This is a genomic window from Streptomyces sp. NPDC051940 (assembly GCF_040680895.1).
In the GTDB taxonomy this organism is placed as follows: Bacteria; Actinomycetota; Actinomycetes; order Streptomycetales; family Streptomycetaceae; genus Streptomyces.
This window is the reverse complement of the sequence record NZ_JBFAXR010000002.1, coordinates 1-114,180: the sequence shown is the minus strand read 5'-3', so window position 1 is coordinate 114,180 and position 114,180 is coordinate 1. Positions and strand designations below refer to the sequence as shown.

Here is a 114,180-nt window from a genome sequence, read left to right as displayed (position 1 = left end):
CGGCCGCTGGAGGCGTTCACCTGGACCGTCGACGACCCGGCGGCCGCGGTGCGGCTGGCGGACCAGGGCGCGGACGGGATCATCACGAACAAGCCGGACCAGGTGGCCAAGGCGCTCGCCGACGCGGGCCACGCGTCCCACGGCGAGGACTGACGACGCGCACGCACGAGGCGGGTGCTTCCCGGTGGGTCACCGGGAAGCACCCGCCTCGTCTCTGTCTCCACGGGCCGCGGAACACCGCCGCCGTACGAACCCTCAGGAGCGCCGCTCGAACATCGACGGCTCCGCCACCGAGGGGTCCTCGCCCCGCGGCTCCGGGATCCGGCCGTCGCTGTCGCGGTGCCGCCACTCCCGCTCCAGCGGGTCCATGCCGACGAACAGGCCCACGAAGACCAGCAGCAGTACGGGACCGATCAGGATCGGGGCCAGGATCTCCGCGGGCGTCCGGCCGGTGAGCGCGCCCTTGGCCGCGGTGAGGTGGACGCTCAGCGCCTCCATCGCGGTGTAGTGCATGCCGGAGACGGCCACGCCCATGATCAGCGCGGCGCCCACGGCGACACCGAACTTCTTCACCGTCATCGACAGCCACAGGGCCGCGGTCGCGGCCACCACGGCGATGACGACGGAGAGGATGACGACCGACGCCGAGTACACCTGTTTGGCGCCGTCCATGCGCATGCCAGCCATGCCCAGATAGTGCATACAGGCCACGCCCAGGCCGGTGATCATGCCGCCGCCCGTCAGCGCGAGCGGCGTGCGGCCCTTGTAGCCGACCAGGAACACGCCCACGCCGACGACCACGACGGCCACCACGAGGCTGGCCAGCGTGACGGGCAGGTCGTAGTTGATCTGCACGTCCTTGGCCGTGAAGCCCATCATCGCGATGAAGTGCATGGTGAAGATGCCGGTGCCGATGGCCACGGCGCCCAGCGCCAGCCAGGCCACGCGTCTTGCCGGCTCCACCGCCAGCGCGCGCATGGTGCAGCGCAGTCCCAGGGCACTGCCGAGGGCTGCCGCGCAGAAGGCGGTGACAGGAGTGAGCAGGTCGTACGTGAATCCGTCGACCGGAACCGCACCTTGCACGCGATATCTCCCTGAATGCTGGGCATTGGACCGTGATCAGTCTCAAGCGGAAGTTGGTTGTGCGGGGCAGCCATTGATGCTAGTAGGACTGGCGTGCGGGAATCGTCAGTTAGGACGGACTTGGGTTCGTCGATATCCAATCGGTACACCGTCTGACAAGTGGTAGCGGAGGGGCCACGGGGAGTGTCAGTGGCATCGCCTACGCTGCCCGGCATGAATGGTTCCGTTGTCGGCTGGCGTGTGATGGACACCCCGATCGGCCCGCTGCTGCTCGCGGCGACTCCGGCCGGACTGGTCAAGGTCGCGTTCCATACGGACGAGGCGTCGGCCGGTCCCGTGCTGGAGCGCCTCGCGGAGCGGCTGGGCGCGACGCCCGAGCCCGCCGCCCTGGAGGAGCCCGTGCGGCAGCTGACCGAGTACTTCGCCGGCCGGCGGAAGGACTTCGACCTTCCGCTGGACTGGTCCCTGTCCACCGGGTTCAACCGCCAGGTGCTGAAGGAGCTCGCGGCGCACGTCCCGTACGGAGCGGTCGTCGGGTACCAGGACCTGGCGGTGCGGGTGGGCGAGCCGGGCGCGGCCCAGGCGGTGGGGCGGGCGATGGGCTCGAATCCGCTGCCCGTGGTGGTGGCCTGCCACCGGGTGGTGGAGAGCGACGGCGGGATAGGCGGGTTCGGCGGCGGACTGGAGACGAAGCGGAAGCTGCTGGCGCTGGAGGGCGTACTGCCGGAGCCGCTGTTCTAGTACCTCACCGACCCTCGAAGGTGACAGCACCGTCCTCCCAGGACACCCCTGCCACCCGAACGCCCGTTCTGGGACACTGCCAGCCGTGACAACACTCGAACAGCCCTCCTCGCAGGACACCGCCACCCTGGTCGCGGACCTGCCCCGTATCCGCCGCCGTACGACCCTGGTGCTGCTGGCCGGCCAGGTACTCGGCGGGCTCGGGGTGGCGATCGGGATCGCCCTGTCCGCCCTGCTCGCCGAGGAGGTCTCGGGATCCGAGGCGCTGTCCGGCCTCGGGCAGACGTCGACCGTGGCCGGCACGGCGGTGCTGGCCCTGCCGCTGGCGTCGCTGATGAGCCGGCGGGGACGGCGGGCCGGCCTGGTGCTGGCGTACCTCATCGGAGCGGCCGGGGCGGCGCTGGTGGTGCTCGCGGCCGTCGTCGGGAACTTCCCGCTGCTGCTGCTCGGCATGGCCGCGTTCGGCGCCGGCTCCTCCGCCAATCTGGCGGCCCGGTTCGCCGCGGCGGACCTCGCCGAGCCGGAGCGGCGCGGGCGGGCGATCGCCACCGTCGTCTGGGCGACGACCATCGGCGCCGTCCTCGGCCCCAACATCGCCGCCCCCGCCGGCCGCAGCGTCTCCGGGGCCGGGATACCCGAGGCGGCGGGCCCGTTCGTCTGGGCCACCGGGGTGTTCCTCGTCGCGGCGGTCGTGATGGCGCTGACCCTGCGCCCCGATCCGCTCCTGACCGCCCGGGCGCTGAACCCGGCGGACGCCGACCGCCCCGAGAGCCGCTCGCTGCGCGCCGCCGTACGGGCCGTCCAGGGCTCCCCCATGGCCCGGCTCGCACTGCTGACGATCGCCGTCTCGCACACCACGATGGTCGCGATCATGGTGATGACCCCGCTCGACCTGGTCCATCACGGGGCGGACATCGAGCTGATCGGCCTGGTCTTCAGCAGCCACATCCTCGGCATGTACGCCTTCTCGCCGGTGATGGGCTGGCTGGCGGACCGCATCGGCCGGATCTCGGTGATCGGCCTGGCGGTCGCCCTGCTCGCCCTCGCCGCCCTGCTGGCCGGTACGGCGCAGGGCAACCACCTGCAGAGCGCCGCCGGCCTCTTCGTCCTGGGCCTCGGCTGGTCGGCGGGCCTGGTGTCGGGCTCGGCGCTGCTCACCGACTCCGTGCCGCAGGCGTCGCGCGCCGGGGTGCAGGGGCTCGCGGACCTGTCGATGAGCTCCCTCGCGGGTGCCGGGGGCGCGCTGGCGGGCGTGGTGGTGGCACAGGCGAGTTACGGCTGGCTGAACGCCGCGGGGGCGGTACTCCTCCTTCCGGTGGCTGTCCTGGGCGTACTCACTCGTGGCAGGATGCCGCGCACGGACTGACGGAATGATCAACTCCAAGGAGGGGTCCGGGCGTGAGCAAGCAGATTGCCCTGCTCCGCGGCATCAATGTCAGCGGCCACAACAAGATCCCCATGGCCCGGCTGCGCGAGGTGCTCACGGAGCGCGGTTACGGCAACGTCGTCACCTATGTGGCCAGCGGCAACGTCGTCTTCGACGATCCGGGCACGGTGCCGGAGAAGACGGCCGTGGCCATCGAGGCCGCGATCCTGGAGGAGTTCGGTCTGCAGATCCCGGTGATCGTCCGCACGCGTGCGGAGATCGCCGAGATCGTCGCGGGCAATCCGCTGCCCGAGGGGCCGGCCGAGCCGGCCAGGTTCCTCGCCGTCTTCCTCTCCGCCGTACCGAAGGACACCTGGTTCCAGACGGACGATCCGGCCCAGTACGAGCCGGACAAGTACGTCGTCGGGGACCGTGTCGTGTACGTCTGGTGCCCGAACGGTCTGGGACGCTCCAAGCTGGCGGCGAACTTCGCGAACAAGAAGCTGGGCATCACGGCCACGGCCCGGAACTGGAACACGGTCCTGAAGATCCTGGAGCTGGCCGAGGGCTGAGCGCGATCGGCCACGCGGCCTGGGCCGCACTCCGCCACACGGCCCGCACGCCTCTGGGACACCGCCCGGGCGCCTCCTTGACATGAGCGTGATCCTGCTCGAAGATCCCCCAAATCGCGCAGGATTACGCAGGAGTTGCCTCATGAGTCCTCTCGACCGACGGCGTTTCCTCACCTCGACCGGCGTCCTCGGCGTTACGGCCGCCCTCTCCGCGAACGCGAACGCGGGCGCGGCCGCGAGCGCCGCCACCCCCGCGGGCGACGGACAGGCCGCGGACCCGCCCTTCGACCCCGCCCCCGCCGCGGAGGCGCTGGAGCGGCTGCTGCCCGGCCACCACACGCAGTTCGAGCTGCGCGCCCTGGCCGCCCCGGCACCCGGGGACGACCACTACCGCGTCGAGGGCGCCTCCGGCCGCATCGTGGTCTCCGGCACCACCCCCGCCGTACAGCTGGCGGGCGTCGGCGCGTATCTGCGCCGGACCGCGCACGCGCACATCTCCTGGACCGGCGAGCAGCTCGACCTGCCCGAGCGGCTGCCCGCCCCGGCCGAGCCGCTGACCGGCCGGGCGAACGTCCCGCACCGCTTCGCGTACAACGACACCAGCGAGGGCTACACAGGCGCGTACCGCGACTGGCCGCAGTGGGAGCGGGCGCTGGACGTCCTCGCACTGCACGGCATCAACGAAGTCCTGCTGTACGTCGGCGCGGACGCCGTCTACCACGCGGTGCTGCGCGAGTTCGGCTACACCGACGCCGAGGCGCGCGCCTGGATCCCCGGTCCCGCGCACCAGCCGTGGTGGCTGCTGCAGAACATGTCCGGTTTCGCCGGGCCCGTCTCCGCCCAGCTGCTGAGCCGCCGGGCCGCGCTGGGCGGCCGGATCGCCGCCCGGATCCGGGAGCTGGGCATGACGCCCGTACTGCCCGGCTACTTCGGCACCGTCCCGGAGGACTTCGCCGCGCGCAACCCGGGCGCGAACGTCGTCCCGCAGGGCGGCTGGGTGGGCTTCACCCGGCCCGGCTGGCTCGACCCGCGCGACCCGCACTTCGCCCGCGTCGCCGCCTCCTTCTACCGGCACCAGAGCGCGCTGTTCGGCGAGGCCGGCCTGTACAAGATGGACCTGCTGCACGAGGGCGGCCTGGCCGGCAACGTGCCCGTGGGCGAGGCCGCGAAGGCCGTCGAGACGGCCCTGCGCACCGCCCACCCCGACGCGCTGTGGGCGATCCTGGGCTGGCAGACCAACCCGCGCAAGGAGATCGTGCAGGCCGTCGACCGGGAGCGGATGCTCATCGTGGACGGCCTCTCCGACCGCTTCCCCAGCGTCAACGACCGCGAGACGGACTGGCTGGGCACCCCGTACGCCTTCGGCTCCATCTGGAACTTCGGCGGCCACACCGTCCTCGGCGCCAACACCCCCGACTGGGCCGAGCTCTACCCGCGCTGGCGGGACAAGCCCGGCAGCAAGCTCGCCGGCATCGCGGCGATGCCCGAGGCCGCCGACAACAACGCCGCCGCCCTCGCCCTGCTCACCGACCTGGCCTGGACCGACGGCCCGATCGACACGCGGGAGTGGTTCCACGGCTACGCCACCGCCCGGTACGGCGCCGACGACCCGCACGCCGCCGCGGCCTGGGAGGTGCTGCGCACCACGGCGTACGGCACGCGCCGCACGGACAGCTGGAGCGAGCAGCCGGACAGCCTCTACTGCGCCCGCCCCTCCCTGACCACGACCACCGCCGCGAGCTGGGGACCGCGGGCCGAGCGGTACGACACGACGGCGTTCGACCGGGCCCTCACCGAACTCCTCGCCGTGGCCCCGGAGCTGCGGGACAGCCCGGCGTACCGCTACGACCTGATGGACGTCGCCCGTCAGGCCCTCGCCAACCGCGCCCGGCTGCTGCTCCCCCAGATCAAGGCCGCGTACGACGCGAAGGACCAGGAGCGGTTCGGCGAGCTGACCGCCCTGTGGCTGGCGTGGATCAAGCGCCTGGACCGGATCGTGGGCACCGACCGGCAGCATCTGCTGGGCCGCCATCTCGCCCAGGCCGCCGCGTGGGCGGCGGACGAGGAGGAGGCGGCGCGGCTGGACTACGACTGCCGCTCCCTGGTCACCACCTGGGGCCATCGCGCGGGCAGCGACAACGGCGGTCTGCACGACTACGCCAACCGCGAGTGGCAGGGGCTGCTCGGCGACTTCTACCACGGCCGCTGGCAGCGATACTTCGCCGAACTCGGCGCCGCCCTGCGGGAGAACCGCGCCCCCGCCGCCATCGACTGGTTCGCCCACGAGGACGCCTGGGCCCGTGACCGCGGCACGACGTACTCCGCCCAGCCCCGCGGCGACATCCACGCGCTGGCCGGCGACCTCGCCGCCTCCCTGGCCCGCGACCCGCACCAGGCCCTGCTGACGGCCTCCGCCGACCGCGCCACGCTCACCGCCGGCAGCCCCGTCACCGTCACCGCCACGCTCACCAACCGCAACGGCTTCGCCCCGGCCCAGGACGTCGCCCTCGGCCTGACCCTCCCCGACGGCGTCACCGCCGAGCCGCTCACCCCGCTGACCGCGCCGGCGCTGGCCCCGGGGCAGACCCTCACCGTCCGCTGGCGGGTGTCCCTCGCCGCCGACGGGGGCGATCTGGTGCTGCGGCTGCCGGTGCGGGCGGCGTACACGACGGCCGGGCAGCCGGCGGGTACCTCCGCCTCGGTGCGGCTGCTGAAGTCGAACGGGGTGGCCGAGCCGTACCGCACGGTCTCCTTCAACAACGCCTCCTTCGGGCAGTCCGGCGACCAGCTGGCCATCGAGGGCGGCGGCGCCGATCTGTGGGGCAACACCAAGCAGTTCGGCGCGGTCTACCTGCCCGGCGCGCTGACCGACGGCGCCACCGCCACGGTCCGCGTCACCGGCCAGGACCCCACCGGCCCGTGGGCGCGCACCGGGCTGATCGTGCGCTCCGACCTCACCGCCCAGTCGGCCAGGGGGTTCCTCAACCTCGCCCTCACCCCCGACCACGGCTGCGTCCTGTCGTGGGACAGCGACGACAACGGCACCCTCGACCGCAACGCCCCGCAGGGCTCGTACCCGGCGCCGGTGCTGCTGCGGCTGACCCGGCGCGGCGACACGTACACGGGCGAGTGCAGCACCGACGGCACGACCTGGAACCTCGTCGGCTCGGCCACCGTGCCCGGCGGCGGGACGGCCGCGGACGTCGGCGTCTTCATGACGGCGGCGGACGGCGGGGGCAACAGGCGCGGGCTGTCGACGTTCGAGGGCTTCCGCGTCGGCTGACCGAGGGCTAACCCACCGACGGACGGCGGCGGGGTGCGTCCAGCCCCGCCGCCCAGTCCTCCAGCGCCGCGAAGTCCGCCTCCGTCAGTCCGGTGCGCGGATCGACCCAGTGCAGCAGCGCCTCCCCGTCGTAACTCTCCGCGATCCACTCCTCGTCCAGCTCGCTGATCTCGTCGTCCACCCAGGCGAACGGCCGCCCGGCCGCCCACTCGGCGATCTGCCGCGTCTTCCAGTACAGCCCGTCGGGGTCCTCCTGGTGCATCGCCTTCCACTCGATCACCGGCAGCACCGGCAGCCCCAGCACGCGTTCGCCGACGACCGAGTTGGCCTCGTGCATCCACGTCGTCGCCCAGACGAGGTCGTACGGCAGCCGCAGCAGCCGCTCGCCGTGCGCGGGGTTGAGCCAGACGCGCAGCAGGCCGATGTCCAGGCCGGTGACCAGGTACGTGCTGTATCCGGGCGGCCGTTCGGGCGCGGCGTACGGGTTCAGCGGCCCGTCCACGTCCAGCAGGAGCAAGGGTGTTCCCGTCATACCCCGACGGTAGGGCCGGTCCCGGAAATCCGCTGTCGTACGCCGCTGAACGGCCCCTACTCTCGTACCAGCATGGATGAGAAGAGACTGATCAGAAGCTCCAAGAGACTGTCGCACTGCCTGCGGCACGACCCCGCGCGGTACGGCGTGAAGCTGGACGCGGCGGGCTGGGTCGAGATCGACGTGCTGCTGGCGGCACTCGACGCCCGGGGCACCCGGCTGACCAGGGACGAGCTGCAGGAGATCGTCGACGGCAACGACAAGCGTCGCTTCGCCCTCTCCGCGGACGGGCGCCGGATCCGCGCCAGCCAGGGCCACAGCGTCCCCGTCGATCTGGGGTACGAGCCGCAGGAGCCGCCGCCCGTGCTCTACCACGGCACGGTCGGCAGCTCGCTGGACGCCATCTTCCGGGACGGGCTGAGGGCGATGAACCGGCACGACGTCCATCTGTCGGGGGACGTGGCGACGGCGCTGCGCGTCGGCAACCGCCGCGGCCGACCGGTCGTCCTGGCCGTGGACGCGGCCCGGCTGCACGCGGACGGCGCCGAGTTCCGGCGCAGCGCGAACGGGGTGTGGCTGGTGGCCGAGGTGCCGCCCGGGTATCTCACGGTGCACGGAGGGGAGTAGGCTCCACCCGCCGCGGAGGGGAGTGGGCTCCACCCCGGTTCGATCAAGCCGCTAAGGTCATGCGCATGCCGATCCCTGCGGTCATCCCGATCCGGTACGAACCGGGTTATCGCACCGAGAACATCGGGCGCTACGACGAAGGCCAGTTCTTCGCCTCGATCACCGCCGCCTATCCGGACGACTTCCGTCCCGGCGTCGACGACTGGCTCAAACACCGCCGTTGGTACGCGGTCCTGCACCGCTTCGACGCCGACGGCCACCACACCGGCTCCGACGTGTGGACCCCCGGCCCCGGCGTGCCCGCGGACGGCAGGCTCGACGCCCGGCTGGAGCAGTGGCTCGCCGCCCTGCCCGGGCTGGAGTTCGACGATATCGGGGTACGGCCCTTCGAACTCCGCTACGACGGCATCCGGTTCGGCCTGGTGGCCGAGTGCCACGACGAGAAGGCCGCCGAGGTGGGCGAGCCGGACTGGGCGGAGCTCTATCCGGACGGGCTGGGTTTCTCCGCGCCGTGGAACGGGGAGTACTCCACATGATCATTTCACCCGAGGTACGCGCGGCCCTGGACACCGGCCGCCCCGTCGTCGCCCTCGAGTCGACGATCATCGCGCACGGGCTGCCCCGGCCCCGCAACGCCGCGGTGGCGGCGGAGCTGGAGGGCCTGGTCCGCGCCGGGGGCGCGGTGCCGGCCACCGTCGCCGTGATCGACGGGACGCCCCGGGTGGGCCTCGGCAAGGAGGAGCTGGACCGGGTCGCGAACGACGACGGCATGCGCAAGCTCAGCGTCCGCGACCTCGCCCCGGCGGGCGCGCTGGGCGCGTCCGGGGCGACGACCGTGTCGGCGACCGCGTATCTGGCCGCGCGGGCCGGTATCCGGGTCTTCGCCACCGGCGGGCTCGGCGGCGTGCACCGGGACTGGACCGCGACGCAGGACGAGTCGGCGGACCTGGGGCTGCTGGGGCGTACGCGCATCGCCGTGGTGTGCGCGGGGGTGAAGTCGATCCTGGACGTGCCGGCGACGCTGCAGCGGCTGGAGACGCTGGGCGTGACCGTACTCGGGTACGGGACGGACGAGTTCCCCGGCTTCTATCTGCGTTCGTCGGGGCAGCCGGTGGACTGGACGGTGGGCGGCCCGCGGGAGGCCGCGGCGGTCCTGCGCACCCAGGACGGTCTGGGGGTCTCCGCGGCGGTCGTCGTCGCCAACCCCGTGCCGGAGGCGGAGCAGCTGGACCCGGCGCTGCACGACCGGGTGCTGGCGGAGGGTCTGGCGGCGGCGGAGCGCGAGGAGGTGACGGGGCAGGCGGTCACGCCGTATCTGCTCGCGTACCTCACCGAGCACACCGCGGGGGCGTCGCTGGAGGCGAACCTGGCGGCGGTACGGGGGAACGTGCGGGTGGGGGCGGAGATCGCGCGGTGCCTGGCGGGGTAGGGCACGAGGTGTACGGGGAGCCGGGGCGGCCCTGATGCTCCTCGTCATCGGCGACGTCGTCACCGACGTCATCGCCCGCCACCACGGCCCCCTCGCGCCCGGGACGGACACCGCGGCGCGCATCCGCACGCTGCCCGGCGGGGCGGGGGCCAACGTCGCGGCGTGGGCGGCGCGTTGCGGCTCCGTGCCGGTGCGGATGCTGGGGAAGGCGGGATCCGACTCCGCCGCCTGGCACGAGGACGCCCTGCGGCACGCGGGCGTCGAACCGCGGCTGCGGACCGACCCCGCGCTGCCCACCGGCATGGTGATCGCCCTGGTGGACGGGGCGGACGGCGCGGAGCGCACGTTCCTCACGGACAGCGGCGCGGCGTTCGCCCTGGGGCCGGCGGACTGGGACGAGCGGCTGCTGGACGGCGTGACGCACGTCCATCTCTCCGGGTACGTCTACTTCACCGCCGAAGGCCGCGCCCTCGCGGACCTCGCGACGGCGGCCGCACACCGGCGCGGCGCCACCATCAGCCTCGATCCGGCGTCCACGGGTTTCATCCGCCGGCTGGGGCTGTCCGCCTTCGTCGCGGCGGTGGGCGCCGCGGACCTGATCCTGCCCAACGCCTCGGAGGCCGCCCTGCTCACGGGGCTCGCGGACCCGTCGGCCGCCGCCGGGGAGCTCAGCCGGGTGCACGGGACGGCGGTCGTCACGCTCGGCCCCGAGGGGGCGCTGGTGGCGGCCGGCGGCAAGGTCACCGCCCGCGTCCCGGCGGCACCGGCGCGGCCGGTGGACACGACGGGCGCGGGCGACGCGTTCACCGGCGCCTATCTGGCGGCGTGGCTGGCCGGCTCCGGACCCGGGGAGGCCGCCGCGGCCGGCTGCCGGGCGGCCGCCCTGGCGGTGGAGACGGTGGGCGGCAGGCCCCCGGACCGTCCGGTCTGATCCGGGGGCCCGGACCGTCCGGTCCGATCGGGGGGTGCTCAGCGCCAGCCGTGGCGCAGCCGCAGCCGGTGCTCCACCAGGTGGAACCGCTGGCGGTCCAGGGAGCACGCCTCGCGGCGCATGCCGTCCGGGTGGATGCGCAGGACGCGGTCCAGGTCCACCCAGGAGTCGCGCCCCGAGCGGTCCCAGGGGCCGGAGCCCAGGGCCACCCACTCGCGGTCGTTGTCGTGGCGCTTGGAGGACAGCTGTACGGCGAGCAGGGTGCCGGTCCGCTCCCGGGCCACGACCAGGACCGGGCGGTCCTTGCCGCGGCCGTCGTTCTCCTCGTACGGCACCCAGGTCCAGACGATCTCGCCGGGGTCGGGGTCGCCGTCGGGATCGGGGGCGTACGACGTGCGGACCAGGCCCACGCGGGTGGGCTCTATCTCCACGGTGGCGCCGGGTCCGTACCGGCCGGGAAAGGTGTCGTCACTGATCGCATCGGTCACGGTCCCGCACGTTAGCGTGCGGGCCGCGGGGGCCGCCATCATCGGCCGTACAACGGGTTTTGACTACCTCCGGGTAAGCGGGACCCTGGAGGGGAGGAGATGATCCGCATGCGCCGCACCGGCGACGAACCGATCCACGCCCGCAGCCCGCTGCGGATGCGCTTCTGGCTGGCGCTGTGGGGGACGGCGCTGATGACCCTCCTCACGGTCGGCTTCGCCGCCACCGAGCGCCCCGGCTGGGCGGCGGTGACGGCGGCGCTGGCCGCGGTGACGGTCGTCGACCTCTTCGTCATCCGCCGCCACATCCGCCAGGGCCCCCACTTCCAGCCGGGGCCGGACGTACCGCCGTACCGGCCGATGGACGACGGCGACTGACCGCCCGCCGCTATCCGGCCACCGCGACCCGCTCCCCCGCGGCGGACCGCCCGGCCCCTCGCGTACGCCCTGTCACCACCGCGAGCACCGTGGCCAGCGCCGCCAGGCCCGCGGAGGCGAGCGGGAACCACCGCTCCCCCAGCACGGAAATCGCCGCGCTGCCCGTACCGCCGGCCGCCGCCGTACCGAGGTACAGGGCGCTGGCGTTGAGGGAGAGCAGCAGCGGGGTGGCCGCCGCGTCGACGGAGCTCAGCCGGTGCTGCAGCGCGATCACGATGCCCCAGGCGAGCAGGGGCGCCAGGGCGCTGTAGACGAAGGCGGCGGTCAGATCACGGGACGCCCACGGCAGCGCGACCGGCCCGAGCGTGGTCCACACGCCGGCGGCGATCAGCGTCGGCCGGTTGCCGATCCGGTCGACGAGCCTGCCGGTGACGGCCATTCCCACGACGGACGCGACACCGGAGACGAACATCAGCGCGCTCAGCCGGTGGCCGTCCCCGTGGGTGACGGGTGCGACGAGCGGGGCGAGGTAGATGTACACAATCTGCACGGCCAGGAAGAACATGAACGTGGTGGCCACCGCCCCCAGCACCCGCCGGTCACGCAGCCAGCGCAGGCGCCCGGGCAGCGACACGGCGGGCGGGACGGGCAGTTCGGCGCGCAGCAGGGCCCAGATCCCGGCGAGCGCGAGCGCACCCAGGGCGGACACCAGCCACATCGTAATCCGCCACTCGCTGCTGCCGATCCAGGTGCCCAGCGGTACGCCGATCACCGTGGCGACCGTCATCCCGCCCATCACCAGGGCCAGCGCCCGGCCGCGCCGCTCCGGCGGGGCGAGCATCGCGGCGACGGTGACGGCGGCCGGGGTGAAGAAGGAGGCGCCGAGGGCGGCGAGGACGCGGGTGCCCAGAAGCAGCGGGTAGTTCGGGGCGAGGGCGGTCAGGGCGTTGGCGACGGTGAAGAGCGCGAGCCCGGACAGCAGCAGCCGGCGCCGGGGCCAGCGGCCGGTGGCGGTGGCGACGACCGGGGCGAGCACGGCGTACGACAGCGAGAAGACGGTGACGACCTGCCCGGCGGCGCCGATCGGTACGTCGAGGTCGCGGGCCATCAGCGGCAGGATGCCGGCGATGACCATGGCGTCCGTGCCGATGGCGAACGTGCCGAGTGCGAGCAGGAGTAGGCGCAGCTGCATGGTCCCTCCCGATTGTTTGACAGCTGTCCAACAGTTAAGGGTGATAGGTTGATACTTGTCAAACAATCGAGGAGGCGGCATGGCGGAGGAGGGCGAGCTGCTGCCCCAGCCGGCGGCGGAGGAGATCGAGCTGGTGCGGGTGCTGCACGCGCTGGCCGACCCGGCCAGGCTGTGGCTGTTCCGGCTCTACGCCCAGGACGGCGAACTCGGCTGCTCGCCCGAGGCGGTGCGGCTGGGCCATCTCCACAAGTCGACCGTGTCGCACCACTTCAAGGTGCTGCGGGAGGCGGGGCTGACCTCGACGCGGGCGGTGGGCCGCGAGCGCCGGGTACGGCTGCGCCGGGAGGAACTCGACCGGCGCTTCCCGGGGCTGGTGGACGCGCTGCTGACAGCGACGGACGGCGGGCGGCCGCCGCTCCCGTGAGGAATCCCTAGCCGGTCCACGCCGGATGGCGCGGGTCGTCGACGCGGACGAGCACGTCGGCGGCCTCGGCGGGTTTCGCCTCCTCCTCGTAGCGGGCGAAGGCGGGGAGCGTCCAGTGCTCGGCGGGCGGCGTGCGGCGGGCCAGGGCGGCCGGGGTCAGCGCGAGGTGGACCGTCAGGTCGAACGGGAACCAGTGGTGCAGGAGCAGAGGGCCGTGCAGGATCACCACCGTGCCGGGGCCCAGTCCGGCGTACGGGCTGCGCGTGGCGCGGTCCGTGACCGGGTCCCACAGGTCGGGCAGCACCCGGCCGGTGCCGCCGGGTTCGAGCGGGGTGAACACCTCGCGCCACAGGGCGGTGACGTCGAGGCGCTCGTCGTAGTACGCGTCGGGGTCCTCGCGGCCGAACTCGTAGCGCAGGGAAGCGGGGCGGAGGAAGCCCTCCGCCCCGATCACCTGGACGCGCCGCCCGAGCGGCGGCAGCTCCTCCGCCAGCGCCCCGGCCAGCTCCGCGGGGCGGGCGGCGGGCGCGCCGTCCACCGCCACACGCGGGAACGCGCCGCCGTCGGCGGGCTCGAGCGCGGCGATACGCCGGGCCAGGGCCGCGGTCAACCGCGGCCAGGAGATCGCGGTGAGTCGCAACCGGCGCCCTGTCCCTCGCGTGTCGTGGTGCTCCGTCACGAGCGGGCCGTGGAGCTCTGTCCCTAGCGGGCCGTGGTGCTGTGTCCCGAGCGGGCCGACTCTGTCCCGAGCGGGCCGTGGGTCCCGCCGCCCTGAGGGGCGTCAGCCGCTCTTACGACGGAACTCGCGCTTGCCGCCGACGGGCCCGTGCGCGCCGTGGATCTTCGAGGAGTCCTGGTCGCCTCCCGGCCCGCCCTTGCCCCCACGGCTCTTCTGCTTACGGGCGAGCGCCTCCCGGAACTTGCGCTTGACGTCGTCCTCGGCGGGCGGCACGGGGTCGGTCTGCTCGCTCTGCGGTGCGCCTTCTGCGGTCATCATGGCCCCCAACGTCGGTCTGGGTCGTCGGCCCCAGCCTCGCACGACAGCGCCCGGATGGCGAGGGGAATTGCCGTGCGGGCCGCTCCAGTACGACAAGAAGCCCCTGGTGGGGGCGCGTTGTCAGTACGAGCATGTAGCGTTCGCGGGCATGGACTACCACCACGTGCTCGACGAGCTGGAATCGGCCGAGCAGGACCTGGGCCTGGCGGCCCTGGACCCCGACGAACCGGACCCCGACCCGGCCCCGCCCCGTCTCCACGCCATACCGGGGGGCGCGTCCGGCGACGGTGCCTGACCCCGCCTCCGTAGGGCATCATCGGCCCATGACCGCCCGCCCCCTGCTGCTCCTGGACGTAGACGGCCCCCTCAACCCCTACGCGGCCCAACCCGAGCGCCGTCCCGCCGGTTATACGACGCACCGCTTCACCGCACCCCTGGGCCACGGCGGCGCCCGGCCGCTGCGGGTCTGGCTGAGTCCCGCCCACGGCCCCCGGCTCCTCGGCCTGCCGTACGAGCTGGTCTGGGCGACGACCTGGATGCACGGGGCGAACACCCACATAGCCCCGGTACTCGGCCTTCCCGAGCTGCCGGTCATCGAGTGGCCGGAGCTCTTCGCCGTAGAGCCCGACGGCGTGCACTGGAAGGCGCCGCACATCCTGCGCTGGGCCGCGGGCCGCGCCTTCGCCTGGGTGGACGACGAGATCACGGACGCCGACGAGCGGTTCTTCGCCGCCCACCACCCCGGCCCCGCCCTGCTCCACCACGTCGACCCCCGGCGCGGGCTGCGGGACGAGGACTTCGCGGCGCTGGCCGCGTGGGCGGACGAGAACGGAGCGGGCCCGGAGGCATGTCCAGCCCCCGGGCCCTGAGAGTGCCGCCCAATTGCGCACACCGGCACGCTTGAGGGTCGGGTCAGTCATTACGTCGTCGCGCTCTTCCTTTGAGCTACGCCCGCATGTGCAGAGCGGGCGGCGGGAGTCGAACCCGCATCAGACGACCCCAGCCCGGTACCCGGTCGATCCGGCGTTCGGCGGCGAATGCTGAATCTGGAGCGAGAGTCTGAGATTGATCGCGGTCTGCCTCTGCCGGTTGGGCTACCGCGGCCCGGTACCGCCCGCAGGGGGCGGATGGTGCCGCGGGGAGGACTCGAACCTCCACTGGAACCGCGTCGTCACGACAAGCCTCAGCTTCAGCTTGCGCTCCTCGCGCACCCCCGCCCGGTCTCCTGCCGGACGAGGGGGTCTGTTGGAAACCCTACAAGAGTCCTCCCGGCCTCATCCGAAGAGGTAGCCGAACACCACGTCCCCGACCCGCTGGTCGACGACCTCCGCGCCGTTGGCCTCCTCGCGGGCGAACTTCACCGCCTGCTGCAGCTTCTCCACCCGGTCGAGCAGCTCGTTCACCCGCCGCGCGGGCAGCGCGCCGGAGAACTTCACGGTCGTCCAGTAGCCGACGGGGATGTCCTCGTAGTACACCTCGACCTGCGCCGGGTGCTTCTCCGTCGCCTCGGCCTTGACGTGGTTGCGGGGCACCTTCTTGGTACGGACGGTCCGCACCGGCTCCGTCTTCCAGGAGTCGGACGACGCGTCCTCGGCCCACGTCTCCGCGGCGTCCAGCACGGGCAGCTTGCGCACGAAGGTGTTGAGGTCGGTGAGCTGCTTCTCGAGGAAGAGCAGGTACGACACCGGCACATCGGCGAGCAGCGTCCGCCCGTCCACCGTGACGTCCGCCCGCGCCTCGCAGTTGGCCCAGTCCTTCGTGGCGGTCACGTCGAACAGCCGCGTGAGCACCTTCGCGGTCTCCCGCAGCACCTCGTCCGTACGCACCTGCACGCGCGTCGACTCGGGCGGCAGCTGCTCGCCCTCCTCGTCCTTCGGCTGGTACGTACGCGCGATACCGGACAGCAGCGCCGGCTTCTGCAGCTTGTGATGTGCCGCCGTGAGGTCCTGGTGGGACTTGGACTTGACGCCCTTCTCCACGGCGATGATCTGATTGAGTTTCGCCACGGGTGCACGCTAGCGCGTGCACGTACGGGATTCGAATGGTTATGGGGGCGGGAGATATGCGGCCGGAGGATCTGACGGCGCCCGAAAGGGAGTTGTGGGAGGCGTTTCCGGCCGGCCGGCTGCTGGACTTCCGCTCCGGTGACCCGGCTGCCGACGATCCGGCGCGCGGTGAAGGCTGGGGGCCGGAGCGCACGGTGCGCGCGCAGGTCGTCGCCGCGCTCCTGCTCGGGGCGCGGGAGGCGGAACCCGGGGCGCAGCCCGCGGTGGAGCTCAGAGGCGCCCGGATCGCCGGGCGTCTCACGCTGGACCACGCGGAGATCGGGCACCATCTGCGGATCACGGACAGCTGGTTCGAGCAGCAGCCCTCGCTCTATGGCACCCGGATGCGCCAGCTCTCCCTCAACGGCTCCCGCCTGCCTGGCCTGCTCGCCTCGCAGGCCGTGATCGACGGAATCGTCCGCATGCGACATTGCACCGTCGACGGCGACATCCGCCTCGTCGGCGCCACGGTCACCGGCGCGCTGCTGATGGACGGCTGCCGGATCGCGGGCCCGGACGGGCAGGCCCTGACCGCCGACCGGCTGCGGGTGGAGAACGACGCCTTCCTGCGCGACGGTTTCACCGCCGAGGGCCGGGTGACCTTCCGCAACGCCGTCTTCGGCAGCAACCTCCATCTGGGAGACGCCCGCCTCAGCAACCCGGGCGGCGTCGCCCTCGACGCGGTACGGGCCCAGATCGAGGGCGATCTGAGCGCGTCGCGGCTCGAGGCCGAGGGCATGGTCCGGATGCCCGGCGCCCGGATCGCGGGCACGTTCTTCCTGGGTGGCGCCCGGCTCCACCATCCCGGCGGCCGGGCCCTGTACGCCTCCGCGCTCGAGGTCGGCGCGGGCCTGCTGCTGCGCGACGGCTGCACGGTCACCGGCGAGGTGCGCCTGGCCAGCGCCCGGATCGAGGGCGGCCTGGATCTGCGCGGGGCGCGGCTCTCGGCCGGCGAAGGGGGCGGCACGGCCCTGACCCTGCTGCACGCCCAGGTGCGCGACCTCGACCTGCTGACCGACGGCCCGCCGCAGGGCCGCGTCTCGCTGCGGCACGCCACCATCGGCGTCCTGCGCGACGACCCCGCCTCCTGGCCCGCCCGGCTCAACCTGGACGGCACGGTGTACGGCCGCTTCGGCACGCTGCTCCCGGCGGCACGCCGGCTGCGCTGGCTGGCCCTGGACGACGAGGGGTACCTCCCCCAGCCGTACGAGCAACTGGCCGCCGTCTACCGCGCGGTGGGCCACGACGACGAGGCCCGCCGGGTGCTGCTGGCCAAGCAGCGGGCGCGGCGCGCGGGGCTGCCGTGGTACGCCCGGCTGTGGGGTCATCTGCAGGACCTGACCGTCGGCTACGGCTACCAGCCGGCCCGGGCGCTGCTGTGGCTGCTGGGCCTGCTGGCAGCCGGCACGGCGATGTTCACGTGGCGCGGGCCGGTGGGCCCGGAGCCCGTCGAGTGCGACCCGGCGGAGCTGACGTTCGACCTCCTGGTCCCGGTCGGCAGCATCCCCGACTGCCAGTCGTACGGCCCGCCGGACGAGCTGCAGTGGTTCGGCTACCTGCTCATGGCCGCCGGCTGGCTGCTCGCCACGACGGTCGCCGCGGCGATCACCCGCGGGGCCAACCGCCCGTAGCGCGCGGCCGAACTGCCCGGGGCCCGAGGAAAATCGCTCGCCCCCGGCCACCCCAACAGCCCACCCTTATCGACATGTCCACACTCCGCGTCACCGCCGAGCGGCTGACCATCCACGTCCACCCGAACGCCGACGCGCTCGAGCTGGCCCAGGTCGGGCTCTACCGCGCCGTGGTCGCCAAGGGCGCCTTCCGCAGCGGCGACTTCGCCGTCTACATCCCCGAGCAGTCCGTGCTGCCCGACCCGCTGATCGACGAACTCGGCCTCACCGGCCGCCTCGCCGGACCCGCCCACAACCGGGTGAAGGCCGTCCGGCTGCGCGGCGAGCTCAGCCAGGGCCTCGTATGCCGGCCGGCCGCCCTCGACGGCGTCGATCTGGAGCAGGCCACCGCCGACGGGACGGACTTCGCGGAGCGGCTGGGCATCGTCAAGTGGGCGCCGCCGGTACCGGTGTCGATGAGCGGTGACGTGGAGTCCGCGCCGGACCTGCTGCCGTGGATCGACATCGAGAACCTGCAGCGCTACCCGGACGTCTTCGCGCCCGGCGAGCCCGTCGTCGTCACCGAGAAGCTGCACGGCACCGCGTGCTGCCTGACATACCACGCGGCCGACGGCAGCCAGGTGCAGGTGACGTCCAAGGGGCTGGGCACGCAGCGGCTTGCGCTGAAGGAGGACGGCAGGAACCTGTACTGGCGCGCGGTGCGCTCCCACGGCGTACCGGAGACCGCCGCGCGCCTCGCCGCGAAGTACGGCGCCGAGCGCGTCGGGGTGTACGGCGAGGTGTACGGGTCCGGCGTACAGGACCTGGGCTACGGCACCGACGCGCGCTGCGGCGGCCCGGCGTACGCGGTCTTCGACGTGGCCGTGCAGACCGCCGGCCGTGTCCGCTGGCTGGACCCGGCCGAGCTGGCGGAGACCCTGGCGGGCGAACTCCCGCAGGTTCCGCAGCTGTACGAGGGACCGTTCGAGGCCGCCCGGATCCTGGAGCTGGCGACCGGCCGGGAGACGGTCTCGGGCCGTGAACTGCACCTGCGCGAGGGCGTCGTGATCCGCCCCCGCACCGACCGCTACAGCCCGGAGCTGGGCGGCCGGGCGATCGCCAAGGCGGTCAGCGGGGCGTACCTGACGCGCAAGGGCGGCACGGAGTACGAGTAGGCGGAGTGCGGGGCGGGCAGCCCCCGCACCGGGGTGCACCCGGCGCCCTGTCACCCCTCGAAACGCGCCGCCTGGACGAAGTCCGGACGCGGGTCCAGCGCCGCCGCGAGGCGGAAGTGGCGCTGCGCCTCGGCGGCGCGGAGGGAGCCGCCCCGCTCCAGGGTGCGGGCGAGGGCGAAGTGGGCGTAGGCGTTGTCCGGCTCGCGGTCCAGCACGACGAGGAACTCCGCCTCGGCCGCCCCCAGCTGCGCGGAGTGGAAGTAGGCGCGCGCCCGCAGCAGCCGGGCGGCGGTGTTCTCGGGATGGGCCTCGACGACCGGGTCCAGGAGCTGCACCGCCCCGCGCGGATCACGGGCCGCGAGCAGTTGCTCGGCGGCCCGGAAGTCGACGAGATGGGTCTCGGGTGAGCGCTCCGACACGGGCGGGCTCCTTCCGGGAGTACGCGGCGCACGCCTCAGGGACCGGCCGCGCCGGTCCTAATCGTCAACGCGATCTTTCCCAGCCCTATTCCGTGTCATGCACCCCGCAGGTCCCCGGCCCGCTCACGGAGGGCCTCCCAGACCTTGCGCACCTGGGGTGCCAAGTCCCCCAGCGGACCGTCGTTGTCGATGACGTGGTCCGCGATCGCCAGCCGGTCCGCACGCGTCGCCTGGGCCGCCATCCGGGACCGGGCCTCGGCCTCCGACATCCCGCGCAGCTCCACCAGGCGGTGCAGCCGGGTCTCCTCTGACGCGTCGACGACGACCACCGCGTCGTACAGCGGGGCGAGGCCGTTCTCCGCGAGCAGGGGGACGTCGTGGACGGTGATCGCGTCCGGGCCCGCCGCCGCCTCCAGCTCCGCCGAGCGGTCGCGGACCAGGGGGTGGACGATCGCGTTCAGCGCCTTCAGGCGCGCTTCGTCGGCGAAGACGACCGCGCCCAGCCCCGGCCGGTCCAGGCTGCCGTCCGGCGCCAGCACCCCGGGGCCGAACTCGGCGACGACCGCCGCCAGCCCGGGCGTACCGACCTCGACCACCTCACGGGCGATCTTGTCGGCGTCGATGACCACCGCGCCGTAGGAGGCGAGGAGCCTGGACACCTCGCTCTTGCCGGCGCCGATACCGCCGGTGAGTCCGACCTTGAGCATGCCCGCAGCGTACGCGACGCCACCCGGCGCCTCCGCCCGCCGTGGCGTACGCCACTGCTCTTCCCCGCCACTTGGTGCGATCATCCGCTGGTGACCGCCGAACTCCTGCCCCTGGCCACCGCGGTGGCGACCGACGACGCCCTGTTCACCCTGCACGGGCTGCCGCAGGCCGACCCCTCGGCCCCGGTCGTGCTGCTCTCCCCCGCGATGGGCACGCCCGCCCGCTTCTACCGCCCGCTGGCCGCCGAACTGCACCGCGCCGGGCTCACCCCGGTTGTCCTGGAGCAGCGCGGCCAGGGCGAGCGGTCGCACCACACGGAGGACTTCGGTTACGCCGAGCTCATCGACGATCTGGAGGCGGCGATCGCCGGCCTGCGGGCGGCGTACCCCGTCGCGCCGCTGGCGGTGCTGGGGCACAGCCTCGGCGGCCAGCTGGCGCTGCTGCAGGCGGCCCGGGGCGCGGGCACCCGGCGGCCCGCGCCGGACGCGGTGGCGGTGGTGGCCGCCGGTTCGGTCTGGTACCGGGCGTTCGGCGCGCTGGGCGGCGCCGGGGTGCTGGCGTTCAGCCAGTTCGCGGGCCTGACGGCGAGGCTGCTCGGCCGCTGGCCGGGGCACCGCCTCGGCTTCGGCGGGCGGCAGCCGGCCCGGATCATGCGGGACTGGGCGCGTACGTCGCGGACCGGGCGCTACGAGGTGGGCGGCACGGACTACGAGGCGCTGCTGCGCCGGCTGCACCTGCCGGTGCTGGCCGTCGGCGTGGCGGGCGACAGCTACGCCCCGCCGGGCGCGGTGAGCCATCTGGTGGGGAAGGTGCCGGGCGCACGGCTGGAGGAGTGGCGCTACACGGCGTCCCGCGCGGGCGGGCGGCGGCTGGACCACTTCCGCTGGGTACGGCACGGGGCGGGGGTCGCGGACCATGTCGCGGAGTGGATGGGCCGGGCGGCCCGGGCGCTGCCGCAGGCGTGAGCGACGTCGGCGTACACGAAAGGGAGCCGGACGTCCGCGTACACGAAAGGGCCGGGCTCCCGTCGTAACGACGGGCTTCCCGGCCCCACGGCTGCGAAAGTCTCAGTCCCCGTCGCCCTCGCGCTCCGCGAGGAAGCGCTCCAGCTCCTGGCCCAGCTCGTCCGCCGTCGGCAGGTCCTGCGACTCGGCGATCAGGTTCCCGCGACTCTCGCCGCCGGCGACCGCGTCGTACTGGTGCTCGAGTCCGCGGACCATGGCGACGAGGTCGTCGTCGCCCTCCTCGACCTGCCGCTCGATCTCGTTCTGCACGCGCATCGCCTCCGTGCGCAGCGCGGTCGCCTGCCGCGGCAGCACCAGCCCGGTGGCGGCGGTGATCGCCTCCAGCACGGTCAGGGCGGCGTCCGGGTAGGTGGAGCGGGCGAGGTAGTGCGGGACGTGGGCGGCGACGCCGAGGACGTCGTGGCCGGCCTGGGAGAGGCGGTACTCGACGAACGCCTCCGCGCTGCCCGGCACGCTCGCCTCGTCGAAGTAGGCGCGGTGGCCGGGCATCAGGTCGGTGCGGTTGCCGTGCGGGGTGACGCCCACGGGGCGGGTGTGCGGCACGCCCATCGGGATGCCGTGGAAGTTCACGGCGATCCGCACGGCCAGCCGTTCGACGATCTCCCGGACGGCGGCGGCGAACGCCTCCCACTCGACGTCCGGCTCGGGGCCGGCCAGCAGCAGGAACGGCGCGTCCGTGGCGTCGCGCACCAGGTGCAGCTCGATGGAGGGGGTGTCGTACTCGGCCCAGTGGTCGCCCTTGAACGTCATCAGCGGCCGGCGGGCCCGGTAGTCCACCAGCCGGTCGTGGTCGAAGCGGGCGACGACCTGGTGCGGCAGTCCGTCGAGGAGCCCCTCGACGAGCTGCTCGCCGGTCTCACCGGCGTCGATGAATCCGTCGAAGTGATACAGCATGACCAGGCCGGCCGAGTCGTGGTCCGTGATGGCCTCGACGGCGGCGAGCCCGCTGGGATCCCATTCGTACATACCCATGTACGTATCCAACCCCAGCGGGCCCGTCATGATTCCCGGGGCCCGGTTCAGCCCCCGTTGGTGAAGACCGCGTACAGGTCCCAGCGGGCCTCGAAGAGCAGACAGCGATAGCGCGCGTACGTTCCGTCGCCGACCCCCTGGTCGCCGGCCGCGAGGCACTGCGCCTCGGTGTCGTACGCGCCGGCGAACTCGTACTCGGTCGGGGTGGACGCCTGGGCGGTGCCCGTGGCCCCGAGGGCCAGGGCGAGGCCGGCGGTGGCGACGACCGCGGCGTGCTTGAGCTTGCGCATGGGTCTCCTTCTTCTCGGGTGCGGTGTTCTTCTCCCTGCGGGTGGCGCGTGGATCTCCGGTGGGACGGGTGGATCCCGGTGGACCGTGCGGATCTCCGGTGGACGAGGCGGACGAACCCGTCAGCGCAGCCGCACCACGTCGACGTCGTCGGCCTTCACGAAGCCGATCCGGGCGCCGATCTGCACGGTGTAGTACTTCGCTGCGCCGGGGACGAGCGTGCGGTCCAGCGGGAGGGAGCCGTCGTAGGACATCGCGTAGTAGTAGCCGTCGGGGGTCTCCCCGCCGCTGGCGTACTCCTGGCCGGCCTTCAGCGTGTAGGGCAGCGGGTTGATCGTGTAGTACGGGATCTCCGCCGGGTACTCGGCCTTCTCCGGGTACGCCGCTCCGTACACCGGCACCTCGTCCTTGCCGGCCTTCGGCCGCAGGGCCCAGCCGGACTGCGGGGTGGTGGTGCGTACGCCGTCGGGGCTCGGGAACCACGCCTTGCCGCCCTGGTACCAGATCGCCGTCCAGCCGGGCTGGCGCTCGGCGACGACGTACTTCTGGCCGCTGAACACCCAGGCGCCGGTGTCCTGGGCGCAGTTGGTGCCGGCGGAGCCGTCGATGTGCTCGCCGGCGTCGCGCCAGCGCGGGGCGTCCTTGGACGGGGCGGTGTAGAGCGGGAGGGAAGTGGAGGGCTGCGGCGGGATGTCGGCGTTCGTCTCGCAGTCGCGGACGGCCTGGATGTTCTTCTTGTAGACCGGGTTCACGGTGACGAGCCGGCTGCCCGCGCTGCCGGTCGGCAGGGTGGGCTTCCCCAGCAGCGAGAAGAGCAGGTTCCAGTCGTAGTGCGGTCCCGGGTCCCAGTGCATGCCGGCGATGCGGGGCGTGTTGATGCCGGGGACGTTGTCGTGCCCGATGATGTGCTGGCGGTCCAGCGGAATGTCGTACTTGGCGGCGAGGTAGCGCACCAGCTGGGCGGTGGCGGCGTACTGCTGCGGGGTGAACTCGTTGCGCGCGGCGTACCCCTCCAGCTCGATGCCGACGGAGTGCGTGTTGACGTACCAGTTCCCGGCCTGCCAGGCGACGTCCTTGTTCCGCACCATCTGCGCCACATGGCCGTCGGCGGCCCGGATCACGTAGTGGGCGGAGGCGGCCCGCTGCGGGTCCTGGAAGATCTTGATGGTGTCGTCGTACGTCTCCTCGGTGTCGTGGATGACGATGTAGCGGACCCGGTTGGTGGCCGGACGCTCCGAGACGTCGTAGTTCCCGTACGACGTGACGTCCGCCGGATCGGTCTGCGTGTAGGCGGCCGGCACCCACTCGCAGTCCAGGGTCCTCGGGCACTCCACGCCGGGTTCGTCCGCGCCGGCGTGCGCGGCGGGACCGAGCAGGGCGAGGCTGAACGCGCCGGTGGCGACGAGCGACAGTGCGGCCTTGGATCTCTGACTGGGTGTCATGACGGGTTCTCCCGGGGGGTGTTGCGTCCGGCTGGTCCGCCGCACACACTGTGACCTGCGGGGACGCCGCGTCAAGAGCGCCAAAAGGGACGCCTGTCGCGTGTACGCCCGGGACAGTGGCCCAGACCACTGGCGGGGCATCCCACCTGCACACGTAAACTCCCCGCGGCCCGCCGGCCGCCCACCGCCATACCAGACCTTTACCGAACGACCGGCCGCGTGCGGTGTGTCGGGTGCGTTCGGCGGGAACCCGGCGCGCGCCTGGACCGTCCATCCCGGTACAGGGATAAGGGGGTTCGCCGTGGCCGGCACCGGGGACCTGGTCGACGGACGGTACGAGCTGCTCGAGAAGCTCGGCACCGGTGGGATGGGCGAGGTGTGGCGGGCGCGCGACACCCGGCTGGGCCGGGAGGTCGCCGTCAAGATCCTCGCCCCGCCGGGCGAGGCCGATGAGGCGGACCGCGCCGAGCTCCTGATCCGCTTCGACCGCGAGGCCCGCGCGGTCGCGGCCCTGGACAGCCCGTACGTCGTGACGCTGCACGAGCACGGGGTGGCCGACGGTACGCCGTACCTGGTGATGTCGCTGGTGCGCGGGCGGAGCCTGGAGCGGGCGCTGAAGGACGAGGGCCGCATCCCCTGGCGCCGGGCGCTGGCCTGGACGGAGCAGGCGTGTCAGGCGCTGGCCACCGCCCACGGGGCGGGGATCGTGCACCGCGACATCAAGCCGGCGAACATCATGGTCACGGAGGACGACGCGGTGCGCGTCCTGGACTTCGGCATCGCCCGGTTCGTCGAGGCGGCCGACGGCCAGCGGCTCACCCGTACCGGGGCGTTGCCGTTCGGCAGCGTGCTGTACATGGCGCCGGAGCGCTTCCGGGACGACGCCGGGGACGGACGGACCGATCTGTACGCCCTGGGCTGCGTGCTGTTCGAGCTGCTGGTGGGCCGGCCGCCGTACACGGGCTCGTCGGCGCAGGTGATGTACAACCATCTGAACGACACTCCGCTGCGCCCCAGCCGCGCGGTGCGGGACCTGCCGGCGGCCGTGGACCGGCTGGTGCTCTCGCTGATGGCACGCGATCCCGCGGACCGGCCGGCGGACGCGCACGCGGCGGCGGAGGCGGTCCGGGCGGCGCTGGACGCGGAGAGCGAGCCGGCCGCCCCGGACCCGCCGGCTCCCGCGGCATCCCCGAACCGGCCGGCCGCACCGCCCCGGTCCCGGCCCGCGCCCCCGCTGCCTCCCCCGGTACCGACCGGCCACGGCTACCCGCCGCCCGTCCCCCGCTCGCCGTTCCACCCCGCGCCGCTGCCGGTGCGCCCGCACCCCGGCTGGGGAGCGACCGTGCCGCCGCGTCCGTACGCCCGCCACCCGAGGGGCGGGCGGCGCGTGGGCTTCGTCGTGATCGGCATCGTGATGGCGGTCCTGTTCGGCTCGGGGACGATCTCCGCGTTCGTGGGCATGAGTGACCACGGAATGCCCCACGAGGACGCACAGGGCCCGCTCATGGTCGGCGCCATGACGCTGACCACGGTCTCCGGCCGCGACGAGGCCCTCCGATCGGCAGTCGACGCGGCCTACCGGGACGCCGGCGGGGGGACCACCGTCCTCACGGACCCGGTGGAGGTGGCCGCCGACGGCTCGCAGACCATGCCCGTGGACGGCTGGACCCGGCAGCACCCCGGCCTGGTGGGCGTGGTCGCCGGCGACCCGCGGCCGACGACGGCCCTCAGCTCCGGCTTCGACGAACTGCCGCTGATCCGCGCCTGCCAGCTCGAGCACGAGCCGCGGCCGGCGTACGACCGCGGCGGGGCCGAGCTGAACCCGGTCATCAACCGCGAGGACATGGGCGCGGTCCTGGCCGACCGCCTCGCCGGCAGCCGCGGGGTGCACCGGGTGCTGGTGCTCGGGGACAACAGCGCCCCGACGGCCCGTACGCTGATCGACACCCTGCGGTCGAAGGACCTGGAGGTCACCGTCGAACCGCTCGGCCCCGACACCCCGGACGCCGAGGAGCTGATCGTCGACGCCCTGGCGGACGTCCGCCCGCAGGCGGTGTACGTCGAGGCCCAGGACGCGCGGGGCGACGACTGGCTGCGCGCGGTGGAGTTCTCGTCGTACCAGGGCATCAAGGCGTTCCGCGACTGGTCGGCCCCCAGCTGCACCTCGGCGACGGAACCGGGCGCCCCGGCGCAGCCGCCGGCGGGCTGGCTACGGGTCCGCGCCCACTACCTGGCCGCCCTGGACCCGGACCGCGCCCACGCCGCCGAGGTCACGGAGCGCCTCGGGGCGGACCTGGCCGCGACCCCGTATGCGGTCGAGGAGTACGACGCGGCCCGCGCCCTCTTCGCGACCCTGAACGAGGTGGCCCCCACGGTCCAGGGCCGCCGTGACGCGGAGTACGTCCGCAGGAACGTGGCCATGGATCTCCCGGAGCGGGAGACCGCCGACCTCCTCAACGGCGTCTGGACCAGCCTCGCGGACGCGGCGGAGAACCCGCCTGCCTGGTTCGACGAGTCGGACGGCCGCGGCGGCTGGCACCAGGTCGCGGCGGTGCGGCGGTAGCCGCGGTGGTACGGCGGTAGCCGCGACGGCGCGTCGATCCGTGGCGGCGCGGCCGCGGCGGCCGCGGTGCAGCCGTGGCGGCCCGGGTACGCGGAAGGGCCCGCCCCCCGAAGGGGACGGGCCCTGCGCTGCCCGGTCCGGAGTTCAGCCCGGTCCGAGGCTCAGCTTCAGCTCTGGCCGCCGGCCAGCTTCTCGCGAAGCGCGGCGAGCGCCTCGTCGGAAGCCAGGGCGCCGGAGTCCTCAGCGGTCTCCGAGGAGTACGAGCCGCCGGCCGGGGCCGGGGCCTCGCCGCCCTCGGCCGCCGCCTGGGCGTCGGCCTCGCGGGACTTGACGACCTGCGCCTGGTGCTGCTCGAAGCGGGTCTGGGCGTCGGCGTACTGACGCTCCCACTCCTCGCGCTGCTTGTCGAAGCCGTCCATCCACTCGTTGGTCTCCGGGTCGAAGCCCTCGGGGTAGATGTAGTTGCCCTGGTCGTCGTAGGTCGCGGCCATGCCGTACAGGGTCGGGTCGAACTCGACCTCCATCGGGTCCGCACCGAAGGACTCGTTGGCCTGCTTCAGCGAGAGGCTGATGCGGCGGCGCTCGAGGTCGATGTCGATGACCTTGACGAAGATCTCGTCGTTGACCTGGACGACCTGCTCCGGGATCTCCACGTGGCGCTCGGCCAGCTCGGAGATGTGGACCAGGCCCTCGATGCCCTCGTCCACGCGGACGAACGCACCGAACGGCACCAGCTTGGTGACCTTACCCGGGACGACCTGACCGATCTGGTGGGTCCGGGCGAACTGCTGCCACGGGTCCTCCTGGGTCGCCTTCAGCGACAGGGAGACGCGCTCGCGGTCCATGTCGACGTCCAGGACCTCGACCGTGACCTCCTGGCCGACCTCGACGACCTCGGACGGGTGGTCGATGTGCTTCCAGGACAGCTCGGAGACGTGGACCAGACCGTCGACGCCACCCAGGTCCACGAAGGCACCGAAGTTGACGATCGAGGAGACCACGCCGGAGCGGACCTGACCCTTCTGCAGGGTGGTGAGGAACGTCTGGCGCACCTCGGACTGGGTCTGCTCGAGCCAGGCGCGGCGGGAGAGGACCACGTTGTTGCGGTTCTTGTCGAGCTCGATGATCTTGGCCTCGAGCTCCTTGCCCACGTAGGGCTGCAGGTCGCGGACGCGACGCATCTCGACGAGGGAGGCCGGCAGGAAGCCACGGAGGCCGATGTCGAGGATGAGACCACCCTTGACGACCTCGATGACGGTACCGGTGACGATGCCGTCCTCTTCCTTGATCTTCTCGATCGTGCCCCAGGCCCGCTCGTACTGAGCGCGCTTCTTGGACAGGATGAGACGGCCTTCCTTGTCCTCCTTCTGGAGGACCAGGGCCTCGATCTCGTCACCGACGGCGACGACCTCGTTGGGGTCGACGTCGTGCTTGATCGACAGCTCCCGGCTGGGGATCACGCCTTCGGTCTTGTAACCGATATCGAGCAGGACCTCGTCCCGGTCGACCTTCACGATGACGCCGTCGACGATGTCGCCGTCGTTGAAGTACTTGATCGTCTCGTCGATCGCTGCGAGGAAGTCTTCCTCGGAACCGATGTCGTTGACCGCAACCTGCGGGGTGGTGGCGGTGGTCTCGGTGCTGCTCGTCATGTGGGAAAGGGCTCCGGTACGGACATTGAGTCGTAGGTACTGCTACGCCGAGAGCCCGTTACATCGCACCGCCGAAGCCGGACAGCCTTGAAGGCGCTCATCGAGGGAGCCTGTGCAGGCTCCTCGGGAGCGCCTCGAGAACCGAGGGGACATACAACTGATGCGAGCGCGACCTGCTCCGTCTGAGGCGCGCAGGCCCGCAGCGCAACTTGTAGCATACGGGGGCAGCCGGGCAGGGTCAATGCGCGAAGAGGTGCACCTGGGGCAGCGCGGACTATTTCCGGCATGAATGCCCAGGCGCCCCCGGCAGTCACAGCCATGTCACCCGGGCGTTGAGCGGAAGGTTACGACGGTACTCGCGATGAACCAAGACCCTGGCGTGCGCTTCACCTCGGCGGCTGAGGCGGGGGCGGTCCCGCCGGGCGCCGTCGACGAGGACGCGGAGGCCACGCGGCGGCCCGTGGGCGCCCGGGAGAGCGCGGGCGCGAACCGCGGCTGGTGGGACCGCAACGCCGACGAGTACCAGAGCGACCACGGAGCGTTCCTGGGGGACGACCGGTTCGTCTGGGGTCCGGAGGGCCTGGACGAGGCGGCCGCGGGCCTGCTGGGCCCGGTGGCGGGCCGCTCGGTCCTGGAGATCGGCGCGGGCGCGGCCCAGTGCTCGCGCTGGCTGGCGGCCCAGGGCGCGCGGCCGGTGGCCCTGGACCTCTCGCACCGCCAGCTCCAGCACGCGTTGCGGATCGGCGTGTCGTTCCCCCTCGTGGAGGCGGACGCCTCCGCCCTCCCCTTCGCCGCGGCGTCCTTCGACCTGGCCTGCTCGGCGTACGGGGCGCTGCCCTTCGTCGCCGACCCGGTGGCGCTGCTGGCGGAGGTCCGCCGGGTGCTGCGCCCGGGCGGGCGCTTCGTCTTCTCGGTCACCCACCCGATCCGCTGGGCCTTCCCGGACGAGCCGGGCCCGGAGGGCCTGTCGGTCTCGGCCTCGTACTTCGACCGTACGCCGTACGTGGAACAGGACGCCTCCGGCGAGGCGGTCTACGTCGAGCACCACCGCACGCTCGGCGACCGGGTACGGGACGTCGTCGCGGCGGGCTTCCGGCTGGTGGACCTGGTGGAGCCGGAGTGGCCGGCGTGGAACGGCCAGGAGTGGGGCGGCTGGTCCCCGCTGCGGGGGAACCTGATCCCGGGGACGGCGATCTTCGTCTGCGAGGTGTGAGCTGCGGGGCGCCGCCGGGCTTTCCGGGCGTGCGATGAGTTCTCCGCGCCGGGCCGGTCACTACCGGCATGACTGATCTGACGTACTCCGACGGCATCGCGGCGGCCCGCACCATGATCGCCCTGCGGGCGAACGCGGGCGCCCTCCAGCGCCGGCTCCCCGACGGCTGGGAGCTCGCGCCCTACGCGGGCGACGACCTGCGCGGCACGGCTCTGCGTGACGCGAACGTCCTCGTCCCCTTCCACGAGGTGTACGCCTCCACCCGCGCCGACGGCTCGCCGCCGCCCGGCCTCGCACAGGTGAGCTATGCCGCGTTCGTCTCGCAGGCCCGGCACGCCGCGACCGGCGAGGTCGCCCATCTGCACTGGCGCACCTACACCGAGGACCCGGCGGCCGTCCCCGGCCACTACCGCGACGGCGTCCTCGCCCGCGTGAACCGCACCCAGACGTTCACCAAGAAGGACCCCGGCCGTACGCACGTCCACGAGACCTTCTCCGCCGAGACGGACGCCGGGTCGATCCACCTGAACCTGGCGTACGAGCAGGGCGGCATGACCCTGTGGTCCGCGCCCGAACACCCGGAACTGCTGCTACGGGCCGCGGCGGACCCCGCCCTCGCACGCTGGTACCAGGAGGACCAGGTCATGGACGTGGTCCGTGCCGACCCGCTGGGCCTGGACCGGGTGGCGGAGGTCACGGTGGAGGGCACGGGCGAACTGGCCGAAGTCTTCGACGACGCGACACGGGTGGTGGCAGTGGTGATCCAGCGCCCATACATGCGCCGGGTGTTCGTACGGTGAGCCCCGCCCGGCCCACGCGACCAGGCGCCGGGGCGGAGGTCCCATAACCAGCCCGTCCGGCGCTTGAGGACTCCGGGCGAAGCCCGGATGCGCGTCAGCCGACGCAAAGGCGACATGAAGCCCGTCCGGCGTTTGAGGACGAGGCGCGCAGCGCCGAAACTCCGCCCACCAGGCAACAGGGCACAGGGCGCAAAACCAGCCCGTCCGGCGTTTGAGGACGAGCGCCGCAGGCGCGACAAGCGGGCGCAGCCCGCGACGGGGGTCCGGGGGCGGAGCCCCCGGGGGCCTCAGCGGGGCGGCCGCCCCGAGCGCGCCTTCGTATGCCGCGTAGCAACCGCACCCGCCGGATCCTCCGGCCAGGGATGCTTCGGATACCGCCCGCGCAGCTCCGCGCGGACAGCGCGATACCCATCCGCCCAGAAGGACCGCAGGTCCGCAGTCACCGCCGCAGGCCGCCCCGCAGGCGAAAGCAGATGCACCAGCAACGGCACGCCCGCCACGGCCGGCGTCTCGTGCAGGCCGAACATCTCCTGGAGCTTGACCGCGAGCACCGGCCGCTCCCCGCCGTAGTCGATACGGATCCGCGATCCGCTGGGCACCTCGAACCGCTCCGGCGCCAGCTCGTCGAGCCGCGCCGCCGCACCGCTCGCCCACGGCATCCGGGAGGTGAGCATCTGCCCCGCGTCCGTACGGGCGAGGCCGGCCCCCAGCCACTCCTCGGCGGAGGCCAGCAGCGCCTCGTCCGACACGTCGGGCCACGGTTCACCCAGCGTGCGGTGCAAAAAAGCAAGCCGGGTCCGCAGGCTCCGCGCGGCGTCCGTCCAGCGCAGCAGGCCGAGACCCTCGCGACGCAGGCCGTCGAGCTCCGCCTGGCGGACGAGGGAGGGCGACGGGTCGCGCAGCGGCCGGGCATCCAGCTCCACGGCCCCGAGGCGGCTGACGTGCCGGGCGGTGACCGCGCGGCGGCCGGGGTCCCACCCGACCTCGTCCGCCTCGGAGAGCAGCGCCGCACCCGCGAGCCGCGCGGTGGCCTCGTCGACGGGAGCGGCGAGCCCGACGCGGGCGGCGGCGGCCGTCACCGGCCGGTCGGCGACGGCGACCGCGAGCCAGGCGGAGCCCCGCAGCCGGGTGCCGTCGGCGAGTTCGGCGCGGGTGCCGGAGGCCATGAGGTACGTCCGCTCGCCCCGCCGCGCGGCGACGCGCTCGGGGAAGGCCAGCGCCGCGACGAGCCCGGCGGCGGTGCCGGGCTCCGGGGACGCCTCCGCGGCCCCCGAGGCGGCACCCGAGGCGGCCCGCGAGCTGGCATCCGACGCAGACCCCGAGCCCCCCGCCGCGGAAGCGAGACGCCGCGCCTCCGCGCGCCATCGCGACGCGTACGCGTCGCCGCCGCGGCGGGCCTGGCGCCACGCGTCCGCCAGATCGTCGCCGTAGGACCGCGGGGGCTCCTCGCTGAGCAGCGCCACCACCTCCGCCGCCGCGCGCGGCCCGACCTCCGCCGCTCCGTCGAGCAGGGCGCGCGCCAGCCGGGGGTGGACGCCGAGGCGGGACATCCGCCGGCCGCGTTCCGTGGCGCGGCCGCGGTCGTCCACCGCGCCGATCGCCCGCAGCGCGTCGCGGGCCGCCGTCATCGCCCCGGCGGGGGGCGGGTCGAGCAGGGCGAGCCCGGTCGCGTCGGGGTCGCCCCAGCACGCCGCCTGCAGGGCGAACGCGGTGAGGTCCGCGACGGCGATCTCGGGTGAGGGGAAGCGCGGCAGCCGGCCGTCCTCCGCCTCGGTCCAGCAGCGGTACGCCGTACCGGGCGCCTCCCGCCCCGCGCGGCCCGCGCGCTGGCGGGCGGCGGCCCGCGAGGCGCGGACGGTGGTCAGGGCGGACAGGCCGCGGGCGTGGTCGACGCGCGGTTCGCGGGCGAGGCCCGAGTCGACGACGGTCCGTACGCCGGGAACGGTGAGGCTGGACTCGGCGACGGACGTCGCGAGGACGACGCGCCGCGCGTCGCCCCCGCCGGCCAGGACGGCGTCCTGGACCTCCGCGGGCGCGCGCCCGTGCACCTGGAGCACCTCCGCCCCGGCGCCGGCCAGCAGCCCGGCCACGCGGGCGATCTCCCCGACACCGGGGAGGAAGCACAGCACGTCGCCGTCGCGCTCGGCCAGCGCCCGCCGTACGACGGCGGCCACGTGCTCCAGCAGCGCGGGGTCCACGTACATGCCGTGCGGGGGCTTCACCGGGCGCGGCGGGGGCGCGTGGACGACCTCCACGGGGTGGGAGACGCCGCGCGCCTCGACGACCGGCGCGGCCAGGAGCCGGGCCCAGCCCTCGGCGTCGGTGGTGGCGGAGGCGGCCACCAGTCGCAGCTCGGGGCGGAGCGCCGCCCGTACGTCGAGCAGGAACGCGGCCACGGTGTCCGCGTCGAGGTGCCGCTCGTGGCATTCGTCGAGGATCACGGCGTCCACGCCGGCGAGCTCCTGGTCGCGCTGCAGGCGCTGCAGCAGGACACCGGTGGTGACGACCTCGACCCTGGTGCGCGCGCCGGCGCGGCGCTCGCCCCGCACGGTGTAGCCCACGGTCTCCCCGACGGACTCCCCGAGCAGCCACGCCATCCGCCGCGCCGCGGCGCGCGCGGCGATCCGCCGCGGCTCGGCGACGACGACCCGCGCGGACGCCGCGCCCCCGTCGGTCAGCCCGGCGAGGGCGAGCGGCACGAGGGTCGTCTTCCCCGTACCGGGCGGCGCGCACAGAACGGCGGCACCGCGCCGGTCCAGGGCCTGCCCGAGCTCCGGCAACACGGTCCGTACGGGCAGACTGCCCAGGGCATCTCGGCGCAGGCTCACGAAGCCAGTGTGGCTCACGCCCCCCACACCCAGGCCACCCCTCCCACACCCACCACCCCACGGGAGACGCACCACCGCCTCACCACCCACCCAGGCACCACGCAGAAGCCCGGCGGTCCCCAACCACGCCGCCCCGGCTCGCACAGCACGGGCGGCCACACCGTGACCGGCTCAGGCGGGAACGGACCCGGCGCCGCGCACCTGAGCGCCGAGGCCATGAGCACCCGGGCCCCCGGGCACCTAAAGCGCCTACGCGCCTACGCCGAAGCCCGGCACCAGTGCGCACCCGGCCCTCCCCCGCCCCGGCGGCGGCCCCCGCGGGCCGGGAGCGCCCCCGGTCGCACCGGCAGCACCGGTCAAGCCATGACCGGCCACGGCGGGGACGGGACTAGCGCCGCCCACGGGGCCGGGACCGGCGCCTCGCACCTGAGCGCCGAGGGCATGAGCACCCGGGCCCCGAGCTCCTGAAGCGCCTGCGCGCCTACGCCGAAGCCCGGTGCCAGTCCGCCCCCGCCCCCCAGCGGCGCCGGCCCCCGCAGGCCGGGAGCGCGCCAGCCGCTCCGCGCGGGCGGCACCGATCACGCCGTGACCGGCCCCGGCGGGGACGGGACCGGCGCCGCCTACGGGGCCGTGACCGGCGCCTCGCAGCTGAGCGCCGAGGACATGAGCGCCGGGCACCCGGGCGCCTGAGAGCCGGGGCGCCTGGACGATGTGAGCGTCGGGACACCTGGCCTCCCGGGCGCCTGCGCCGAAGCCCGGTGCGGGTCCGCCCCTCCCCAACCGCGCCCCCCGCAGGCCGGGGGCGAAGCCCCCAGTCGCACCCCGCGGGCGACGCCGGTCACCCCGTGACCGGTTCCGGTGGGGACGGTTGTCTCCCCCTGCCAGGCCGGAACGGCGACCCATCCGGGGCAGCGCCTGCGCCCAAGTCCGGTGCTGTCCGCACCCGCCCCTTCGACCACGACCGCGCCGACCCCCGCTCACGGGGAGGCGAAGCCCGCGGTGGCGCACAACCCAGAAGGCACCCGGGCTCCCAGGCTCCTCGCCTGCGCACCTACGCCGAAGTCCGGTGTCAGTCCCGCACCCGCCTCCAGCGGCGCCAGCCTCCTGCGGGCCGGAGCGCCCCCCCAGTCGCACCGCGCGGGCGGCACCCATTCACGCCGTGGCCGGTTCCGGAAGGGACGGGACCGGCGCCGTGCGCCTCAGCGCAGCGCCTGCGCGCCCGGGGCACCCGGCGGTCTGCGAGCCGGAGGCGCCTGGGCACTGTGAGCGCCGGGGCACCCGGGCTCCTACGCCCTGCGCCGAGGCACGGTGCTAGTCCGGCCCTCCCCAGCAACCGCTCCTCCTCCCTCCCCCCCCCGCGGGCCCGGGGCGAAGCCCCCGTCGCACCGCGCGGGCGGCACCCGGTCACGCCGTGACCGGCTCGCGCGCCCCGCGCCCCGTCACGCCGTTACCGGCTCCGGCGGCGACGGGGTCGGCTGTGGGGACGGGGCCTCGTCGGGAGCGCGGCGGGAGCGGGACTCCAGCCAGAGGCTCGCGGCCAGGAGGGCTGCCGCGAGGGCGAGGAGGCCGATGGGGATGTACGTGTGGAACATCAGGACCCGCTGCCGGTTGGCCTTGACCAGGTCCGTGATGTGGTCGATGTAGTCGTCGCGGATCTTCACGTGCGCGGAGAACGCGGGCAGCGGCGGCATACCGGACGCCTTCGGCCAGCGCATCTCCTCCTTGTGGATCTCCTCGCCCCGCACCGGCGCGCCGGTGACGGGCTCGACCCAGAACATCCGCTTGGTGGTGTACCAGCGCTCCAGCCCCAGCTTCTCGACGTCCGCCGGCTTCATGCCCAGCGGCAGCGTCTTGGGCAGCACGACCTTCTGCCAGGGGATGGTCTGCTCGAAGTAGTAGACCTCCATCCCGCGGTGGTCGCGCACGCCCTTGAAGAGGATCGGGGCGGAGGCGCGCGTCATCGGGTCGTAGTACTCGTAGTCCCGCTTCTTCGTCAGGAACGGCCACTTGTACGTCAGGCCCGTACGCCGGACCGCGTCACCGTCGACCGACTCGCCGCTCGCGTGGACGGGCTCCTGGGTGTGGCCGTCGAAGATGTAGCGCTCGGGGATGGAGGTCACCGTCTGGCCCTTGGAGTCGTGCGCGTACGACAGCGCGTCCCAGACGACGACGTCGCGGCCGGTCTCCTCCTTGACCTTCTTCGCCGCCTCCACATTGCCCTTGAGCGTCTGGATGATGGTGACCTTCGGCTCGATACGGGGCTTGAGGCTGCTGTAGTCGAGGAGTTCGGCGTTCTCGGCCTCCAGCACCGTCTCCTGGTACTGGTTCTGGGGTACCGCGACCACCCGGGGGAACGCGTACCAGCGCAGCAGCGGCGACAGGGTCGCGAGGAAGAAGGCGAGGGCGAGCAGGACCAGGCTTGCTCTGCGGCGCATGGCTCGGGCTCCTGTCCGGCTCAGGGGTGGGCGGGGGCGGTGGTGAGGAGCGGCTTCGGCGAGGTGTCGCCGGACATCGGCGTGGCCAGTCCGACCAGCAGGAAGACGAGTCCGAAGGCGACGGCGACTCCGATCGCCGCCGCGACCAGTGCGCGCATGGGCAGCCTCCGGCGTAAGAACTGATGGATCGTCAGTTTTCGGCACGGTAGCAACACAAGGCCGAGAGCGGAACACATCGCGCGCGCAAACGACGGCACCGCCCCTCCGTTGCGGGAGGGGCGGTGCGTGTGGCCCGGACCCCGGGGCGTTCCCAGTCGCCTGGGCCCGGGGCGCTGCCGTTACGGCGTCGAGGTCGCCGTCGGGGACGACTCCGTCGCCGAGGGCTCGCTGGACGGGGAGGACGTCGGGTCCGTGGACGGGTCCGTGGTCGGGTCCGTCGTCGGATCGGGCGTCGGGTCCGGTGCGGCGACGACCGTCAGCGTCAGATACTCCGTCGCGCCGCCGGCCGCCGTTATCTTCAGGGCGAAGCTGCCGGTCGTGGCGTTCGCGTACAGCTGCGGTATCGAGACCACGCCGGACGCGTCCGTCTGCAGCTCGCGGGTGCGGACCGGGTTGCCGTCGCCGTCCTTGAAGTACGGGCCGTCGGTGACGGAGTCCGGGTTCTCGGCGGAGGCCACGACAGTCACAGTGACGGCCGTGCCCGCGACGGCCGTGCCGCCGTCCGTGGCCTTGAACTGCACGCCGTCGCCGAACGCCGTGGACGCCGTGGCGCTCAGCGCGCCGCCGCCGTCCACCCGGGCCAGGGCGTCGGCGAGGCGGACGCTGACGCCCGCGGCGAAGTCCCGGCTGACGGCGCTGTTCCCGACGACGGTCGCGCGCACCGTGAAGTCGCCCGTCTGCTCGCCCGCCACCAGGCCGGGGGCGGTCGCGACGCCGCCGGCGCCCGTGGTCACGGTGGCGTCCGCCGCGCCGCCGGAGAAGCGGGTGTCGGTGGTGCCGACGATGGTGAAGCGGACCTTCACCCCGATGACGGTGCCGCCGCCGGACGTTGCGGCCTTGACGCTGACCCGCTCGCCGAACGTGTGGCCCTGCGTGGTGCTGAGCGCGCCGGTGCCGTTGTCGAGCAGGGTGGCGACCGTGAGGGCCGGGTCCGCGGTGGGCGGCGGGGTGCTCGGCGGCGGGGTGGTGCTGCCGCCGCCTCCGGTGGGCGGGGTGGGTGACGGCGTGCCGCCGCCGCCCGGGGTGCCGTCGCCGCTCGGGTCGTCGCTGCGGTTCCTCGGCAGCGTGCCGGTGCCGTCGGGGATCGAGTGGGCGCCGTTCTTGTAGAAGTTGTACCAGTACAGAACGGTTGTGACGTATTCGCGCGACGGGTTGTAGCTGAGGATCGCGGCCTCGCGGCCCGTGGCCGTGCCCACGTCGCGGCTGCCCGCGCAGAGGTAGTTGCCGGCCGCGAGGGCCGCGTCGTAGATGTTGTTCGGGTCGCGCCGCCCGTCGGCGTTGCCGTCGGCGCCCCAGGTGGCCCAGGTGCCCGGGATGAACTGCATCGGGCCGACCGCCCGGTCGTACGTGCTGTCGTCGTCGTACAGGCCGTTGTCGGTGTCGGCGATGTTCGCGTACGCGCCGCCGCTGAGGACGGGGCCAAGGATCTTGCTGCGGGTGGTGCCGTACGCGTCGACCGCGCCGCCGCGGGCGTGGCCGGACTCGACCTTGCCTATCGCCGCGAGCAGCTGCCACTCCAGGTTGCAGCCGGGCTTGGTGCGGCCGACCTCGGCCGCGGCCTTCTTGTACGCGGCGAGGACGGTGGCCGGTATGCCGGCCTCGGTGCCGCCCTGGGCGCCGGGCGAACCGCCGTCGTTCCCGGGGGAGGTCAGCGGCGGGAGGTCCGTGTAGTACGGGGAGCCGCCCGTCGCGGTGTCCTCGAGGGCGATCTCGTCGGGCTGGCTGTCGCCCGCCTTGTCGTCGCCGGCGATGAGCGCCGTCGGGGCCTGGGAGGCGGCCAGGGCCGCCATCGCCGCCGCCGCTATGGCTGTTGTCGCCGCTCCTCTGCGCAGACGCCGTCCGAATTGCGCTGCCATGATGGCTTTGACCCCTCCCCTGGTGCGGCTTCTCGGCACGGGTCCTCGTGCCTCGATTCCACGTGACCCTAACCCAACTCGCCATACGGATCTAGCGGTCACCTCTGCGTACGACGCTGTTCGGCCAGGGGACGGTTGCGGTTCGTCCCCCGGTCCCCGTGGGTCCCCGGCGTCACCGGCTGCGCTTGCGCCTCCGGCGCGCGTTTCGCTGCGCGGGGCCGCGCCCCGGGCGCGGGATGCGTCCCCCCGGGCCATTGCCTGGCGGCGCCGGCCCCCGCGCCTTCGGCGCGGGTTTCGCCCCCACCCACACGCCACCCGTTGCTGGTCTACCAGTCACCCTGGCCGGCGCAGGTGTTGCCTCGGCACGCGTAGTCCCGTGCGGCGGGGTGGGGCCCGCCCCCGGGCGCTGGGCGCTGCGGCCCAGCACGGCCGCCTCCGTGCGGGCCTCGGGCCCCGGGGCCCGAAGCGTGGTGGGCCGTGCCGGATCGCGGACGGGTGCCCCCGGGGCTCGGGCGCCCCCGCGAAGGGCTAGTGGGCCGCCGACTCCCAGTTCGGGCCCGCGCCCACCGAGACCTCCAGGGGCGCACGGAGGGATACCGCGGCGGCCATTTCGCGGCGGACCAGGGTTTCCGCCGCTTCACGTTCGCCGGGGGCGATCTCCAGGACCACTTCGTCGTGGACCTGGAGCAGCATCCGGGAGCGCAGCGACTCCGCGTCCAGGGCCGACGCGACGCGCAGCATCGCGATCTTCACGATGTCCGCCGCCGTGCCCTGGATGGGCGCGTTGAGCGCCATGCGCTCGGCCATCTCGCGGCGCTGGCGGTTGTCGCTGTTGAGGTCGGGGAGATAGCGGCGCCGGCCGAGCACCGTCTCCGTGTAGCCCGTGGCGCGGGCCTCGTCGACGATCCGGCGCAGATAGTCCCGTACCCCGCCGAAGCGCTCGAAGTACGTGTCCATCAGCTTGCGCGCCTCGGCGGCCTCGATACCCAGCTGCTGCGAGAGGCCGAAGGCCGACAGCCCGTACGCCAGGCCGTACGACATCGCCTTGATCTTCCGCCGCATCTCGGGGTCGACGGCCGTCCGCTCCACACCGAAGACCTGCGAGGCGACCGTGTCGTGCAGGTCCTCACCGGAGTTGAACGCCTCGATCAGGCCGTCGTCCTCCGACAGGTGCGCCATGACGCGCAGTTCGATCTGGCTGTAGTCGGCGGTGAGGAGCGATTCGAAGCCCTCGCCGACGACGAAGCCGCGCCGGATCGCCCGCCCCTCGTCCGTACGCACCGGCACGTTCTGCAGGTTCGGGTCCGTGGAGGACAGCCGGCCCGTCGCCGCGACGATCTGGCTGAACGTGGTGTGGATCCGCCCGTCGGGGGCGATCGTCTTGATCAGGCCCTCGACCGTGGAGCGCAGCTTGGACTGCTCGCGGTGGCGCAGCATGATGACCGGCAGCTCGTGCTCGGTCTGCGCGGCCAGCCACGCCAGCGCGTCGGCGTCCGTGGTGTAGCCGGTCTTCGTCTTCTTCGTCTTCGGCAGTCCCAGCTCGCCGAAGAGCACCTCCTGCAGCTGCTTGGGCGAGCCCAGGTTGAACTCGTGGCCCACAGCGTCGTGGGCCTCCTGCACCGCCTGCTGCACCGCGGCGGCGAACTGCTGCTCCATCCCCTCCAGATGCCCGCGGTCGGCGGCGATGCCGGCCCGCTCCATCCGGGCGAGCAGCGTCGACAGCGGCAGCTCCATGTCGCGCAGCAGCTCGGCCGCGCCGACCTCCTCGAGCTTGGGCCGGAACGCCTCGCCGAGGTCGAGGACGGCGCGGGCCTGGCGCATCAGCGCGTCCGCCTCGGCCCCGTCGTCGGCGCCGAGGGCCAGCTGGCCGTCCTCGGCGGCGGGCTCCAGCTCGCGGCCCAGGTACTCCACGGCCAGCTGTTCGAGGGCGAAGCCGCGGCGTCCCGGCTTGACGAGATAGGCGGCGAGGGCGGTGTCCATGGTGATGCCCTCGACCGTGGCCCAGCCGTGTTCGGCGAGGACCCGCAGCAGCGACTTGGCGTCGTGGACGGTCTTGGGACGCTCCGCGTCCGCCAGCCAGCCGGCCCACGCCCGGTCGTCCGCCTCGTCGAGCTGCGCCGGGTCGAACCAGGCCGCCGATCCGTCCGCGGCCGCCAGCGCGACCTCGCTCACGCTGCCGGAGCCCAGCTTCCACACGTCCACCGTGGCGACGCCCAGCTCCGCGCCGCCGTGCGCGGCCAGCCACGGGGCGAGTTCACCGGCGCCGAGCACCACGCCGTCCACCGCGACGCCGGGGGCGGCCTCCACCTGTTCGGCCTCCGCGCCCGCCGGGTCGGCGGCCAGCAGCCGGTCGCGGAAGTTCTGGTGGCGGAACTCCAGGGCGTCGAGGATCACACCGAGGGCCTGCCGGTCGTACGGCTGCCGGGTCAGGTCGCCGGGGCCCGCGTCCAGCGCCACGTCGCGGACCAGCTCGGTCAGCAGACGGTTGAGCTTCACGGCCTCCAGATGGTCGCGGAGGTTCTGGCCGGCCTTGCCCTTGACCTCGTCGGCCCGCTCGGCGAGCTCGGCGAAGGAGCCGAACTGGCTGATCCACTTCGTGGCCGTCTTCTCACCGACGCCGGGGATGCCGGGGAGGTTGTCGGAGGGGTCGCCGCGCAGGGCGGCGAAGTCGGGGTACTGCGAGGGGGTCAGCCCGTACTTCTCCTGGACCTTCTCCGGGGTGAAGCGGGTCAGCTCGGAGACGCCCTTCGTCGGGTAGAGCACCGTGACGTGGTCCGAGACGAGCTGGAAGGAGTCGCGGTCGCCCGTGACGATCAGCACGTCGTACCCGTCGGCCTCCGCCTGGGTGGCGAGCGTGGCGATCACGTCGTCCGCCTCGAAGCCGTCGACGGCGAAGCGGCGGACGTGCATCGTGTCGAGGACCTCGCCGATGAGCTCGACCTGGCCCTTGAACTCGTCCGGCGACGAGGAGCGGTTCGCCTTGTACTCCCCGTACTGCTCGGAGCGCCACGTCTTGCGCGAGACGTCGAAGGCGACCGCGAGATGCGTGGGCGTCTCGTCACGCAGCGTGTTCGACAGCATCGAGAGGAAGCCGTAGATCGCGTTCGTCGTCTGCCCGGTCGTGGTGGAGAAGTTCTCCGCGGGCAGGGCGAAGAACGCCCTGTAGGCGAGCGAGTGCCCGTCCAGGAGCATCAGCCGGGGTCGGTTCGTCTTCGATGCGTTGTCAGCCACGGCACCGATCCTGCCACGCCCCACTGACATCTCACGCCCGGCGGCGCGGAGACGGGTACGCGAGGTGTGCCCGCCCGGCGCGTCGCCCTCCGCACGCCCGTGGCAGGATCGAAGGCGCACCACGCGCACACCGCCGTGCGCCCCCCACGTACCGAGGTGACACCCATGGCCCGCCACGCGCCGCACAGCGATCCCGCCCAGGACGCACCGGAGGTCACCGGCCCGAAGGACGCCGCCGCCGGACTGCCGGCCGTCGGGCACACCCTGAGGATGGCGCAGGCCCAGATGGGGCTGAAGCGCACCGCGCTCACCCTGCTGCGGGTGAACCAGAAGGACGGCTTCGACTGCCCCGGCTGCGCCTGGCCGGAGGGCGAGAAGCGGCACACGGCGGAGTTCTGCGAGAACGGCGCGAAGGCCGTCGCCGAGGAGGCGACGCTGCGCCGCGTCACGCCGGCGTTCTTCAAGGAGCACCCGGTCGCGGAGCTGGCGGACCGCAGCGGCTACTGGCTCGGGCAGCAGGGACGCCTCACGGAGCCGATGTACCTGGCCGCGGGCGCCACGGCGTACGAACCCGTCTCCTGGGAGCGCGCCTTCGACCTGATCGCACAGGAGCTGACGGCCCTCGACTCCCCCGACGAGGCGCTCTTCTACACCTCCGGCCGCACCAGCAACGAGGCGGCGTTCCTCTACCAGCTCTTCGCCCGCGAGTTCGGCACGAACAACCTCCCCGACTGCTCCAACATGTGCCACGAGTCGTCCGGCTCGGCCCTCACCGAGACCCTCGGCGTCGGCAAGGGCAGCGTGCTGCTCGACGACCTCCACCAGGCGGACCTGATCATCGTCGCCGGGCAGAACCCCGGCACCAACCACCCCCGGATGCTCTCGGCGCTGGAGGAGGCCAAGGCCAACGGGGCGCGGATCATCACGGTGAACCCGCTGCCCGAGGCGGGCATGGTCCGCTTCAGGAACCCGCAGGAGGTCCGCGGACTGGTCGGCTCCGGCACCCCGCTCACCGACCTCTTCCTCCAGCTGCGCATCGGCGGCGACCAGGCCCTGTTCCGGGCGCTCAGCCATCTCGTGCTGGCCACCGAGGGAGCCGTCGACGAGGAGTTCGTACGGACCCACACCCACGGCTTCGAGGAGTACGCCGAGACGGCCCGCGCCCTGGACTGGGCCGAGGCCGAACGCGCGACGGGCCTGACCCGCGAGCAGATCGAGCAGGCGCACGCCATGGTGCTGGCCGCCGACCGGATCATCGTGTGCTGGGCGATGGGCCTGACCCAGCACAAGCACGCGGTGCCCACCATCCGCGAGGTCGTCAGCTTCCTGCTGCTGCGCGGCAACGTCGGCCGCCCCGGCGCCGGCGTCTGCCCGGTGCGCGGACACTCCAACGTCCAGGGCGACCGCACGATGGGCATCTTCGAGCGCCCCGCGCCGGCGTTCCTGGACGCCCTGGAGAAGGAGTTCGGCTTCGCGCCGCCCCGCGAACACGGTCTGGACGTCGTCCGCTCGATCGAGGCGCTGCGCGACGGACGGGCGAAGGTGTTCTTCGCGATGGGCGGCAACTTCGTCGCCGCCTCCCCCGACACGGACGTCACCGAGGACGCGATGCGCCGCGCCCGGCTGACGGTCCACGTGTCCACGAAGCTCAACCGCAGCCATGTGGTCACCGGCGCCCGCGCCCTGATCCTGCCCACCCTCGGCCGCACCGAGCGGGACGTGCAGGCCGCCGGCCCGCAGGTCGTCACGGTCGAGGACTCGATGGGCATGGTGCACGCCTCGCGCGGCCGGCTCGCGCCCGCGAGCGGGGCGCTGCTGTCGGAGCCGGCGATCGTGTGCCGCCTGGCGCGCCGCGTCCTCGGCGAGGCCAGCGCCACCCCGTGGGAGGAGTTCGAGCGGGACTACGCCACGATCCGCGACCGGATCGCCCGGGTCGTCCCCGGCTTCGAGGACTTCAACGCGAAGATCGCACGGCCCGGCGGCTTCACCCTCCCGCACGCGCCGCGCGACGAGCGCCGCTTCCCCACCCACACGGGCAAGGCCAACTTCACCGCGGCGCCGCTGGAGTACCCGGCCGTCCCCGAGGGGCGGCTGCTGCTGCAGACGCTGCGCTCGCACGACCAGTACAACACCACGATCTACGGACTCGACGACCGCTACCGCGGCATCAAGGGCGGCCGCCGGGTCGTCCTGGTCCACCCGCAGGACGCGGCGGAACTGGGCTTCGCGGACGGCTCGTACGCGGACCTGGTCAGCGAGTGGCACGACGGCACCGAGCGCCGCGCCCCGGGCTTCCGCGTCGTGCACTACCCGACCACACGCGGCTGCGCGGCTGCGTACTACCCGGAGACGAACGTCCTCGTCCCGCTCCAGGCGACCGCCGACACCAGCAACACCCCGGCGAGCAAGTCCCTCGTCGTACGGCTGGAGACCACGGTCACAGCGCCCGCGGCCGGATGAGGTGCAGACTGCACCTCACAGCAGACTGCACCCAATAGAGGGGCGCACTCTGTAGAAGGGGTGCACGCCGCACCCCGACCTGTCCGCACCAGCCGATCGGAGCCGCCGCACATGGGCGAGCAGACCCATACGTCCTTCCCGCAGTCCGTCCTCGACCACTGGTCCGGGGAGGGAGTGGACCTGGAGAAGCTGTTCTCCGCGGGGCATCTCGGTGAGCGGATGGGGCTGAAGGTCCTCGAGGCGTCGGCCGAGCGTGTCGTCGGCACGCTGCCGGTCGAGGGCAACACCCAGCCCTACGGCCTGCTCCACGGCGGGGCCTCCGCCGTCCTCGCGGAGACGCTGGGCTCGGTGGGCGCGATGCTGCACGGCGGCCCGTCGAAGGTCGCCGTCGGCGTGGACCTGAACTGCACCCACCACCGCGGCGTCCGCTCCGGCCTGGTCACCGGTACGGCGACGCCGCTGCACCGCGGCCGCAGCACCGCGACGTACGAGATCGTCGTCACCGACGAGGAGGGCCGGCGCGTCTGCACCGCGCGCCTGACCTGCCTGCTGCGCGACGCCCAGGGCTGACCTCCCCGGCCGGCGCCGAACGCCCGCCTCCCGCACGCCTCTTGTCCTCCCCGCGCCGCGGACCTAGCGTTTCGGCATGGGCAGAGATCGTCCGCTCTCCGGACTCGTCGCGGCGGTGGGCGCCCTGACGGCTCTGGGCGCCCTGGCCGCGCTGACCGCCTGCACGGCGGACGCCGGTACGGCCCGGGGCGGCCCCTCGACGACGGCGCCGGCCACCGCCTCGCCCAGCCCCGACCCGCCCGAGGCGATCTGCGCGGAACTGGTGACGTACTGGGCCGAGGACCAGCTCGCGCCCGACGGCGGCAGCGGCGCCGACTACCAGCAGATGGGCCTCTCCGACGGCCAGAACACCATCCTGATGAACGCGGTACGCACCGCGAAGGCCCAGGTCGAGCGGGCCGGCGGGGACACCGCGGCCCGCGCGGGGGCGCTGGCCGGCGCCCAGCGCGAGATCCGTGAGCAGTGCGCGCGGCGGTACGCCGACCGCGGCGGCCGCTCCGCCCCGCCCGGGGGGTGGCCCCGGTGACGGCGCCGCCCGGACCGGCTCCGGGCACGGAGCCGCAGCCGTTACCGGAAGTGATCGGAACCGACCGCGCCCGGCTCGGCGACCGGGTCTCCGAGCGCTGGTCCACGCTGCCCCCGCGGCTGCGGCGTACGGCGATCGGGGCGCTGCTGCTCGTGCTGATCGCCGCGTGGAGCGGGTACTACGCGGCCACCCGGCCGCCGGCGCCCGCAGCTCCGCCCGCGCCGTGGCCGTTCCAGTCGACCCGCTTCCACTATCTGGGCCTGACCAGTCAACCCACCCCGGACAAGCCGTATTTCGGAATGCGGATCGCCATCACCGTTATCAGAGGACCGACGGTCCGCATCGACCGGCTGGCGCCCGATTTCGCCCAACTCAAGATCACCACAAACCCCCCACTGCCCGCCGGGTTCACCGCCGGAGGCACCCGGAACGTGGAGCTCCGCATGACCGTCTCGCGGTGCTCCGGGCTGCCGCTGGACGGCCGGCTGCCCTACCTGAATGTAACGCTGCGTAACACGCGCGCAATAGAGACCCAGGCGTGGATACCCGGCGGCGACTACGCCGAGGACCTCTCCGCGAGCCTGCACGCCGTCTGCGACCCGTAACCAGCGTCCCCGGCCCACACCCCTGAGCGGAACTGGGACTTCTCGCCATGTGGACAACACGAGGGGATGGCGATTTGCCCGATTTGATACACCCTGCGGGCGCCTGGAGCGCCCCAGCCATAACAAGACAGTCACATCATGGCCTCCCCCCTGCCCGATCTGCTCACACACGCCTAGATTCACGGCCAGTCACCGCAGCCGGGTGAGCCACCTCTCACGAACCAGGGAACTCCCGGCTGGCGAACCGGCCCCTCCGCCCGAGGGGGGCCGTTCCAGGGGAAAGGATTGATCGTGCGTCACCGTTCCGTACTGATACTCACCGCCGTGGTCACCACGGGGGCACTCACCCTCACCGCTTGCGGATCGCGCGACGACGACGGCGGCGACAAGGGCGGCAGCGACGGCAAGAAGACCACCGTCCTCATCGGCGTCGACGCGCCGCTGACGGGCGACCTGTCCGCGCTGGGCCTCGGCATCAAGAACTCCGTGGACCTCGCCGCGAAGACGGCGAACAAGAACAACGAGGTCCCCGGCGTCGAGTTCAAGATCGTCTCCTTCGACGACAAGGCCACCCCGAGCGAGGGCCAGCAGAACGCGACCAAGCTCGTCGCCAACAAGGACGTCCTCGGCGTCGTGGGCCCGCTGAACTCCAGCGTCTCCCAGTCGATGCAGAGCGTCTTCAACGCCGCCAAGCTGGTCCAGGTCTCGCCCGCGAACACCGCGCCCGAGCTGACCCAGGGCCCGAACTGGGCCGCCGGCGACAAGAAGCGGCAGTTCGACTCGTACTTCCGCACCGCCACCACCGACGCCATCCAGGGCCCCTTCGCCGCGCGCTACATGTTCCAGGACGCCGGCGTCAAGAACGTCTACGTCGTCGACGACCAGAAGACGTACGGCAAGGGCCTGGCGAAGACCTTCTCCGAGGAGTTCACCAAGCTCGGCGGCACCATCGTCGGCACGGACCACGTCAACCCCGACGACCGTGACTTCAACTCCATCGTCACCAAGGTCAAGAGCAAGGGCGCCGACGCGGTCTACTACGGCGGCGAGTACCCGGCGGCCGGCCCCTTCAGCCAGCAGCTCAAGGACGCCGGCGTCAACATCCCGCTGATGGGCGGCGACGGAATCTTCTCCGGCGACTTCATCAAGCTGAACAAGAAGGCCGAGGGCGACCTCGCCACCTCCGTCGGGGAGCCGGTCGCGAAGATCGACACCGCCAAGCAGTTCGTCGCCAACTACGCGGCCGGCGGCTACAAGGAGGCCTACGAGGCGTACGGCGGCTACTCCTACGACTCCGCCTGGGCGATCATCCAGGCCGTCAAGGCCGTCGTGAAGGACGGCAAGGTCCCGTCCGACGCCCGCGCCCAGGTCATGGCCGCCATGAGCCAGGTCAACTTCGCCGGCGTCACCGGCCAGGTCTCCTTCGACGAGTTCGGTGACACCACCAACAAGGCGCTGACGGTCTACAAGGTCGAAGGCGGCGAGTGGAAGGACGTCAAGAGCGGCAAGTTCGCGGAGTAATCCGTACGGACCTCGCTGACGTAGAGAAACACCAACGGCCGCGCGAGGGCGCCATCAGCGCCCTCGCGCGGACTCATAAAAGGCACCATTTCCGTCCCACCCCCACGGAGGCCATGCGGTGAACGAACTGCCGCAGCAGCTGGCCAACGGACTCATCCTCGGCGCGTTGTATGGACTCATCGCGATCGGGTACACGATGGTCTACGGCATTGTCCAGCTGATCAACTTCGCCCACGGCGAGATCTTCATGATCGGAGGCTTCGGAGCCTTCACGGTCTACGCATACTTCCTGCCCGAGGGCACCTCGCTCATGTTGGCTCTGCCACTCATGATCCTCTTCGGTGTCCTGTGCTCGGTAGGAGCAGGCGTCGCAGCAGAGCGATTCGCCTACAGACCACTGCGCAACGCGCCGAAGCTCGCACCCCTCATCACCGCAATCGGCCTCTCCCTCGCACTCCAGTACCTCATCTGGATGAAGTACCCGGCCGCCAAGAAGGACGTCCCCTTCCCCCAGTTCCACGGGGAGCCCTTCGACATAGCCGGTGCCACCATCCAGCGCGGCGACATCTTCGTCCTGATCGCCGCCCCGCTGTGCATGATCGCCCTCGGCTGGTTCGTCAACAAGACGCGCACCGGCCGCGGCATGCAGGCCACCTCGCAGGACCCCGACACCGCCAAGCTGATGGGCATCAACACCAACCGCATCATCGTCATGGCCTTCGCCATCGGTGCTGCGTTCGCGGCCATCGCGGCCGTCGCCTACGCCCTGAAGAACGGCCAGATCGGCTACCGCATGGGCTTCCTCATGGGGCTCAAGGCCTTCACCGCGGCGGTCCTCGGCGGCATCGGCAACATCTACGGCGCCATGCTCGGCGGCATCGTCCTGGGCCTCGCCGAAGCGCTCGCCACCGGCTACATCGACCAGATCCCCGGCATGGAGCAGTTCGGCAGCGGCTGGAAGGACGTCTGGGCCTTCAGCCTCCTCATCCTCGTCCTGCTGTTCAGACCACAGGGTCTGCTCGGCGAACGAGTCGCGGATCGGGCGTGATGAACCATGGCACTTGACACCACCCCCGCCACGTCCCCCGTGCTGAGGCTCCCGGCCAAGGGCGCGGCCCTGCTCACCGCGGCCGGCGCGCTCGTCACGATCATCAGCACCTTCCTCGCCTGGACCTGGACCTCCGAGTTCCCCGGCGACCTCACCTACTACGGCAGCCCCGCCGGCTTGCAGCTCATCGCGCTGGCCGGAGGCGTCCTCACCCTGCTGTACGCCGCGGCCGCCCTGGGCGTACGCGGCACCGGCTGGCTGGCACCCGCCAGCGCCGAGAACGCCGTCCTCTACCTGGCCATGGGCACCTTCGGCGCCGTCTGGTACACCCTCATCGCCATCGCCGTCGACACCGGCGGCCTGGTCAACCTGGAGCCGGGCGGCTTCGTCGCCGGCGTCGGCGCGCTCGCCGCGCTCGCCGGCGCACTCGGACTCCCCGTGGACCGCAGGGAGACCGACCCGTGGGACTGGGCGGCCGCCGGCAAGCTCGGCGGCGGCGCGTTCCTCGTCGGCGTGATGCTCATGCCCGAGGACTGGGCCACGTTCACCACCATGGACCTGGTCCAGAGCGTCGCCATCGGCGCCGGAGCCGTCGCCGTCCGCGCCCTGCTCCACTGGCTGCGGCTCGGCCACGTCACCCGCCCCGTCGCGGCCGTCGAGGGTGCCCCGGCCTGGCGTGAGATCCTCGCCATCGTCGTGGCGTTCGGCATCGGTCTGTACGTCTTCACCTACGGCATCGACACGGAGACCGCCGAGGACTTCGTCGGCTTCCTGATCCTCGTCGCCTTCGCCTTCGTCGGCCTCAACCGGGCCGGACTCATCGGGCGGCTGAAGACCCTCACGCTCAAGCACCGCAACGTCACCTTCACCGCGGCCTTCGTCGCCGCGGCGGCGTTCCCCGTCACCCAGGAGAACGACGCCTACACCTCCGTCGCGACCAACATCCTCATCTTCGCGACGGTGGCACTCGGCCTGAACGTGGTCGTCGGCCTCGCCGGCCTGCTCGACCTCGGTTACGTCGCGTTCCTCGGTGTCGGCGCCTACACCGCCGCCCTGGTCTCCGGCTCCGCCGCGTCCAGCATCGGCGTCCGGTTCCCCTTCTGGGCCGCCATGCTCACCGGCGCCGCGGTCTCACTGGTCTTCGGCGTCGTGATCGGCGCCCCCACCCTGCGGCTGCGCGGCGACTACCTCGCCATCGTGACGCTCGGCTTCGGTGAGATCTTCCGGCTCGTCATGCAGAACCTCAACGGCACCTCGGGCCCCAACGTCACCAACGGCTCCGCGGGTATCTCCAACATCCCCGAACTCGAACTGTTCGGCTGGAACTTCGGAGAGTCCCACGACCTCGGCTTCGCCACGATCAACCGCTTCGGCAGCTACTTCCTGCTGATGCTGTTCGTGACCCTGATCGTCGTCCTGGTCTTCCGCCGCTCCAGCGAATCCCGCATCGGACGCGCCTGGGTCGCCATCCGCGAGGACGAGACCGCAGCCACCGCGATGGGCATCAACACCTTCCGCCTGAAGCTGCTCGCCTTCGCCCTCGGCGCCTCACTCGCCGGCCTCGCCGGCACCGTGCAGGCCCACGTGACGACGACGGTGACACCCGAGCAGTACCTGTTCGCCAACACCGTGCCCCCGAACTCCGCGTTCCTGCTGGCCGCGGTCATCCTCGGCGGCATGGGAACGGTCAGCGGCCCCATCATCGGCGCCTCCCTGCTGTTCCTCATCCCGGCGAAGCTGACCTTCCTCAACGACTGGCAGCTGCTCCTCTTCGGCCTCGCGCTCGTCCTGCTGATGCGCTTCCGCCCCGAGGGCCTCGTCGCCGACCGGCGCAAGCAGCTCGAGTTCCACGACACCGGCCAGCTGGACGTCCCCAAGGACGCCGCGATCCTGACCAAGGTGGAGGCGTAACACATGACCACCGACACGATCCCGGCCCAGCGCACCGGCACCGCCCTGCTCGAAGCCACCGGCGTCACCATGCGCTTCGGCGGACTCACCGCCGTACGCAACGTGAACTTCACGGTCGGACAGAACGAGATCGTCGGTCTCATCGGCCCCAACGGCGCCGGCAAGACCACCTTCTTCAACTGCCTCACCGGCCTGTACGTCCCCACCGAGGGCACGGTGAAGTTCCGCGACCAGGTGCTGCCGCCCAAGCCGCACAAGGTCACCGACGCCGGCATCGCCCGCACCTTCCAGAACATCCGGCTCTTCGCCAACATGACCGTTCTGGAGAACGTGCTCGTCGGACGGCACACCCGCACCAAGGAAGGCCTCTGGTCGGCCCTGCTGCGCGGCCCCGGCTTCAAGAAGGCGGAGACCGCCTCCGAGGAACGGGCCATGGAACTCCTCGAGTTCATCGGTCTCGCCCACAAGCGCGACCACCTCGCCCGCAACCTGCCCTACGGCGAACAGCGCAAGCTGGAGATCGCCCGGGCACTCGCCAGCGAACCCGGCCTGCTGCTCCTCGACGAGCCCACCGCCGGCATGAACCCGCAGGAGACCCAGGCCACCCAGGAACTGGTCTTCGCCATCCGCGACCAGGGCATCGCCGTACTCGTCATCGAGCACGACATGCGCTTCATCTTCAACCTCTGCGACCGCGTCGCGGTCCTCGTACAGGGCGAGAAGCTGATCGAAGGCAACGCGGAAGTCGTCCAGAACGACGAGCGCGTCATCGCCGCCTACCTCGGCACCCCCTTCGAAGGCGCCCCCGGCGAAGCCGAAGCCGCCGAGGTCCAGGCCGCGGAGGACGCCGTGGCGTCCGCACCGGCCGACAGCACCACCAGCACCATGGAGGAGGACCGGTGACCGCACTGCTCGAGGTCCAGGACCTGCGCGTCTCCTACGGCAAGATCGAGGCCGTCAAGGGCATCTCGTTCAGCGTCGAAGCCGGCCAGGTCGTCACCCTCATCGGCACCAACGGCGCCGGCAAGACGACGACCCTGCGCACCCTCTCCGGCCTCCTCAAGCCCTCCGGCGGCAAGATCTTCTTCGACGGCAAACCGCTCAACGACGTCGAAGCACACAAGATCGTCGCCATGGGCCTGGCCCACTCCCCCGAAGGCCGCCGCATCTTCCCGCGGCTGTCCATCGAGGAGAACCTCCAGCTCGGCGCGTTCCTCCGGAACGACAAAGAGGGCATCACCAAGGACATCCAGCGCGCCTACGACCTCTTCCCCATCCTGGGCGAACGTCGCAAGCAGGCCGCCGGCACCCTCTCCGGCGGCGAGCAGCAGATGCTCGCCATGGGGCGGGCGCTGATGTCCCGGCCCAAGCTGCTCATGCTCGACGAGCCCTCCATGGGCCTCTCCCCGATCATGATGCAGAAGATCATGTCCACGATCGCCGAGCTGAAGTCCCAGGGCACGACGATCCTGCTCGTCGAGCAGAACGCCCAGGCCGCGCTCTCCCTGGCCGACCAGGGACACGTGATGGAGGTCGGCAAGGTCGTCCTCTCCGGCACCGGTGAGGACCTCCTGCACAACGACGACGTACGCAAGGCGTACCTCGGCGAGGACTGATCCGGCCGTTCCTCCACGACGAGAGGCCGTCCGCCCCACGACTGCGTGGAGCGGACGGCCTCTTCGTCCTGCGGCAGACGCGGGCCCGTCACGACGGCCCGCACCCGCCCCCTACTTCTTCTTCGCCCGCTTCTCCGAGTCGTCCTCGATGACCGCCTCCGCCACCTCGCGCATCGACAGCCGGCGGTCCATCGACGTCTTCTGGATCCAGCGGAACGCCGCCGGCTCCGTCAGCCCGTACTGCGTCTGCAGGATGCTCTTCGCCCGGTCCACCAGCTTGCGCGTCTCCAGCCGCTGCGTGAGGTCCTCGACCTCCGCCTCCAGCTGCTTCAGCTGCGTGTAGCGGGACACGGCCATCTCGATCGCCGGCACCACGTCGCTCTTGCTGAACGGCTTCACCAGATACGCCATCGCGCCCGCGTCCCGCGCCCGCTCCACCAGCTCGCGCTGCGAGAACGCCGTCAGCATCAGCACCGGGGCGATGCTCTCCCCGCAGATCCGCTCCGCGGCGGAGATACCGTCCAGCACGGGCATCTTCACGTCCAGGATCACCAGATCCGGCCGGTGCTCCTCGGCGAGCTTCACCGCCGTCTCGCCGTCCCCGGCCTCCCCCACGACGGTGTAGCCCTCCTCCTCCAGCATCTCCTTCAGGTCGAGCCGGATCAGGGCCTCGTCCTCGGCGATGACGACACGCGTCGCGGTCGCGTCGACCCGCGCCTCGCTCTCAGCGGCGGCAGCGGCCTCGGGGGTGATCTCATCGGGTGCGTCGGCGGGGCTCACGGGGTGCGCTCCTCGGGGTCAAAGCAGGTGGGTACCCATGAGCCTACCTATCTCCTGTATGTTTGAGGCACGGCGGATCACCGCTTACCTTCGGTTCGAAGGATGCCCCGGTAGCCCAGCGGTAGAGGCAATGGTCTCAAACACCATCCAGCGTGGGTTCGAATCCCACTCGGGGTACAGGACCTTCGATTTTAAGGTCGGCAACGCTTAGCGATCTTCATGCCTTCCAGTGATCGCCGGACGCCCCGGGCCTGTTCTGGCTGACTGTGCGCCAGGCTCGATCCCATGTACGACCTCGAGACGCGCAAGCACGCCCTTGCCCTGGTCGCCCAGGGGCGCAGCCTCAACGCGGTAAGCAAGCAGACCGGGATCTCGCGCTGGTGCCTGCGCAGTTGGCAGAAGCGCATCACACCGCTTCCACGTCTCGTTTCGGAGCCGTGCCCGATATGCGCGCCGGACCATCGCGAACTCGCCGAGGCGCCGTACTCCTACCTGCTCGGCCTCTATCTGGGCGATGGCTGCATCAGCCAGGCTCCGCGCGGGACCGGGACGTATCTGCGCATCGCGTGCACCAAGTCGTGGCCCGGGCTCATCGACGAGTGCAGGCGAGCCATCACCGCGGTATGCCCCGACAGGACGTCGTACATCGTCGAGCGGCCCGGCGACGTCATGGTCACGAGCTACGGCCACCACTGGACGTGCCTGTTCCCGCAGCACGGCCCCGGCCGTAAGCACGAGCGTCGCATCGAACTCGCGCCGTGGCAGCGGAAGATCGTCGACGCCCACCCCTGGGCCTTCATCCGGGGGCTCGTCCACTCCGACGGCTGCCGCATCACCAACTGGGCCACCCGCACCGTGGCCGGGGTGCGGAAGCGGTACGAGTATCCGCGGTACTTCTTCACCAACACGTCCGACGACATCATCCGTCTCTTCACCGACGCCCTCGACAGAGTCGGCGTCGAGTGGAAGCCCGCGAACCAGCGCCGCGACGCGCAGAACGTCTCCGTCGCCAAGCGCGCCTCCGTCGCCCTCATGGACGCCCACGTCGGCCCGAAGTACTGACGTACGGCGGAGCGCTACCGCTTCACCGCCCGGAGGATCACGAACTTCGGGTTGGACGCGACCACCGTGCAGGCGCCGAAGATCCGTTTCAGGGTGACGTGGTAGCCGAGGTGGCGGTTGCCGACGACCAGGAGTTCGCCGCCGGGGCGGAGGGCGCGGTGGGCGTCCTGGAACATGCGGAGCGCCGTGCGGTCCGTCGTGGCCTGGTGGGTGTGGAACGGGGGGTTGTTGAGGATGAGGTCCGCCGAGGCGGGCGGGGCGTCGGCGAGGGCGTCGCCGACCACGAACTCCGCCTTCGCGCCGGCCGGGGCGCTGGCCCGGAACGTCGCCTCCGCCGAGGCGACGGCCTGGTACGACTCGTCGGTGAAGACGACGGACGCGTCGGGGTTCGCGAGCGCCGCCGCCGTACCGACGACGCCGTTGCCGCAGCCGAGGTCGATGACCCGGTCCGGTCCGGTGCGGGCCGGGAGGTGGGTGAGGAGGAAGCGCGTGCCGATGTCGAGGCGGTCGGGGCAGAAGACGCCCGCGTGGTTGACGACGGGGCGGCCGGCGAGGGGTGGGCCGAGGTCGGTCGGGAGGGTGTAGGTGTGCGGCCAGGGGTTCGCGGGGCGGGCGGGCGCGGGGTCGGGGGTGGTGAGGATCAGGCGCGCCTTCTTGGTGGCGAGGGTGGTGCGGGTGGGCCCGACGAGCTGCTCGAAGAGGGTGAGCGTGGAGGTGTGGATCTCCTTGACCATGCCGGTGCCGATGACCACGGAGGACGCGTGGAGGGCGGGGGCGAGGCGGTGGAGCTGGTCCTCGAGGAGCGCGAGGCTCTTGGGTACGCGGACGAGGAGGACGTCGATGCGGTCGGGGGGCGGTTCCTGGGTGGTGAGGAGGCGCACGGGGTCGGCCGTCAGGCCGTTGCGGTCGAGGTTCGCGCGCGTGGCCTGCTGCGTGAGCCGGCTGTCGCTGATCTGGGTGGGGGCGTACGCGGCCAGGGAGGCGGTGAGGGCGCCCCACCGGTCGCCGAGGATGACGACGCGCTGCCCGTGCAGGTCGGCGGGGAGGCGCGGGCGGTAGGCGGCGCCGGCCGGTCCGGTGACGTCCTCGGGGGTGTCGCCGCCGAGGTAGCGCAGCAGGTATTCGTCTGCCGCGTCCCATGCCCGCAGGGGGTCGCGGGGGTCCGGTGGGTACCGGGTGAGGTCGAGGGAGCCGTGGGGGGTGCTGAGGCGGTTCATCGCGGGCCACGGTATCGGAGCGGGGCATGCGGTGCCCCCGCGCCGTCCGGCGGCGCAGGGGCGGGTGGGCTCAGTGGGGGCTGTCGTCCTCGCCGATGTGGTGGACGCGGACGAGGTTGGTGGAGCCGGGTACGCCGGGCGGGGAGCCGGCGGTGATGACGACGACGTCGCCCTTGCGGCAGCGTCCGATGCGGAGCAGCTGTTCGTCGACCTGGGCGACCATTTCGTCGGTCGTCTGGACCATGGGGCCGAGGAAGGTCTCGACTCCCCAGGTCAGGTTGAGCTGGGAGCGGGTGGCGTGGATGGGGGTGAAGGCGAGTACGGGAATCGGGGAGCGGTAGCGGCTGAGGCGTCGCACGGTGTCGCCGGAGTGGGTGAAGGCGACGAGGTACTTGGCGTGGAGGAAGTCCCCGATCTCGGCGGCGGCGCGGGCGACGGCGCCGCCCTGGGTGCGGGGTTTGCTGCGCTCGGTGAGGGGCGGGAGGCCCTTGGCGAGGAGGTCTTCCTCGGCGGCTTCGACGATGCGGCTCATGGTCTTGACCGTCTGGACGGGGTACTTGCCGACGCTGGTCTCGCCGGAGAGCATCACGGCGTCGGTGCCGTCCATGACGGCGTTGGCGACGTCGGAGGCCTCGGCGCGGGTGGGGCGGGAGGCGTCGATCATCGAGTCGAGCATCTGGGTGGCGACGATGACGGGTTTGGCGTTGCGCTTGGCGAGTTTGACGGCGCGCTTCTGGACGATGGGGACCTGTTCGAGCGGCATTTCGACGCCGAGGTCGCCGCGGGCGACCATGAGGCCGTCGAAGGCGTCGACGATGCCTTCGAGGTTGTCGACCGCCTGGGGTTTCTCGATCTTCGCGATGACGGGGAGGCGGCGGCCTTCCTCGTCCATGATGCGGTGGACGTCGCGGATGTCCGTGGCGTTGCGTACGAAGGACAGGGCGATGATGTCGACGCCGGTGCGCAGGGCCCAGCGGAGGTCTTCCTGGTCCTTCTCGGAGAGGGCGGGGACGGAGACGGAGACGCCGGGGAGGTTCAGCCCCTTGTTGTCCGAGACCATGCCGCCTTCGATGACCATGGTGTGGACGCGGGGGCCGTCGACGGAGGTGACTTCGAGGGTGACGCGGCCGTCGTCGACGAGGATGCGCTCGCCGCGGGTCACGTCGGCGGCGAGTCCCTTGTACGTCGTACCGCAGACGGCGCGGTCGCCTTCGACCTCGTCGACGGTGATGGTGAATTCGTCGCCGCGTTCGAGAAGTACAGGGCCTTCGCGGAAGGTGCCGAGGCGGATCTTCGGGCCTTGAAGGTCGGCGAGGATGCCGACGCTGCGTCCGGTCTCGTCCGATGCTTTGCGCACGTGCGCGTAGCGTTCCTCGTGGTCGGCGTAGGAGCCGTGGCTGAGGTTGAGGCGGGCTACGTCCATTCCGGCTTCGACCAGTGCCTTGATCTGGTCGTACGAGTCGGTGGCGGGCCCCAGGGTGCAGACGATTTTCGCTCGGCGCATGGATTCGACTCTATGACTTACCCGCCGGTAGAGAACTGTGGACGGTCTACTGCCCAACGACATTTGCATGAAAGGGTATTGACAAACAGTAAAACGTGCAGAGGCGTGCTCGATTGAGCAGGTGCGGGCCGGCGGGAATTCATCGCGCCGCCTGTGCCGCCGGTGTGCGCGGGGCGCCGCGTTCGGGCCGTTTGAGGCCGAAGGTGGTGAACGCGGTCCGGGTGGGCAGCGGGTAGTGCGGGGTGCCGGTGACGTGGTTGAGGATGTGGGCGCTGCGGTGGGCGGCGAGCCCCAGGTCGGGGGTGCCGACGCCGTGGGTGTGGCGTTCGGCGTTCTGGACGTAGATGCCGCCGGTGACGGCGGGGTCGAGGACGACGCGGTGGTCGGCGTCGATGTGCGGGCGGCCGGCGCTGTCGCGGTGGAGCAGGGGCTCCAGGGAGTCGAGGAGCTGGTCGAGGGGGCGTTCGCGGTAGCCGGTGGCGAGGACGACGGCGTCAGTCTGGAGGCGGTCGCGGTGTGACTGCTGCTGGTGCTCCAGATGGAGTTCGATCTTCCCGGCGCCGATCCGGCCGGCGGTGCGGACGGTGACGCCGGGGGTGAGGACGGCGTCGGGCCAGCCGCCGTCCATGGTGCGGCGGTACAGCTCGTCGTGGATGGCGTGGATGGTGTCGTGGTCGATGCCCTTGTAGAGCTGCCACTGGTGGGGGACGAGGTCGTCGCGGACGCCTTCGGGGAGGGCGTGGAAGTAGCGGATGTAGTCGGGGGTGAAGTGTTCGAGGCCGAGTTTGCTGTATTCCATGGGCGCGAAGGCGGGGGTGCGGGCGAGCCAGTGGAGTTTCTCGGCGCCGGCGGGGCGGGCGCGCAGCAGGTCGAGGAAGACCTCGGCGCCGGACTGGCCGGAGCCGATGACGGTGATGTGCTCGCAGCCGAGGAGGCGTTCGCGGTGGGTGAGGTAGTCGGCGGAGTGGATGACGGGGAGGGCGGGGGCGGCGGCCAGGGGGCGCAGGGGTTCGGGGATCCAGGGTTCGGTGCCGATGCCGAGGACGAGGTTGCGGGCGCTGACGCGGCCGAGGGCCTCGGCCTCGCCGTACTCGTCGAGCTGGGTGAAGTCGGCTTCGAAGAGCCCTTGTTCGGCGTTCCAGCGGACGGCGTCGGCCTGGTGGCCGAAGTGGAGGCCGGGGAGCTGTTCGCTGACCCAGCGGCAGTACGCGTCGAACTCGGCGCGGTGGGTGTGCAGCCGTTCGGCGAAGTAGAAGGGGAAGAGGCGGTCGCGGCTGCGGAGGTAGTTGAGGAAGGTCCAGGGGCTGGTGGGGTCGGCGAGGGTGACGAGGTCGGCGAGGAAGGGCACTTGGAGGGTGGTGCCGTCCATGAGGAGCCCGGGGTGCCAGCTGAAGCGGGGGCGCTGGTCGTAGAAGGCGGTGGTGAGGCCGTCGATGCCGTGGGCGAGGGCGGCGAGGGAGAGGTTGAAGGGCCCGATGCCGATGCCGACGAGGTCGAGGGGCCGGTCGTGCGTGGGGGTCATCGGGTGGGGCTGCCTTCCTTGGCTCGGGGCGTGTGGACGGTACGGGGCTGCTCGTCGGTTCGGGTTGCTCCGGCGGTGCGGGCCGTGGCCCGGTCCCGTACGAGGGTGAGCAGGTCGTCCAGCGCTCCGGGGGTGATGTGGGGGTTGAGCAGGGTGGCTTTGAGCCAGAGGCGGCCGGCGGCTGGGGCGCGGCCGAGGACGGCGCGGCCGTCGGTGATGAGTTCGCGGCGGATCGCGGCGACGTCCTCGTCGTCGGCTCGTACGGGCCGGAAGAGCACCGTGGTGAGGGTGGGCTGGGCGTACAGCTCGAGTTCGGGGTCGTCGTCGACGAGGGCGGCGAGGTGGTGGGCGGCGGCGACGGTGGCCTCGATGAGTTCGGCGAGGCCGGCGCGGCCGAGTGCCTTGAGGGTGACGGCGATCTTGAACGCGTCGGGGCGGCGGGTGGTGCGCAGGGAGCGGCCGAGGAGGTCGGGCAGTCCGGCGTCGGTGTCGTCGGCGGCGTTGAGGTAGTCGGCGCGCCAGTCGAGCGGGGCGAGGTCGGCGCGGTCGCGTACGGCGAGGATGCCGGCGGCGGCGGGCTGCCAGCCGAGTTTGTGCAGGTCGAGGGTGACGGTGTGGGCCTGTTCGAGTCCTTCGACGAGGTGGGCCAGCCGGGGTGCGAGGCGCAGCGGTCCGGCGTAGGCGGCGTCGATGTGCAGCCGGGCGCCGCGCTCGGCGCTGACGGCGGCGAGCGCGGGCAGCGGGTCGATGGCGCCGGTGTCGGTGGTGCCGGCGGTGGCGACGACGAGGGCGGGGCCGCCGGTCAGGGCCAGCACGGCGTCGACGGCGGCGGGGTCGAGCACGCCGTCGGGGGTGGGCAGCACGGTGGGGGTGCGCATGCCGAGGAGCCAGGCGCTGCGCGTGATGCTGTGGTGGGCGTTGGCGCCGCACACGAGGTGCGCGCCGGGGCCGAGGTGTTCGCGGGCGAGGAGCAGCGCGAGCTGGTTGGCCTCGGTGCCGCCGGTGGTGAACAGGGCGTCGGCGTCGGCGCCGGGGTGGATCTCGGCGGCGAGCGTCCGGGCGAGGAGTGCCTCCAGCTCGGTGGCCGCGGGCGCCTGGTCCCACGAGTCGAGGGAGGGGTTGAGCGCCGCGGCGGCCAGCTCCGCCGCGGCGGCGAGGGCGAGCGGCGGGGTGTGCAGATGGGCGGCGCAGTGGGGTTCGGCGGGGTCGGCGGCGCCGGCGGCGAGCGCGGTGGTGAGGGTGCGCAGGGCGGCGTGGGCGCCTTCGCCCCGGTACGGCAGCAGGGTGCCGACCGCGTCGCGCAGCTGCCGGGCGACGGTCTCGGGTCCGCCGGCGGGCAGCGGGCCGCCCCGTTCGCGGGCGCCGTCGGCGAGGGCGTCGAGGGCGGTGTCGGTGAGGGGCCGCAGGGCACGCGGACCTGCGGGGCCGCCTGCGAGCGCGGCGGCCCCGGGATCGTGTGCGGACATGCGGGCTCCTCCGGAGGATCGGGAGGGCCCAACTTACTTGCGGTTCGGGCGATCTATGCGCCTGTGCGACAGAGTTCGCCCGTACGTGGGACGGTGTGCGGTTCGCGGGGCGGCACGGCCTCCCCGCGAACCGCGCGCCTCTACCGCTGGGCTTCGCGCACCCGCAGCGCGCGGCGGAGGTCGTCGAGCTGGTCGACGAGCCTGCGGCGCAGGGCCGGGATGAGGCCGTCGCCGGCCAGGGCCTCGTCCCCGGTGCGCAGGGCGTCGGCGTCGGCGACGAGCGCGGGGAAGGCGTAACGGCCGGCGGCGTCGGCCATGGCGGGGCCGCGGCGTTCGCCGAGGGCGGCGGCGTCGGTGAAGTAGCGCGGCACGTAGGCCCGTACGAGCTCTTCCTGCTCGGGCTGCCAGAAGCCCTGGGCGGTGGCGGTGAACAGGTAGTTCGACAGGGCGTCCGCCTCGCCGAACATGGCCTCCCACGCTTCGGCCTTGGCCTCGGCGGACGGCAGCGCGGCGCGGCAGCGGGCTGCGCCCTCCTGGCCGGTGGCGCTGGGGTCGGCGGCGAGTTCGGCGTCGATCCGCGCGGGGGTGACGGCGCCGAGGACCGACAGCCGCTGAAGGGCGCGCCAGCGCAGTTCGGGGTCGAGTTCCGGGCCGCCGGGGACGGTGCCGGCTTCGAGCCACGCGGTCAGCTCGCCGGGTTCGACGGCGCAGTCGATGAGGGTGCGTACGGCGGTGAGGCGCAGGCCCGGGTCGGCGTTGTCGTCCGTGCGGGCGAGCAGGGCGGCGGCGAGGGCGCCGAGGGTGCGCAGCGCGGCGTCGCGGTCGGCGGGCGGCAGGTAGCGGTCGGCGACCTGGGTGCGGGCGAAGGCGAGGACGCCCTGGATGACGGCGAGGTCGCTCTCGTGCGGCAGCTGGGAGGCGGCGGCCTCGAGGTAGGCGGCGGGCGGCAGTTCGCCGTCGCGGACCATGTCGCGGGCGGCGTTCCACACCACGGCGCGGGACAGGGCGTCGGGCAGCTTCGACAGGGAGCGCTGGACGGTCTCCCAGGACTCGGCGTCCAGGCGGATCTTGGCGTAGGTGAGGTCGCCGTCGTTGAGCAGCACCAGCGAGGGGCGGCTGCCCGGGTGGGCCTTCTGCGCCCCGCGGGGCTGCGGGATCTCCTCGGTGAAGCGTTCGCGCAGGGTCAGCCCGTCGTCGGTGTTGTCGTACGCGGCGACGGCGATGTGGTGCGGGCGCGAGCCCTCGTGGCGGACGGCGAGGGACCAGAAGCCGCCGGACTCCTGGACGTCGGGGGTGAGGGTGTCCACTCCCGTCGTGCGCAGCCAGTCGTCCGCCCAGGCGGGGACGTCGCGGCCGGAGGCGCGGGCCATGGAGTCGATGAAGTCGGCGAGGGTGGCGTTGGCGAACTTGTGCCGGGCGAAGTGGTCGTTGATGCCGGCGAGGAAGTCCTTCTCGCCGAGCCAGGCGACGAGCTGGCGCAGGGCGCTGGCGCCCTTGGCGTAGGAGATGCCGTCGAAGTTGAGCAGGGCGGCGTCGCCGTCGGGGACGTCGTCGGGGGCGACGGGGTGGGTGGAGGGGCGCTGGTCGGCGTCGTAGCCCCAGCCCTTGCGGCCGATGGCGAAGTCCGTCCACGTCTCGGTGAAGCGGGTGCACTCGGTGAGGGTCTGGTAGCCCATGTACTCGGCGAAGGACTCGTTCAGCCAGATGTCGTCCCACCACTTGAGGGTGACCAGGTCGCCGAACCACATGTGGGCCATCTCGTGCGCGATGACCATGGCGCGGACCTGGCGCTCGGTGTCGGTGACGGCGGAGCGGTAGACGAACTCGTCGCGGAAGGTGACCAGGCCCGGGTTCTCCATGGCGCCGGCGTTGAACTCGGGGACGAACGCCTGGTCGTAGGAGTCGAAGGGGTAGGGCTCCTCGAACTTCTCGTGGTAGCGGTCGAAGCAGTCGGTCGTGATGCCGAAGATCTCGTCGGCGTCGCGGTCGAGGTGCGGCGCGAGGGACTGGCGGCAGTGGATGCCGAAGGGGAGCCCGGCGTGCTCGCGGGAGAGCGAGTGCCAGGGGCCGGCGGCGACGGCGACGAGGTAGGTGGAGATCACCGGGGTGGTGGCGATCGTCCAGCGGCCGGGTTCGCCGGCGCGGGTCGCGATGCCGTTGCCGAGGACGGTCCACGCCTCGGGGGCGGTGACGGTGACGTCGAAGACGGCCTTCAGGTCGGGCTGGTCGAAGGCGGCGTAGACGCGCTGGACGTCGTCGAGGAAGAGCTGGGTGTAGAGGTACACCTCGCCGTCGGCGGGGTCGGTGAAGCGGTGCATGCCCTCGCCGGTGTGCGAGTAGGCCATGTCGGCCTCGACGCGCAGTTCGTGCTCGCCCTCGGTGAGGGTGAGGGGGAGGCGGTTGTCGTCCAGGGCGGCGGGGTCGAGTTCGGTGCCGTCGAGCCGCGCGCGGCGCAGGGTGTGGGGCTTCAGCTCGACGAAGGTGTCGGCGGCCTCCCGCGCGGTGAACCGGATCACGGTCGTGGAGCCGAAGACCTCCTCGCCGCTTGCGTGGGGGGTGAGGTCCAGGTCGATGGTGTAGTGCTGGACGTCGAGGAGCTGAGCTCTGGTCTGCGCTTCGTCGCGCGTCAGTGCGGGCATGGGGACATGCTGCCTCATGCGCGGCGGCGTGCGCAGGGGGGTCCCCGAGCCTGGTCGGACGAGGTGGCCGGGCCCGGTGTCGGCGGGTCGCGGTCACACGGATACGACGCCGGGGCCGGTCCAGGTGGGGGCTACGCCGGGGCCCGCCCACGCCTGTACGACGCCGGGGCCGGTCCACGTCGGTGCGACGCCCGGGCCCGCCCACGCCTGTACGACGCCGGGGCCGGTCCACGTCGGGGCTACGCCCGGGCCGGACCACGCCTGGGCGGTGCCCGAGCCGGTCCATGTGGGCGTGAAGGCCAGGGCGGCGGCCGCCGCGGTGGGGACGGCGAGGGCGGCGGCGATGCGGCGGATGCGTGCGTTCATGGGTCTTCCTCTCCTCGGATCCACCGGGTGGTGGCTCTGTACGGGAGGAGACGGGGCCCGAGTTGCTTCCGGTTGTGGAGGAAACGGGTGGAACCGGTGAACACCGGCCCGCGACCCGCCAATTCCTGCTATACCGCCACGAAACCGACGCTCAGGCCCGCGCCGCGGGCGCTTCCCCGCCGCTGGCGATCGTCTCGTGGTGGCGGATCACCTCGGCGATGATGAAGTTGAGGAACTTCTCCGCGAACGCCGGATCCAGCTTCGCGTTCGCCGCGAGCTCCCGCAGCCGTTCGATCTGCCGCGCCTCGCGGGCGGGGTCGGCGGGCGGCAGCCGGTGCGCGGCCTTGAGCCGGCCGACCTGCTGTGTGGCCTTGAAGCGCTCCGCGAGCATGTGGATGACGGCGGCGTCGATGTTGTCGATGCTGTCGCGCAGCCGGATCAGCTCGGCCCGTACGCCGTCGTCGTCCAGCCCGTCCAGGGCCGCGGGGTTCTCGGTCACGCAGGCCACCGTAACAAAGCGTTCGGGCTTGTCAGAGGCAGCGGATACGGTGGCTCACATGGTGGACGGATCAGGTGTCAGAGGTGCGGACCGGACGGCGATGGCCGCCGCGTCGGTCACGGTCGTGCTGTGGGCTTCGGCCTTCGTGTCGATCCGCGACGCGGGCGCGCACTACAGCCCGGGGGCGCTCGCCCTGGGCCGGCTGCTCGCGGGGTCGGTGGCGCTGGGGCTGCTGCTGCTCATACGCCGGGAGGGGCTGCCGCCGCGCGCGGCGTGGCCGGGGATCGCGGTGTCGGGGGCGCTGTGGTTCGGGGTGTACATGGTGGCCCTGAACTGGGGTGAGCAGAAGGTCGACGCGGGCACGGCGGCGCTGGTGGTGAACGTCGGGCCGATCCTGATCGCGCTGCTGGGCGGCTGGCTGCTCAAGGAGGGCTTCCCGCCGATGCTGATGGCCGGGATGGGGGTGTCGTTCGCGGGGGCGGTGGTCGTGGGGCTGTCGATGTCGGACGGCGGTTCGTCGTCGGTGCTCGGGGTGGTGCTGTGCCTCGTCGCGGCGGCGACGTACGCGGCGGGGGTCGTGGGGCAGAAGCCGGCGCTGCGGTACGCGTCGCCGCTGCAGGTGACGGCGTACGGCTGCATGGTGGGCGCGGTGCTGTGCCTGCCGTTCGCGGGGCAGCTGGCGTCGGAGCTGGGCGAGGCGCCCGCCTCCGCGACGCTGAACATGCTCTACCTCGGGATCTTCCCGACCGCGCTGGCGTTCACGACCTGGGCGTACGCGCTGGCGCGGACGACGGCGGGGAAGATGGGCGCGACGACGTACGCGGTGCCGGCGCTGGTGGTCCTGATGTCGTGGCTGGCGCTGGACGAGGTGCCCGGCTGGCTGACCCTGCTGGGCGGCGTGCTCTGCCTGGCCGGCGTGGCCGTGTCGCGCCGCGGCGGCATACGCCGGCGCCCGCAGGTGGCGGCGGTGGTCGACGCGCCGGCGCAGACGGCGACGGAGGACGCGCGGTGACGCCGGCACGCGGGCGGGGGCGTACGGAGGGAGGCCGGCCGGTCAGACCGGCTGGTCGTTCTTCTCGAGCCAGAACTCGATGTCGGATCCTGGGGCCTTCACCGGCATGCCCCGCACGTGCCCGGCGCGTGCGAGCCTGCGGTCGTAGGTGACGAAAGCAGTGAGGGCGTGCTCCAGGTACTCCGCGCTCGCCAGTTGAATGGCGTCGAGGCTGCGCAGATGACGGAGGGGAAGCGTCCCGGCCGTCCGGAGGATGGGATCGGTGATCCGGATCCGCAGCACCCGGTCCAGCAGTTCGTCGGCGGCATCGCCGACTTCCGGGTCCGCGGCGGCCCTGATCAGCGTTCGGGCGATCTCGGTCTGCGCCAGCGCTGACGTCGCATGGCCCTCAGCCGCGCGGGCAGACAGGAACGCGCGCAGTGCCGGGGTCTCCGTCTCGGGAAGCAGCAGCTTGACGAGTGCGCACGAGCCGAGGTAGATCAACGCTCCTCTTCCTCACGCATCGCCAGGAGCACGTCGGAAAGCCTTGCGGGTGTGTCCCGCGCCGCCAACGGCTGCCAGTCGGCCAGGCCGCGCGCAGCCGCGGCGTTCTCGGCATCCACGGTGCCGGTCCGGACCAGGTCCTCCATCACCCGCTGCTCCGGCTCGGGCGGCACCAGCACCATGATCAGACGTCCGTTGCGGGTGACCTCCACACGCTCGCCCGCTGCCACCCGGTCAGCGATCTCACTCGCGTGCTGCTGCAACTGCCTGATGGGCACTCTCGTCGTCATACCTCCACGCTAGAACGACGCGTGCGGCGCTTGCCAGGAACGTGCGTCACCTTCGCTCGGACGAAGTACGGTCGCCGCCACACCCGGCCCCGGCACCCTGGTCCCACCCGCGTATCCCCCTGGGTAACACCCCCTCCCCCGGATCCCGTCCGCCGGCGGACGATCGGCGCACACGCGGTCCCTAGCGGCAAAGACATGACGATCGAAGCCGCGGGCTTCGTCGGGTGCCGCTGCCGGCTGCCGGTGCTGTGGACGAAGACGGCGGCGATAGGCGCGGCGGCGATGCTGTCGCTGACGGCGCTGCTGGGCCTGGGCCTGGGCGCGCTGCTGCGCAGCACGCCCGCGGCGATCGGCACGTTCGTCGGCGTGGTGATGATCCTTCCGCAGCTGGCACGGCTCATTCCGTACGAGCTGACCCTGCTGGGCGGCGCCCTGTGCCTGGCCTGTGTGGCCGTGTCGCGTCGCGGCGCGGCGGCCTTCGGGCCGGGCTCGCAGCGACCTCTGAACGGAGGGTTGCGTGGCTGCCAGCCGTGCCGGACCCGCGGCAGCCCTCACGCCCGCCCCCCGGCCTCCCACTCCTCGTGCGCGGCGCGGACCTTGTGCCACAGCCGCGTGCGCTCGGCCGCGTCGACGTCGCCGAGGTCCAGCCCGAACAGGCCGGTGAGTGCGGCGTACCATTCGTCGGCCGTCTGAAGGATCTGTTCGGCGGTGCCCGCCTCGTCGATGCGGCGCAGGACGCAGCCCCTCAGGACGTCCACGCCCTTCGCGTCGCGGCGCTGGGCGGTCAGCACCCGGACGAAGCCGGAGTCGGGGGACGTGGACAGGCGGGCATGCTCCGCGGTGAAGGAGGGCAGGTCCACGGGATCCGGCGCGAAGTCCATGGCCGTGAACGAGCCGCGGGGGTCGTGGATCAGGCGCCAGCCGCCGGGGGCCGCCACCGAGTGCGTCAGCCCGTACGTGAACGGCCCCTGGATGTGGCTGCCTTCGCGCAGCGGCAGCGGCTCGTGCAGGCCGTCCCCCAGGCCGGTGTCCACCAGCCACCGCTCATCGCCGAGCCGTACGGTGAGCGCGAGGTGGTTGCCCGTGGCCCCGGCGGGAGCGTCCGCGGTGGACTGCACGCCTGCCCGGTGCCGGGTCACGTCGAAGCCGAGGGCCGACAGCAGCGCGCCGAAGGCGCCGTTGAGGTGGAAGCAGTAGCCGCCCCGCCCACGCACGATGCGCGCCACGGACTCGTCGGCGCCTATGCCCGTAGGCCGTCCCAGGTGGATGTCGAGGCACTCGTAGGCGACGCGTTCCACCTGCGCCCGGTGCAGGGCGTGCAGCGCCCCGGCGCTGGGCGCGGACGGCCGGGCGACACCCAGCACGGCCAGATACCCGTCGACGTCGATCATGTTCCCCCCTGGCGATCACGGCGGACGCCCAGCGTAGCCGTGCCGTACCGCCGTCCCATCCCCCCGTCCTCCCCTGGTACTACCCCCTCCCCCGGATGCCGTCCGCGGGCGGACGATCGGCGCACACGCGATCCCTAGCGTCGAAGGCATGACGATCGAAGCCCGCGGGCTCACCAAGAGGTACGGCGACAAGGTCGCCGTCGACGATCTGACGTTCACCGTCCGGCCGGGCACCGTGACCGGGTTCCTCGGGCCCAACGGGGCCGGGAAGTCCACCACGATGCGGCTCGTCCTCGGGCTGGACACCCCCACATCCGGCAGCGTGACCGTGGGCGGCAGGCCGTACGCCGCGCACCGGGCGCCGCTGTGCGAGGTCGGGGCGCTGCTGGAGGCGCGGTCGGTGCACACGGGGCGTACGGCGTACCGGCATCTGCTGGCGCTGGCGCAGACCCACGGCATCCCACGCCACCGGGTCGAGGAGGTCATCGAGGCCGTCGGCCTGACGGAGGTGGCGCGGCGGCGCGCCGGGGGGTTCTCGCTGGGCATGGGGCAGCGCCTGGGCATCGCCGCCGCGCTGCTCGGCGATCCGGCGACGCTGATCCTGGACGAGCCGGTCAACGGCCTCGACCCGGAGGGCGTGCTGTGGATCCGTACGATGCTGCGGCGGATGGCGGCGGAGGGCCGGACCGTGTTCGTCTCGTCGCATCTGATGAGCGAGATGGCGCTGACCGCCGAGCATCTGATCATCGTCGGCCGGGGGCGGCTGCTCGCGGACACGACCGTGGAGGAGTTCGTCGCCTCCGCCGGCCGCGACGAGGTCACCCTGCGCTCCCCGCAGACCGGCCGGCTGGCCGAGCTGCTCCGCGGGCCCGGGGTACGGATCACGAGCACCGGTCCGGGCGCGCTCACCGTCACCGGCACCACCCCGGAGGACATCGGCCTGACGGCCGCCGCCCACGGCGTGCCCGTCTTCGAACTCACCCCGCACCGCGTCTCCCTGGAGGAGGCGTTCATGGACCTGACCCGCGAGAGCGTCGAGTACCACGCCCAGGAGGTGGCGGCATGACCACGATCACCGCGATCGGTACGACCCCCCGGCACCGGATCTCCGCCTCCGGGGTGCTCCGCTCGGAGTGGACGAAGCTGTGGTCGCTCCGCTCGACCTGGTACTCCCTCGCCTCGGTCGCCGTCCTGACACTGGGCCTCGGCCTGGTCATCGGCGCCACCTACGAGGACAGCCCCGAGCTCGACGATCCCGTGCTGGTCACCCTGTTCGGCCTGCAGTTCGGGCAGATGATGGTGGCCGTGCTGGGCGTGCTGGCGACGGCCGGCGAGTGGTCGACGGGCATGGCGCGCGCCAGCTTCGCCGCGGTGCCGCGCCGGCTGCCGGTGCTGTGGGCGAAGGCGGCGGTGCTGGGCGCGGCGGTCTTCGCGGTGGGGCTGGTGACGGCGTTCGTGACGTTCCCGGTGGCGCAGCAGCTGCTGGCGGGCACGCAGTTGGAGGCGGCGCTGGGTGACGACGGTGTGGTGCGCGGGCTGTTCGGCGCGGCCGCGATGCTGTCGCTGACGGCGCTGCTGGGCCTGGGCCTGGGCGCGCTGCTGCGCAGCACGCCCGCGGCGATCGGCACGTTCGTCGGCGTGGTGATGATCCTTCCGCAGGTGGCGCGGCTCATTCCGTACGACTGGGTGGACACGGCCATGAAGTACACCCCGCTGAACGCCACCGACGCGCTCATCTCCGCCTCCCCCGCACACGGTTCGCCGACGCCCCTGGGCGCGCTGATCACACTCCTCGCCTGGGCGGGCGCCGTGCTGGCGGGGGCGGCGGTGCGGCTCGTACGCAGTGACGTGTGAGCGGGCAGCGGCCACCATGGACGGATGGACGACGCGATGAGCGCGCAGGGCGGCGGGCGTTCCCCTCTCGACGGCCCTCGGCTGTCCGGGCCGGGGGCGCCGCCGTCCGGCACGCAGCGGCTGCACGCGGCGACGCAGCGGGTGCGGGCGTTCGACGCCCGGCGGCCGCTGCTGTGGGACGTGCTGCTCACGGCCGTGGTGGCGCTGCCCGGGTTCGGCCAGCTCGTCGACGGCGACGCGCGCGGCCGGGATCCGGCCGGGGCCGCCGAACCGGCCTCCATGCCGCTGGCCTGGGCCGTGCTGGCGGGGCTGGTGCTGCCGCTGCTGTGGCGGCGGCGGTATCCGTTCGCGGTGTATCTCGTGATCTCCGCGACGCTGGTCGTCCACGACGTGTACGGGCTGAAGATCTCGTCCCTGGTCGCCATCGGGATCGCGCTGTACAACGTGGCGCTGCGGCAGTCGCTGGCGCGGCTGGGCTGGGCGTTCGCGGTGATCGCCGGTACGGCGGCGATCCTGGTCGGGGTGCAGGGGGCGGACGACTTCTGGCGGGACTACACCCCGGTCGTCGCGGTCGCCGGGTGTATCGCGATGACGGGCGTCACCGCCCGGATCCGCCGCGAGTTCGTCGCCTCCCTCGTGGAGCGGGCGGAGCGGCTGGAGGTCGAGCGCGACCAGCGCGCCCGGCTGGCCGCGGCGGCCGAACGGGCCCGGATCGCCCGGGAGATGCACGACATCGTCGCGCACAACCTGTCCGTGATCGTCGGCCTGGCCGACGGCGGCGCGTACGCGGCGGCCCGCTCCCCCGAGCGCCCCGCGCAGGCGCTGACCGCGATCTCCGCCACGGGCCGCGAGGCGCTCGGCGAACTGCGCCGGCTGCTGGGCGTGCTGCGCGCCCCCGAGCAGGAGGCCCTCGGGCAGGAGGCCCTCGAACTGGCGCCGCAGCCGGGCCTGGCGGAGCTGGAGCCGCTGCTGGACCGGGTCCGCGCGGCGGGGCTGCCCGTGGTGTGCACGGTGCGGGGCGAGCCGGCCGGGCTGTCCGAGGGGCGGCAGCTGACGGTGTTCCGGGTCGTCCAGGAGGCGCTGACGAACACGCTGAAGCACGCGGGCCCGGGGGCCCGGGCGGAGGTGGACCTCACGGTGGACGGCGGTGGGGTACGGGTGCGGGTGTCGGACACCGGCGGCGGGCGGACGCCGGCCGCTCCCCCGGACGCCGGGCAGGGCATTCACGGGATGCGGGAGCGGGTGGCGATGTACGGCGGTACGCTCACCGCCCGGGCGGCGGACGGCGGCTGGCGCGTACGGGCCGAGATCCCGGCGGCGGCTGCCGCGGAAGGGGAGCCCGCGGGGCGGCCGGAGGTCCGGGCATGACGTCGGTGCTGATCGTGGACGATCACGCCATGCAGCGTTTCGGGTTCCGGATGCTGTTGGAGAGCCAGGACGACATGTCGGTCGCCGGCGAGGCGTGCAACGGCTCCGAGGCGGTGCGGCTGGCCGCCGAACTGCGGCCGGACGTCGTGCTGATGGACGTGCGGATGCCGGGGCTCGACGGCATCGAGGCCACCCGCCGGATCACGGCGGCGGGCGAGCGCACCCGGGTGCTGATCCTCACCACCTTCGACCTGGACGAGTACGCGTTCACCGGGCTGCGGGCCGGGGCGAGCGGCTTCCTCGTCAAGGACGCGCTGCCGGAGGAGCTGCTGTCGGGCATCCGGGCGGTGGCGTCCGGGGACGCGGTGGTCGCTCCCGCTCTGACCCGGCGGCTGATCGCGCGGTACGCCCACCTCCTGCCGTCCGGCGGCCCGTCGGACGACGCCCGGCGCCCGGACGCGCGCCTCGGGGTGCTCACGGATCGGGAGCGCGAGGTGCTCCAGGCCATCGCCCGCGGCTGGACGAACGGGGAGATCGCGGAGCGCTTCCACCTCGCGGAGTCGACGGTGAAGACGCATGTGGGCCGGATCCTGGCGAAGATCGACGCCCGGGACCGCGTACAGGCGGTGATCTTCGCGTACGACACGGGGCTGGTGTCTCCGTCGGGTTGACGGCGCACCCCCGGACGCGGGGCGGACCGGCGGCGCGCCCGCCGGGATGCGGCCCTCGGCCGGGCGGGTACAACCCGACTGCCGTGGCGGGCGTCTACTCCCAGTGGCAGAGCGAACCAGGAGGTGCGGGGTGGACTGGGTGACCGGCGGGGCGCTGATGCTCGGCCTGCTCCTGCTGCGGGTGCCGGTCACCGGCGCCGCGAACTGGCTGTCCGGGTCCCGGGTGTACGGGATCAGTATGGGATCCGGCCCCCCGCTGTGGCGCAGGACCGGGCCCGGGGTGATGGTCACGGTGCGGCTGCTCCCGTACGGGGGCCGTGTGCGGGCGCTGGTGCCCCGCGAGCCGGGGTTTACGCACATGGCCCTGGCCAAGGGCGGGGTGGAGCTGGGCACGCTGCTCGCCGCCGGCGCCGTCCTCGCGGTCACCCAGGAGGGCGCGGTCCGTGTGGCCCTGCTGGCCTTCGTGGGCGTCGAGGTCGCCGTGGCGCTGCTGCTCACGCCGGGGCGGAACCTTCTGCGCTTGCTCCTGCAGGTGCTGCGCCACGGTGCGGCGTCCCCTGCCGGTCCCGAGGAGACAGGGCTGCGCCGGTCGCGCGCCGCCATGGAGGCCCTGAACCACGGTGAACTCGGCCCCGCGCGGGAACTGCCCGACGACCAGGAGACGGCAGAGCCCGCGCTGCTTCGCCTGGACGCGTACGTGCACGGTCTGTTCGCCGAGGCGGGTCGGCCTTACGAGAACGCGCTCGCCCAGGCCGGGGAGTCCCCTGCCGACGCGGAGCGGCGTTCCTATCTGCGCGACTGCCGTGTGCAGGCCGCCCGTTACGCGCTGTGCGCCGCCGAGGCGGGACAGCGCCCCGTCGCCGAGGCACGGCAGCTCGCCGACACGGCACAGCAGGAGCTGCCGCCCGCCCTCATGCTGGACGCCGTCCGGGAGCTCGATCGGATCACGGCCCACAGCCTCGCCCTCGGCGGCAATCCGAGGGCCGCCGTCCGCGCCGCCCGGCGGAGGGTCCGCGCCGCGGACACCCGGCTGGACCTGGCCGACGCCTACTGCACCCTGGCCCTGGCCCTGGACCGGGCGGGCGACCGGCAGGCCAGCGAGCGGGCGCTGCTGGAGGCGCAGCACGTCCTGCCCTGGTTCGCCCGCATCCGCAGCCTGCGGGGCCGGCGGGACAGAGCGCCGCGCACGGCCCCGGCACCGCACCCGCAAGCACCCCCGGACACCGCACCGCAGCCCCCGCCGGGCGGGTGACCGCTCACTCGCTGTGCGCCCGCCCGCCCGGCGTCCGCGTGATGAGCGGCGGATCGTCCGGATCCGGGATGGTGTCCGACCATCCCCCCGGCACCGCCCGCCCCTGCTGCTCGCGGAAGCGCACCGGCGGGACGCCGACGCGGCGGGTGAAGAGGCGGGAGAAGTACGCCGGGTCGTCGTAGCCGACGCGGCGGGCCACCGCCGCGACGGGGAGTTCCGTCGCCGCGAGGAGTTCCTTGGCCCGGCTGAGGCGGATGCCCAGGAGGTAGTCCTTCGGGCTGCACCCCGCGCCGCGCCGTACCGCCGTGCGCAGTTCGGCGGGTGTCATGCCGTGCCGGGCGGCGTGCTCGGCCACCGACAGGGGCTGGAACGCGTCGCGGGCGAGCGCCGTGAGGACCGGGTCGCCGTCGGGCGCCATGTCGGCGCGGGCGCGGCGCAGCGCGACGAGCAGTTCGTGCACGGCGGCGGACGTCTCGACCTCCAGCAGCGGGTTGCCGCGCCGCGCGGCCCGCGCGATCCGCCCGACGGCGGCCCGGGCCGCGACCGTGTCGGCCAGCGGCACCACCGGCCGCTCGGGGTCGATCAGCCCCAGCTCGGTGTACGCGGCGACGGCAGACCCGGTGAAGTCGACGAACGCCTCGTCCCAGCCGGTCTGCGGATCGGGCCCGTAGTGGTGCACGACGCCGGGCAGCAGCCACAGCAGCGCCGGCGCCTGCACGGTGATCCGCCGGCCCTCGGCGGTCCGGTACCAGCCGCTGCCGCTGCTGATCACGACCGCGACATGGTGGTCCAGCGTGCGCGGTCCGACGACGGGCAGCGTCCCGTACTGCAGTCCCACGCCCAGGCAGACCAGGCCGAGCCGGTGGTGCACCGGTCCGGGCGAGAAATAGCGCATCCACGTGTGGTACGTCATCGCGTCGTCTCACCCGCCCTTCCGCCGCCATCCTGCACGCCCGCACGCCGAGCCGGAAACCCCAGGTCCCCGACGCGTTTGCGTCCAACCGGGCCGCATCTTTGTCCATGGACCGCGCCGCAACCCGTAGGCGAGAGTAATTGATCACGGGGAACGGAAGAGGATCTGCGGGGCGAGAGTGGCTGAGTTCGCAATCACTGATGAGGCATTCGTCCTGGATGGCAGGCCGGTACGGCTTCTGTCCGGTGCCATGCACTATTTCCGGGTTCCGGAGGAGCACTGGCCGCACCGGCTGCGGATGCTCCGCGCGATGGGCCTGAACTGCGTGGAGACGTACGTCGCCTGGAATCTGCACGAGCCGCGGCCCGGCGGTTACCGGGACGTCGCGGCGCTCGGCCGCTTCCTGGACGCGGCGCATGCCGAGGGGCTCATGGCGATCGTCCGCCCGGGCCCGTACATCTGTGCCGAATGGGAGAACGGCGGGCTGCCGCACTGGCTGACCGGCCCGCTGGGGCGGCGCGTGCGCACCCGCGACACGGAGTACCTGGCGGCGGTCGACGCCTGGTTCGACGCGCTGCTCCCCCAGGTCGTGGAGCGCCAGGCAGACCGCGGCGGCCCCGTGATCATGGTGCAGGCCGAGAACGAGTACGGCTCGTACGGCAGCGACGACGTCTATCTGCGCCACCTCGCCGACGGGCTGCGGGCCCGCGGCTTCACCGTCCCGCTGTTCACCTCGGACGGCCACGACGACCACATGCTCACCGGCGGCTCCGTGCCCGGCCTGCTGGCCACGGCGAACTTCGGCTCCGGCGCCCGCGCGGCCTTCGAGGTGCTGCGCCGGCACCAGCCGCGGGGACCGCTGATGTGCATGGAGTTCTGGTGCGGCTGGTTCTCGCACTGGGGTGACTCCGAGGAGGTCGTACGGGACGCGGACAGCGCCGCCGGGGCGCTGCGCGAGATCCTGGAGTGCGGCGCGTCGGTCAACATCTACATGGCGCACGGCGGTACGAACTTCGCCGGCTGGTCCGGCGCCAACCGCGCCGGGCACGACCACCGCGGCGCGCTGCAGCCGGACATCACGTCGTACGACTACGACGCGCCCGTCGACGAGTTCGGCCGCCCGACGCCGAAGTTCTGGGCGTTCCGCGAGATCCTCGCCGGGTACGCGGACGGGCCGCTGCCCGACGTACCGCCGGCCCCGCCCGCGCTGACGGAGCCGGCCGAGACGGTCCTCGGGCGCTGGGCGCCGCTGGACGCCGTGCTGGACACCCTCGGCGGCGAGGAGCGTACGACGGCCGTCCCGCCCACCTTGGAGGAACTGGACGTGGACCGGGGCCTGGCCCGCTACCGGTGGACGGTGCCGGGTCCGCGCCGGCCGTACGAGCTGAAGGTCAGCGGTCTGCTGGACCTCGCGGAGGCTTACGTCGACGGCGAGCACCGCGGCACGCTGACCACGGAGGAGGCCGTGATCGGCGAGGTGCCGGGTCCGGCCGAGGTCGAGCTGTGGACGGAGTCCCTGGGCCGGGTCAACTACGGCCCCCGCACGGGCGAGCCGAAGGGCGTCACCGGCGGGCTGATGCACGAGCGGCAGTTCGTGCACGGCGTGCGCTCCACGCCGCTGCGCCTGGACGCCTTCGACGACGCGGACGCGGTGGCGAAGCTGCCGCTGGGTCCGTCCGGTACGGCGGAGGCGCGGGGCTTCTACCAGGGCACCCTGGAGCTGGCCGCCCCCGGGGACGCGGTGCTCGAACTGCCCGACGGCAGGCGGGGCTTCGTCTGGGTGAACGGCTTCTGCCTGGGCCGCTACTGGTCCGCGGGCCCGCAGACCCGGCTGTACGTCCCGGGGCCGGTGCTGCGGGAGGGCGGCAACGAGGTGTGGGTGCTGGAACTGTCCGGCTCCACGGCACCGCGCGTGCGGGTGGCTCCGCTGCCGTAGGGCCGCCCCTCTAGGGTGGCGGCCATGACCCGGACCACCCCGCCGCGCCCGCTCGACGTCGAGGCGCTCTTCCCCGAACTGTCCGCGTACCGGGGTACGACGACCCGCCTGCACCCGCGCCCCGGGAGCCCGGGCGTCGGGGACAGCTCGGTGGGCGGGCCGCTGCTGTGGCCCGCCGACGAGCCGTGGCCGGTGTGCGTGGAGCCGCACAAGCGCCGCACCGGACGGCGCATCGAGGACGTCCACCGGGCGCGGCGGGCCCTGGCCGAGGCGCACGAGCGCGGGATCACGGACGAGGACCGGGCGCTGCTGAAGGAACTGGAGCGCCCGCACCGCCTGGACGGACCCGCCGACACCGACCCGCTGCCGATGCTCGCCGTAGCCCAGCTCTACCGGCGGGACCTGCCCGATCTGGCCGAGGGCCCGGACGGCTGCGATCTCCTGCAGGTCTTCTGGTGCCCCTTCGACGCGCACGGGCCGACCCGCTACGGCATGTCGGTGCACCTGCGCTGGCGGCGCTCGGCGGAGGTCGGCGAGGTGCTGCCGCAGCCGCCGCGGCCGCCGGTCGTCGGTTACGACGGGTACGTGGCGGAGCCCTGCGTACTGCATCCGGAGCGGGTGGTGACGTATCCGTTCGCGGGAGAGCTGCCCGAGGAGCTGTGCGAGCGGATCTACGCGTGGGAGGAGGAGCTGGAGGAGGCTCAGGACGAGGCGTTCGAGGAGCCGCAGGGGTCGTACGACTCGTACGAGGACTACGCGGCCGCCATGTCCGAGGCGAAGCGGCCGGACCCGCCGGGGTACCAGTACGACCTGTCCATCCCGCCCGGCTGGCGCGTCGGCGGCTACGCGTCCTGGCATTCCACGGATCCGTCCCGGATGGACTGCGCGTCCTGCGCCACGCCCATGCGGCTGCTGCTGACAGTCGACAGCACGGAATGGGACGGCGGCAGCGGCAGCTGGCGGCCCGTGGAGGAGGACGGGCTGCCCGCACGCCGGCACGCCTCACCGACGCACGTCGTCGTGGGCAACTGGGGCGAGCTGAACGTCTTCTCCTGCCCGGCGGATCCGGCGCATCCGCACCGCTGGAGCATCCAGTAGGGCGTGTCCGGAGGGCCGGGCGGTGTCCGCCCGGCCCTCCGGCCCCCCGATCGCCCCCAGGGGGAGGTCTGCGGGTCAGCCGATCGGCGGGCTGGCGAACCGGACCAGTTCCAGGGCCTGTTCCGGGAACCACTGGCCGGCCGCCGGGTCGACCATGCCGCGCTCGGGGTCCTCGGGACCGGCCGTACCGCGCAGGCAGCGGCCGTCGGACTCGCCGGGGATCTTGATCCAGAGCTTGGCGTCGTGCAGCGCGCTGCCCGTGTCGGCCGTCGGGCGGGCGCCCAGGCCCCGGTCGGGCGGGTTGCACCAGTCCTCGGCGTTCGTGTACTTGCCGGCGGGCGGGGTCCAGGGGCCCTGGCCGTTGCGGCTGGAGTCGGTGACGAAGTGCGCCATGTCCGCGGGGTCGGCGTGCACGTTGGCGTCGATCCACCCCTGGGCGTCGGCACGCGGCCACCACTGGTTGGGGCAGGCCGCGGGGTCGCCGCCGGCGGCGGCGTAGGCGACGCAGGAGGAGATGAGAGTGCCGTACCAGGCGCCTGCGTCGTCGGTCTGGTAGTTGGAGGTGTTGGTGTAGAAGCCGGTCGCGCGCTCGACGCCGCCTCGGATCAGGCGGGGCACGATGCTGTTGACGCTGTGCCAGTTGGGGTGGCCGGTGTCGAGGTAGACGCGGGTCGCCGCGAGCGGTTCGAGCTTGCCGACGGCGTAGTCGACCTCGGCGAAGCGGGCGGCGGTCAGGGTCTGCTGCGCGTCGTCCTGCCCGCAGTCGGCCGGGGTGAGGGCGAGGGAGTCGGGCTCCAGGATCACCAGGGCGGGCCGGGAGCCGATCCCGGCGGCGACGGCGTCGATCCAGGCGGTGTACTCGGCGGTGTCGGCCGCCCCGCCGGCGGAGTAGTTGGCGCAGTCGCGCCCCGGCACGTTGTACAGGGCGAGCACGGGCAGCGTGCCCTTGCGCGCGGCGTCGCGGGTGGTGGCGGCCACGGCCCGGCGGACCTCGGCCGGGGTCTGGTCGCCGTACCAGACTGCCTGCGGGGTACGGACCATGGCGGCGATCTTCGACGCGTCGGCGAGGTCGCCCTGCCGCAGCAGCCCGGCTATCTGCCGGTACGCGTCGGGGTTGGCGGGCGGGACGTAGAACCCGCCCGCGGAGTGGGCGTCGACGGTGGGTACCGCGAGGGTGAGGCCGAGTGCTGCGGCGGCGGTGAGGAGTGCGCGTATCCGGGGTCTCATGGGAGCGCTCCCAATCATGGACGGCGGTGTGCGGGTGACTGAGCATCCAGGAATTTGACGCAAAGCGTCGCGCAGGAGACGTAGTGCGTCAAGAGGTCGAACAGGAAAGGGTGTTGGAGCGCTCCCGCACCCTCAGCCGACGCCCGCCCGACTCAGTCGCCCTCGGCCAGCCGCGCCGGGAAGCCGCCCGTGGCGACCGGGCCCCAGCGCTCCGGGGTGATGCGGATCAGGGACTTGCCCTGTTTGAGCATCGCGGCGCGGTACTCCGCCCAGTCGGGGTGCTCGCCCGCGATGTTGCGGTAGTACTCGACGAACGGCTCCACGTCGTCGGCCGCGTCGACCACGTCCGCGACGCCGTCGACCTGCACCCACGGGCCGTTCCACTCGTCGGACAGCACGATGATGCCCACCCGCGGGTCGCGGCGGGCGTTGCGGGTCTTGGCGCGCTCCGGGTACGTCGAGACGACGATCCGGCCGGAGTCGTCCACGCCGCAGGTCAGCGGGGATCCCTGGGCGGAGCCGTCGGCACGGCGGGTGAGGAGGATGCCGCGGTGGCGGGGGCGGACGAAGTCGAGCAGCTCGTCCAGTCCCACCCGGGTGTTCGTGGCGATATGGGGGCTCATACCGGCCGAGCCTACGTCGTACGGCGGCCAACCCGGCAGGGGCACCGCCCGCGACCGGCGGGACCGTACGACGGGACCGGTCACCGCCGCCCCGGCCCCCCGTACCCTGGAGCTCAAGGGCGTCGATCCTGGGGGTGGCCGTGGACCACGACATCGAGCACGGCTTCCCGCACCTGCCCACCGTGCACCGGGCGCTCACGGCCCTGTACAGACGGCTCGAGTCCGGCACCCTGCACCGCGACCACCCGCTCAGCGTGACCGCGGGCGATGTCGCGTTCTCGGACGCCGACGACCTCTATCTGGGCGTGCAGCGGGTCGCCCGCGTCATGGTGCAGCAGCTGCGGCTGCCGGACGCCCGGATGATCGTCAGCTTCCGCGAGATGACGCACGCCGCGAGCGTGGAGCTGGCCGCCGGCCCGGAGTACTTCATCGAGCTGAACACCCGCTTCCGCCACCACCGCCGCGACATCGGCGCCGCCCTGGCCCACGAGGTCACGCACGTCTGGCTGCACCGGCTGGGCCTGGCCTTCGAGGGCACCCGCGACAACGAGATCCTCACCGACACCGCCGCCGCGTACCTCGGCGCGGGCTGGCTGCTGCTCGACGCGTACCGGGAGAGCCAGGGCACCTCGCAGAAGCTGGGCTATCTGACACCCGAGGAGTACGGCTACGTCGTCGCCAAGCGCGCGCTCGCCTTCGGGGAGAGCCCGGAGACGTGGTTCACCAGCCCGCAGGGCTACACCGCCTACACCCGGGGCCTGGCCCGCGCCCGCCGCGACGCGGAGCGGCCGCCGCTGGCCGCGGGCGGCTGGGCGGGGCGGCGGCGCTACGCGCGCGACCGGCGGCACGCGCGGGAGCTGTTCGCCGGGGCGGGCGGCGGCGTCGCGACGACCACCTCGGCACCCGAGGACGGATACGCCTTCGAAGGGCGTTCCCCCCTGCGCGTATCCTTCCCGTGCCCCGTGTGCCACCAGCGCATCAGGGTCCCGGTGCAGGGACGGGTGCGGGCACGGTGCACGCTGTGCCGCACGGTACTGGACTGCGACACCTGAGCGGCGAGACGACCCAAAGGAGCCGGTTCGACGATGGAAGCCAGCAGCACGCCCACCCCCGAGGACGGCCAGGCGGCACCGCCGGTCTGCTACCGGCACCCGGGGCGGGAGACCCATGTCCGGTGCACGCGCTGCGACCGCTACATCTGCCCCGACTGCATGCGCTCGGCGGCGGTCGGCTTCCAGTGCCCGGAGTGCGTGAACGAGGGCAACCGGGAGGTGCGGCACGCGCAGACGGCGTTCGGGGCGACGATCCGGCAGAACTTCGTGCCGTGGGTGACGTACACGCTGATCGCGCTGAACGTCCTCGTCTACATCGCGGAGATCGCCGGGGGCGACGAGTTCGTCTACCGGTTCGCCGACTGGGGCGGGGTGCGCGAGTACGCGGGCGGCTTCCAGATCGTCGACCCGTCCGACGGCATCGTCAACGGCGAGTGGTACCGGATGATCACCGGCGCCTTCCTGCACGCGCAGCCCGGTGAGGGCATCAGCGTCCTGCACATCCTGTTCAACATGTACATGCTGTGGATGCTGGGGCGCGTGGTGGAGCAGGGGCTCGGGCACCTGCGCTTCGTGGTGCTGTACGTCGTCGCCGCCCTCGGCGGCTCGGTGGTGCCGTACATCGTCTCGCCCGAGGTGTTCACCTACGGCGCCTCCGGCGCGATCTTCGGCCTCATCGGCGCGTACTACCTGATGACCCGGCGCGTCGGCCGCCCGGACACCCAGTTCCTGGTGACGGGCCTGGTCTGGCTGGTGATCTCGGCGGGCTTCGCCTCCTGGGAGGGCCACCTCGGCGGCCTGCTGGCCGGCAGCGCGGTGGCGTACGCCTACGCCTACACCCCGCAGCAGCACCGCAAGGTGCTGCACATCGCCGGGCCCGCGCTGGTCCTGGTGGCGATCGTCGTCGCGACGATGGCGAAGACGGCGGCGCTGACGCCGTAGGACGCCTCCCCGCGCCGCAAGAACACGAAGGCCCTCGCACACGGAGTGTGCGAGGGCCTTTCGCGACCCGCGTGATACGGGCGCTCAGCCCTTGACCGCCCCCGCCGCGAGGCCCGAGGCGAGGCGGCGCTGGACGATGACGAAGAAGATCAGCACCGGCAGGGTCACCAGCGTGGAGGCGGCCATGACCGGACCCCAGTCGGTGGAGTTCTCGCCGAAGAACTGCTGGATGCCCACGGCCGCGGTGTACTTCGAGCTGTCCTGCATGAAGACGTACGCGAAGATGAACTCGTTCCAGGCCGTGATGAACGCGAACACGCTCGTCGCGACCAGACCGGGCGCCACCAGCGGCAGCAGTACCGACCAGAACATCCGCGGCCAGGAGCAGCCGTCCATGTACGCCGCCTCCTCGACCTCCTTGGGCACGGTGGCGACGAAGCCGCGCAGCGTCCAGACCGCGAACGGCAGGGACAGCGCGATGTAGACGATGGTCAGGCCCAGCAGGCTGTTCAGCAGCTCCAGATCGCGCATCTGCAGGAAGAGCGGGATGACCAGTGCCTCCAGCGGCACCATCTGCACGATCAGGATCATGATCAGCACCGAGGTGCGGAACTTGAACTTGAAGCGGGCCACGGCCACCGCCGCCAGCAGGGCGATCAGGCCGGCGACGACGATCGTGCCGAAGCCGACGATCAGCGAGTTCGTCAGGAACCGGCCGAAGTTGCCCTCGTCGAAGACGGTGGAGAAGTGGTCCATCGTGAACCCGCCGGGCAGCGGGTCGTAGCCCCGGTTGCTCGCGTCGGGGTCGATGGCGGTGCTGACCATCCAGTAGACGGGCAGCAGGGTGAAGACCAGCAGGGCCGTCACTGCTATGGGCAGGCCGACGCGGGCCCGCAGGGTGGCTGCGCTCACAGTTCGTCGCCCTCCTTGAACAGGGCCCGGATGTACGTGATGGTGATCACCACGAGGATCAGGGTCAGCAGTACGGCGATCGCGGCGCCCATGTCGTAGTCCTTGCCGGCGAACGCCTTGACGTAGGACCAGACACCCAGGTTGTAGACCTCCTCCTGGGAGCCGTTGCCGCCGGGCATCAGATAGATCTGCGTGAAGACCTTGAAGTCCCAGATGGTGGAGAGGATGGTCACCACCATGAACACCGGCTTGATGCTGGGGACGGTGACCTTCCAGAAGCGCTGCCAGGCGTTCGCGCCGTCCAGCATGGCGGCCTCGTACAGCTCCTTGGGGATCGTCACCAGACCGGCCAGCACGGTGACCGCCACGAACGGGAAGCCGTGGTGGACGACGTTGACGGTGGCGATGGCGTAGAAGGACAGCCGCTCGGTGAACCAGTTGGTGTTCGCCGGGTCGATCAGGCCCGCGGCGCCCGCGAGCCGGCTGAACAGGCCGTCCTCGGCGGCGAAGAGCCACACCCACACATACGTGCCGGTGACGGCGGGCATCGCCCAGGCGGCCATGATCGCCGTCGAGACGGTGTACTTCCAGAACGCGCCGAGCCGGTTGAGCAGCAGGGCGACGAGCGTGCCCAGCGCCACGGTGAGCAGCACGCACGCGATCGCGAAGAACAGCGTGTTGGGCAGCGCCGTCTTCCACAGCAGCGGATCGCTCAGCAGCTTTCTGTAGTTCTCCACGCCGTTCCAGACGGCGGTGCCGCCGCCGAACCCGGACTGGTAGTCCTGGAACGACAGCTTGACGACCTGGATCAGCGGCCACAGCAGCAGACCGGCGAGGACCGCCAGTGCGGGCGTGAGCAGCAGCCACGGCCGGGTGACGGCTATGAGGCGCTTCTTGCGCAGCGCCTTCTCTGACTCCGTGCGGCGGGGCCGCGCCGGCTCCTGGGTGGGAGCCGGCGCGGCCTCGGCCGTGAGCGTTTCTTCAGCCACGTAAAGGGGTGTCTTTCCGTGCGGTGCTCGGGTACTACCTGGTCACTCGGACTTGGCGAACGCCGCGTCCATCTCCTCGGCGGCCTTGTCGGCGGCCTCCTGGACGGATGCCTCGCCCTTGAGGATCGACTGGACCATCTTGGTGACGACCTGGGTCGCCTGGATCTCGCCGTACGCCGGGGTCTTCGGGACCGTGGCGCCGCCCTCGATCATCTGCTTGGCGAAGGGCTCGACCAGCGGGTCCTTCTTGTCGGCGATGGCCTGGACGCCGGAGTTGGTGCCGGGGAAGTAGTTGGTCTGCTCGGCCCACTTGGCGGCGAACTCACCGGTGGTCGCCATCTTCACGTACTCCCAGGCCAGCTCCTTGTTGTGGCCGTTGAACGTGGAGAGGTACGAACCGCCCAGGAAGGACTTGCTGACACCGCCGGTCTCACCCGGGATCGGGATGGCGGCGAGCTTGCCGTCGAGGTCCTTGTTGGCCTCGATGAACGCCTTCGGGGTCCAGTTGCCGGAGATGGTCATGGCGACCTTCCCCTTGACGAACTCGTCCTTGACTTCGGCCTCGGTCCAGGTGGTGGCCTTGGCCGGGGAGACCTTGTCCTTGGTGGCGAGGCCCGTGTAGAACTCGATGCCCTTCACGGACTCCGGGGAGTTGATGGCGGACTTCCACGTGCCGCCCTCCTCGACGGCGAGCTGGCCGCCGCCGCCCCAGACGAACGGCGCCGCGAACATCTCCGCACCGCCGGCCACCGGGAAGGCGATCATCCCGGGCTCTTCCTTCTGCAGGGTCTTGGCCGTCGCCTCGAGCTCCGCCCAGGTGGTCGGGGCCTTCAGACCGTGCTTCTCGAAGATGTCCTTGCGGTACACGATGCTGCGCACACCGGCGTACCACGGCATGCCGTACTGCTTGCCGTCCAGGGTGCCCGCGTCCTTCAGGCCCTCGACGAGGTCACTGTCCAGACCGGCTTCCTTGACCTCGCCGGTCACGTCGACCAGAGCGCCGGTCTTGGCGAACTGCGGCACCCAGGTGGTGCCGACCTCGGCGACGTCCGGAACCTGGTCCGCGCCGCCCTCGATCGCAGTCGTGAACTTCGTCTGCGCCGACTTCCACTGCTGGAACTCGACCTTCACCTTCGCGCCGGTCTTCTTCTCGAAGGCGGCGTTCAGCTCGTCGAAGAAGGGCTTCGCGTTGGGGTTGGTCCCCTCCATGATCCAGACCTTGAGGGTCTTGCCCTTGCCGTCGAGGGCGCTGCCACCCTTGTCCGAACCGCCGTCATCGCTGCCGCAAGCAGCGAGTCCCATGGTCATGGCGACAGCAACCGCGCCTATGACGATCTTCCGCATGGACCGCTCCCAGTCACAAAATGTCCTACACCGTTGTCTAGACCACATGGACGCTACGAAGCGGGTAAGGGATGGGTCAAGGATCTCCGGGCGGAGGTTGCGGAAACGTTGTATTAGCCATTTGTTCAACCAATGGTGCCGACAGTGTGTGCTACTGCACATGTGCTCTCACGGGCCGCCTCCCGCCCCGCCTTGACACGGCCGGGACGGGTCGGAAACCTGGTGCGTCCGGCGTCGCACCACGGGGGGACACATGGCTCAGGTCAACGACGGTTTAGGAGCGCGACCGGCTCCGCCGCACGCACGGCACGCGGTCGGCCGGGGCCAGTGGGCCTGGGCCGTCGCCGGACTGGTCGTGGTGGCGGTCGTCTGCGTCATCGCCGCGGAGAACCTTCAGGACATCTACAAGCAGGAGAAGGACTTCGTCATCGGGTCCCTCTTCTCGCTGGCCGGCTTCTGCTTCGCCAAGGCGTTCACCCGGCCCCGCGGCCAGCGCGCGCTGGAGCTGCTGCGCGACCAGGGCGCGACCGAGCACATCGCGCTGACGGAGCGGAACATCGCCGCCGCGGCCGAGCGGCTCGCGGAGTACCACGACCTGCAGTGCCGGGAGCCGGAGTTCGACCGCAACCTCGGGCTGCTGCGGGTGACCCTCGACGACATCGACCAGTCCCGGGCCAATCTGGTGGCCCTGCGCCGGTCCCTCGACCTGGATCCGGGGCCGGTCCACACCCTGCCGTCCGAGTACGCGCACGCGCGGCTGCTGCAGGTGCGGCGGAACGTGCGGGCGGCGCTGGGGCGCCGGCGCGAGGTCGCGCTGTGGCTGGACGGCCAGCGGCCCGACGGCTCCGGGTGGGCCTGGGACGTGGACCTGTTCACGGTGCTGACGCAGGACCTGCACCACGCGTCCCGCACGCTGGACATGATGCTGGCCCGCTATGTGGCGCACCCGGTCAACGGGTACGTCGTGACCGCCATGGACTATCTGCTGGCCGCACAGGAGCGGGCGCGGCGGTTCGCGGGCGAGGACGGGAACGGGACGCCGGGGCATCCGGCGCCGCCCGAGATCTTCCGGGTGCTGCGCGGCGACATCGACGAGGCCATCGCGGACCTGCGGCAGGTGGCCCGGATGCTCCCGCGCGAGCTCGCGGACGACGACCCGGAGCCGGAGCCGGCCCCCGTACCGTCCCCGGCCCCCGACCCCGATCCGGCGCCCGCCCCCACGCCCGCACCGGCCTGACGCGCGTTGGAGGAAGGCCGCGGGAAATACCACGGCGCCTGCTAACCGGTCGGGGACAGCAGGCGCCGTAGTTGTGACGACCGCACGCCGTTGTGCGGCGATCAGGGACGGGCCGCGTGCCCGTCGGATCGGGGAGCCGGGTCAGGCCGTCAGCGCGCGGTCCGTCGGCTTGATGGGCGCCGGGAGCGCGCTCGCGCCCGTCAGGCGGCGGTCGACTCCGCGTGCCGCCGAGCGGCCCTCGGCGATCGCCCAGACGATGAGCGACTGGCCGCGCCCGGCGTCACCGGCGACGAAGACGCCGGGGACGTTCGTCTCGAAGTCGGCGTTCCGCGCCACATTACCCCGCGCGTCCAGGTCCAGGCCAAACTGCTCCACCAGGCCGTTCTCCCGGTCGACGCCGGTGAAGCCCATGGCCAGCGTGACGAGCTGCGCCGGGATCTTCCGCTCGGTCCCGGGCACCTGCTCGAACCCGCCGTCCTTGAACTCGACCTCGACCAGGTGCAGGAACTGGACCCGGCCGTCGGCGTCCCCCTCGAAGTGCGTCGTGGAGACGGCGTAGACCCGCTCGCCGCCCTCCTCGTGCGCCGAGGTGACCTTGTACGTCATGGGGAACGTCGGCCACGGCTGGTGCCCGGGGCGCTCCTCGGAGGGCCGCGGCATGATCTCCAGCTGGGTGACGGAGGCCGCCCCCTGCCGGTGCGCGGTGCCGACGCAGTCCGCGCCGGTGTCGCCGCCGCCGATCACGACGACGTGCTTGCCCTCGGCGGAGACCGGCGAGACGACGTAGTCGCCCTCCTGCACCTTGTTGGCCAGCGGCAGGTACTCCATCGCCTGGTACACGCCCGTCAGCTCCCGTCCGGGGACGGGCAGGTCGCGGGCGGTCGTGGCACCGGCGGCGATGACCACCGCGTCGTAGCGCTTCTTCAGCTGGCGGGCGTCGAGGTCGCGGCCGATCTCGATGCCGGTGCGGAACTTCGTGCCCTCCGCCCGCATCTGCTCGATACGGCGGTTGATGTGCCGCTTCTCCATCTTGAACTCGGGGATGCCGTAGCGCAGCAGCCCGCCGATGCGGTCCGCCCGCTCGTACACCGCCACCGTGTGGCCCGCCCGCGTCAGCTGCTGGGCGGCGGCCAGGCCCGCCGGGCCGGAGCCGATCACCGCGACCGTCTTGCCGGACAGCCGCTCCGGCGGCTGGGGCGTGACGTCACCGGAGTCCCACGCCTTGTCGATGATGGTGACCTCGACGTTCTTGATGGTCACCGCCGGCTGGCTGATGCCCAGCACGCACGCCGACTCGCAGGGCGCGGGGCAGAGCCGGCCGGTGAACTCCGGGAAGTTGTTGGTGGCGTGCAGCCGCTCGGAGGCGGCCTGCCAGTCCTCCCGGTAGGCGTAGTCGTTCCACTCGGGGATCAGGTTCCCCAGCGGGCAGCCGTTGTGGCAGAACGGGATGCCGCAGTCCATGCAGCGGCCGGCCTGCTTGCTGATGACGGGCAGCAGGGAGCCGGGGACGTAGACCTCGTTCCAGTCCTTGACGCGCTCGCCGACGGGGCGGGTCTTCGCGACCTCGCGGCCGGTGGTGAGAAAGCCCTTCGGGTCAGCCATTGATCGCCGCCTCCATCATCTTCTCGTGGGTCTCGGTCTCGGTGAGGCCGGCCCGCTCGGCGGCGTCCTTGGCGGCGAGCACGTTCTTGTACGTGGTGGGGAGGACCTTGCTGAACCGCTCCACGGCCGTGGACCAGTCCGCGAGCAGCGCGGCGGCGACGGTCGAACCGGTCTCCTCCTGGTGGCGGCGCACCACGTCGTGCAGCCACTGCCGGTCGGCGTCGTCCAGGGGTGCGACGGCGTCCAGGTTCCCGGCGTTGACGTTGTCCGGGTCCAGGTCGACGACGTACGCCGTACCGCCCGACATGCCGGCCGCGAAGTTGCGGCCCGTCGGGCCGAGCACGACCGCGGTGCCGCCGGTCATGTACTCGCAGCCGTGGTCGCCGGTGCCCTCGGCGACGACCAGCGCGCCGGAGTTGCGGACGCAGAAGCGTTCGCCCGTACGGCCGCGCAGGAAGATCTCGCCGCCGGTCGCGCCGTACGCGAGGGTGTTGCCCGCGATGACGCTGAACTCGGCGAGGTGCTCGGCGCCCCGGTCCGGGCGGACGACGACCCGCCCGCCGGACAGGCCCTTGCCGACGTAGTCGTTCGCGTCGCCCTCCAGGCGCAGCGTGATGCCGCGCGGGACGAAGGCGCCGAAGGACTGGCCGGCGGAGCCGGTGAAGGTGAAGTCGATCGTGTCGGCGGGCAGTCCGGCGCCGCCGAACCGCTTGGTCACCTCGTGGCCGAGCATGGTACCGACGGTGCGGTTGATGTTGCGGATGGCGACCTGGCCGCGGACCGGCTGGGCGGCCTCGGCCGACGGCGCCGCGAGGGCGTCGGCGGCGAGCTTGATCAGCTCGTTGTCCAGGGCCTTCTCCAGGCCGTGGTCCTGGGTGGTGATCTGGTGGCGCACGGCGCCCTGGGGCAGCTCCGGCACGTGCAGCAGCGGGGCCAGGTCGAAGCCGCGGGCCTTCCAGTGGTTCACGGCGCGCGAGACGTCGAGCACCTCGGCGTGGCCGATCGCCTCGTCCAGGGAGCGGAAGCCCAGCTCCGCGAGCAGCTCGCGGACCTCCTCGGCGATGAACTCGAAGAAGTTCACCACGAACTCCGCCTTGCCGGTGAAGCGCTCGCGCAGCACCGGGTTCTGGGTGGCGATGCCGACCGGGCAGGTGTCGAGGTGGCAGACGCGCATCATCACGCAGCCGGAGACGACCAGCGGCGCGGTGGCGAAGCCGTACTCCTCGGCGCCCAGCAGGGCGGCGACGACCACGTCGCGGCCGGTCTTCAGCTGGCCGTCGGTCTGCACCACGATCCGGTCGCGCAGCCCGTTGAGCAGCAGCGTCTGCTGCGTCTCGGCCAGGCCCAGCTCCCAGGGGCCGCCCGCGTGCTTCAGCGAGGTCAGCGGCGAGGCGCCGGTGCCGCCGTCGTGGCCGGAGATCAGCACGACGTCCGCGTGCGCCTTGGACACACCCGCGGCGACCGTGCCGACGCCGACCTCGGAGACCAGCTTCACGTGGATCCGGGCGGCCGGGTTGGCGTTCTTCAGGTCGTGGATCAGCTGGGCCAGATCCTCGATGGAGTAGATGTCGTGGTGCGGCGGCGGGGAGATGAGCCCCACGCCGGGCGTGGAGTGCCGGGTCTTCGCCACCCACGGGTAGACCTTCGGGCCGGGCAGCTGGCCGCCCTCGCCGGGCTTGGCGCCCTGCGCCATCTTGATCTGGATGTCGTCGGCGTTGACCAGGTACTCGGACGTCACACCGAAGCGGCCGGAGGCCACCTGCTTGATCGCGGAGCGGCGCGCCGGGTCGTACAGCCGGTCCGGGTCCTCGCCGCCCTCACCGGTGTTGGACTTGGCGCCCAGCTGGTTCATGGCGATGGCGAGGGTCTCGTGCGCCTCGCGGGAGATGGAGCCGTACGACATGGCGCCGGTGGAGAAGCGCCGGACGATCGCGGAGACCGGCTCGACCTCCTCCAGTGGCACCGGCGTACGGCCCTCGGCGAAGCCGAACAGGCCGCGCAGCGTCATCAGCCGCTCGGACTGCTCGTCCACCCGCTGGGTGTACTGCTTGAAGATGTCGTAGCGGCGGGTGCGCGTCGCGTGCTGGAGGCGGAAGACCGTCTCCGGGTCGAACAGGTGCGGCTCGCCCTCGCGGCGCCACTGGTACTCGCCGCCGATCTCCAGGTCGCGGTGGGCCGGGGCGATGCCGGAGGCGGGGTACGCCTTGGCGTGCCGGGCGGCGACCTCCTTGGCGATCACGTCGATACCGACGCCGGAGATCTTCGTCGCCGTGCCGTGGAAGTAGGTGTCGGCGAAGTCGTCGTCCAGGCCGACGGCCTCGAAGACCTGCGCGCCGCGGTAGGAGGCGACGGTGGAGATGCCCATCTTGGACATCACCTTCAGCACGCCCTTGCCGAGGGCGTAGATCAGGTTGCGGATGGCGTCCTGCGCGTCGATGCCCTGGATGAACGTGCCCGCGCGGACCAGGTCCTCCACCGACTCCATCGCCAGGTACGGGTTCACGGCCGCCGCGCCGTAGCCGATGAGCAGGGCGACGTGGTGCACCTCGCGGACGTCGCCGGCCTCGATCAGCAGGCCGACGTGCGTGCGCTGCTTGGTGCGGATGAGGTGGTGGTGGACGGCGGAGGTGAGCAGCAGCGACGGGATCGGGGCGTGCTCGGCGTCCGAGTGCCGGTCGGAGAGGACGATCAGCCGCGCACCGGCCTCGATGGCGGCGTCGGCCTCGGCGCAGATCTCCTCCAGGCGCGCGGCCAGGGCGTCGCCGCCGCCGCCGACCCGGTACAGGCCGGAGAGGGTGACGGACTTGAAGCCCGGCATGTCGCCGTCGGCGTTGATGTGGATGAGCTTGGCCAGCTCGTCGTTGTCGATCACCGGGAAGGGCAGGGTGACGCTGCGACAGGACGCCGGGGACGGGTCGAGCAGATTGCTGCCCGGGCCCAGCGGCGAGGTCAGCGAGGTGACGAGCTCCTCGCGGATGGCGTCCAGCGGCGGGTTGGTGACCTGCGCGAACAGCTGGGTGAAGTAGTCGAACAGCAGCCGCGGCCGGGAGGAGAGCGCGGCGATCGGCGAGTCGGTGCCCATCGAGCCGATCGGCTCCGCGCCGGCCTTCGCCATCGGCGCGATCAGGACGCGCAGCTCCTCCTCGGTGTAGCCGAAGGTCTGCTGGCGGCGGGTGACGGAGGCGTGCGTGTGCACGATGTGCTCGCGCTCCGGCAGATCCCCCAGCTCGATCAGGCCGGCCTCCAGCCAGTCCTGGTAGGGGTGCTCGGCGGCCAGGGTGGCCTTGATCTCGTCGTCCTCGATGATGCGGTGCTGCGCGGTGTCGACGAGGAACATCTTCCCGGGCTGCAGCCGGCCCTTGCGGACGACCCTGGCGGGGTCGATGTCCAGCACGCCGACCTCGGAGGCCAGCACGACGAGGCCCTCGTCGGTGACCCAGTAGCGGCCGGGGCGCAGGCCGTTGCGGTCCAGGACCGCGCCGACGAGGGTGCCGTCGGTGAAGGAGACGCCCGCGGGGCCGTCCCAGGGCTCCATCAGGGTGGCGTGGTACTGGTAGAAGGCGCGGCGGGCCGGCTCCATGGAGGGGTGGTTCTCCCACGCCTCCGGGATCATCATCAGCATCGCGTGCGGCAGCGACCGGCCGCCCAGGTGCAGCAGCTCCAGCACCTCGTCGAAGGAGGCGGTGTCGGAGGCGTCCGGTGTGCAGACCGGGAAGATGCGGTCGAGGTCGCCCTCGCCGAAGGCTTCGCTCACCAGCTGGGACTCGCGGGCGCGCATCCAGTTGCGGTTGCCCATCACCGTGTTGATCTCGCCGTTGTGGGCGACGAACCGGTACGGGTGGGCCAGCGGCCAGCTCGGGAAGGTGTTGGTGGAGAACCGGGAGTGCACGACCGCGATGGCGGTGGCGAACCGGCGGTCGGACAGGTCCGGGAAGAAGGGCTCGAGCTGGCCGGTGGTCAGCATGCCCTTGTAGACGACGGTCCGCGCGGACAGCGACGGGAAGTACACCTCGACCTCGCGCTCGGCGCGCTTGCGCAGCACGAACGCCTTGCGGTCCAGGGCGATGCCCGTGGCCCCGGCCGGGTCGGAGACGAACAGCTGGCGGAACGCCGGCATCGTCGCGCGGGCGCCCGCGCCGAGCAGCTGCGGGGCGACGGGCACCTCGCGCCAGCCCAGGACGGTGAGCTTCTCCTCGGCGGCGACGGCCTCGATGCGGCGGACGGCCTCGGCGGCGGCGTCCTCGTCGGCGGGCAGGAACGCGGTGCCCGCGGCGTACGCGCCGGCCTCGGGGAGGTCGAATCCGGTCACCTCGCGGAAGAAGGTGTCCGGCATCTGGACGAGGATGCCCGCGCCGTCGCCCACGTCCGGGTCGGAGCCGGTGGCGCCGCGGTGCTCGAGGTTGCGCAGCACGGTGAGGGCCTGCTCGACGAGCCCGTGGCTCGCCTCACCAGTCAGGGTGGCCACGAAGCCGACGCCGCAGGCGTCATGCTCGTTCCGGGGGTCGTACAGCCCCTGCTTGGCAGGGTGGGCCGCCATGAATGCTGAGCGCATCGGCTCTCCCGTCGTCGTCGTGGCAATCGAGTGCCGAGGGACGACTTTGGCCCTCTGCGTTCCAGAAAATTTTCGTGCAGGTTACATGATGGGCCGCTTCTCGAAAAGCGGGAATCTCAGTCCAGTATGCGGACAACGGGCATGTTCACGAGAGGTGCGGAGGACCCGGGTCGCGAGCCGTTCCGGCAGCACAGAACACGGGCCGCTCTGCCCGCGGTGCTTTCGACACATGCCCGGGGATGTCCATCGCGAAACCCGGTGGTAATAGAAAACCGCCGGTGCCCCGTGTGCGCAAGACCCGATTTGTGCGGTTGACGGCGATCGTCTCCTTTCGCGGCGGGCGGCAGGACGCGGATCACACCGGCGACGGTCCAGCATGTGAGACACCCCGGTCTCCGGCTACCCGATCGCCGCGTCGAAGAGGCTGCCCAGCCCGTACGTCACCGCCGCCGCCGCGCCACCCAGCACGAGCTGGCGGAGGCCGCCGTACCACCAGGTGCGGGTCGTCACGCGCGAGACCACCGCACCGCAGACGAACAGGCCCGCCAGGGCGAGCAGCACCGCCGGCCACAGGGACGTGGCGCCCAGCAGGTAGGGCAGGACGGGGAGCAGGGCGCCCAGGGCGAAGGAGCCGAAGGACGAGAGCGCGGCCACCGTGGGTGACGGCAGGTCGGAGGGGTCGACGCCCAGCTCCTCGCGGGCGTGTATCTCCAGGGCCTGGTCCGGGTCCTTCATCAGCTGCGCGGCCACCCGGGCGGCGAGCTGCGGATCGACGCCCCGGGAGACGTACAGGTCCGTCAGCTCCTGCAGCTCCTCCTTGGGGTTACGGTGCAACTCCAGCCGTTCGACGTCGAGTTCCGCCAGCACCAGCTCCCGCTGGGAGGCCACCGAGGTGTACTCGCCCGCGGCCATCGAGAACGCGCCCGCGGCGAGGCCCGCGAGGCCCGTGATGGCGATGGTCTGCGCGGAGACCGAGCCGCCCGCGACGCCGGTGATCAGGGCGAGGTTGGAGACGAGGCCGTCCATCGCGCCGAAGACCGCCGGCCGCAGCCAGCCGCCGTTCACATCGCGGTGGGTATGGCCGTGCACTTCGGCCACCCCCTGCGTAGCAGTCGCGCTCATGGATGTGCCGCTCCCTTCCCCCAGGAGGCCCGTAACGGACCCGGCAGGCCCGTGCGGACCGCCTCTCACCTCGACGGTAGGCACGCGTCACGCCTTCGCGCCAGCAAGGCAGGCCGTACTTACCCGCGGCCCGAGCGGTCGGAATCCGCCGGTCCGCGCCGCTGTGTCCCCTTCCGGAACGTCCCGTACAGGGCGTGGCGGCCCTGCGCCGGAGATGCGGATCGCACACCATGGGCGCCAGAGGAAACGTCACCGCAACATCTGTAAACGTTTCCGCGCAAACGTCTGCAAGCGAGGCGCTCGACCGCACGCGAAAGGGCGACGGTGGCTGCTGACAGAGGTTCGGGAGGAACGCCGACGGTCGTCGGGATCGCCGAGCGGGCGGGGGTGCCCCGGAACGTGGCGGGGGTGCCCCGGAACGCAGCGGGGGTGCCCCGGAACGCAGCGGGGGTGCCCCGGAACGTATACGACCCCCTTCCCAGCGCCGCGACGGTCTTCGGCCGCCGAATACCGGGCGACGCCGCGCCCCCCACGCCCCGGCGCACCGCCGTGGCCTTCGGCATCCACGACCACCGAAACGAGCACGAACAGCACGATGAGCACCGCAAGCCCCCTCCCCGTCCCCGGGGACCCGCCGGCACAGGGCGTGGCGACCCGTACCCGGCTGCGCCCCGTGCCGGGCGCCGGCGCCGCCCTCGACCCGCGCTCGCGGGCCCGCGGCGCCCTCCTCGGGCTCGCCGTCGGCGACGCCCTGGGGGCGCCCGCCGAGAATCTGAAGCCCTCCCAGATCCGCAAGCGCTGGGGGCGTATCGAGGGCTTCGTGTCGGACGATCCGGCCGGGACGGACGACACCGAGTACGCCATCTTCTCCGGGCTGCTGCTGGCGGAGCACGGCTCGGCGCTGACCGTCGAGCACGTCGAGGCCGCCTGGCACACCTGGATCGCCGATCTGGACGAGGGCCCGTTCCGGGGGGCGGGCTTCAGCGAGCGGGGCACGCTGGAGAACCTGCGGCGGGGGCTGGCCGCGCCGATCACCGCGCAGCACCGGCACGCGTGGAGCGACGGGCTCGCGATGCGGGCCGCGCCGTTCGGGGTGTACGCGGCGGGGCGGCCGGCGGAGGCGGCCCGGCTGGTGTCGATCGACGGCACGGTGTCGCACGACGGCGAGGGCATCCACGGCGGCCGGGCGGTGGCGGCGGGGGTCGCCGCGGCGGTGGTCTCCGACTCCCCGGAGGCCGTCGTCCAGGCGGCGCTCTCGGTGATCCCGGACGACTCCTGGACCGCCCGCTCGCTGCACCGGGCGGTCTCCGCGGCGCGGCGCGCGCTGTTCGACCCGGACCGTACGCCGCTGTCCACCGAGCGGACGATCCGCTCGGCGGTCGTCATCGGCGGGTATCCGTGGACGGACCTCGCCCCCGAGGCGGTGGGGCTGGCGTTCGGCGCGTTCATGGCCGCCCGCGGCGATTTCCCCGCCTCCGTCCTGACGGCCGTGAACATGGGCCGCGACGCCGACACCACCGCGGCCGTGGCGGGCGCCCTGGCCGGGGGGCTGCGCGGCGAGGAGGCGATCCCGGCGGAGTGGGCGTCGGCCATCGGCCCGGTCCGGGGCAGCTGCCTGCCGTCGATGGCCGGCCACCACATCCTCACGATCGCCGACCGGCTGACCCCGGCCGAACGGAAGGCCGCCTCATGACCTCCGCCGCATTCGCCGCCCCCGACACGGTGGACGACGTACGCCGTATCGAGGGACTGCTGCTGGGCCTGGCGGCGGGCGACGCGGCGGGCTGGCCGGCCGGCCGGCACCGCGCGGCGCGGCTGCCCGACTGGACCCGGCGGCTGACGCGGGAGCTGGACACGTTCGCCGAGCAGAGCGCGACGACCACGCTGCCCGTGCCGATCGCGCTCAACCAGCCACCCGAGCCGCTGCGGCTCGGGCCGTCCGACGACGCGGAGTGGGCGGCGTTCACCGCGCAGGCGGTGCTCTCCGCCGCGTCCGCGCGGCTCAGCGACCTGCCCGCCCACCAGCGGGTGCGCTCCGCACTCACCCTCGCCTGGAACGGCCTCGCGGACGAGGTGGCCGCGGCGGCCGGTCGCGCCGACGAGATCGAGTCGGCGAAGATCCCGCTGCGGGCGCGGATCTCCGTACGGGCCGGGCTGGGCAATCTCGCCGCGGGGCTGCGGCCGCCGGCCACCGGCCACGACAACCCGCACTACTTCGACGACGCGGCGTGCGTCCGCGCGGCGGTGCTCGCCGTGGTCCACCCCGGCGATCCGGCCTCCGCCGCCGAACTGGCGGAGTTCGACGCCCGCTACACCCAGGACGGCGACGGGGTTTACGGCGCCCGCGCGATGGCCGCGGCGATCGCGGCGGCGCTGGGCGGGGCACCGGTCGACGCCTGCGTGGACGCGGCGCTGGAGCAGCTGCCGGAGGGCACGGAGATCCGGCGCAACGCCGTACAGGCGGTCCAGCTGGGCCGTACGGCGGTGGCGACCCGGCCCGGGCTCCCCGGCAACGCCTTCGCGCTGGTCCCGGTCCTCGAACACGAGATCGTCGACCACGTCTACAGCTACGGCATCGCGGCGGCCGAGACCGTCCCCGTCGCCCTCGCGGTCGCCACGGCCGCGGCGGGCGCGGTGACGGAGGCGGTGCCGGCGGCGGTCTGCCTGTCGCGCGTCGCCGACTCGGCGCCCGCCCTCGCCGGCGCGCTCACCGGCGCGCTGGGCGGTTCGGACGCGCTGCCCGCCTCGTGGCGGGACGCCTGCCGCAGGCTGTCGGGCTGCGTGCTGCCGCAGCTCGCGGGGACGGACCTCGTCGACCTGGCGGACGATCTGGCGGCCTCACCCCTCACCCCCGACATCTCCCTCGACCTCATCGACCTCATCGACCGGGAAGGACCCCTCGCATGACGACCCCCACTCTGGAAGACCGCGCCACGGGCTGCCTGGTCGGCGCGGCCGTGGGAGACGCCCTGGGCGGCCCCGTCGAGGGCTGGACGCCCGAGGCGATCGCCGAGCGGCACGGGGGCCGCGTCCGCGGCATCGTCGAGCCCTTCTTCAAGGACGAGTGGCGTACGGCGCGCCCCATCGCCCCGTACCACAAGGGCGACGGCCACGTCACGGACGACACGTTGATGACGCACGCGCTGGTGCGGGTCTACGAGAAGGTGCGCGACCACCTCGACGCGTACGCGGTCGCGGACCACCTCGTCCCCGACCTGATCGGCACGCCCCGCTGGATTCCGGAGCTGGAGGCGGAGGCGCTGCCTCTGCAGCGCATCTTCCTCGCCGAGAAGTGGATCGTCGCGCGGATCCACTACGGCCATGTGGACCCGCGCGAGGCGGGCGTCGGCAACATCGTCAACTGCGGTGCGGCGATGTACATGGCGCCGGTCGGCGTGGTGAACGCGGGCAACCCCGGGGCGGCGTACGCGGAGGCGCTCGACGTCGCGGGCGCGCACCAGTCGTCGTACGGCCGCGAGGCCGCGGGGGTCTTCGCGGCGGCGGTCGCCTCGGCGTTCAAGCCCGGCGCGACGCCGTCGTCCGTCGTGTCGGACGCGCTGGCGCTGGCGAAGGACGGCACGCGCGCGGCGATCGAGGCGGTCTGCGAAACGGCCACCGCCCACTCGGACTTCGAGTCGGCCCTGGCCCCGCTCCGCGCGGCGGTGGCCCCCTTCGACACGGTCGGTCCGGAGTACCGTCAGCCGTCCCTGGGCGCGCGCCGCCCCTCCCGGCTCCACTCCATCGAGGAGCTCCCGGTAGCGCTCGGCATGCTCCTCGCCGGCGCGGGCGACTACCGCGAATCGGTCCTCGGTTCGGTCAACTACGGCCGCGACTGCGACTCGATCGCGACGATGAGCGGCGCGATCGTCGGCGCGCTGTCCGGCGCGGCGGCGGTCCCCGCCGACTGGTCCGCGGAGGTGGCCCGCGCGAGCCGCCTCGACCTCGTCACCCCCGCGGAGTCGCTGGCGTCGGTCGCCCGCGAGGTGTACGCGAAGGACGTCGACCGCCGCCGCGCCCACGAGGCGGCCTTCGCCGCGCTGGCGGCGGTGTGATGCTGCGCCTCACCTGGGTCCAGCCGGAGGACCTCGTCGGCCACGAACTGCGCCAGGCGGCACAGGACGGCCGCGACGCGTCCCCGCTCCAAGCCCGCTGGCTGGCGGCAGGCGGCCACCTCGCGCCCTCCCGGGCGGGGTCGTCGCCCTCGCCGGCGCCGCGGGCGCTGCGGCAGCTGGCGCTGGAGCTGCTCGACGAGCTGGCGTCGCTGCGGTCGCCCCTGTCGGGTTCGGAGCCGTCGGACTGGCACTCACTCAGCGCGCTGCTGACGCACCCGGGCCCCTTGCGCTACGGCCCGACGCTCGTGGTCCAGCCGGGCACCAATGGCTGCGGTCCGGCTGCGCCCACCCGTGCCGCCCTGCGACACGCCTGCCCGCAGCCTACGCAACCGGACACGCCCGCCGCGGTGTCCCCCGCGGGCCTGGGTGAAGTGAGCGACGCGGTGTCCCCCGCGGGCCTGGAGGAAGAGAGCGACGCGGTGTCCCCCGCCCGCCCGGGGGGAGAGAGCGACGCGGTGTCCCCGGCCCGCCCGGGGGAAGAACGCGACGCACTACGCCCCGCCCGCCCGGGGGGAGAGAGCGACGCGGTGTCCCCGGCCCGCCCGGGGGAAGAACGCGACGCACTACGCCCCGCCCGCCCGGGGGGAGAGAGCGACGCGGTGTCCCCGGCCCGCCCGGGGGAAGAACGCGACGCACTACGCCCCGCCCGCCCGGGGGAAGAGGGCGACGCCGCACATCAAGCCCGTCCGGCGTTTGAGGACAAGCGCCGCCAGGCGCGAAGCAGGGGTCTGGGGGCGCAGCCCCCAGGAAGCGCGACCGCACCCGACCAAGCCCGTCCGGCGTTTGAGGACGAGCGCCGCCAGGCGCGCAGCGGGGGTCTGGGGGCGCAGCCCCCAGGAAGCGGGACCGCGCCCAGGGCGTACACCGCACCGCACACCGACCGCCCCGCGCTGCAAGCGCGCCTGCACGCGGCCTGGCTGGGCCGCGCAGCCGGCTGCCTCCTCGGAAAGCCCGTCGAGAAGCTCCCGCTGGAGGGCATCCGAGCCCTCGCCCAAGGCACCGGCAACTGGCCCCTCACCACCTGGTTCACCGAACACGGCCTCGACCGCCAGGTCGCCGCACAGTACCCCTGGAACCGCCGCAGCCGACCGACGTCCCTCGCCGAGAACATCGACGGCATGCCCGAGGACGACGACCTCAACTACCCCCTCCTCGGCCTCCGCCTGCTGGAGACGCACGGCCACACCTTCACCACCACCGACGTGGCCAGGCTCTGGCTCGACGAACTCCCCGCCGGCAGGACCTTCACCGCCGAACGCATCGCCTACCGAAACCTGCTCGACGGAGTCGAGCCCCCGCACACGGCGACCCACCGCAACCCCTTCCGCGAATGGATCGGCGCCCTGATCCGCGCGGACGTCTTCGGCTGGACCAACCCCGGCGACCCCGCCCGCGCCGCCGAGGAGGCCCACCGCGACGCGATCCTCAGCCACACCGCGAACGGCGTCTACGGCGCGATGTGGGCCGCCGCCACGATCGCCGCCGCAGCCGCCGGCCAGGCCGACGTACACGAGGCGATCCAGACGGGCCTGGACCACATCCCGCAGGACTCCCGCCTGGCCCACGCCATCACCCACGCCCGCGAACTCGCCCGTACCACCGCAGACTTCGACGACGTCGTGGACCGGCTCCACACCAGGTACGGGCACGACCACCACTGGGTCCACGTCATCCCCAACACCGCCCTGGTCACCGCCGCCCTCACCCACGCCGACGGCGACTACACCGGCTCGATCACGAAGGCCGTCAGCGGCGGCTGGGACACCGACTCCAACGGCGCGACCGCGGGATCGGTCGCCGCGCTGCTGGCAGGTTCACCCGCGGCGCTCCCCGCCCGGTGGACCGAGCCGCTGAAGAATCGCCTGGCGAGCAGTATCACCGGCTTCGACGGCATCGGCTTCGACGCACTGGCCCGACGAACCATGGAGGTATGCGAGGCATGACCGGAGCAATCGCGGTGCTGGGTTCCGCGAACATGGACCTGGTGGCCTTCGTCGCGAAGGCCCCGGCCCGGGGCGAGACGGTCCCGGGCCGCGAGTTCCGTACCGTCCCCGGCGGCAAGGGCGCCAACCAGGCGATCGCCGCGGCCCGCGCCGGCGCGCGGGTGAGCATGATCGGCGCGGTCGGCGAGGACGCCTTCGGCATGGCGCTGCGCCACGCCCTGACGGAGTCCGGCGTCGACACGGGCGGCCTGCGCACGGTCCCGGGCGCCAGCGGCACCGCCCACATCACGGTCGACGACGAGGGCGGCAACTCCATCGTCGTCATCCCCGGCGCGAACGGCACCGTCACCGCCCTCGCCCCCGGCGACGAGGAGCGCATCGCGGCGGCGGACGCGCTCCTGCTGCAGCTGGAGCTGCCGATTCCCGGCGTCCTCGCGGGCGCCCAGGCGGCCCGCCGGCACGGCGTACGGACGGTCCTGACGCCCGCACCCGCCCGGCCGCTCCCCGCGGAGCTGCTCGAGGCCACCGACCTGCTCGTCCCCAACGAGCACGAGGCCGCCGCCCTGACCGGCCGCACCGACCCGTACGAGGCGGCGCGCGAGCTGCTGCGCCGGGTCCCCGAGACCGTCGTCACGCTCGGCGAGGCGGGCAGCCTCTACGCCCGCCGCGGCGCCGACCCCCTGCTGGTGCCCGCGCTGCGGGTGCGGGCGGTCGACACCACCGGGGCAGGCGACACGTTCGTCGGCGCGCTGGCGGCCGCCGCCGTCGAGGGCCGCCCGATGGCCGAGGCGCTGGCGTGGGCGTCCGCCGCCTCCGCGCTGTCCGTACAGCGCCCGGGCGCCTCCGCCTCCATGCCGGACCGCGACGAGATCGACAGCCTCTACGACGAAGGCAAGCCGCACCGATGAACACCTCCCACCACGCAGGCACCGGCCCGCTCGCGGGCCTGCGCGTCCTGGACCTGGCCACCCTCTTCGCCGGCCCCCTCGCCGCGACCATGCTCGGCGACTTCGGCGCCGAGGTGGTCAAGGTCGAGCACCCCCGTAAACCCGACCCCTCCCGGGGCCACGGCCCCGCCAAGGACGGCGTCGGCCTGTGGTGGAAGCTCCTGGGCCGCAACAAGAGGGCGATCACCGCGAACCTCTCCACCCCGGGTGGCCGCGAGCTGCTCCTGAAGCTCGTCGCCGGGTCCGACGTGGTCATCGAGAACTTCCGCCCCGGCACCCTGGAGAAGTGGGACCTCGGCTGGGACGTCCTCTCGGCCGCCAACCCCCGCCTCGTGCTGGCCCGCGTCACGGGCTTCGGCCAGTTCGGCCCGTACTCCCGCCGCCCCGGCTTCGGCACGCTCGCCGAGGCGATGAGCGGCTTCGCCGCGGTCACCGGCGAGCCGGACGGACCGCCCACCCTGCCGCCGTTCGGGCTCGCGGACTCCATCGCCGCGCTGTCGACCGCGTACGCCGTGATGGCCGCGCTCGCGGGGCGCGACAGGACGGGGCGCGGCCAGGTCGTCGACATGGCGATCATCGAGCCGATCCTGATGGTGCTCGGCCCGCAGCCCATCTGGTACGACCAGCTCGGCTACGTCCAGCCACGCACGGGCAACCGCTCCGCCAACAACGCCCCGCGCAACACCTACCGCACCTCCGACGGCAGCTGGGTGGCCGTGTCCACCTCCGCGCAGTCCATCGCCGAGCGCGTGATGCGCCTGGTGGGCCGGCCGGAGTTCACCGAGGAGCCGTGGTTCGCCACCGGGGACGGACGGGCGCGGCACGCGGACGAGCTGGACGAGGCGGTCGGCGGCTGGATCGGGCGGCACACCCGGGAGGAGGTGCTGGACGCGTTCGAGAAGGCGGAGGCGGCGATCGCCCCGGTCTACGACGTGCGCGACGTGATGGCCGACGAGCAGTACAGAGCGCTCGGCACCTTCACCACGCTGCCGGACGACGAGCTGGGCGAAGTCACCATGCAGAACGTGCTGTTCCGCCTCTCCGACACCCCCGGCGGCATCCGTCATACCGGCCGTCCGCACGGCGCGGACACCGACGAGGTGCTGACCGGACTCGGCTACTCCGGCGAGGACATCGCCGCCCTGCGGGAGGAGGGCGCGCTGTGACCACGCCGACGTATCTGACCTGGCTGTACGTCCCGGGCGACCGCCCGGGAGTGGTGGGAAAGGCGCTGCACGCGGGCGCCGACGTCGTCCTGGTCGACCTCGAGGACGCCGTCGCCCCGGACCGCAAGGCGTACGCCCTGGACGCCACCGCCGAGTTGCTGGCCGACGCGGCGCCCGGCCCCTCCCCCGTACACGTGCGGATCAACGCACTCGACGGCCCGCTGGCGCCGGCGGAGATCGCCCGGCTCGCGGGGCTGCCGGGGCTGGCCGGCCTGCGGCTGCCCAAGGTGACGGATCCGGGGGCGATCCGCATGATCGCCGGCGAGGTCCCGGACACCGGCCTGTACGCGCTGCTGGAGTCGGCCGCCGGCGTCGAGCAGGCGTACGCCGTGGCCACCGCGCACCCCCGGCTGCGCGGTATCGCCCTCGGCGAGGCGGACCTGCGCGCCGATCTGGGCGTGACCGGCGACGCGGGCCTGGCGTACGCCCGCGGCCGCGCGGTCGTCGCCGCCCGTGCGGCCGGACTCCCTCCGCCCCCGCAGTCGGTGTATCCGGACATCCGCGACACCGAGGGGCTGGCACATTCCTGCGCCGTCGGCCGCGCCCTGGGCTTCCTGGGCCGCACCGCCATCCATCCGCGCCAGCTCCCGGTGATCGAGGAGGCCTACCTGCCCACGGCCGGGGAGATCGAGAGTGCCGAGGAGGTCGTGAAGGCCGCGGCGACCGACGCGGGCGCCCTCGCCCTGCCGGACGGCCGCTTCGTCGACGCGGCGGTGGTGGCCGGGGCGCAGCGCACGCTGGCTCTGGCGACGCGGCATAAATGAGCTGAGGTCACCCGCTTCCGCGGTGAAGCGGCTGCCAAATTCGCACCCTTCCGGAAAGCACATGAGCCCCCGTCCCAAGAGTGCGGGAAAGGGGGCTTTCTCCTTTCCGGACCAGCCTTCCGGAATGTCGTGACTCGGCCTGCCGGAATGCCCCGTCAACGCGGGCGCAAACCGCGCCGCATACGGCTTCCGCGTCGATAACGATGGCGGAATTGTTGAGACCAGGGGCTTGCCGAAACCCGTCCGGGTGGGGCATGTTCACGCCTTACCAGCGTCTCATCAAGCGCTTACCGAGCGAATGCACCAGCTGATCAGCCCTGGGGGCCACCCCACAGCCGTCTCCCCAGCGGAGGGTGGATGAGCACGACCGCACCAGACGCGAACCCGCCAGTCCGAACCGCCCCGCCGGGCCTCCTCAAGCGGCTCCACCGGCCGGCCTCCCGCACCCCACTGCTCCTGCGCCCCTGGCGCAACTACGTCGTACGGCGCGTGATCCGCAGCGTGTTCGTCGTCTGGGTCGTCACGACCCTGATGTTCTTCATGCTCCGGCTGCTGCCGGGCAACCCCGTCGACACGTACATCGCGAGCCAGATGCGGTCGGGTTCGACGTACGAGTCGGCCGCCGCCTCGGCCGCCTCCCTCTTCACCTTCGATCCCGAAACGCCGCTGATCCAGCAGTACGGCGACTATCTGTGGGCGCTGCTCCACGGAGATCTGGGCAATTCACTCTCACCGGGCACCACGGTCATGGACAGGATCTCCTCGGGTCTGCCCTGGACGCTGTTCAGCGTGGGGTACGCCCTGCTCATCGCCATCGGTCTCGGACTGGTGCTCGGCATTGTGATGGCGTACCGGCGCGGCGGATTCCTCGACCATTTCATCTCGGTGGTCGGATCCACCCTGCACGCCATCCCCAACTACCTTTTCGCGATCCTCGTGGTGGTGTTCGGCGGCGTCCAGTTCGGCCTGTTCAACGTCGCTGACATCCGCGGCACGTACACCGCCGGCATCGAACCCGAGCCGTCCCTCACCTTCATCTCCGACGCCTTCTACCACGCGTCCCTCCCCGTCACGGTGTACGTCCTGACCACCTTCGGCACCTGGGCGCTGGTGATGAAGGCGTCCACGATCACCACGCTGGAGGAGGACTACGTCACGGTGGCCCGCGCCCGCGGCCTCTCGGACCGGCGCATCGGCACCCAGTACGTCGGCCGCAACGCGGTGCTGCCGATGGTGGCCCAGATCGCCACCCAGGGCGGCTTCGTCTTCGGCAGCGCGATCTTCGTGGAGCTGATCCTGAAGTACGACGGCATCAGCCGCGAACTCTACGAGGCGATCAACGACCGGGACTACGCGACCGTGCAGGGGATCCTGCTGCTGATGACCATCGTCATCGTCTTCGCCAATCTGCTGGCCGAGCTCGTGAACAGCGCGCTCGACCCGCGGATCCGCGAGTCGGGGAACGGAGCCGAGGGATGACCGCCATCGCCGCGAGCGTCGCCGAACCGGCGCTCGCCCGCGCCGTCCCCCGTACCGAGGGCACCCTGCGCCAGATCGCCCGCAGCAAGTCGGGGCTCGCCGGGCTGGTCATCGTGGTGCTGATCGTCGGGATGAGCTATCTCGCCCCGCTGTTCGTCGACGCGCACAACCCCGTGGACGCGCAGCACCGCTGGGAGGGCCCGAGCGCCGAGCACTGGCTGGGCACCGACCACTCCGGCAAGGACGTGCTGAAGCAACTCGTCCTGGGCGGACGGACGATCATCTACGTCGGATTCGCCGCCGCGTTCATCACCCTGTTCGTCGCCGTGGTGCTGGGCTCCCTGGCCGCCTACTTCCGGGGGTGGCTGGACTCGGCGCTGCTGCAGCTCACCGACGTGGTGATGACCGTGCCGGCGGTGGTGCTGCTGGCCGTCGTCGGCGCCTTCTTCGGGCTCACCACGCCGAGCGCGCTGGCGCTGCTGCTGGGACTGATCACCTGGCCGGTGCTGATGCGCTCGATCCGGGCGCAGGTGATGTCGCTGAAGGAGCGCGAGTTCGTCGAGGCGGCCCGGCTGCAGGATCTGGGCAGTCTGCGGATCATCTTCGTGGAGATCGTCCCGAACATGGCCGGCTACATCCTGATCAACTTCATCATCGCGGTCACCAACGCCATGTACGCCCTGGTGGGCCTGTACGTCCTGGGCCTCGCCCCGCTGGCCGGCGCGAACTGGGGCATCATGATCCACCAGGCCTGGACCTACGGGGCGATCTACCTGCCCGAGGGCACGGCCTTCATCCTCGCCCCCGTGGGCGCCATCGCGCTCTTCCAGCTCGGGCTCGTGATGCTGACGCGCTCGCTGGAGGAGATCTTCAACCCGCGGCTGTCGAGAGGATGACGCGATGACCGACCAGATGGCGGCGCGGCAGCCGCTGTTGTCCGTACGGGACCTGCGCATCGCCTACCGCACCGGCCGCGGCCGCCTCGTCGAGGCCGTGCGCGGGGTGGACTTCGACCTGTACGCCGACCAGACCCTGGCCCTGGTCGGCGAGTCGGGCAGCGGCAAGTCGACGCTGGGCCTCGGGCTGCTGCGCCTGCTGCCGCGCACCGGCCGCATCACCGGCGGCCAGGTGCTCTACGGAGGCGCCGGCACCCACACCGTGACCACCGACGGCACGGACGTACTGCGGCTGGAGGGGTCGCGGCTGCGGCAGTGGCGGTGGAGTGAGGTCGCCATGGTGTTCCAGGGCGCCATGAACGCCTTCAACCCGGTGCTGCGGATCGGCGACCAGTTCGCCGACACGCTGCGCGCCCACGGCCGCTTCAGCCGGGAGGAGATCCGCGAGCGGTCGGAGCGGAGCCTGCGCTCCGTACGCCTGGAGCCGGGCCAGGTGCTGGGTTCGTACCCGCACGAGCTGTCCGGCGGGATGCGCCAGCGGGCGCTGATCGCCCTGGCGCTGATCCTCGAGCCCCGGGTACTGATCCTGGACGAGCCGACCACGGCGCTGGACCTGCTCACCCAGCGGGCGATCGTGGAGATGCTGCAGGAGCTGCGCGCCGAGCGCGGCTTCTCGATGATCTTCATCTCGCACGATCTGGCGCTCGCCTCCGAACTCGCCGACCGGGTGGCCACGATGTACGCGGGCCGGGTCATCGAGTCGGGTACGACCGGCGACCTCTTCCGAACCCCGCGCCACCCCTACACCGTGGGCCTCATCCGGGCCATCCCGCCCGTGCGCGCCGGGGCGAGGGAGCCCGTCTCCATCCCCGGCGCGCCACCCAACCTGGCACTGCTGCCGCCCGGCTGCTCCTTCGAGCCGCGCTGCCCGTACGCCGTGGACGAGTGCCGGACCACGGACCCGGCTCCGCGCACCGTCGAGGCGCGGTCCGCCGGTACGCCGTCGCACGAGGCGGCGTGCCTGCGCTGGGAGTCGGTACGGCTGGACGCATCGCCCGACGACACCGCACCCGACGAGGTCCCCAACGCCGCGAAGGAGGTCGCCCCATGACGAGCGCGCCGCTGATGAACCTGCGCGGGGTGTCGCAGACCTTCCAATCCCAGCGCGGCGAACTGCCCGCCGTACGCGACGTGTCGCTGTCGGTGGACCGGGGCGACGTGCTGTGCCTGGTCGGCGAGTCCGGCTGCGGCAAGACCACCACCGCGCGGATGGCGGCCGGACTGGCCCGGCCGACCGCCGGGGCGGTGGAGTTCGAGGGCACGGACCTCACCGCGATGGACCGGGAGCACTACCGGGCGTACCGCAAGGCGGTGCAGTTCATCCACCAGGACCCGTACGCCTCGCTCAACCCCATCCGTACCGTGTTCGCCACGCTCGCCGCGCCGCTGCGGCGGCACGGGCTGGCGAAGTCCCGCAAGGAGGCGTGGGAGCAGGCCGGGGAGCTGCTCCGGCAGGTCGAGATGAGCCCGCCGGAGAACTTCCTGAGCAAGTACCCGCACCAGCTCTCCGGCGGCCAGCGCCAGCGGGTGGCGGTCGCCCGGGCGCTGGCGCTCCGCCCGCGGCTGATCATCGCCGACGAGGCCACCTCCATGCTCGACGTGTCCATCCGGGTCGGCGTGCTGCGCATGCTGACGCGGCTGCGCGAGGAGCTGGACGTCGGCTTCGTCTTCATCACCCACGACCTGGCCATCGCCCGCTACTTCGGCGCCGGCGGCCGGATCGCCGTGATGTACCTCGGCCGGGTGGTGGAGTACGGCGCCACCTCGGACGTGATCGACGACCCGCAGCACCCGTACACCAAGGCGCTGCTCACGGCCGTACCCGAGGTGGATCCGGGACCGGAGGGGCGGCGCGATCCGGGGCTGCGCGGCGTCGACATCCCGAGCCTGGCCGCGCTGCCCGCGGGCTGCACCTTCCACCCCCGCTGCCCCCTGTTCGTCCCGGGCACCTGCGACACCGCCGAGCCGCAGCTCTCGGCCGCCCCCGGCACGGGACGCGAGGTGGCGTGCCATGTGGTCGCCGGGACGGTGCCCGCGCCGGTACCCGCGCAGGCGTCCCCGGCCGGGAGTGAATCCTGAACGATCCCGGCACGGTCCGTCTCCGCTCCGCACCGAACGCTCACGCCTGACCATCCAGCCCGCACGGGGCAAGGGGCGCGGCCCCGGACTCCGTCGAGCGCACACCCCGCCGGAGGCACCCCGTGGAGGCCCTCGCCCGTATGGCGCTGACCCTGGCGTCCTTCCTGGTCGTCGGGTCCCTGCTGATGCTGGCCGCGACGAAACCCCATACCCCGGAACGCACCATCACGGTGATCGCCCTCGTCGGCGGCATCGCCGCCATGGCGGTCACCGCTGCCCTGATCCGGTTCAGCCACCGGCGGGGACGAACTCCCATGGAGGGGAAATGACAGGAATAGCACGTTCCGACATCTCGCGCCGACGTCTCTTCCAGCTGGTGGGCCTCGGCGCCGCGGGCGCCGCCGGCGTCCCCGCCCTGGCCTCGTGCAGCAAGGCGGACCCCAAGGACGACGGCAAGTCGGGAGGCGGCGGCGAGTTCCGCGGGGCGTACCCCTACAACCAGCCCCCGACCGGCCACTTCAACCGCGGCGGCGGGCCGGACGGACTGGCCCCCGTCGCGATGTACCTGCTGGGCGGCCCGTACAGCGACCTCATCCACATGCCGGGCGCGTACTGGCAGTGGGACGCCAAGCAGTGGACGTACTACCTGGCCGAGAGCAGTGAGTTCGCGGCCGACCTCTCCACCTTCACGGTGAAGCTGCGTGCCGGCCTGAAGTGGTCCGACGGCAAGGCGCTCACCTCCAAGGACTACCTGACCACCATGTACGTCCAGTGGATCCAGAACTCGCCGTCCTGGGCCTCCATCGAGAAGATCGAGGCACCGGACGACCAGACCTTCGTGGTCCATCTGAAGTCCCCGGCGGCCATCATCGACCGCTACATCCTCAAGAGCTCCGTCATCGACACCGGCACCTACGGTGAGTGGGCGGACAAGGCGATGGCGCTGGTCGAGCAGGGCAAGGCCACCGACAGCCCGGAGGCCGTCGCGCTGAACAAGGAGTTCAACGCCTTCCGGCCGAAGACGATCATCGCCTCCGGTCCCTTCATGGTGGACGAGAAGCTGATCACCACCTCGAAGCTCACGCTGGTGAAGAACAAGCACGGCTTCCGGGCCGCCGAGGTCAAGTTCGACAAGGTCGTCCTCTTCAACGGCGAGACCCCCGACGTGGCGCCGCTGGTGGAGTCCAAGGACGTCGACTACGCCACGCACGGCTTCACGCCCGCCCAGGAGAAGTCCTTCCAGAACCAGGGCTACCGCATCATGCGGCCGCCGAACTACAGCGGCCCGGCGCTGTTCATCAACCACGACAAGGTGAAGGCGTTCTCCGACAAGCGGGCCCGGCAGGCGCTGGCGCACCTGATCAAGCGGGCGGACGTGGGCGCCGTCGCGCTCGGCGACTCCGGCAAGGCCGTGGAGTTCATGGCGGGCTTCTCCGACATCCAGGTGCCCGACTGGATCTCCGCCGAGGACCAGTCCAAGCTCAACAAGTACGAGAACGACCTGGCCAAGGCCGCCGACCTGCTCACCCAGGCGGGCTGGAAAAAGAGCGGCGACAGCTGGCAGACCCCCGAGGGCAAGACCGCCGAGTTCGTCATCTCCTACCCCTCGGACTTCGCCGACTGGTCGGCCGCGGGCGACAACGTCGCCGAGCAGCTGACCGAGTTCGGCATCAAGGTCACGCCGAAGGGCCAGAAGTTCGAGTCGTACAACCCGGAGATCGACAAGGGCAACTTCGAGCTGGCCATCCACGCCTGGGGCGCCTCACAGCACCCGCATCCGCACTTCTCGTTCTCCGCGGACCTCTTCATCCACAACATCCCGATCGCACGCAACGCGGGCGGCCGGGGCATGGGCTTCGAGCTCAAGGTGAAGACGGAGGACGTCGGCGAGCTGGACCTGGAGGCCGTGGTCAACGACGCCGGCCGGGGCCTGAACGAGGAGGAGCAGAAGACGAACGTCACGAAGGCGGCGCTGGCCTTCAACGAGCTGCTGCCGATCATCCCGCTCTTCGAGCGCTACGGGAACAACCCGGTGCTGGAGGGGGTCCGGGTCAAGCAGTTCCCGTCGGACGGCGATCCGCTGATGAAGAACGCCCCGTACGGCGACAACGCGATCGTGATGGGGCTGCTGGCCGGGTCGATCTCGCCGGCGTGAGCTCGGGGTGACCTCGGGGTGACCTCGGGGATGTCGAAGGGGGCGGACCGGGTGGGTCCGCCCCCTTCGGGGTTCGTACTGCTGGCGGTCAGGACTGACGGGGCGCGTCGGCGTCGGCGTCGGCGGACTCGACCGCCTCGGCGTCGTCCTCGTCGCTGCCCTTGCTGACGGACACCTTCGCGGGCTCGCGGTCGGGGGTGTCGTCGGCTTCGGCTTCGGCTTCGGTTTCGGCTTCGGGGGAGGCCGTGTCGTCGCCTTCGGTCTCTGGCTCGGTCTTGGCCTCGCCCTTGCCCGTGGCCTCGTCCGTGGCCTCGTCCTTGTCCTTGTCCGTGGCCTCGGCCGTCTCCCCGTCCTCCGCCGCCTTGGCCGCGGCTTCGGCCTTCAGCGCGGCGCGGTCGGGCTCCACGACCTCCTCGCGGCCCGGGCGCTTGATCGCCGAGATCACGATGTACGCGATGGCGAGCGCGCCGACGATGATCGCCGTCCACACGTTGAGCCGCAGGCCCAGCACGTGGTGGGCCTCGTCGATACGCATGTACTCGATCCAGCCGCGGCCGGCGCAGTACAGCGCGACGTAGAGGGCGAAGGCGCGGCCGTGGCCCATCCGGAAGCGGCGGTCGGCCCAGATGACGACCAGGGCCACACCGATGCACCAGAGCGACTCGTACAGGAAGGTCGGGTGGTACGTCCCGGGTACCCGCTCGCCGTCGCTGCGGGTGATCTTCAGCGCCCAGGGGACGGTGGTCGCCTTGCCGTAGAGCTCCTGGTTGAACCAGTTGCCCCAGCGGCCGATGGCCTGGGCCAGCGCGATACCGGGCGCCACGGCGTCCGCGTACGCGGGCAGCGGGATGCCCCGCATCCGGCAGCCGATCCAGGCGCCGACCGCGCCGAACGCGATCGCGCCCCAGATACCGAGGCCGCCCTCCCAGATCTTGAAGGCGTCGACCCAGTTGCCGTCCTTGCCGAAGTACGGCTCGTACGTCGTGATGACGTGGTAGAGCCGCCCGCCGATCAGGCCGAAGGGGACCGCCCAGATGGCGATGTCGGTGACGGTGGTGCGCTGGCCGCCGCGCGCCTCCCAGCGTCGTCCGCCGAGCCAGATGGCGACGAAGATGCCGGCGAGGATGCAGAAGGCGTAGCCGCGCAGCGGAACGGCGCCGAGATGCCACACGCCGTTGTCAGGGCTGGGAATGTAAGCGATGTCCATGGCAGCTCCGACCGTATCGTGCCGGGCCGGGCGTGTGACAACCCGCCCGGCAACGTCTGCATAACGCTCCCGGCCCCGTCCGCTGTATTTACGGACGGGGCGGGTGGGAAGTTCCCGGTTTCACGCCTTCGCGGCGTCGTTACGACTTCGCGGCGCCGGCGACGAGCTGCTTCAGCTTGGCCGGGGTGAGGTCCTTGCCCTGGCCGTAGATGCTCTCGCCGTCCAGCAGCACGGTCGGCGTCGAATTGTGGCCGGAGTCGTTGAACGCCTTGTTCGACTTCTGCACCCAGCTGTCGTGCGTGCCGTCGTCCACGCAGGCCTGGAACGCGGCGGTGTCGAGTCCGTCGACCTTCTTCGCCAGGTCCTTCAGCGTGTCCTTGTCGGCGAAGGCGTCATCGCTCTCGGACGGCTGGTTGGCGTACAGCACGTCGTGGTACGCGCGGAACTTCGCCTGGCTCTGGTCCGCGGCGCAGGCGGCCGCGTTCGCGGAGTTCAGCGAGCCCTCGCCGCCCAGGTTGCCGTCGATCAGGGTGACCAGCCGGTACTCGGCCTTCAGCTGCCCGCTGTCCACGAGCTCGTGGATGGTCTTGCTGAAGCCGGTTTCGAAGGCCTGGCACGCGGGGCACCGGAAGTCCTCGTAGACGGTGAGCGTCACGGGGGCGGCGGCCTTGCCGTCGAGGATGGCGAGCCGGTCCTCGCCCGTGACGTTCTTGGGGTAGACGAGCGGACCGCTGCCGCCGTCGTCGTCCTTGGTGTTGTTGACGACGACGGCGATCACACCGGCAACGGCCAGCACGCCCAGCACGCTGAGCAGCGCCAGCATCGTCCGTCTGCGCTTCTCCGCCACGCGCTGCCGCTCACGCTCCGCGGCCATACGTTCACGGGCCGACCGTTTGCCCTCGGTGTTCTTCGCACTCACACGTCATTCAACGACGGTGCGGCGTGGTCGTCACGCCTGGGGGTTGCGTGGAGGGGGGTCAGAAAATCCAGTGGAGGGGGATCTGCGCGACCAGGGCGCAGAGCGCGAGGAAGCCGGCGAAGGCGCTCAGCCCGATGACCCAGGGGCGGAGGCCGCCCTGCCAGCGCATCCACCTCGGCCGCGACCTCGGTCGGCGGCGGCGCGTCTCCCCGGGTGCGGCGGCGCCCTCCTGCCGCAGTCGCTCGGTGACCATGCGCGCCCGCGCGGAGGGCTCTTTCGGAGCGGTCGCGTCGATCCGCCCCCAGGAGTCCTCCTGGAACTTCGCCCATATGTCCTCAGGCACCTGCTCGCCCCGCGCGTCCTCACCCACGGCCGTTCCCCCTAGGTACGTCGGTCCTCCCACGATAGCGCGCTCAGGGCCGAGGGCCGTGGGCGCGCGCGGTGTACGTCCGGCACCCGGTCGCCGTTGCGAATCGCAGCGATTCTGCGGCCCCAGGGGGCCTTGCCGGCCGGAGCGCGAGGGAACGGCGCCATGGCGCCGCCCAGCGAACGACTCCGCTGACGCTCCGCCGATACGAAGCGAGGCGGCTCCGCTTGCGCTCCGCCGAGGGTTGTCGGTGGTGACCCAGTGGGGCTGCACCGCCTCCGCTGCGCTCCGCCGGGGAATGCCGACCGGGTGTCGGTGAGCCGCCTCCGCTGCGCTCCGCCGGGGAATGCCGACCGGGTGTCGGTGAGCCGACTCCGCTGCGCTCCGCCGGCAAAACCGCACCTGCCAGCGCGACCGCAGCACCACCCCAGCCCGTCCGGCGTTTGAGGACGAGGCGCGAAGCGCCGAATCGCGCCGCAGGCGCCGGCGGCACTGGACCATTCCGACGCGACCGCAGCACCATCCCAGCCCGTCCGGCGTCTGAGGACTGAGGCGCGAAGCGCCGAACCGCGCCGCAGGCGCCAGCGCAAACCGCACCGCGAGATAGCCCGTCCGGCGCCTGAGGACGGAGGCGCGCAGCACCGACCCGCCGGAGGCCGGCGCCGCGCAATCCTCAGCCGCGGCTACGAACCCCCGCCGCCAACTCGCCCGCAAGGGCCCGCACGGCCGCAAGGCCCCCCGCACGATCAGCACCCGCGTCAAGCACACGCCGTACGAACGCCGACCCCACGATCACGCCGTCCGCGAAGGACGCCACCTCCGCGGCCTGCGCGGCGGAGGAGACCCCGAGCCCCACACAGACCGGCAGGTCCGTCGTGGCGCGGGTGCGGCGGACGAGGTCCGCCGCCGAGGCGCCGACCGACTCGCGCGTGCCCGTGACGCCCATCAGGGACGCCGCGTACACGAAGCCGGAGCCCGCCGCCGTGATCGTCGCGAGACGGGCGTCGAGGCTGCTGGGCGCGACCACGAACACCGTGGCCAGCCCGTGCTTCGCCGCCGCCGTACGCCAGACCGACGACTCCTCGACCGGCAGGTCCGGCAGGATGCACCCCGCACCGCCCACCGCCGCGAGGTCCTCCGCGAAGCGCTCCACCCCGTACCGGTCGACCGGGTTCCAGTACGTCATGCACAGGACCGGAGCCCCCGTACGCCGGTGCACCTCGCCGACCGTCCGGATGACGTCGGCGATCCGCAGCCCGCCCTTCAGGGCGATGTCGTCCGCGGTCTGGATGACCGGCCCGTCGAGCACCGGGTCGGAGTGCGGCAGGCCGACCTCGACCACGTCGCAGCCGCCCTCCACCATGGCGGTCATCGCGTCGATGCCGCCCTCGACGTCCGGGAAGCCGGCCGGGAGGTACCCGACCAGCGCCGCCCGGTTCTCGGACTTGGCGCGGGCCAGCGCCGCGTCCAGCAGAGAGATGTTCCCGCTCACTGGGCAGCCGCCCCCTCGTCGTACAGCCCGAAGTAGCGGGCAGCCGTGTCCATGTCCTTGTCCCCGCGGCCGGAGAGGTTGACGACGATCAGTCCGTCGGACCCCAGCTCCCGCCCCACGTCGAGCGCCCCCGCGAGCGCGTGCGCGCTCTCGATGGCCGGGATGATGCCCTCCGTACGCGACAGCAGGCGCAGCGCCTGCATGGCCTCGTCGTCCGTCACCGCCCGGTACTCGGCCCGCCCGGAGTCCTTCAGGTACGCGTGCTCCGGGCCGACGCCCGGGTAGTCCAGACCGGCCGAGATGGAGTACGGCTCGGTGATCTGGCCGTCCTCGTCCTGCAGGACGTACGACCGCGACCCGTGCAGGATCCCCGGATCGCCGACGCTGAGCGTCGCCGCGTGCTCGCCGGTCGCGATGCCGTGGCCGGCTGGCTCGCAGCCCACCAGCCGTACGGACGCGTCGTCGAGGAACGCGTGGAAGAGCCCGATCGCGTTGGAGCCGCCGCCGACGCACGCCACGGCGGCGTCCGGCAGCCGGCCGGCCCGCTCCAGCAGCTGGCGGCGCGCCTCGACGCCGATCACCCGGTGGAAGTCGCGGACCATCGCCGGGAAGGGGTGCGGACCGGCCACGGTCCCGAAGAGGTAGTGCGTGCTCTCGACGTTCGCGACCCAGTCGCGGAACGCCTCGTTGATGGCGTCCTTCAGCGTGCGGCTGCCGGACTTCACCGCGACGACCTCGGCGCCGAGCATCCGCATCCGGGCCACGTTCAGCGCCTGGCGCTGGGTGTCGACCTCGCCCATGTAGATCGTGCAGTCCAGGCCGAACAGGGCGCAGGCGGTGGCCGTGGCCACACCGTGCTGGCCGGCGCCGGTCTCCGCGATCACCCGCGTCTTGCCCATGCGCTTGGTGAGCAGCGCCTGCCCCAGCACATTGTTGATCTTGTGCGAACCGGTGTGGTTCAGGTCCTCGCGCTTGAGGAAGACCCGGGCGCCGCCCGCGTGCTCCGCGAAGCGCGGCACCTCGGTCAGGGCGGAGGGCCGGCCCGTGTAGTCGACCAGCAGGTCGGCCAGTTCGGCCGCGAACGCCGGGTCGTGCTTGGCCTTGTCGTACTCGACGGCGACCTCGTCCACGGCGGCGACCAGCGCCTCCGGGATGAACTTGCCGCCGAAGGCGCCGAAGTAGCCGCTCGCGTCCGGCACGGCGCCCTGTGGGTCGGGAATGAAGAAGTCGGACATCCGAAGCTCCTTGTAGGTGATGGCGTTACGGCGGCACGCCACGCGATCACGGATCGCGGGCGCACACCGCCGGGGGTGACGTCGTACGGGGCTCAGCCCCGCGCGTCACCGCGCCATCGGCGCCCGTTGATCTGCCCGGGCTCGGCCCCGATGTGGTACCGCACCCGGCGGCCCCGGACCCGGCGCGCGGGCGCGCGGCAGCCGCGGGGCCGGCAGCCCCGCGCCAGTCGCGCGCAGATTCGCACCGGTGTCTCAGTCCCTTCCGTGCCGCAGCGCCGGGTGCGCCCCGGCCGCGACCAGGTCGGCGACGGCGGCGCGCGGGTCCTTGCCGGTGACGAGGGACTCCCCGACCAGCACGGCGTCCGCGCCGTCGTTGGCGTACGCGATGAGGTCGTGCGGCCCGCGTACGCCGGACTCGGCGACCTTCACGATCCCGGCCGGGATCTCGGGCGCGACGCGGGCGAAGGTCGACCGGTCGACCTCCAGCGTCTTCAGGTTCCGCGCGTTCACGCCGATGATCTTCGCACCGGCGTCGGCGGCCCGCTCGACCTCCTCCTCGTCGTGCACCTCGACCAGGGGCGTCAGCCCGATGGACTCGGCCCGCTCCACGAGCGAGACGAGTGCCTCCTGCTCGAGGGCGGCGACGATCAGCAGCACCAGGTCGGCGCCGTACGCACGCGCCTCCCACAGCTGGTAGGCGGTGACGATGAAGTCCTTGCGCAGCACCGGGACGTCGACCTTGGCCCGTACGGCCTCGAGGTCGGCCAGCGAGCCGCCGAAGCGGCGCTGCTCGGTGAGCACGGAGATGACCGAGGCGCCCCCGGCCTCGTAGTCGGCGGCGAGCCCCGCGGGGTCGGCGATGGCGGCCAGCGCGCCCTTGGACGGGCTGGAGCGCTTGACCTCGCAGATCACCCGCACGGAGTCACCCTTCAGCGCCGCGACGCCGTCGCGGGCGCCGGGGGCGCGGGCGGCGCGCTCCTTCAGCTCGTCGAGGCTGACACGCGCCTGCCGCTCGGCGAGGTCCGCACGGACTCCGTCGATGATCTCGTCGAGCACACTCACGCGAGGGGACCTCCTAGATGGCGGTGTGGGGCATCTGTGATGGTATCCGGCGCGAGGCGTAACCCTCACATCCGGTTGACGGCGGTCCCAGCTGGTGGACACGGCGGGGGCCCGGGATTCAGGGGGCGAGCGCGGCACCGAAGGGCAGATTGCGTACGAGCATGAACGCCAGCAGAACTACGCTGAGCGCGTAACCGTTTACCCTCCGCCACGGGAGTTCCGGCTCACGGCCGCGGACCGCCGCCAGCAGCCAGACGCCGAGGATGAACGCCAGCAGGGCGAACAGGCCGAGCGCCAGCACGTTCGCGCCGGCGGCCCCCGCGAAGTCGCCGTGCGCCAGCGCGTGGGCGCTGCGCAGGCCGCCGCAGGCCGGGCAGTACCAGCCGGTCAGCGCCAGGACGGGGCAGGCGGGGTAGTGGCCGGGTTCGTTCGGGTCGACCGCCCCGACATAGGCGAAGGCCGCGGCCACCGAGGCCACGGCCGTCACGGGTCCCGCCAGCCGGCGGGCGAGGGCGGGAGCACCGCCGGGGGCTGCGCGCACCCCGTGATTCTCCCGCCGCGGTCGCGGGTGCGCGCGGTGGCGCACCCGCCGGGCGTGTCAGGTACCTACTGGCCGACGCGGACCGGGGCGGGCTCCGCCTTGCCCATGCCGGCCGCCTTCATGGCGCCGCCGACGATGCCGCCGAGGACGATGACGCCGAAGCCGGCCCAGAAGCCGGCGGGCTGGTCGGCGACCATGAAGTAGCCCGCGACCAGGAAGCCGACGAAGGCGATGATCACACCGGTCCACGCCGCCGGGGTGTGGCCGTGATCCGTCCCGTGGCCGTTATTGCCCGCCATGAGTGCTCCTTGCAGCTACCAGTAGATGGACGTGTACGGGGATGAGGGCATCCCTCTCCGCTGCACGCGGAGGGGCTGACCTTCCAAGGGGTATGAAGCCCCTTGCCATTGTCCCCGATCGCGAATGGGCCCCGGCTCCGGGGGGTCAGCTTGCGGCCGTGGGGTCCTCGCCGCGGTCGAGGGCCTTCCACAGGTCCTCGGGCCGCTCGGGGTCCACGGGCCTGGCGGCGCGGCGCGGCGCGGGGACGCCGGAGCGCTCGTAACGCCCGGACATCGCGGGCCAGTTCTGCCCGTGGCGCAGGGCGAGCAGGCCGGCGACGAGCAGCAGCAGCCCGCCGGCGGCGGCGACCCAGGGCCAGCCGCTGTATGTGAGGTTGTCCACAGTGGAGTCGGTGAGGCCGGAGATGTCGGCCGCCCGGTCCCGCAGGGCGGTGCTGTCCCCGTGGGCGGCGACCGACGCGGCGACCACGCCGGCCCCGGCGAGGGCCAGCAGCGCGGCCACGATCCGGCGCCCGGTCCGGCGCACGGCGAAGACGGCCACGAGCGCGGCCAGCCCCACGACGGCGAGCGCGGACGGCGCACCGGTGACGTCCTGCCCACTCGCGGTGACCGTGGCCACGCCCTGCCCGAGCACGCCGGCGGTCTCCCCCTCGGCCCACACGCGCCCGGTGGACGCGAGCACGAGGGCGGCTCCCGCCGCCCCGGCCAGGAGAGCGAACGCCAGCGGCTTGCGGGCGGTGCCTTGGGGTGGGGTGGTGCTGTGCTGGGTCACCTTGCCAGTGTGCCTCAGCGGGCTCGGGGGCCCGCGGGTGGGCCTCCTTCCGCCGCGGTCGCGCTGCGCGCGGGGCCGCCTCGCGGCGGGCCTCAGTCCTCAGACGCCGGACGGGCTGGATCCGGTGCCGGTCACGCTGCAACGTGCCGTTTGCGCTGGCGCCTGCGGCGCGATTCGGCGCTTCGCGCCTCAGTCCTCAAACGCCGGACGGGCTGGAGGTGCGGTTGCGTCGGCTGACGCGCTTCGGGCTTCGCCCGAAGTCCTCAAACGCCGGACGGGCTGAGAAGGGGGTCGGTCACGCCGGAAGGGCGCTGGTCGGGTGGAGGGGAAGGTCCGTTGGAGGGACGCTCTTGTCGGCGGAGCGCAGCGGAGGCGGCCCACCCCGCCCGGTTCCCGAAGGCATCCGTCGGCGGAGCGCCAGCGGAGCCGCGAGCTTCGCATCAGCCGGCGGAGCGTAGCGGAGTCGGCGCAACCCCACCGGCCCACCGAAGGTATCCCCCGGCGCAGCGCCAGCGGAGCCGCTCCGCTCCGTATCCGGCGGAGCGCCAGCGGAGCCGACCACTGGGCGGCGCCATGGCGCCGTCCCCTCCGCGCTCCGCCCGGCAAGGCCCCTTGGGGCCGCAGAATCACTCCGCATCCAATGACCACCTGCCACCGCAGCCACCGACCGCAGGGGGCCACCGACCGCCACCGGCCGCCACCCGCGTCAGCGGACCACAACCGCCCGCCCCCACACCATCCCCGACCGGTGGTCGCTGGGGGGGGCTTACCAGCCCCCCAGACCCCCCGTCCCAGGCGCCGGCGTCAGGCAAGACACACCGCAACGGGTGGTGTGTGGGTGGGGGCAACCCCGCGCCGAAGGCGCGGGCGGCCGCGCCGTGGAGCTCTTCCACGCCGCCTACCGGGTGCTGCCCGGCCTCGC

General features: G+C 72.6%; 100 protein-coding genes and 1 tRNA gene (1 of these 101 only partly in view). 54 read left to right on the top strand and 47 right to left on the bottom strand.

Annotated elements, in window-relative coordinates; genetic code table 11:
* Nucleotides 1-153 carry the final stretch of a glycerophosphodiester phosphodiesterase family protein gene (locus AB0M28_RS01650; protein WP_365395947.1) on the top strand. Its footprint begins 792 nt before the window's first position, so only the last 153 of its 945 coding nucleotides appear in the window; its start codon lies off the left edge, out of view; it ends in the stop codon at nt 151-153.
* A gap of 102 nt (nt 154-255) precedes the next feature.
* Here the strand turns inward: AB0M28_RS01650 and AB0M28_RS01645 are convergent, their stop codons facing one another.
* Nucleotides 256-1,083 (bottom strand): MHYT domain-containing protein, encoded by an 828-nt coding sequence (locus AB0M28_RS01645; RefSeq protein WP_365395944.1) that lies wholly within the window; start codon nt 1,081-1,083, stop codon nt 256-258.
* Nucleotides 1,084-1,296: 213 nt separating this feature from the next.
* Here AB0M28_RS01645 and AB0M28_RS01640 point away from each other — a divergent pair, with 213 nt between their 5' ends.
* The 4 genes from AB0M28_RS01640 (at nt 1,297) to AB0M28_RS01625 (ending at nt 7,045) form a co-directional block, all read left to right on the top strand.
* Nucleotides 1,297-1,824, top strand: a complete 528-nt coding sequence (locus tag AB0M28_RS01640) for a methylated-DNA--[protein]-cysteine S-methyltransferase (RefSeq protein ID WP_365395941.1) — start codon at nt 1,297-1,299, stop codon at nt 1,822-1,824.
* An 85-nt stretch (nt 1,825-1,909) separates the two neighbouring features.
* On the top strand, nt 1,910-3,190 hold the full coding sequence (locus AB0M28_RS01635) for an MFS transporter (RefSeq protein ID WP_365395938.1): 1,281 nt from the start codon (nt 1,910-1,912) through the stop codon (nt 3,188-3,190).
* Nucleotides 3,191-3,222: 32 nt separating this feature from the next.
* Nucleotides 3,223-3,762 (top strand): DUF1697 domain-containing protein, encoded by a 540-nt coding sequence (locus AB0M28_RS01630; protein ID WP_365395935.1) that lies wholly within the window; start codon nt 3,223-3,225, stop codon nt 3,760-3,762.
* A gap of 142 nt (nt 3,763-3,904) precedes the next feature.
* Entirely contained in the window at nt 3,905-7,045 is a 3,141-nt protein-coding gene (locus AB0M28_RS01625; RefSeq protein ID WP_365395932.1) for an alpha-N-acetylglucosaminidase TIM-barrel domain-containing protein, read from the top strand.
* A 7-nt stretch (nt 7,046-7,052) separates the two neighbouring features.
* Here AB0M28_RS01625 and AB0M28_RS01620 read toward each other — a convergent pair whose 3' ends face one another.
* Nucleotides 7,053-7,577: an HAD domain-containing protein gene (locus AB0M28_RS01620; RefSeq protein ID WP_365395929.1), complete on the bottom strand. Its 525-nt coding sequence runs from the start codon at nt 7,575-7,577 to the stop codon at nt 7,053-7,055.
* Nucleotides 7,578-7,649: 72 nt separating this feature from the next.
* Between AB0M28_RS01620 and AB0M28_RS01615 the strand changes: the two genes are divergently transcribed.
* From AB0M28_RS01615 to AB0M28_RS01600, 4 genes are all read left to right on the top strand, one after another.
* Nucleotides 7,650-8,204, top strand: coding sequence for an RNA 2'-phosphotransferase (locus AB0M28_RS01615; protein WP_365395926.1), 555 nt, complete (start codon nt 7,650-7,652; stop codon nt 8,202-8,204).
* Between the two features lie 65 nt (nt 8,205-8,269).
* On the top strand, nt 8,270-8,740 hold the full coding sequence (locus AB0M28_RS01610; protein WP_365395923.1) for a hypothetical protein: 471 nt from the start codon (nt 8,270-8,272) through the stop codon (nt 8,738-8,740).
* The gene (locus AB0M28_RS01605; RefSeq protein WP_365395920.1) at nt 8,737-9,633 is read left to right on the top strand and encodes a pseudouridine-5'-phosphate glycosidase; all 897 of its coding nucleotides are present in this window, start codon (nt 8,737-8,739) and stop codon (nt 9,631-9,633) included. Before AB0M28_RS01610 ends, AB0M28_RS01605 begins: the two co-directional genes overlap by 4 nt.
* Before the next feature lie 34 nt (nt 9,634-9,667).
* Entirely contained in the window at nt 9,668-10,564 is an 897-nt protein-coding gene (locus AB0M28_RS01600; RefSeq protein ID WP_365395918.1) for a PfkB family carbohydrate kinase, read from the top strand.
* A gap of 38 nt (nt 10,565-10,602) precedes the next feature.
* Here the strand turns inward: AB0M28_RS01600 and AB0M28_RS01595 are convergent, their stop codons facing one another.
* Nucleotides 10,603-11,052, bottom strand: coding sequence for a type II toxin-antitoxin system PemK/MazF family toxin (locus AB0M28_RS01595; protein ID WP_365395915.1), 450 nt, complete (start codon nt 11,050-11,052; stop codon nt 10,603-10,605).
* Between the two features lie 99 nt (nt 11,053-11,151).
* Here AB0M28_RS01595 and AB0M28_RS01590 point away from each other — a divergent pair, with 99 nt between their 5' ends.
* Nucleotides 11,152-11,427 carry a DUF6343 family protein gene (locus tag AB0M28_RS01590; protein WP_365395912.1) on the top strand — a complete coding sequence of 92 codons (276 nt, stop codon included), beginning with the start codon at nt 11,152-11,154 and terminating at the stop codon, nt 11,425-11,427.
* A 10-nt stretch (nt 11,428-11,437) separates the two neighbouring features.
* On the opposite strand, the gene AB0M28_RS01585 is transcribed toward AB0M28_RS01590, so the two are convergent.
* Nucleotides 11,438-12,619, bottom strand: coding sequence for an MFS transporter (locus AB0M28_RS01585; RefSeq protein WP_365395909.1), 1,182 nt, complete (start codon nt 12,617-12,619; stop codon nt 11,438-11,440).
* A 79-nt stretch (nt 12,620-12,698) separates the two neighbouring features.
* Between AB0M28_RS01585 and AB0M28_RS01580 the strand changes: the two genes are divergently transcribed.
* Nucleotides 12,699-13,043 carry an ArsR family transcriptional regulator gene (locus AB0M28_RS01580; RefSeq protein WP_365395906.1) on the top strand — a complete coding sequence of 115 codons (345 nt, stop codon included), beginning with the start codon at nt 12,699-12,701 and terminating at the stop codon, nt 13,041-13,043.
* A 7-nt stretch (nt 13,044-13,050) separates the two neighbouring features.
* On the opposite strand, the gene AB0M28_RS01575 is transcribed toward AB0M28_RS01580, so the two are convergent.
* On the bottom strand, nt 13,051-13,683 hold the full coding sequence (locus AB0M28_RS01575; RefSeq protein ID WP_365395903.1) for a uridine kinase: 633 nt from the start codon (nt 13,681-13,683) through the stop codon (nt 13,051-13,053).
* A gap of 141 nt (nt 13,684-13,824) precedes the next feature.
* Nucleotides 13,825-14,040 (bottom strand): DUF5302 domain-containing protein, encoded by a 216-nt coding sequence (locus AB0M28_RS01570; RefSeq protein ID WP_365395900.1) that lies wholly within the window; start codon nt 14,038-14,040, stop codon nt 13,825-13,827.
* Nucleotides 14,041-14,188: 148 nt separating this feature from the next.
* On the opposite strand from AB0M28_RS01570, the gene AB0M28_RS01565 reads away from it, so the two are divergent.
* Together AB0M28_RS01565 and AB0M28_RS01560 are read left to right on the top strand one after the other, a co-directional pair.
* Nucleotides 14,189-14,335, top strand: coding sequence for a hypothetical protein (locus tag AB0M28_RS01565; protein ID WP_365395897.1), 147 nt, complete (start codon nt 14,189-14,191; stop codon nt 14,333-14,335).
* 28 nt (nt 14,336-14,363) lie between these two features.
* Nucleotides 14,364-14,909 carry an HAD domain-containing protein gene (locus AB0M28_RS01560; RefSeq protein ID WP_365395894.1) on the top strand — a complete coding sequence of 182 codons (546 nt, stop codon included), beginning with the start codon at nt 14,364-14,366 and terminating at the stop codon, nt 14,907-14,909.
* 405 nt (nt 14,910-15,314) lie between these two features.
* On the opposite strand, the gene AB0M28_RS01555 is transcribed toward AB0M28_RS01560, so the two are convergent.
* Nucleotides 15,315-16,046: a hypothetical protein gene (locus tag AB0M28_RS01555; RefSeq protein WP_365395891.1), complete on the bottom strand. Its 732-nt coding sequence runs from the start codon at nt 16,044-16,046 to the stop codon at nt 15,315-15,317.
* Between the two features lie 56 nt (nt 16,047-16,102).
* On the opposite strand from AB0M28_RS01555, the gene AB0M28_RS01550 reads away from it, so the two are divergent.
* On the top strand, nt 16,103-17,716 hold the full coding sequence (locus AB0M28_RS01550; RefSeq protein ID WP_365395888.1) for a hypothetical protein: 1,614 nt from the start codon (nt 16,103-16,105) through the stop codon (nt 17,714-17,716).
* Between the two features lie 74 nt (nt 17,717-17,790).
* Nucleotides 17,791-18,870 (top strand): RNA ligase (ATP), encoded by a 1,080-nt coding sequence (locus tag AB0M28_RS01545; protein WP_365395885.1) that lies wholly within the window; start codon nt 17,791-17,793, stop codon nt 18,868-18,870.
* A 50-nt stretch (nt 18,871-18,920) separates the two neighbouring features.
* Here the strand turns inward: AB0M28_RS01545 and AB0M28_RS01540 are convergent, their stop codons facing one another.
* Nucleotides 18,921-19,289: a tetratricopeptide repeat protein gene (locus AB0M28_RS01540; protein ID WP_365395882.1), complete on the bottom strand. Its 369-nt coding sequence runs from the start codon at nt 19,287-19,289 to the stop codon at nt 18,921-18,923.
* Nucleotides 19,290-19,384: 95 nt separating this feature from the next.
* Nucleotides 19,385-19,996: a dephospho-CoA kinase gene (gene coaE, locus AB0M28_RS01535; RefSeq protein WP_365395879.1), complete on the bottom strand. Its 612-nt coding sequence runs from the start codon at nt 19,994-19,996 to the stop codon at nt 19,385-19,387.
* Nucleotides 19,997-20,086: 90 nt separating this feature from the next.
* Between coaE and AB0M28_RS01530 the strand changes: the two genes are divergently transcribed.
* Nucleotides 20,087-20,962 carry an alpha/beta fold hydrolase gene (locus tag AB0M28_RS01530; protein ID WP_365395876.1) on the top strand — a complete coding sequence of 292 codons (876 nt, stop codon included), beginning with the start codon at nt 20,087-20,089 and terminating at the stop codon, nt 20,960-20,962.
* Nucleotides 20,963-21,064: 102 nt separating this feature from the next.
* Here AB0M28_RS01530 and AB0M28_RS01525 read toward each other — a convergent pair whose 3' ends face one another.
* The 3 genes from AB0M28_RS01525 to AB0M28_RS01515 all read right to left on the bottom strand — a co-directional run bounded on the left by AB0M28_RS01525 (nt 21,065) and on the right by AB0M28_RS01515 (nt 23,724).
* Nucleotides 21,065-21,994, bottom strand: coding sequence for a PAC2 family protein (locus AB0M28_RS01525; RefSeq protein WP_365395873.1), 930 nt, complete (start codon nt 21,992-21,994; stop codon nt 21,065-21,067).
* A 47-nt stretch (nt 21,995-22,041) separates the two neighbouring features.
* Nucleotides 22,042-22,284, bottom strand: coding sequence for a hypothetical protein (locus AB0M28_RS01520; RefSeq protein ID WP_365395870.1), 243 nt, complete (start codon nt 22,282-22,284; stop codon nt 22,042-22,044).
* 120 nt (nt 22,285-22,404) lie between these two features.
* On the bottom strand, nt 22,405-23,724 hold the full coding sequence (locus AB0M28_RS01515) for a peptidoglycan recognition family protein (protein ID WP_365395867.1): 1,320 nt from the start codon (nt 23,722-23,724) through the stop codon (nt 22,405-22,407).
* A gap of 301 nt (nt 23,725-24,025) precedes the next feature.
* On the opposite strand from AB0M28_RS01515, the gene AB0M28_RS01510 reads away from it, so the two are divergent.
* Nucleotides 24,026-26,287: a serine/threonine-protein kinase gene (locus tag AB0M28_RS01510; RefSeq protein WP_365395864.1), complete on the top strand. Its 2,262-nt coding sequence runs from the start codon at nt 24,026-24,028 to the stop codon at nt 26,285-26,287.
* Between the two features lie 167 nt (nt 26,288-26,454).
* Here the strand turns inward: AB0M28_RS01510 and rpsA are convergent, their stop codons facing one another.
* The gene (gene rpsA, locus AB0M28_RS01505; RefSeq protein WP_365395861.1) at nt 26,455-27,939 is read right to left on the bottom strand and encodes a 30S ribosomal protein S1; all 1,485 of its coding nucleotides are present in this window, start codon (nt 27,937-27,939) and stop codon (nt 26,455-26,457) included.
* Nucleotides 27,940-28,300: 361 nt separating this feature from the next.
* Here rpsA and AB0M28_RS01500 point away from each other — a divergent pair, with 361 nt between their 5' ends.
* Complete coding sequence (locus AB0M28_RS01500) at nt 28,301-29,152, top strand: class I SAM-dependent methyltransferase (RefSeq protein ID WP_365395858.1); 852 nt, start codon at nt 28,301-28,303, stop codon at nt 29,150-29,152.
* A 68-nt stretch (nt 29,153-29,220) separates the two neighbouring features.
* Nucleotides 29,221-29,952, top strand: coding sequence for a hypothetical protein (locus AB0M28_RS01495; protein ID WP_365395855.1), 732 nt, complete (start codon nt 29,221-29,223; stop codon nt 29,950-29,952).
* A gap of 287 nt (nt 29,953-30,239) precedes the next feature.
* Here the strand turns inward: AB0M28_RS01495 and hrpB are convergent, their stop codons facing one another.
* From hrpB to polA, 5 genes are all read right to left on the bottom strand, one after another.
* Nucleotides 30,240-32,780 (bottom strand): ATP-dependent helicase HrpB, encoded by a 2,541-nt coding sequence (hrpB, locus tag AB0M28_RS01490; RefSeq protein ID WP_365395852.1) that lies wholly within the window; start codon nt 32,778-32,780, stop codon nt 30,240-30,242.
* Between the two features lie 1,439 nt (nt 32,781-34,219).
* Nucleotides 34,220-35,215, bottom strand: coding sequence for a DUF3068 domain-containing protein (locus AB0M28_RS01485; RefSeq protein WP_365395849.1), 996 nt, complete (start codon nt 35,213-35,215; stop codon nt 34,220-34,222).
* Between the two features lie 20 nt (nt 35,216-35,235).
* On the bottom strand, nt 35,236-35,373 hold the full coding sequence (locus tag AB0M28_RS01480; RefSeq protein WP_365395846.1) for an SPW_0924 family protein: 138 nt from the start codon (nt 35,371-35,373) through the stop codon (nt 35,236-35,238).
* Between the two features lie 180 nt (nt 35,374-35,553).
* The gene (locus tag AB0M28_RS01475) at nt 35,554-37,290 is read right to left on the bottom strand and encodes a lytic transglycosylase domain-containing protein (RefSeq protein ID WP_365395843.1); all 1,737 of its coding nucleotides are present in this window, start codon (nt 37,288-37,290) and stop codon (nt 35,554-35,556) included.
* A gap of 528 nt (nt 37,291-37,818) precedes the next feature.
* Nucleotides 37,819-40,482 (bottom strand): DNA polymerase I, encoded by a 2,664-nt coding sequence (gene polA / locus AB0M28_RS01470; RefSeq protein WP_365396177.1) that lies wholly within the window; start codon nt 40,480-40,482, stop codon nt 37,819-37,821.
* Between the two features lie 204 nt (nt 40,483-40,686).
* Here polA and AB0M28_RS01465 point away from each other — a divergent pair, with 204 nt between their 5' ends.
* The 9 genes from AB0M28_RS01465 (at nt 40,687) to AB0M28_RS01425 (ending at nt 50,778) form a co-directional block, all read left to right on the top strand.
* The gene (locus AB0M28_RS01465) at nt 40,687-42,981 is read left to right on the top strand and encodes an FdhF/YdeP family oxidoreductase (RefSeq protein WP_365395840.1); all 2,295 of its coding nucleotides are present in this window, start codon (nt 40,687-40,689) and stop codon (nt 42,979-42,981) included.
* A gap of 111 nt (nt 42,982-43,092) precedes the next feature.
* Nucleotides 43,093-43,551 carry a hotdog fold thioesterase gene (locus AB0M28_RS01460; RefSeq protein ID WP_365395837.1) on the top strand — a complete coding sequence of 153 codons (459 nt, stop codon included), beginning with the start codon at nt 43,093-43,095 and terminating at the stop codon, nt 43,549-43,551.
* Nucleotides 43,552-43,627: 76 nt separating this feature from the next.
* A complete protein-coding gene (locus AB0M28_RS01455; RefSeq protein WP_365395834.1) occupies nt 43,628-44,077 on the top strand; it encodes a hypothetical protein in 450 nt (149 codons plus the stop codon).
* A gap of 50 nt (nt 44,078-44,127) precedes the next feature.
* Entirely contained in the window at nt 44,128-44,682 is a 555-nt protein-coding gene (locus AB0M28_RS01450; RefSeq protein WP_365395831.1) for a hypothetical protein, read from the top strand.
* Between the two features lie 291 nt (nt 44,683-44,973).
* Entirely contained in the window at nt 44,974-46,203 is a 1,230-nt protein-coding gene (locus AB0M28_RS01445; RefSeq protein WP_365395828.1) for a branched-chain amino acid ABC transporter substrate-binding protein, read from the top strand.
* A gap of 118 nt (nt 46,204-46,321) precedes the next feature.
* Nucleotides 46,322-47,251 (top strand): branched-chain amino acid ABC transporter permease, encoded by a 930-nt coding sequence (locus tag AB0M28_RS01440; RefSeq protein ID WP_365395825.1) that lies wholly within the window; start codon nt 46,322-46,324, stop codon nt 47,249-47,251.
* A gap of 6 nt (nt 47,252-47,257) precedes the next feature.
* Nucleotides 47,258-49,162, top strand: coding sequence for a branched-chain amino acid ABC transporter permease (locus AB0M28_RS01435; protein WP_365395822.1), 1,905 nt, complete (start codon nt 47,258-47,260; stop codon nt 49,160-49,162).
* A gap of 3 nt (nt 49,163-49,165) precedes the next feature.
* Nucleotides 49,166-50,065 carry an ABC transporter ATP-binding protein gene (locus AB0M28_RS01430; RefSeq protein ID WP_365395819.1) on the top strand — a complete coding sequence of 300 codons (900 nt, stop codon included), beginning with the start codon at nt 49,166-49,168 and terminating at the stop codon, nt 50,063-50,065.
* The gene (locus AB0M28_RS01425; RefSeq protein WP_365395816.1) at nt 50,062-50,778 is read left to right on the top strand and encodes an ABC transporter ATP-binding protein; all 717 of its coding nucleotides are present in this window, start codon (nt 50,062-50,064) and stop codon (nt 50,776-50,778) included. The genes AB0M28_RS01430 and AB0M28_RS01425 overlap by 4 nt, the downstream gene beginning before the upstream one ends.
* A gap of 111 nt (nt 50,779-50,889) precedes the next feature.
* On the opposite strand, the gene AB0M28_RS01420 is transcribed toward AB0M28_RS01425, so the two are convergent.
* Nucleotides 50,890-51,531, bottom strand: a complete 642-nt coding sequence (locus tag AB0M28_RS01420) for a response regulator (protein WP_365396175.1) — start codon at nt 51,529-51,531, stop codon at nt 50,890-50,892.
* Between the two features lie 131 nt (nt 51,532-51,662).
* On the opposite strand from AB0M28_RS01420, the gene AB0M28_RS01415 reads away from it, so the two are divergent.
* Both AB0M28_RS01415 and AB0M28_RS01410 read left to right on the top strand, forming a co-directional pair.
* A tRNA-Leu gene (locus AB0M28_RS01415) sits at nt 51,663-51,735 on the top strand.
* A gap of 108 nt (nt 51,736-51,843) precedes the next feature.
* Complete coding sequence (locus AB0M28_RS01410) at nt 51,844-52,620, top strand: transcriptional regulator (RefSeq protein ID WP_365395813.1); 777 nt, start codon at nt 51,844-51,846, stop codon at nt 52,618-52,620.
* A gap of 14 nt (nt 52,621-52,634) precedes the next feature.
* On the opposite strand, the gene AB0M28_RS01405 is transcribed toward AB0M28_RS01410, so the two are convergent.
* The 7 genes from AB0M28_RS01405 to AB0M28_RS01375 form a co-directional block, all read right to left on the bottom strand.
* On the bottom strand, nt 52,635-53,837 hold the full coding sequence (locus tag AB0M28_RS01405) for a methyltransferase (protein ID WP_365395810.1): 1,203 nt from the start codon (nt 53,835-53,837) through the stop codon (nt 52,635-52,637).
* Between the two features lie 70 nt (nt 53,838-53,907).
* Nucleotides 53,908-55,341, bottom strand: a complete 1,434-nt coding sequence (gene pyk / locus AB0M28_RS01400) for a pyruvate kinase (protein WP_365395807.1) — start codon at nt 55,339-55,341, stop codon at nt 53,908-53,910.
* 139 nt (nt 55,342-55,480) lie between these two features.
* Complete coding sequence (locus AB0M28_RS01395; protein WP_365395804.1) at nt 55,481-56,863, bottom strand: SidA/IucD/PvdA family monooxygenase; 1,383 nt, start codon at nt 56,861-56,863, stop codon at nt 55,481-55,483.
* Nucleotides 56,860-58,329, bottom strand: a complete 1,470-nt coding sequence (locus AB0M28_RS01390; protein WP_365395801.1) for an aminotransferase class V-fold PLP-dependent enzyme — start codon at nt 58,327-58,329, stop codon at nt 56,860-56,862. Before AB0M28_RS01390 ends, AB0M28_RS01395 begins: the two co-directional genes overlap by 4 nt.
* A 140-nt stretch (nt 58,330-58,469) precedes the next feature.
* Nucleotides 58,470-60,968, bottom strand: coding sequence for an aminopeptidase N (pepN, locus tag AB0M28_RS01385; protein ID WP_365395799.1), 2,499 nt, complete (start codon nt 60,966-60,968; stop codon nt 58,470-58,472).
* 93 nt (nt 60,969-61,061) lie between these two features.
* Nucleotides 61,062-61,334 carry a hypothetical protein gene (locus AB0M28_RS01380; RefSeq protein WP_365395796.1) on the bottom strand — a complete coding sequence of 91 codons (273 nt, stop codon included), beginning with the start codon at nt 61,332-61,334 and terminating at the stop codon, nt 61,062-61,064.
* Between the two features lie 151 nt (nt 61,335-61,485).
* Nucleotides 61,486-61,833, bottom strand: coding sequence for a chorismate mutase (locus tag AB0M28_RS01375; RefSeq protein ID WP_365395793.1), 348 nt, complete (start codon nt 61,831-61,833; stop codon nt 61,486-61,488).
* A gap of 100 nt (nt 61,834-61,933) precedes the next feature.
* On the opposite strand from AB0M28_RS01375, the gene AB0M28_RS01370 reads away from it, so the two are divergent.
* Complete coding sequence (locus AB0M28_RS01370; protein WP_365396172.1) at nt 61,934-62,845, top strand: EamA family transporter; 912 nt, start codon at nt 61,934-61,936, stop codon at nt 62,843-62,845.
* A 42-nt stretch (nt 62,846-62,887) separates the two neighbouring features.
* Here AB0M28_RS01370 and AB0M28_RS01365 read toward each other — a convergent pair whose 3' ends face one another.
* The 3 genes from AB0M28_RS01365 to AB0M28_RS01355 all read right to left on the bottom strand — a co-directional run bounded on the left by AB0M28_RS01365 (nt 62,888) and on the right by AB0M28_RS01355 (nt 65,009).
* Nucleotides 62,888-63,328, bottom strand: a complete 441-nt coding sequence (locus tag AB0M28_RS01365; protein ID WP_365395790.1) for a type II toxin-antitoxin system VapC family toxin — start codon at nt 63,326-63,328, stop codon at nt 62,888-62,890.
* A complete protein-coding gene (locus AB0M28_RS01360) occupies nt 63,325-63,618 on the bottom strand; it encodes a type II toxin-antitoxin system prevent-host-death family antitoxin (protein WP_365395787.1) in 294 nt (97 codons plus the stop codon). Before AB0M28_RS01360 ends, AB0M28_RS01365 begins: the two co-directional genes overlap by 4 nt.
* A 551-nt stretch (nt 63,619-64,169) precedes the next feature.
* Nucleotides 64,170-65,009, bottom strand: coding sequence for an arylamine N-acetyltransferase (locus AB0M28_RS01355; RefSeq protein ID WP_365395784.1), 840 nt, complete (start codon nt 65,007-65,009; stop codon nt 64,170-64,172).
* A 148-nt stretch (nt 65,010-65,157) separates the two neighbouring features.
* On the opposite strand from AB0M28_RS01355, the gene AB0M28_RS01350 reads away from it, so the two are divergent.
* The 5 genes from AB0M28_RS01350 to AB0M28_RS01330 all read left to right on the top strand — a co-directional run bounded on the left by AB0M28_RS01350 (nt 65,158) and on the right by AB0M28_RS01330 (nt 70,154).
* Nucleotides 65,158-66,075, top strand: a complete 918-nt coding sequence (locus AB0M28_RS01350) for an ATP-binding cassette domain-containing protein (protein ID WP_365395781.1) — start codon at nt 65,158-65,160, stop codon at nt 66,073-66,075.
* Nucleotides 66,072-66,863 (top strand): ABC transporter permease, encoded by a 792-nt coding sequence (locus tag AB0M28_RS01345; protein WP_365395779.1) that lies wholly within the window; start codon nt 66,072-66,074, stop codon nt 66,861-66,863. The genes AB0M28_RS01350 and AB0M28_RS01345 overlap by 4 nt, the downstream gene beginning before the upstream one ends.
* A 24-nt stretch (nt 66,864-66,887) precedes the next feature.
* Entirely contained in the window at nt 66,888-68,231 is a 1,344-nt protein-coding gene (locus tag AB0M28_RS01340) for a histidine kinase (protein ID WP_365395776.1), read from the top strand.
* Nucleotides 68,228-68,902 carry a response regulator transcription factor gene (locus AB0M28_RS01335; RefSeq protein WP_365395773.1) on the top strand — a complete coding sequence of 225 codons (675 nt, stop codon included), beginning with the start codon at nt 68,228-68,230 and terminating at the stop codon, nt 68,900-68,902. Before AB0M28_RS01340 ends, AB0M28_RS01335 begins: the two co-directional genes overlap by 4 nt.
* A gap of 130 nt (nt 68,903-69,032) precedes the next feature.
* On the top strand, nt 69,033-70,154 hold the full coding sequence (locus AB0M28_RS01330; RefSeq protein WP_365395770.1) for a hypothetical protein: 1,122 nt from the start codon (nt 69,033-69,035) through the stop codon (nt 70,152-70,154).
* A 4-nt stretch (nt 70,155-70,158) separates the two neighbouring features.
* On the opposite strand, the gene AB0M28_RS01325 is transcribed toward AB0M28_RS01330, so the two are convergent.
* A complete protein-coding gene (locus AB0M28_RS01325; RefSeq protein WP_365395767.1) occupies nt 70,159-71,067 on the bottom strand; it encodes an AraC family transcriptional regulator in 909 nt (302 codons plus the stop codon).
* Between the two features lie 178 nt (nt 71,068-71,245).
* Between AB0M28_RS01325 and AB0M28_RS01320 the strand changes: the two genes are divergently transcribed.
* Together AB0M28_RS01320 and AB0M28_RS01315 are read left to right on the top strand one after the other, a co-directional pair.
* A complete protein-coding gene (locus AB0M28_RS01320; RefSeq protein WP_365395764.1) occupies nt 71,246-73,003 on the top strand; it encodes a beta-galactosidase family protein in 1,758 nt (585 codons plus the stop codon).
* 24 nt (nt 73,004-73,027) lie between these two features.
* Complete coding sequence (locus AB0M28_RS01315) at nt 73,028-74,101, top strand: hypothetical protein (protein WP_365395761.1); 1,074 nt, start codon at nt 73,028-73,030, stop codon at nt 74,099-74,101.
* Nucleotides 74,102-74,176: 75 nt separating this feature from the next.
* Here the strand turns inward: AB0M28_RS01315 and AB0M28_RS01310 are convergent, their stop codons facing one another.
* Entirely contained in the window at nt 74,177-75,328 is a 1,152-nt protein-coding gene (locus AB0M28_RS01310) for a glycoside hydrolase family 6 protein (RefSeq protein WP_365395758.1), read from the bottom strand.
* A gap of 152 nt (nt 75,329-75,480) precedes the next feature.
* Nucleotides 75,481-75,951 (bottom strand): PPOX class F420-dependent oxidoreductase, encoded by a 471-nt coding sequence (locus AB0M28_RS01305; RefSeq protein WP_365395755.1) that lies wholly within the window; start codon nt 75,949-75,951, stop codon nt 75,481-75,483.
* Between the two features lie 140 nt (nt 75,952-76,091).
* On the opposite strand from AB0M28_RS01305, the gene AB0M28_RS01300 reads away from it, so the two are divergent.
* Together AB0M28_RS01300 and AB0M28_RS01295 are read left to right on the top strand one after the other, a co-directional pair.
* Nucleotides 76,092-77,003, top strand: a complete 912-nt coding sequence (locus tag AB0M28_RS01300; RefSeq protein ID WP_365395753.1) for a hypothetical protein — start codon at nt 76,092-76,094, stop codon at nt 77,001-77,003.
* Nucleotides 77,004-77,036: 33 nt separating this feature from the next.
* Nucleotides 77,037-77,945: a rhomboid family intramembrane serine protease gene (locus AB0M28_RS01295; protein WP_365395750.1), complete on the top strand. Its 909-nt coding sequence runs from the start codon at nt 77,037-77,039 to the stop codon at nt 77,943-77,945.
* Between the two features lie 84 nt (nt 77,946-78,029).
* On the opposite strand, the gene AB0M28_RS01290 is transcribed toward AB0M28_RS01295, so the two are convergent.
* From AB0M28_RS01290 to AB0M28_RS01280, 3 genes are read right to left on the bottom strand one after another with little or no spacing between them, the layout of a single operon-like run.
* Nucleotides 78,030-78,857, bottom strand: a complete 828-nt coding sequence (locus tag AB0M28_RS01290; protein ID WP_365395747.1) for a carbohydrate ABC transporter permease — start codon at nt 78,855-78,857, stop codon at nt 78,030-78,032.
* Entirely contained in the window at nt 78,854-79,846 is a 993-nt protein-coding gene (locus AB0M28_RS01285) for a sugar ABC transporter permease (protein ID WP_365395744.1), read from the bottom strand. Before AB0M28_RS01285 ends, AB0M28_RS01290 begins: the two co-directional genes overlap by 4 nt.
* A gap of 42 nt (nt 79,847-79,888) precedes the next feature.
* Nucleotides 79,889-81,190 carry a sugar ABC transporter substrate-binding protein gene (locus AB0M28_RS01280; RefSeq protein WP_365395741.1) on the bottom strand — a complete coding sequence of 434 codons (1,302 nt, stop codon included), beginning with the start codon at nt 81,188-81,190 and terminating at the stop codon, nt 79,889-79,891.
* 253 nt (nt 81,191-81,443) lie between these two features.
* On the opposite strand from AB0M28_RS01280, the gene AB0M28_RS01275 reads away from it, so the two are divergent.
* Complete coding sequence (locus tag AB0M28_RS01275; protein ID WP_365395738.1) at nt 81,444-82,427, top strand: hypothetical protein; 984 nt, start codon at nt 81,444-81,446, stop codon at nt 82,425-82,427.
* A gap of 141 nt (nt 82,428-82,568) precedes the next feature.
* Here AB0M28_RS01275 and AB0M28_RS01270 read toward each other — a convergent pair whose 3' ends face one another.
* The 3 genes from AB0M28_RS01270 to AB0M28_RS01260 form a co-directional block, all read right to left on the bottom strand.
* Entirely contained in the window at nt 82,569-84,029 is a 1,461-nt protein-coding gene (locus AB0M28_RS01270) for a glutamate synthase subunit beta (RefSeq protein WP_365395735.1), read from the bottom strand.
* The gene (gltB, locus tag AB0M28_RS01265) at nt 84,022-88,581 is read right to left on the bottom strand and encodes a glutamate synthase large subunit (RefSeq protein WP_365395733.1); all 4,560 of its coding nucleotides are present in this window, start codon (nt 88,579-88,581) and stop codon (nt 84,022-84,024) included. Before gltB ends, AB0M28_RS01270 begins: the two co-directional genes overlap by 8 nt.
* Before the next feature lie 399 nt (nt 88,582-88,980).
* Nucleotides 88,981-89,703: a VIT1/CCC1 transporter family protein gene (locus AB0M28_RS01260; RefSeq protein WP_365395730.1), complete on the bottom strand. Its 723-nt coding sequence runs from the start codon at nt 89,701-89,703 to the stop codon at nt 88,981-88,983.
* Nucleotides 89,704-90,298: 595 nt separating this feature from the next.
* Here AB0M28_RS01260 and AB0M28_RS01255 point away from each other — a divergent pair.
* The 13 genes from AB0M28_RS01255 to AB0M28_RS01195 all read left to right on the top strand — a co-directional run bounded on the left by AB0M28_RS01255 (nt 90,299) and on the right by AB0M28_RS01195 (nt 105,364).
* Nucleotides 90,299-91,396, top strand: a complete 1,098-nt coding sequence (locus tag AB0M28_RS01255; protein ID WP_365395727.1) for an ADP-ribosylglycohydrolase family protein — start codon at nt 90,299-90,301, stop codon at nt 91,394-91,396.
* A complete protein-coding gene (locus AB0M28_RS01250; protein ID WP_365395724.1) occupies nt 91,393-92,610 on the top strand; it encodes an ADP-ribosylglycohydrolase family protein in 1,218 nt (405 codons plus the stop codon). Before AB0M28_RS01255 ends, AB0M28_RS01250 begins: the two co-directional genes overlap by 4 nt.
* On the top strand, nt 92,607-93,755 hold the full coding sequence (locus AB0M28_RS01245) for an ADP-ribosylglycohydrolase family protein (RefSeq protein WP_365395721.1): 1,149 nt from the start codon (nt 92,607-92,609) through the stop codon (nt 93,753-93,755). The genes AB0M28_RS01250 and AB0M28_RS01245 overlap by 4 nt, the downstream gene beginning before the upstream one ends.
* Nucleotides 93,755-95,758: an ADP-ribosylglycohydrolase family protein gene (locus AB0M28_RS01240; RefSeq protein WP_365395718.1), complete on the top strand. Its 2,004-nt coding sequence runs from the start codon at nt 93,755-93,757 to the stop codon at nt 95,756-95,758. The genes AB0M28_RS01245 and AB0M28_RS01240 overlap by 1 nt, the downstream gene beginning before the upstream one ends.
* Nucleotides 95,755-96,666, top strand: coding sequence for a ribokinase (gene rbsK, locus AB0M28_RS01235; RefSeq protein WP_365395715.1), 912 nt, complete (start codon nt 95,755-95,757; stop codon nt 96,664-96,666). Before AB0M28_RS01240 ends, rbsK begins: the two co-directional genes overlap by 4 nt.
* The gene (locus AB0M28_RS01230) at nt 96,663-97,871 is read left to right on the top strand and encodes a CoA transferase (protein ID WP_365395712.1); all 1,209 of its coding nucleotides are present in this window, start codon (nt 96,663-96,665) and stop codon (nt 97,869-97,871) included. Before rbsK ends, AB0M28_RS01230 begins: the two co-directional genes overlap by 4 nt.
* Nucleotides 97,868-98,695 carry a CoA ester lyase gene (locus AB0M28_RS01225; RefSeq protein WP_365395709.1) on the top strand — a complete coding sequence of 276 codons (828 nt, stop codon included), beginning with the start codon at nt 97,868-97,870 and terminating at the stop codon, nt 98,693-98,695. The genes AB0M28_RS01230 and AB0M28_RS01225 overlap by 4 nt, the downstream gene beginning before the upstream one ends.
* Before the next feature lie 357 nt (nt 98,696-99,052).
* Nucleotides 99,053-100,174 (top strand): ABC transporter permease, encoded by a 1,122-nt coding sequence (locus AB0M28_RS01220; RefSeq protein WP_365395706.1) that lies wholly within the window; start codon nt 99,053-99,055, stop codon nt 100,172-100,174.
* Nucleotides 100,171-101,070 carry an ABC transporter permease gene (locus AB0M28_RS01215; RefSeq protein WP_365395703.1) on the top strand — a complete coding sequence of 300 codons (900 nt, stop codon included), beginning with the start codon at nt 100,171-100,173 and terminating at the stop codon, nt 101,068-101,070. The genes AB0M28_RS01220 and AB0M28_RS01215 overlap by 4 nt, the downstream gene beginning before the upstream one ends.
* Nucleotides 101,071-101,074: 4 nt before the next feature.
* Nucleotides 101,075-102,181 carry an ABC transporter ATP-binding protein gene (locus AB0M28_RS01210; protein ID WP_365395701.1) on the top strand — a complete coding sequence of 369 codons (1,107 nt, stop codon included), beginning with the start codon at nt 101,075-101,077 and terminating at the stop codon, nt 102,179-102,181.
* Complete coding sequence (locus tag AB0M28_RS01205; protein WP_365395698.1) at nt 102,178-103,209, top strand: ABC transporter ATP-binding protein; 1,032 nt, start codon at nt 102,178-102,180, stop codon at nt 103,207-103,209. Before AB0M28_RS01210 ends, AB0M28_RS01205 begins: the two co-directional genes overlap by 4 nt.
* Nucleotides 103,210-103,349: 140 nt before the next feature.
* Complete coding sequence (locus AB0M28_RS01200; RefSeq protein WP_365395695.1) at nt 103,350-103,538, top strand: hypothetical protein; 189 nt, start codon at nt 103,350-103,352, stop codon at nt 103,536-103,538.
* A complete protein-coding gene (locus AB0M28_RS01195; RefSeq protein ID WP_365395692.1) occupies nt 103,535-105,364 on the top strand; it encodes an ABC transporter substrate-binding protein in 1,830 nt (609 codons plus the stop codon). Before AB0M28_RS01200 ends, AB0M28_RS01195 begins: the two co-directional genes overlap by 4 nt.
* Before the next feature lie 88 nt (nt 105,365-105,452).
* On the opposite strand, the gene lgt is transcribed toward AB0M28_RS01195, so the two are convergent.
* From lgt to AB0M28_RS01150, 9 genes are all read right to left on the bottom strand, one after another.
* Complete coding sequence (gene lgt, locus AB0M28_RS01190) at nt 105,453-106,571, bottom strand: prolipoprotein diacylglyceryl transferase (protein ID WP_365395689.1); 1,119 nt, start codon at nt 106,569-106,571, stop codon at nt 105,453-105,455.
* A gap of 139 nt (nt 106,572-106,710) precedes the next feature.
* Complete coding sequence (locus AB0M28_RS01185; protein WP_365395686.1) at nt 106,711-107,490, bottom strand: thioredoxin domain-containing protein; 780 nt, start codon at nt 107,488-107,490, stop codon at nt 106,711-106,713.
* 58 nt (nt 107,491-107,548) lie between these two features.
* Nucleotides 107,549-107,860, bottom strand: coding sequence for a hypothetical protein (locus tag AB0M28_RS01180; RefSeq protein ID WP_365395684.1), 312 nt, complete (start codon nt 107,858-107,860; stop codon nt 107,549-107,551).
* Between the two features lie 670 nt (nt 107,861-108,530).
* Nucleotides 108,531-109,349: a tryptophan synthase subunit alpha gene (gene trpA, locus AB0M28_RS01175; protein WP_365395681.1), complete on the bottom strand. Its 819-nt coding sequence runs from the start codon at nt 109,347-109,349 to the stop codon at nt 108,531-108,533.
* On the bottom strand, nt 109,346-110,584 hold the full coding sequence (gene trpB, locus AB0M28_RS01170; protein WP_365395679.1) for a tryptophan synthase subunit beta: 1,239 nt from the start codon (nt 110,582-110,584) through the stop codon (nt 109,346-109,348). The genes trpA and trpB overlap by 4 nt, the downstream gene beginning before the upstream one ends.
* Before the next feature lie 252 nt (nt 110,585-110,836).
* The gene (gene trpC / locus AB0M28_RS01165; protein ID WP_365395677.1) at nt 110,837-111,646 is read right to left on the bottom strand and encodes an indole-3-glycerol phosphate synthase TrpC; all 810 of its coding nucleotides are present in this window, start codon (nt 111,644-111,646) and stop codon (nt 110,837-110,839) included.
* Nucleotides 111,647-111,764: 118 nt separating this feature from the next.
* Nucleotides 111,765-112,187, bottom strand: a complete 423-nt coding sequence (locus AB0M28_RS01160) for a DUF2752 domain-containing protein (protein WP_365395674.1) — start codon at nt 112,185-112,187, stop codon at nt 111,765-111,767.
* 65 nt (nt 112,188-112,252) lie between these two features.
* Nucleotides 112,253-112,486, bottom strand: coding sequence for an HGxxPAAW family protein (locus tag AB0M28_RS01155; protein ID WP_365395671.1), 234 nt, complete (start codon nt 112,484-112,486; stop codon nt 112,253-112,255).
* A 145-nt stretch (nt 112,487-112,631) separates the two neighbouring features.
* Entirely contained in the window at nt 112,632-113,258 is a 627-nt protein-coding gene (locus AB0M28_RS01150; protein WP_365395668.1) for a TIGR02234 family membrane protein, read from the bottom strand.
* Nucleotides 113,259-114,180: the final 922 nt, after the last annotated feature.

Coding starts and splice junctions, on each gene's coding strand:
- AB0M28_RS01345 (WP_365395779.1), top strand. CDS start 66,072: ATGACCACGATCACCGCGATCGGTACGACCCCCCGGCACCGGATCTCC.
- AB0M28_RS01475 (WP_365395843.1), bottom strand. CDS start 37,290: ATGGCAGCGCAATTCGGACGGCGTCTGCGCAGAGGAGCGGCGACAACA.
- AB0M28_RS01435 (WP_365395822.1), top strand. CDS start 47,258: ATGGCACTTGACACCACCCCCGCCACGTCCCCCGTGCTGAGGCTCCCG.
- AB0M28_RS01525 (WP_365395873.1), bottom strand. CDS start 21,994: ATGGGTATGTACGAATGGGATCCCAGCGGGCTCGCCGCCGTCGAGGCC.
- rbsK (WP_365395715.1), top strand. CDS start 95,755: ATGACCGGAGCAATCGCGGTGCTGGGTTCCGCGAACATGGACCTGGTG.
- AB0M28_RS01545 (WP_365395885.1), top strand. CDS start 17,791: ATGTCCACACTCCGCGTCACCGCCGAGCGGCTGACCATCCACGTCCAC.
- AB0M28_RS01305 (WP_365395755.1), bottom strand. CDS start 75,951: ATGAGCCCCCATATCGCCACGAACACCCGGGTGGGACTGGACGAGCTG.
- AB0M28_RS01200 (WP_365395695.1), top strand. CDS start 103,350: ATGGCGCTGACCCTGGCGTCCTTCCTGGTCGTCGGGTCCCTGCTGATG.
- AB0M28_RS01605 (WP_365395920.1), top strand. CDS start 8,737: ATGATCATTTCACCCGAGGTACGCGCGGCCCTGGACACCGGCCGCCCC.
- AB0M28_RS01335 (WP_365395773.1), top strand. CDS start 68,228: ATGACGTCGGTGCTGATCGTGGACGATCACGCCATGCAGCGTTTCGGG.
- AB0M28_RS01270 (WP_365395735.1), bottom strand. CDS start 84,029: ATGGCTGACCCGAAGGGCTTTCTCACCACCGGCCGCGAGGTCGCGAAG.
- AB0M28_RS01215 (WP_365395703.1), top strand. CDS start 100,171: ATGACCGCCATCGCCGCGAGCGTCGCCGAACCGGCGCTCGCCCGCGCC.
- AB0M28_RS01550 (WP_365395888.1), top strand. CDS start 16,103: ATGCGGCCGGAGGATCTGACGGCGCCCGAAAGGGAGTTGTGGGAGGCG.
- AB0M28_RS01315 (WP_365395761.1), top strand. CDS start 73,028: ATGACCCGGACCACCCCGCCGCGCCCGCTCGACGTCGAGGCGCTCTTC.
- AB0M28_RS01615 (WP_365395926.1), top strand. CDS start 7,650: ATGGATGAGAAGAGACTGATCAGAAGCTCCAAGAGACTGTCGCACTGC.
- AB0M28_RS01250 (WP_365395724.1), top strand. CDS start 91,393: ATGACCTCCGCCGCATTCGCCGCCCCCGACACGGTGGACGACGTACGC.
- AB0M28_RS01460 (WP_365395837.1), top strand. CDS start 43,093: ATGGGCGAGCAGACCCATACGTCCTTCCCGCAGTCCGTCCTCGACCAC.
- AB0M28_RS01585 (WP_365395909.1), bottom strand. CDS start 12,619: ATGCAGCTGCGCCTACTCCTGCTCGCACTCGGCACGTTCGCCATCGGC.
- AB0M28_RS01275 (WP_365395738.1), top strand. CDS start 81,444: ATGGCTCAGGTCAACGACGGTTTAGGAGCGCGACCGGCTCCGCCGCAC.
- AB0M28_RS01325 (WP_365395767.1), bottom strand. CDS start 71,067: ATGACGTACCACACGTGGATGCGCTATTTCTCGCCCGGACCGGTGCAC.
- AB0M28_RS01370 (WP_365396172.1), top strand. CDS start 61,934: ATGGCCGCCGCGTCGGTCACGGTCGTGCTGTGGGCTTCGGCCTTCGTG.
- AB0M28_RS01395 (WP_365395804.1), bottom strand. CDS start 56,863: ATGACCCCCACGCACGACCGGCCCCTCGACCTCGTCGGCATCGGCATC.
- polA (WP_365396177.1), bottom strand. CDS start 40,482: ATGCTCCTGGACGGGCACTCGCTCGCCTACAGGGCGTTCTTCGCCCTG.
- AB0M28_RS01340 (WP_365395776.1), top strand. CDS start 66,888: ATGGACGACGCGATGAGCGCGCAGGGCGGCGGGCGTTCCCCTCTCGAC.
- AB0M28_RS01455 (WP_365395834.1), top strand. CDS start 43,628: ATGGGCAGAGATCGTCCGCTCTCCGGACTCGTCGCGGCGGTGGGCGCC.
- AB0M28_RS01465 (WP_365395840.1), top strand. CDS start 40,687: ATGGCCCGCCACGCGCCGCACAGCGATCCCGCCCAGGACGCACCGGAG.
- AB0M28_RS01280 (WP_365395741.1), bottom strand. CDS start 81,190: ATGCGGAAGATCGTCATAGGCGCGGTTGCTGTCGCCATGACCATGGGA.
- AB0M28_RS01255 (WP_365395727.1), top strand. CDS start 90,299: ATGAGCACCGCAAGCCCCCTCCCCGTCCCCGGGGACCCGCCGGCACAG.
- AB0M28_RS01640 (WP_365395941.1), top strand. CDS start 1,297: ATGAATGGTTCCGTTGTCGGCTGGCGTGTGATGGACACCCCGATCGGC.
- AB0M28_RS01355 (WP_365395784.1), bottom strand. CDS start 65,009: ATGATCGACGTCGACGGGTATCTGGCCGTGCTGGGTGTCGCCCGGCCG.
- AB0M28_RS01520 (WP_365395870.1), bottom strand. CDS start 22,284: ATGCGCAAGCTCAAGCACGCCGCGGTCGTCGCCACCGCCGGCCTCGCC.
- AB0M28_RS01500 (WP_365395858.1), top strand. CDS start 28,301: ATGAACCAAGACCCTGGCGTGCGCTTCACCTCGGCGGCTGAGGCGGGG.
- AB0M28_RS01350 (WP_365395781.1), top strand. CDS start 65,158: ATGACGATCGAAGCCCGCGGGCTCACCAAGAGGTACGGCGACAAGGTC.
- AB0M28_RS01155 (WP_365395671.1), bottom strand. CDS start 112,486: ATGGCGGGCAATAACGGCCACGGGACGGATCACGGCCACACCCCGGCG.
- AB0M28_RS01260 (WP_365395730.1), bottom strand. CDS start 89,703: ATGAGCGCGACTGCTACGCAGGGGGTGGCCGAAGTGCACGGCCATACC.
- AB0M28_RS01485 (WP_365395849.1), bottom strand. CDS start 35,215: ATGCGCCGCAGAGCAAGCCTGGTCCTGCTCGCCCTCGCCTTCTTCCTC.
- lgt (WP_365395689.1), bottom strand. CDS start 106,571: ATGGACATCGCTTACATTCCCAGCCCTGACAACGGCGTGTGGCATCTC.
- coaE (WP_365395879.1), bottom strand. CDS start 19,996: ATGCTCAAGGTCGGACTCACCGGCGGTATCGGCGCCGGCAAGAGCGAG.
- AB0M28_RS01205 (WP_365395698.1), top strand. CDS start 102,178: ATGACGAGCGCGCCGCTGATGAACCTGCGCGGGGTGTCGCAGACCTTC.
- AB0M28_RS01410 (WP_365395813.1), top strand. CDS start 51,844: ATGTACGACCTCGAGACGCGCAAGCACGCCCTTGCCCTGGTCGCCCAG.
- trpB (WP_365395679.1), bottom strand. CDS start 110,584: ATGTCCGACTTCTTCATTCCCGACCCACAGGGCGCCGTGCCGGACGCG.
- AB0M28_RS01310 (WP_365395758.1), bottom strand. CDS start 75,328: ATGAGACCCCGGATACGCGCACTCCTCACCGCCGCCGCAGCACTCGGC.
- pepN (WP_365395799.1), bottom strand. CDS start 60,968: ATGCCCGCACTGACGCGCGACGAAGCGCAGACCAGAGCTCAGCTCCTC.
- AB0M28_RS01240 (WP_365395718.1), top strand. CDS start 93,755: ATGCTGCGCCTCACCTGGGTCCAGCCGGAGGACCTCGTCGGCCACGAA.
- AB0M28_RS01405 (WP_365395810.1), bottom strand. CDS start 53,837: ATGAACCGCCTCAGCACCCCCCACGGCTCCCTCGACCTCACCCGGTAC.
- AB0M28_RS01360 (WP_365395787.1), bottom strand. CDS start 63,618: ATGACGACGAGAGTGCCCATCAGGCAGTTGCAGCAGCACGCGAGTGAG.
- AB0M28_RS01515 (WP_365395867.1), bottom strand. CDS start 23,724: ATGACACCCAGTCAGAGATCCAAGGCCGCACTGTCGCTCGTCGCCACC.
- AB0M28_RS01245 (WP_365395721.1), top strand. CDS start 92,607: ATGACGACCCCCACTCTGGAAGACCGCGCCACGGGCTGCCTGGTCGGC.
- AB0M28_RS01620 (WP_365395929.1), bottom strand. CDS start 7,577: ATGACGGGAACACCCTTGCTCCTGCTGGACGTGGACGGGCCGCTGAAC.
- AB0M28_RS01570 (WP_365395900.1), bottom strand. CDS start 14,040: ATGATGACCGCAGAAGGCGCACCGCAGAGCGAGCAGACCGACCCCGTG.
- AB0M28_RS01195 (WP_365395692.1), top strand. CDS start 103,535: ATGACAGGAATAGCACGTTCCGACATCTCGCGCCGACGTCTCTTCCAG.
- AB0M28_RS01390 (WP_365395801.1), bottom strand. CDS start 58,329: ATGTCCGCACACGATCCCGGGGCCGCCGCGCTCGCAGGCGGCCCCGCA.
- AB0M28_RS01625 (WP_365395932.1), top strand. CDS start 3,905: ATGAGTCCTCTCGACCGACGGCGTTTCCTCACCTCGACCGGCGTCCTC.
- AB0M28_RS01600 (WP_365395918.1), top strand. CDS start 9,668: ATGCTCCTCGTCATCGGCGACGTCGTCACCGACGTCATCGCCCGCCAC.
- AB0M28_RS01580 (WP_365395906.1), top strand. CDS start 12,699: ATGGCGGAGGAGGGCGAGCTGCTGCCCCAGCCGGCGGCGGAGGAGATC.
- AB0M28_RS01295 (WP_365395750.1), top strand. CDS start 77,037: ATGGAAGCCAGCAGCACGCCCACCCCCGAGGACGGCCAGGCGGCACCG.
- AB0M28_RS01590 (WP_365395912.1), top strand. CDS start 11,152: ATGATCCGCATGCGCCGCACCGGCGACGAACCGATCCACGCCCGCAGC.
- AB0M28_RS01565 (WP_365395897.1), top strand. CDS start 14,189: ATGGACTACCACCACGTGCTCGACGAGCTGGAATCGGCCGAGCAGGAC.
- AB0M28_RS01380 (WP_365395796.1), bottom strand. CDS start 61,334: ATGAACGCACGCATCCGCCGCATCGCCGCCGCCCTCGCCGTCCCCACC.
- rpsA (WP_365395861.1), bottom strand. CDS start 27,939: ATGACGAGCAGCACCGAGACCACCGCCACCACCCCGCAGGTTGCGGTC.
- AB0M28_RS01480 (WP_365395846.1), bottom strand. CDS start 35,373: ATGCGCGCACTGGTCGCGGCGGCGATCGGAGTCGCCGTCGCCTTCGGA.
- AB0M28_RS01495 (WP_365395855.1), top strand. CDS start 29,221: ATGACTGATCTGACGTACTCCGACGGCATCGCGGCGGCCCGCACCATG.
- AB0M28_RS01220 (WP_365395706.1), top strand. CDS start 99,053: ATGAGCACGACCGCACCAGACGCGAACCCGCCAGTCCGAACCGCCCCG.
- AB0M28_RS01610 (WP_365395923.1), top strand. CDS start 8,270: ATGCCGATCCCTGCGGTCATCCCGATCCGGTACGAACCGGGTTATCGC.
- pyk (WP_365395807.1), bottom strand. CDS start 55,341: ATGCGCCGAGCGAAAATCGTCTGCACCCTGGGGCCCGCCACCGACTCG.
- AB0M28_RS01560 (WP_365395894.1), top strand. CDS start 14,364: ATGACCGCCCGCCCCCTGCTGCTCCTGGACGTAGACGGCCCCCTCAAC.
- AB0M28_RS01230 (WP_365395712.1), top strand. CDS start 96,663: ATGAACACCTCCCACCACGCAGGCACCGGCCCGCTCGCGGGCCTGCGC.
- AB0M28_RS01210 (WP_365395701.1), top strand. CDS start 101,075: ATGACCGACCAGATGGCGGCGCGGCAGCCGCTGTTGTCCGTACGGGAC.
- gltB (WP_365395733.1), bottom strand. CDS start 88,581: ATGCGCTCAGCATTCATGGCGGCCCACCCTGCCAAGCAGGGGCTGTAC.
- AB0M28_RS01430 (WP_365395819.1), top strand. CDS start 49,166: ATGACCACCGACACGATCCCGGCCCAGCGCACCGGCACCGCCCTGCTC.